We start from the raw sequence: 115,343 nt of genomic DNA, 5'->3' as shown, positions 1-115,343 counted from the left end.
TCGGCATCTCGCCCCGCGAGGCCGAGCTCATGGATCCGCAGCAGCGCCTCCTGCTCGAGGTGGCCTGGGAGGCCCTGGAGCGCGGCGGCCAGGTCCCGGAGCGCCTCGCGGGCAGCAGCACCGGGGTCTTCCTGGGCATGAGCACCAACGACTACGCCCACCTGTGCGGCGCGTTCGACCCCGAGGCGCAGCACATCCACGCCGCCACCGGCAACTTCTTCTCGTTCCCGGCGGGCAGGCTGTCGTACACGCTCGGGCTCCAGGGGCCCAGCCTGACCGTCGACACGGCGTGCTCCTCGTCGCTCGTGGCGGTCCACCTCGCCTGCCAGAGCCTGCGCAGCGGCGAGTGCTCGCTCGCCCTGGCGGGCGGGGTCAACCTCCTCCTGTCGCCCGTCACGATGCGGCTGGTCGCCACGACGGGGGCCCTCTCGCCCGACGGCCGGTGCAAGGTCTTCGACGCGGGCGCGAGCGGCTTCGTGCGCGGCGAGGGGTGCGGGCTCGTGCTCCTGAAGCGGCTGAGCGACGCGCTGGCGGACGGCGATCCCATCTGCGCCATCCTCCGCGGCTCGGCGGTCAACCAGGACGGCCGCGGGGCGGGGATGACCGCCCCGAGCGTCCTCGCCCAGCAGGCGATGCTGCAGAAGGCCCTGGAGAGCGCCGGCGCGAAGGCCTCGGACATCGGGTACGTCGAGACCCACGGGACGGGCACGTCGCTCGGCGACCCGATCGAGGTCGAGGCGCTCGCGCAGGTCGTGGGGCGGCCGCGCGAGAGCGGCGCGCCCTGCGTCCTGGGAGCGCTGAAGTCGAACATCGGGCACCTCGAGGCGGCGGCCGGCGTGGCGGGGCTCATCAAGGCGGCGCTCGTCCTCCAGCGCGGCACCATCCCGGCGAACCTCCACTTCCGGGCGCTCAACCCGCGCATCGCGCTGGAGGGCACGTCGCTCGTCATCCCGGCGCGCAAGCTCGCCTTCCGCCCGGACAGCCTCGCGGGCGTGAGCGCGTTCGGCCTGAGCGGGACCAACGCGCACGTCATCCTGGAGGCGCCGCCGCCGAGCGCCGAGGTCCCCGCCGGCGACGCGCGCGCCTCGCTCCTGCCGCTCTCCGCGAAGACCCCGGAGGCGCTCCTCGCGGCGGCGCGCTCGCACCGGGACTTCCTCCGGGCGCCCGTCGCCGGCGCGCCGCCGGGGCTCGCGGACATCACCTACACGGCGAGCGTCCGGCGCGGCCACCACGAGCACCGGCTGGCCGTCGTGGGGAGCTCCCCCGAGGAGCTCGCGGCGTCGCTGGACGCCATCGTCCGCGGCGAGCCGCCGCGGGGCGCGAGCCGCGGCGTCGCGCCGCCGAGGGCGCGGCCCCAGGCGGTCTTCGTGTACGCTGGGCAGGGCTCGCAGTGGATCGGCATGCACCGCGAGCTCTTCGCCGAGGAGCCGAGCTACCGCGCGGCGCTCGAGGCGTGTGACGCCATCGTGCGGCGCGACGCCGGCTGGTCGTTGCTGGAGGAGCTCGAGGCGCCCGAGGAGTCGTCGCGCCTGAACGAGACCGAGGTGGCTCAGCCTGCGCTCGTCGCCGTGCAGGTGGCGACGACCGAGCTCTTCAAGTCCCTCGGCGTCACGCCCGGCGCGGTCGTCGGTCACAGCGTGGGAGAGATCGCGGCCGCGCACGTCGCAGGCGCCCTCACGCTCGACGAGGCCGTGCGGCTCTCGGTCCTGCGCGGGCGCCTGATGCAGCGGACCAGGGGGCGCGGGAAGATGGCCTTCGTGGCGCTTCCGGCCGAGGAGGCGGCGGCGCGCGTCCTCGAACGGCACGGGGATCGGCTCACCATCGCGGCCGTCAACGACCCGCGCTCGGTCGTGCTCTCGGGCGAGGAGGCGGCGCTGCTCGACGCCGTCCAGCGCCTGCGCGGCGAGTCGGTCGACTGCCGGCTGCTGCCCGTGAGCCACGCGTTCCACAGCCCGCAGATGGCGCCGCTCCAGCGCGAGCTCCTCCACGCGCTCTCCGGGCTCGCCCCGCGGCGCGCGACGTCCTCGATGTTCAGCACGGTGACCGGCGCCCGCGTCTCGGGCGACGAGCTCGACCCGGCCTACTGGGCGAGGAACATGAGGGAGCCGGTGCGGTTCTCGACCGCCGTCGAAGCGGCGGTGGCCGCGGGGTACCGGACCTTCCTGGAGGTCGGCCCCCACCCCGTCCTCGCTGGTCATCTCAGGCAGTGCCTGCTCGAGCAGAAGGAGCAGAAGGCCGAGGGGCACGTGCTGTTCGCGCTCCGGCGAGGGGAGGAGGCGCGGCGCTGCCTGCTCCAGTCGCTCGGGGCGCTGTACACGCACGGCCACCCCGTCGACTTCCGGCGGCTGCACCCTCACGGAGGCCGCTGCGTCTCCCTGCCGACCTATCCCTGGCAGCGCCAGCGGTACTGGACGCAGCGGGACACGTCCGCCGCGCGCGACGGCGCGCCTGCGCCGGCGGCGCCGCGCTCGCCTGCGCCGGCGGCGCCGCGCCCGGCGGCGGCCTCGGCCTCGGCGGAGGCGTCGATCGACGGCGCGCTCGTCGCGCAGCTCGAGGCGGCCACGGCCGACGGGCGGCGCCGGCTGCTGGCGCGGTGGCTGCAAACGTCGGCGGCGCGCACGCTCGGGCTGCGCGATCCCGAGGAGGTCGACCCGGACCGGCGCCTCGACGAGCTCGGGCTCGACTCGCTGCTCAGCCTGGAGCTGCGCGGCCACATCGAGCGGAGCCTCGGGGTCAGGCTGTCCGTCAACCTGCTCTTCGCGTACCCGACCCTCGCCGCCCTCGTCGAGCACGCGCTGGACGTGCTGCGGCTGCCCGCTCCCGCGACGAGCGATCCCGAGGGGGGCGGCGCGCCCCGGCGCTCGCTGCTCGTCCCGATCCAGCCCGAGGGCAGCGGGGCGCCCTTCTTCTGCGTGCATCCGTTCGGCGGCCCCGTGCTCTGCTACGCCGAGCTCGCGCGCCGCCTGGGGACGGCGCGTCCCTTCTACGGCATCCAGGCGAGAGGGCTCGACGACGACGCCGAGCCCGACGACCGGATCGAGGTCATGGCCGCGCGTTACATCGAGGCCATCCGCGCGGTCCAGCCGTCAGGCCCCTATCTCCTCGGCGGCTGGTCGCTCGGTGGCCTCGTGGCCTTCGAGATGGCCAACCAGCTCGACAGGGGGGGCGAGCGCGTCGCGCTCCTGACCCTGATCGACGGGTACACCGCGGTCCACAACACCCCTGAACGCAGGCGCTGGCAGCTCGTCGAGTCCGCGAGGATGATCCTGCCCGACAGGTCGGTTGACGAGCTCGGCGAGCTCGACGAGGACGCGCTGACCGAGCTCGTCCTCGACGGCGCGGCGCGCGGCGGCGCGCCCGGCTTCACGGGCGCGGTGAAGCGGCTCGCGGCGGCGCACGGCCGGTCCGTCCGGTCTTACGCGATACCGTGTTATGCGGGCCGAGTGCTCTATCTCCGGTCTGCGCAGCAGCCGGCGGAGTGCCCCTTCGGCGTGCCGCCGGAGCCGTACGGCACTCTCTACCAGCCCATCGGCGGGCTCTCGTCGCAGCCCATCGAGATCCAGGAGGTGCCGGGATCCCACTACTCGATGCTCCGGGAGCCCCACGTCAGCACGCTCGCGGAGCGGCTCAGGGAGCGTATCGTCGCGGCGGATCCCCGCGCGTGAGACGCAGGACGGCGCGCAGGGCGGCGCCGGCGCTGCGCCCTCTGGGGCCAGCGCCCGGCGTCGAGAGCACGTCGGCGCACAGGCCGTGCTGCTGTGACCTCGCGATCGAGCTCTGACCACCCATGGCGCGCGCCGCGCTCGCGGTTTCGTCGTGGCGAGCACTACACATCGCGTTCGAGTTGGGATAGGGTGTCGCTTGCTTCGTCAGCAACGGAGCGCAGCGGCAGCTCTGGCCCGTTCGAAGTTGAATCGCGCGCTTCATGCGCTCAGCTCATGCGGAGAGAGTAAGATGGGCAAGAGTGAGGTCGTGACCTTCTCGTCCGGTAAGGTCTGGGCCGACGAGTCGACCGGCATCCTTCGTGTCGAGTTTGCTCCAGGGACCCATCAGAACGTTCAGGTCGCTCGGGAGGTCATCGCGAGCATCCGCGAGCTCAACAAGGAGCCGCGGTGGCCGGCGCTCGTCGACATCGCCAACGTCAAGGGGCTCGACCGGGATGCCCGGACGTATTACGGGAGCTCGGAGGCCATGGAGAACTGGGCTGCTGTGGCCATGTTGACCTCCTCGCCGCTCACCAACACCCTCGCCAACATCTGGCTCGCGGTATTCCGCACCATCAGCGGCGGCCGCGGCAAGCCGACGAAGATCTTCGATGACGAGTCGTCCGCCATCGAGTGGCTGAAAGGCTTTCGGTCGTGAGCGAAGGCGGACCAACCGACGATCCTCGTATCGCAGAGCTCTTCTCGATCCTCGTCCAGGCGAGCCCGGAGCCCGGGGCGGGCGCGCTGGCGGAGCCGGACGGCGCCGGGTGGGGCCGGGCGTCGCAGGCGGTCAGGGCGCTCGTGGACGAGGTCGTCGCCCGGCGGGCCACGCAGGCGCAGATGGAGCGCCGGCTCGACGAAATCATGGTGATGCTCAACGCCCTCGTCTCGTTCGACTTCACGGTCCGGGCCGAGATCGGCGACAAGGGCGACTCCTGGGACGCGCTGGCCATGGGCTTGAACATGGTCGCGGAGGAGCTGGCCTCCCGGGTGGTCTCCAGGGAGTACGTCGACAACATCATCGAATCGATGAGCGACCTGCTCATCGTCGTGGACAGGGCCGGGCTCATCACGAGCGTGAACGCCGCGGCCTACCGGCTGTCGGAGCGCACGTCCGAGGAGCTCCTCGGCCAGCCCGCGAGCCTCCTCTTCCCGGCCGTGCTCCCCCTGGAAATGAGCGGCGCGACCAACCTCCTCATCGAGGAGACGGCATTCCTGAAGAAGTCCGGAGACATCGTCGCGGTCTCCCTCTCCGCCTCCGTCATGATCAATGGGCTGGGGGAGATACAGGGGTTCGTCTGCGTCGCGCGAGATCTCTCGGAGCGCAAGCGCCTCGAGGAGGAGGAGCGCCAGCGCCTCCAGCAGGTGGTGGAGACCCAGGCGCTCCTGCTCGAGGAGCTGTCGACGCCGCTCATGCCGATCGCCGATCAGATCCTGGCCATGCCGGTGATCGGATCCGTGGATGACCGCCGCTCGACTCAGATCCTGGAGACGCTGCTGAACGGCGTCGTGGCGCGGGAGGCGCGGATCGTCATCATCGACATCACCGGCGTGAGGAAGATCGACGCGCGGGCGGTGCAGGGGATCGTCAACGCGGTGAAGGCGGTGAGGCTCCTCGGCGCGCAGGTGATCCTGACCGGTATCCGGCCGGAGGTCGCGGTCGCGCTCATGGCGCTCGATTTGAACCTGGGCGGTGTGCTCACGTTCGGCTCGCTGCAGACCGGTATCGCACACGCCATGAGGCAGCTCCGGCAGGTCAAGCCGGAGAACGTCAAGCCGGGCTGAACGGACAGGCATCGTGGCCGCCGGGGGGGCGAGCCCGGCATCGTCCTTGCTGGCATCGCGTCCGCCGCGCCTCTGGTGAGGCGCCCTGGAAGGGGAACACGATGCGCAAAACACTTCTTCACTTTCACGTCGTCCCGATCCTCCTCGCCCTCGCCGCCGGCTGCTCCGGCGAGACCCGCCAGCCGCCCGAGCCCGGCCCGGGCGGCACGGAGACTCCGCCCGCGGAGCTCGGGCCCGAGCAGCAGGCGGAGCTCACCGCGCTGCTCGACGAGCGCGAGGCCTCGGCGGACATGACCGCCGGGGACTTCGCCTCGAAGTACGCCGTCGCCTTCGCCTCGAGCCTGCCTTACGCGCCGGCGGACGCCGAGCACCTGTCGCTCATCCAGGGCTCCTCGCTCGGCCTCGACGACGACGAGCTCGCGAAGCTCTCGAAGAACGGCTTCGTCATCTCGGAGAAGAAGAGCTTCCCGACCTTCGTGTACGGCTACGAGAGCATCTACGCGCTCGACCTGCCGCTCTACGTGTCCGCGGACTCGATCCTGTACGCGGTCCACCGCTCCTACGACGCGATCCTCAAGGCCGTGGAGCTCGCGTCGCTCGCCCCCGAGCTCACCAGGATGCTCGAGGAGATGCGCGCGCGGCTCGCCGCCGGCGCGGGCAGCGAGCTCGGCGACGAGGCGCGCGCCGACGCGGACCTCTTCACGGCCGTGGCGCTCGCGCTGCTCACCGAGGAGCGCGTCGCGCCCGTCGCGGGCGCCAGCGCCGCGACGATCGACGAGCTCGTCGCGGGCGCCAGGGCCCACCAGGGCATGGCCGAGGTGAGCCTCTTCGGCGCCGACCGGCTCATGGACTTCTCGCAGTTCGAGCCCCGCGGCCACTACACCGACGAGCCCGAGCTCGAGCGCTACTTCCGCAGCATGATGTGGCTCGGCCGCGTGGACTTCCGCTTCCTGGAGACCCAGCCCGACGGCACGCAGCGCTTCCAGCGGCGGCAGCTCGAGGGCGCGTACGCGCTGCGCGCGCTCGCCGAGGCGAAGACCCTCGACCGCTACACGCGCATCGACGACGCGATCCAGGCCTTCGTCGGCGAGAGCGACTACATGACGCTGCCCGGGCTCGACGCCCTGCTCAAGGACCTCGACCTCGGCGACGCCGCCGGGCTCGCCGGCGTCCCGGACGACCGGATCGCCGAGGTCATCGTGAAGAAGGGGCACGGGACGCAGCGGATCTCGAGCCACATCATGATCAACGGGCTCGGCAAGGGCACGCTGCCGCTCTCGTCGAGCTTCGCGATGCTCGGCCAGCGGTACGTGGTCGACTCGCACGTGTTCTCGAACGTGGTCTACGACCGGGTGCAGGGCGGCGCCGTCAAGCGCATGATGCCGAACCCGCTCGACGTCGGCTTCGCCGCGCTGGGCAACGATCAGGCGGGCCTCTTGCTCGGGTCCGAGCTCGGCCAGTTCCGCTACGCGCCCGACCTGCACATGATGCGCGTGCTCGTCGACGCGCACCCGGCGGACTTCTGGAGCAAGAACCTCTACAACCGCTGGCTCGTCGCGCTGCGGGAGCTGTCGCCGGCGCGGGCGCTCGCCGACACCGAGGGGCTGCCGGAGGTGGCGAAGACCGAGGCGTGGGGCCGGCGCCTCCTGAACACCCAGCTCGCCTCCTGGGCCGAGCTCCGGCACGACACGTTGCTCTACGCCAAGCAGTCGTACACCGGCGGCGCCACGTGCGAGTTCCCGGACGCCTACGTGGACCCGTACCCGGCGTTCTACGCGCGCATCGCCGAGCTGGCCGAGCACGGCGGCAAGGTCGTCGAGACGCTCGATCTCTCGAGCGCGCCGTGGCTCGCGGAGGCGGTCCCGGCCTACTTCACGCGGCTCCACCACGTGGCGACGACGCTCGGCGAGATGGCCACGAACGAGCGCGCCGGCCTGCCCCTCACGCAGGAGCACCTCGATTTCATCAACCAGTCGGTGAAGATCCAGATGGGCTGCGGCTCCCCCGAGGGCGCCGAGGGCTGGTACGCCGAGCTCTTCTTCAACGTGATCGAGGGCGTGACCCAGGATCCGACGATCGCCGACGTGCACACGCAGCCGACCGACGAGGTCGGGTCGCCGGTCGGGCGCGTGCTGCACGTGGGCACCGGCCTGCCGCGGCTCATGGTCGTCACCGCCGACCCCTGCGGCACGCCGCGCGCGTTCGTGGGGCTCGCCTCGTCGTACTTCGAGAAGATCACCGAGGACTTCGCGCGCATGACCGACGAGGAGTGGGCCGGCGCGATCCGGGTGACGAGGCCCGACGACGTCGCCTGGATGAAGGACCTCGTCTCCCGCTGAGCCCTCCCGGGAGCGCGACGCCGGCGATCGCGCGCCAACGGAATGTGCCGAGCTGTGCCGGCGCGTCAGCGGGATCACGGTCGACGACCGAGCAGCCCCGCCGGGCGCGCTGGACAGTGAGCTCTCTCACGACAGCCGGCTCACGATGGCCTCGGGTTGAATTCAATTCGCCGCGGCACCTCCGGACGGCCTCCGGGGTGAACAGCAGCCGCCGCGGTGGCCTCCGACACAGCTCCCCGGCGAACCCGAGCGTGCCTCATGCCGCCGCGGCCGCCGCCTGAAAAGCCCGCGAGAGCTCCTCGGGGGCCGGCAGCGCCGAGCTCACGAGCCCTCGCCGCGCGACCGCGAGCCAGCGGATCGGGTCGACGACGGCGCCGCTCGCGATGGCCGCGAGCAGGCGGCGGCGCATCCAGTCCTTGCGGCGGTAGAAGCTCGTGCCGTGCTCGGCCATGGGGCGCGGGACGTAGCTCGCCAGCGAGACGTGCGTCTTCTCGTGGAGCAGGAGATCGGTGAGCGCGGTGAACGCGACGGCGTCGTCGCGCAGGAGCACCGCGGTGAGCAGCGCCCGCACCCGCGCCGAGGCGAGGTTCACGCTGATGCCGCTCCCGTCGGTGTGCGCCATCTCGTCGGGGCCGTAGAGGTCCTGGTGCGCCCAGATCGGCGACGTCGGCAGGTCCGCGGACTCGGAGATCGCCGCGTCGAGCCGCTCGATGATCGTCATGGCCGCCGCCGCGGCGCGCACGCCGGCCACGTCGGCCGCGGTCTTCAGGAGCACGTCGCGCGAGGTGCGGGGCATCGGGCACGGCGCGGCGCCCGGCGGCCGCGGCGGCGCCGCCGCGGCGGGCTGGGCGTGCGGCGCGGCCGCGCCCTCGGTGGCGAGGCGCCGCCAGAACGCGAGCGCGAGCGGCTCGTCGAGCGCGAGGTACACGAGCTCCCCGGGCCGCGCGCCCGGCGCCCCGGCCGCCGGCTCGGGCGCCGCCGACGAGGCGCCCAGCGGCCAGCGGGCGGTGCTCCGGGCCTGGGTCGACGGCAGGAGCGGGGCGCCCTCGAGCGGGCGGAGCACGCCGGCCCGGTGGGCCTGGAGCAGCTCGCGCAGCGTGAGCGCCGCGCCCCGCCAATGGAGCTGGCCGAGCGGCGCGGGCGGCGCCCCCGGCGGCCGCTGGCCCGCGTCGACCACGATCGACCGGAAGAGGGGCGCGTCGAGCAGCCCGCCCGCGAAGCGGATGACCTGCTCGGGGGCCGCCACCGTGGGCGTGCGCGCGAGCGGATCGAGCTCGTCCGCCGCCTGGGCGGAGGCGATCGTGATGCTCTCGCCGAGCAGCGCCGCGTGGACGAGCCGGTCGAGCACCGACGAGAGCCGGTGATCCACCGCGCGCAGGAGCTCGCGGTCGTACAGGGCGTCGCGCAGGATGAAGCGCTCGAACGCGGCGACGAGCGCCGCCTCGACCGCCGCGGAAGCGCTCGCCGCGACGGCGGAGCGGCCCTTGTTGAGCGGCACGCCGAGCGGCAGCTCCGCGACGAGGCCGAAGCCGGCCGCCGTGATCGCCCGCGCGAGCTCGCGGTGCAGCCCGAGCTCCGGGCCAGGGAACGGGTCGACCCGCGTCGCCACCGTGAGCCCCTTCTGGGTGATCGTGAGCTGCGGCTCGACGCCGTCGCCCCGGCCCACGAAGAGCTCGATCGCGCCGCAGATGTCGCCCGACGGCGGGAGCCGGAGCGGCACGTCCGCGGCGCGGCGGAGGCGCGCCCGCGCCGTGTTGACGAGCGCGCCGTCCACGTAGATCCGCGCGACCGCCGGGTCGACCAGCCCCGCCGCCGCGGCGATCTCCGCGGCGAGCGCCGGCCGCGAGATCGGCTGCGCCAGCGAGAGCCGCACCGAGGTGCCGGTCGCCGGGCGGCGCGGCGGCGCCGGGGCGCGCGCCGTGATCGCGCGGCGCGCGGCGTGATCCCCCGCGGACGGCGAGGGCGGCGAGGGCGTGGGAGACGGGCGGGGCAGGGGCAGCAGCGTCCACGAGAAGTCCTCGTGGCGGGGCCCGGCGCCGAGCGGCGCGACGAGCAGCCGGTGCCCGCCCGACGCCGTCGCCGTGACGACCTCGATCCAGGGCGCGATCTCCAGCGCAGAGAAGAAGCCGATCCCGTGCTCGCCGATCGCGTCGAGCTCGCCCGCCTTGCCGCTCCGGAAGGGGACGAGCAGGTCGGTCAGGAGCTCGGTCCGGGTCATGCCGCGGCCCTGGTCGGTGACCGAGATCTCGCGCCCGTCCTCGGTCGAGCGGACGTCGATGCGCGCGCCGGCGGGCGAGGCGTCGAGCGCGTTCTGGAGCAGCTCGCGGAGCGGGCCGATCCGCGACGACGCCTGCGCGTAGATGGTGCGCGAGAGGATGCGCTGCGCGAGGTCGGGCACCGTGGCCTCGCTGCGGCAGGAGGCGACGAGCGCGAGGCGCTCGGCGCTGCTCGCCTCGAGGTAAGCCTCGGCGCGCCCGTGGATCCGCACGAGGAGCAGCTCCGAGAAGAGGCCGTACGAAATCTGGGTCATGGCTCGCCTCCGGACGTCCTTTCACCGGGCCGGGGCGCGGCGCAGGCCGTCCCGTCCACGGGTTCGCCGACGATGAGATCGCGCTCGAGATCGGCCTCGCGCACCCCGGAGGCCCGGTCGAAGGCAGCGCGCAGCGCGTACCAGTCGCTCCAGCCGGAGGGCCGCCGCACCGCCGGGCTGTCGTCGCGGATGAGCAGGAGTCGGCGCGTCCCGAGGCACGGCAGCGGGCCGGCAGGCCGCCGCCCCGCCGCCTCAGGGAACGGGGGCGCGAACGGGGGCGCGAACGGGGGCGCGCCCGGAGCCCCGCGCGGCGCCGCGGCGTCCGCGCCGCCGCGGTCGGGCGGGAGCCGGCTGCGGCAGAGGGCGACCAGGGTCGTGTGCGGGTTGGCCGCGCGGGCGAGCAGCAGCGGCAGCCCCGCGAGGTCGCCGCGGCGCCGCGCGAGGGCCGACAGCGTCTCCGCGGGGTCGAGCTCGAGCTCGTCCTCGAGGAGCTCGCGCTCGCCGGGCAGGTACGGCTGCCACTCGCGCTCCGCCCAGAAGCTCTCGGGCACGAAGAGCCGCTCGGCCACGCTCGGCCCGAGGAACCCGAGCAGCGCCTCGCGCCGCTCGGGCGTCACCATGCAGCGGCCGGGGCCGAGCAGGGCGCGCGCGAGATCGCGGGCCACCTCGTCCCAGCCCGCGGACTGCAGCATGAGGGCGCTGATCTGCGCGGCCATCTCGGCGAGCCGGTCGCGCGTGCGCCGGCCCTCGCCGCTCGCGGCGGCGAGCTGGATGAGCCGCCGGTAGAAGGCCGCCGCGACGGCGGTGAACTCCGGCCCGACCTTGAGCGCGTCGCGCCCCTCCGTCAGCTCCACCGCGGCCGGGAAATCGATGAGCGCGAGCTCGGCGAGGGCGAGGCAGGCGTCGACCTTGACGCCGGCGTGGAAGGTGGCCGCCGAGATGCTCGGGAGCAGCCCCCGCCCGCCGACGTGGAACCGCGCGAGGAGCGCGCGCCCGCGCGCCTCCTCGGCCTCCTCGAGACGCGCGCGCGCCAGCTCCGCGAAGCCGCTCGACCCGGCGCCCAGCGCGCCCGCGCCGGCGGGGCTGCCCGCGCCGGCGACGGCTCCGCCGGGGTGTGCGACCCGCTCCTGGACGAGCTGCCCGCCCGAGATGAGCCGGCCGTCGTTCACGGCAGCGCCGTCGAGCAGCACGAGGGCGCGGCTCGCGGGGAAGAAGTGGAGCGCGTCGCGCAGGTACGCGCGCACCGCGCTCGCCTCGAGCAGCGACGACGTGACGCGCACGCGCGTGCCGAGCAGCGGCGCGATCCGGCGCACCGAGCACATGAGGGCGGCGGCGACCTCGGGCGCCGCGCGGCCGCGGGCGCTCCCGACCTCCTCGGGCGCCGACGCGGGCGCGTCGGGCGCGTCGCCCTCGCCGGGCCAGGCCACGACGCGGATCGCCCACCCCTCGATGCCGTCCCCGGTGGTGAGGTGCAGGCTGAAGCTCTCCGGATCCGAGAGCCCGAACCCGAGCACCGAGAAGAACCCGACGCCGAAGCGGCCCAGATCGATCCCGGGCCGCTTGTCTGTCGCGAACGGGATGAGCAGCCGTGAGAGGATTGCCCGGAGCCCCATGCCGACGCCTGTGTCGCAGACGTCGACCCGCCCGTCGGTGACGGTGACGTCGACGAGCGGCTGCGGCGCGCGGGCCGCGTCGGCGGCGTTGAGCACGAGCTCGATGAGCGGCCGGAGCGGGTGACCGAACTGGCGGGAGATCTCCTCGTCGAGGATCTTGAGCAGGTACGCGCGATCGATGGGCGGCTCCGCGAGGTCGCGCTGCCCTGCGCACAGCGCCTCGAGCGCCGGGCGGTGCAGGCCGACCGCGACGAGCTCGTGCAGCGATCCGAGGAAGTACAGCCCGGCATCCCCTGGCAAAGGCGCGGCGCGTCGGCCACCGCCCCCGTCACCGCCCGCTCCGTAGTGCGCGTGCACGCTCGACTGCTCCCCCTCACGCCCGCCCTCGACACCTCCCTGCGCGAAGTGCGCGCACCCACCGTGCGAATGCGCGCCGAGTGAGCGCCGAGCGGCGAACGATCGGCGGAGCTTTCACCGCCCGTGCCGAGCCGAGCTGTCGGGCGGCGACCGTCCGTCCTTCAGCGCAGCCGCCGGGGGCATCGGCCTCCCGGCGCGCCGGCTAGCCCGCGGCGCGCCGCGCCGGCGGCGAGCTCGGGGCCCCGCGATCCTCGTCTTGCTGCGCGCCGTCGTTGTCGGTGAGCAGCGCCGCGGAGCCGCGGGGCAGCGTGGCGCTCTGCGGCTGTGTGGAGCTCTGGGGCAGCGGCGTGGCGCTCTGGGGCAGCGGCGTGGCGCTCTGGGGCGGGTCGGCGATGTGGAGCAGCTCGGAGAGCTCGAGCGCGCTCCACTTGCCCGGGGGCGGGATCGAGACCATCCCATCGCGCTCGCGCTCCAGGCGCGCGTTCAGCTCGCCGCCGATGAGGAGCGCGAGGGCCAGCAGCCACAGCCAGAAGAGGAAGATCGCGACGGTCGCGAGGCTCCCGTAGAACGTGGCGTAGCGGCCGAGGGTGGCGACGTAGAGGGAGAAGAGGGTCGACACGATCGACCAGAGCACCACGGTGAGCACCGCGCCCGGGAAGATCCGGCGCCGCTCGACGTTCGGCCGCTTGATCGAGATCCTGAAGAACGCGGCGACCATGCAGATGACGAGCCCCGCGGGGAGCGCGAACGCGACGATGCGGGCGCCGATGGAGCCCGACAGCGTGCCGATCAGCACGCCCACGCCGGCGACCACGGGCACCACGGCCAGGCTGGCCATCACGCACGCCGCCGCGATCGCCCTGCGGATGTACCAGGGGCGCTCGCGCGTGTTGTAGATGGTGTCGAAGACGCCCATGGCGGTCGAGAGCCCGGAGGACGTGATCCAGAGGAAGCCGGTGATGCTGATCGGGGCGACCGCCGAGGACTGAGAGAGCCGGATGAGCTCCTCCGAGACGAGCACGGCGACCCCCGGCGGCGCCGCCTGGAGGATCGGCCGCACCACGACGTCCGACCACTGGTGGATCCGGCTGAGCACGTAGCCGGCGAAGGCGGCGAGGGGGATCAGGCTGAGGAACGCGTCGAAGGCCATGGCGCTCGCGGCGCGCGGCGCGTTGTGGCGATCCAGGCTGATGATGACGCTCCACACCGCCTTGGCGGCGCGGTGGCGCTCGATGTGTCGCCGGATCGGAGCGGGCACGCGAGCAGCCTCGCTCTCCCTGGTGCGGGGCGCAATACCATCTGCCGCGCGCTCCCGGCTCCGGCGATCTCGGGACGGCGGCAACTTCCGGTGAGCGCCGCCGAGGGCGCGGTCCGGGAGGCGCGGGGGCGGCGCGCGTGCGGGTCGGTCCCACACGACGGAGAGCGCGCCGGAAGCGGCGTCGATCGAGGCGCGCGAGAGCGCGCGAGGCAGGGGAGGCCGCGCTCGGCTCGCGAGCACGGCTCGCGGACGGGCGCGCGACGGGCGCGCCTACGCCCCGGCGTTCCTGTCGGCGGCGAGGAGGCTTTGCACCGCGTAGGGCACCGACTCGACGCCGGCGAGCTCCGCGAGGGCGTAGGCGATGTGCTCGCGGCTCGCGTGCGGCGGGATGCCGACGATCGCCCAGGAGCCCCCCTCGCCGCGGTGCAGGTTGCTCCCGCGCTCGACGCGGAGCGATGCCAGGGCCGGGTAGACGGCCACGGTCATCCGCTTCGGCCGCAGGCGGTCCAGCGCGCGCATGGCGAAGGCGATCCGGTCGAACTCGCTGGGATCGCGGTACTCGACGTGCCGCTGCCGGTCGATCTCCACATGGTGGGCATCACGCTCGCGCACCGCGTGAGCATAGCCCAAGCGGGCCGCCGCGCCGCCCGGGCGCGAGCGGCCTCGGCGGCGCCGGTGCCGGCCGGCGCCCGCCGGCGCGGCCCGAGACGCGCGCGACCGCCGCGATCGGCCGGCCTCGGCCGACCCTGTGTGGCCATCGCGCTGGAGCAGGTGCCGTGAAGGAGCTTCTGCGTGAAGGAGCTTCTGGTGGAGGTCGGCGTGGAGCGCCGGCGCCGGCGGGAGTCACCGCGCTACCGCAGGATCTCCTCGAGCAACGCGTTCGGCTGGCCGCGGCGATCCTCGCCGAACGACGTGACGCCCAGGCCGTAGTACTGGTTCATGATGGTGAACCACAGATCGCGGAGCTGACGATCGCTGCCGAGGGCGCCGTAGGCGACGTGCGCGTCGTTCAAGAAGACGCCGTTGCCGCCGAGGAGCACGATGGGCAGGTCGTACCCGTCGTGATCGTGCGAGCGCATCTCGCTCATGTGCACCATGACGGAGTGATCGAGCACCGTGCCGTCGCCCTCGGGGATCGCGTCGAGCCGCTGCGCGAGCTCCGCGCTCTTCTGGTTGAGCCAGCAGTTGATCGCCGCGTAGTCGAGGTTGCTCTGTGTGATGATCTTGTACTGGCCGTCCTGGGTCGCGCGGTCCAGGTTGCCGGCGGCGTGCTGGGAGGAGTGGTAGTGCAGGCTGGCCTCTCTCCTGTACGCGAGCCCCACCTTGGCGCGGACGTCCTCCGGGATGCACCGGTACTCGAACTCGGAGCGCATGTCGTCGTGCATGTGGGTGATGACGCGCGTCACGTCGCACTGAATGGCCATGACGATGAGGTCGATCATGACCTTCGCGTGATCTTCGTGCTTGTACGGGCCGGCTCCCGTGTTGTCGTTCTCGTTGAGCCCCTCCGCCTGGCCCGGCGGCTCGGGGACCACGCCGGGCTGGCTGATCGGGCTGCAGCCCAGGCCCGCCGGCGCCATCGTCGACTGGACGCGGGTCGCGTTCTTCTCGATCTCGCGCAGCGAGTCCAGGTATTGCTGGACGATCTTGCGATCCTCCGAGCCGACCCGGGTCATGAGCGAGTTCGCGTCCGCGAGCACGCCGTCGATGACGCTCTTCTCCATCGCCGCGCGGCGCTCCGCCTCGATCCTGGCCTCCTCGTCGCTCTGCCCTGGCACGCCGGACCCCGCGCCCGCGCTGACGAGCGCGTCGAACACGGCCTTCGGGTTGACCGAGCGCTTCAGCGGCTCGCGCTGGCTCTTCCAGGAGAGGACCTGGTTGTAGGCGTAGCTGCGCTGGTCGAAGAAGCCGGGCTTGACCCCGAGCCCCGTCTGCAGCGACGGGATGCGGGTCGCCTGCTCCGGGCCTGCCTTCTGGACGATGAGCTGGTCGACCGAGACGCCGTTGCCCACCCACTCGCCGAGGTCCTGGCGCGCCTCCCTCCCCATCTGATCGGCGTCCACGCAGGTCGAGAGCGCCGCGCCGAGGCGCGAGTGGGAAGGCTCGATGTAGGGGTGCTGCTCCGTGCTCCACGTGTAGTTGCCGAGCCGGCTGATCATGAGCATCTTCGACTTCACCGGCGCGAAGTGCTCGAGCACCCTCGGCAGCTTGAAGTCGGTGCCCTTCAACGTCTTTCCGAACGCCGGGGCCGTCTCCCACCAGTGATGGGGCGCCCCGTTCGGGAAGGTACAGAGCAGGAAGCGCTTCGGGGTGCCGGGCTCCCCTGCGCGCGCCCCGCGCGGCGCGAGGCTCTCGAGCCACGGCAGCGCCAGGCAGACGCCCGCGCCGCGCAACAGATTTCTGCGAGTCATCAAGCGTTTCATGTGCGCATCGCTCCTTCGTGCCTCGTCTCGTGCAGCAACAACGCGCGCGGCCTCACCGCGCCTCGCCCTTCGCTCGAAGGCGGAACGCCTCGCCGATCACCACCTGCTTCACCAGATCCGCGATCGTCCCGCCGCTCCAGCGCGCGGTGATATCCTTGATCCTCGTCCTGTCGTCGCCGCTCGGGCGCCGGCGCAGGGCGTAGCTGAAGAGCTGTTCGGAGGGGCACGTCCCCGACCGGGCCGCCTCCATGAGCGCCGGCACGAGGCCGGAGATGTCCTCGAACGCCACGCCCTCGTACACCCCCGTCGCGTCGATCGGGTCGCCGTTCGGGTACGCGGTCCGGTAGGCGCCGATCGGGTCGAAGTTCTCGAGGCTGAGCCCGATCGGGTCGAGCACGTTGTGGCAGCTCGCGCAGTCGGGCGACGCGCGGTGCTTCTCGAGCTCCTGGCGTACATTGAGGACGGGGCCCTCTTCCCCGCCCGCGGAGCCGAGCTCCGGGATGTCCACGTTGGCGGGCGGCGCCATGGGCACGCAGAAGAGCTGTTCCATGATCGTCTTCGCGCGGGACGTGGGAGAGGTCCGGTCGGCGCGGGACGACAGCGTCAGGAATGCGGGGAGCGTGAGGAACCCCTCGCGCTTGCCCTCGGGGTCGTTCGCGTAGACCGGATCGAGCAGCTTGCTCTCCGGGTGGGGCGCCGTGAGGAACTCGGACCAGGGCCGCCCGCCGGTCGTGAAGCTCGCGAAGTAGTCGTTGACCTGGTCGAGCATCGCGTCCTTCACATCGTTGTTCCAGCTCGGGAACCGGGTCGCGTCGGCGTTGTGGCTGGGGAGCGTGCGCGTGCCGAGCCACTGCCCGAAGAAGTTCTGGAAGAAGGCGGCGCTCTTCGGGTCGGCCAGCATGCGGTCCACCTGCGCCTCGAGCTCGCCCTCGGTGGCCAGCTCATCGGCCTCCGCCGCGTCGAAGAGCTCGTCGTCCGGGAGCGAGCTCCAGAGCAGGTACGAGAGGCGCGACGCGACCTCGTAGCCGTTGAGGGCGCCCGGCGATCTCGCCGAGTCGGGGCCCAGCTCGATCCGGAGGAGGAAATGCGGCGACGTCAGCAGGGTCCGAACGACGTGCTGCACCGCCTGGACCGGGGACATCTCGAGGGCGGTCCGCGCGTTGGTGTACTGCGCCGCGTACCGATCGACCTCGGCCGCGTCGAGCGGGCGCCGGAACGCGCGCAGCCCGAAGCGCTCGATGATCTCGCGCGCGCACGCGTCGTCCGCGCCTTGAGCCGGGTCGCACACGAGGATCTTGGCGCGCTGCGCCTCGTTCGAGAACGCGTCCTCGGCGAGGTCCCTGGCGGCGTCGTAATATCCCTGGACGAGGACCTGCGAGAGGTTCGACAGCGCGCTCACGTTCGCGTCGAAGCCCTTTGCGCCGAAGGCCGGGAAGCCGTCCGCGGGCCTCAGGCTCGTTCCCAGGAGGTGGGCGACTGTGGAATTGTACTCCGAAGCTGTCATGTGGTGCAGGGGCATCGCATCGACAGCGAGGGCGGCGTCCTGCCCTGGAGTGCCATCGCTCTGCTCAGGAGGGACATCGCTCCCGAGGGTGCCAGTGCACGAGATGCTCAGGAGGCATCCCCCGGCAGCGAGCCAGGGACCCGCGAACACTCGGTCCAATCTGAACGTCATCATGGGCTCCCGCGTGTGAAATCGTCTGTAACCTCTTGTGACCGGTGCGCGCGGATTTCGTGATCAAATCGACCTTGCGGCCGCGCGAAGATCAGTCCCGTATCCTGTGCGTAGAAGACTACGGTAATGGTGTTCCTCCTCGGGCTGCCCGGGCGTGGGCGGACGGCGCCCAGGTCGTCGGTCATCCATGGCGGCCTCCTCGGATCCTGGCGCGGTGTGGGGTGCACCGCGTCGGAGAACGCCTGTCGAGCATCAGCGGTGAGAACCCAGTGAATCCCCCCACGCGCGGGTCCGCGGCCAGGCGCGACAGATTGGCGCTGAAGCTCGGCGAGCCGGTCTCGAGCTGCGCGACGAGGAACTTGAAGAAACCGGTGCCCCTCATCAGGGCAAAGCCGAAGTCGGTAGATCGGATTGTGAGCGCTCACATTCCTGATGTCAACGAGGATCGATCCATCCGCGGCCAGGCTCGACATCGGATGGTTGGCGAGCCTCCGCGAAGCGGCGCGTCAAAAGCGCGGGCGCAGGCTCACGGTATTGTTCGACGTGGATTCCAATTCCGGGCTCGAGGCTCGCCTCGCGCCGGTTCATTTGGGTTGACATGGGATATGTGAGCGTTCACAAATCGGTCCAGGCGTGTCCTTCCGCTTTGTCCCGGGTAGCCGTCGTCCCCGCCTGGACGTTGACGAGGTCATCCTCGAGCCCGGCCAGCGCCATGCGCAGACGGTCGTCTTCCGGTTCACCACCGAGTAGCTCGTCGATGATCACCCGCGCTGCCCGGCGGCGCCTGCGCGCTCACGCGAACGTCACGATCGGCTTCACGTCCGCACGAGCGCCTCGGCCCGACGCCCGTGCCGCACACGCCGATGGCGAGCGTCGTGACGAGCACCGGCCCGCGCCCGGCGGGCGGCCCGTGGATGTCGTCGCAACCCGATCCCAGGAGGATCCATGAACCGCTCGATCACATGCAGTATCTCGCTCCTCGTCGCGCTTTCAATCGCTGCCTGCGGGTCCGACAACGACGCCGCCGACGGCTCGGGCGGCAGCGGAGGAAAAGGAAGCAGCAGCTCTTCGACTAGCAGCAGCAGCTCTTCGACTAGCAGCAGCAGCAGCAGCTCTTCGAGCAGCAGCGGCAGCACCTCGGGCACGGGCGGCACCGACGACCCGAGCCCGAACGGCGGGGGAGGAGAGGGCGGGACGGTCGATCCGGTCGGCACCGAAGGCGACGGCGACTTCGAGATCGGGCCTAACTACCAGGACGCCCCGGAGATCAAGAGGATCGACGGCGTTCCTCAGGGGCGGACGTTCACGTTTTCCCTGTCGTCCCGGGAGAGCGAGATCTTCACCGGCCACGATGCGACCTTGAACGACAACGCGAAGGGGGATTTCAACCGCCACGTGGAGGTCGCGATCCCCGCGACGTACGTCGACGGCGCGGAGGCGCCGTTCATGGTCGTCCAGGACGCGACCAACAGGAACGAGATCGTCAACACGATCAACAACTTCGTCGCGGACCCGAGCAATCGTTTCCCGAGCGTCATCGCGATCTTCGCCGCGAGCGGAGGGGGCGACTCGTACGGCAGCGAGCGGGGGCTCGAATACGACACCATGTCGGACGCCTACCAGAGGTTCGTCGATACCGAGCTCCTCGAGGCGGTCAAGAACAACCAGGCCGTCCGCGCCGCGTACCCCAACCTGAAGTTCACGAGCGACCCGGACGGCCGCGCCACGTACGGATGCAGCTCGGGCGGGGCGGCGGCGCTGACCATGGGCTGGTTCGGCCACGACACCTACCGCAAGATCGTCACCTACTCCGGCACGTTCGTCGACCAGCAGAACCCCCGCGCGCCCACCGAGGCCGAGTATCCCGACGGCGCCTGGGAGTACACGGAGGGGCTCATCCGGGAGAGCCCGCTCAAGCCGCTGCGCGTCTTCCTGCAGGTCGGCGAGAACGACCTCGGCAGCACCAGAGACGAAGCCAGCCACCACAACTGGGTGATGGCGAACCAGCGCGTGGCGGCGATCCTCAAGGAGAAGGGGTATCACTACCGCTTCGTCTACGCGAAGGGCGCCAGCCACTGCGACGGGAGAGTGCTCCGGCAGACGCTCCCCGACACGCTGCGCTGGATGTGGCGGGGCTATCCGGTCGATTGACCGGCGGTCCGCGCGAGGCCTCGGGCGGTCCGCGCGAGGCCTCGGGCGATCCGCGCGAGGCCTCGGGCTGCGCCGCCGCTCGGCCGCCGGGCGGCGGTGACCCCGCGCCCGGCCGAGCCTGCCCGAGGCGCCCACGCGCCGGAGGAACCCGTGGCCCCCGGGTGCCGCCACGCGCCCGCCATGCTACGCGCCGGAGCGCCATGGACAGCCTCCCCCTGCTCGCCGACCACCCCTACGCCTCCTTTCTCGATCAGGTCGAGAAGCCCGCGCGCTACGCGGGCGGCGAGGTCGGCTCGGTCGTGAAGGACTGGGCGTCGGTCGAGGCGCGCGTCTGCCTCGCCTTCCCGGACGTCTACGACATCGGGATGAGCCACCTCGGCTTCAAGATCCTCTACAAGCTCCTGAACGACGACCCGCGCACGCTCGCCGAGCGCTGTTATGCGCCCTGGGTCGACATGGAGGCCCAGCTGGTGAAGCGCGGGCTGCCGCTCGTCTCGCTCGAGTCCGCGCGCCCGCTCAGGGACTTCGACGTGGTGGGCTTCTCCCTGCAGTTCGAGCTCACCTACTCCAACATCCTCACGATGCTGCACCTCGGCGGTGTCCCGCTGCGCGCGGCGGACCGCGGCGAGGACGACCCGATCGTGATCGCGGGCGGCCCGACGGCGACGCACCCCGAGCCCATCGCGCCGTTCCTCGACGCCCTCGTCATCGGCGACGGCGAGGAGAAGGCCACGGAGGTCGCCCTCGCGTGGGCCCGGCTCAAGCGCGAGGGCGTGCCGCGGCGCGAGCGGCTGATCGCGATCGCGCGCCTCGGCGCCATCTACGTGCCCTCGCTGTACGCGACCCGGCGCGACCCGGACACCGGCTTCGAGGTCGTGGACCGCCCGCTCGTCCCCGGCATCCCGTTCCCGGTCGAGCGCGCCCTCGTCGACCTCAACCGGTACCCGTTCCCCGACGAGAGCCCGACCGGCGGCCCCGAGGCGATCTTCGACCGCATGTCGATCGAGATCGCCCGCGGCTGCACCGAGGGGTGCCGCTTCTGCCAGGCCGGCATGATCTACCGGCCCGTCCGCGAGCGCGATCCCGAGCAGATCGTCGACACCGTGATGCGCGCGGTGCAGAAGTCCGGCCAGGACGAGGTGTCGCTCACGGCGCTGTCGACGGCCGACGTGTCCTGCATCTCGCCGCTCATCAAGAAGGTCACCGACCGCCTCACGGCGGAGCGCATCTCGCTCGGCGTCTCGTCGCTGCGCGCCTACGGGCTCGAGCCCGATCTCCTCGACGAGCTCAAGCGCGTGCGCGCGACAGGCCTCACCTTCGCGCCCGAGGCGGGGACCCAGCGCATGCGCGACGTCGTGAACAAGAACGTCACGGAGGAGCAGCTCCTCGAGACGGCCGAGCGTGTGTTCAGCCGCGGCTGGGGCAAGATGAAGCTCTACTTCATGATCGGCCTCCCGACCGAGACCGACGAGGACGTGCGCGGCATCGTCGAGACGGGCGCCCGCGCGGCCGGGGCCGGGAGGAAGGCGGCCGGCAGGGGCAAGCCGGCCGACGTGACCGTCAGCGTCTCGACGCACGTGCCGAAGCCCCACACCCCCTTCCAGTGGGCGGCGATGGACACGCTCTCCGAGGTCGCGCGCAAGCAGCAGCTGCTCCGGGACACGGTGCGGCCCTACCGCGCCGTCAAGCTGAAGACCCACGAGGCCCACGCCAGCGTCCTCGAGGGCATCTTCGCCCGCGGTGACCGCCCGCTCGCGGACGTCCTCGAGCGGGCCTGGCAGAGCGGCGCCCGCTTCGACTCGTGGGACGACCAGCTCAAGCTGTCCGTGTGGGAGGAGGCGTTCACGCACGCGGGCGTCGACCGCGAGAAGTACCTCGGCACCCTCCCGGTGACCGCGCGGGTGCCGTGGGACCACATCGACGTCGGCCTCGAGGAGGGCTTCCTCGCGCGGGAGTACAGGAAGGCGCTCCAGAACCGCCTCAGCCCGCCGTGCGGCAAGGTCGCCGGCGCGTTCGTGCACCACACGAACCTCGAGGACGCCACGGCCGATACGCGCCGGCTCGTCTGCTACGACTGCGGCGTCGCCTGCGACATGACGCAGATGCGCGAGGAGCGGCTGACCTTCCTCGACCGGCTCGGCGCCCACCGGCGATCGTTGCCGGTCCTCAAGGACGCCGCCGCGCCGGCGCCCGCTGCCGCGGCGCCCGTCTCCGCGGCGCCCATCACTGCGGCGCCCATCACTGCGGCGCCCGCCGCCGACCTGCCTGGCGATCCGGCGCCCGCCGCCGACCTGCCTGGCGATCCGGCGCCCGCCGGCGACGCGGAGCCGCCCCGCGCCGAGGCAGACGCGCCCCGGCGCGCGCAGCGGACCGCGCCCGCGCCGAAGGGGCGCGGCGGCTTCCGCTACCGCTTCCGCTTCGAGAAGACCGGACCGGTGGCGCTGCTCGGCCACCTCGACGTCGTGCGCGAGCTGCCCCGCGTGCTCCGGCGCGTCGGCGCGCCGATGACCTACACCGCGGGCTTCCACCCGAAGCCCGACATGACGTTCTCGCCGGCGCTCTCGCTCGGCGTGATCAGCCTCGACGAGTACGTCGACCTCCGCCTCGAGCGCGACCTCGACCCCGCCGCGCTCGACGCGCTCGTCGCGTCGATGACCGCCGCGAGCCCGCGCGGGCTCGTGTTCCGCGGCGCCGCGCAGCTCGGCCCCGAAGACCCCTCCGTGAGCAAGCTGATCGCCGGGGCCCGCTACGCGCTCGCGTTCGCGCGCTCCGCCATCGGCGGCGACGCGGAGGCGACCCTCGCCGCCCGCTGCAGCGCCGCGCTCTCGGCCGCGTCGCTCCCGATCCGCCGCGAGATCGACCGGCTCGCGAAGATGGTCGACGTGCGCCAGTACCTCGTGCGGGCCGAGGTCGGTGGGCCCGACGTGCTCTCGGCGCTCGCCCGCGCCGGGCTCGCGGGCGACCTCGTCGCCCTCGACGTCGAGGTCGACATCCGCGGCTCGGGCGCGGTGAAGTCGTCCGAGGTCGCGGCCGTGATCCTGGGGGAGCCCGGGGAGGCGCCGGGCGCGATCACGCCGCCGCCGCACCGCGCCGTGCGGCTTCAGCTGTTCGGACGCGCAGCGCCGTCAGGCTCCGCCTCGCCCGAGCGCTTCTCGCTCCTCGATCTCGAGCGGGCGCGCCGCGTCAAATCGGCGCCGGAGCGGGCGCCGTCCGCCTCGCTCGCCGCCGACGCCGGGTGAGCCAGCCCGGGTGACGGCCCCACCGTAAAGATCCTTCGCAGGACACGGCGCATCGACGCGCATCGACCGCCAACCGCGCGGGCGATCGCGCGGGGATCGGCTACGCTGCGCTCGTATTCATGGCAAAGGAGGGTCACGAGACCGAATGCTGCGCCGCGCGCCTCGCCGCGGCGGGAGCGGTCGGCGCGAGCGTCGCCCACGAGCTGCGCAACGCCCTCGCGGTCGCGGAGTCGTCGCTCTTCCTTGCGCAGCGGGACCTCGACGATCGCCCTCGCCTGCTGCGCCACCTCGACCGGGTGACGTGCGAGATCCGCAAGGCGCACGAGGTCATCGGCAGCGTCCTCGGGCTGGCGCGCGGCGAGCCGCTGCGACGCGAGCCGGCGGCCGTCGGCAAGCTCATCGAGAGCGCCCGCCACGCGCTGGTGCTGCCCACGGCGGTCCGGTTCGAGGTCGCCGTCGCGCCGGCCGATCTCACGCTCCTGTGCGACCCCATCCTGCTCGAGCGCGTCTTCTCGAACCTCTACCTCAACGCGATCGAGGCGCTCGACAACGCGCCCGGCGGCTCGATCGTCACGCGCGCGTGGCGAGGCGACGAGCGGACGTACCTCGAGGTGGAGGACAACGGCCCTGGCGTCCACCCGTGCGTGGTCGACCGCCTCTTCGAGCCGCTGGTCACCGCCAAGGTGAAGGGGACCGGCCTCGGGCTCGCGCTGAGCCGGGTCATCATCGAGGCCCACGGCGGCGAGATCACCGCGACGGCGGGCTGCTCCCGGGGCACGGCGTTCCGCATGTGGCTGCCCAGCGCGTAGCGCGCGGGGAGCTCCGCCCCGCGGCGCTGGCGGCCGCCGGCCCGCGCGCCCGGCGTGCTATCGTCCTCCCATGCAGGCCAGGCGCCGGACGGCGGACCGCGGTCCCTTTCGCGCGGAGCACCTCCGCTCCGGTGATCCGTACGAGCTCTCCAACGGCCATCCCGTCTACTGCGCGCCCACCGGGGGGCGCGCCTCCGGGCCGAACCACCTGGGCAGCTCGGTCGTGGGCTGGGACCCGGCGGTCAAGGAGGCCGGCGTGGACACGGGTTACTCCGTGGCCCCGGGCACGCTCCGCGCGCCGGACGTGGCGGTGGGGAACGTGCCCGACAGGCCCGGCTGGGTGAAGGGGGTGCCCGAGCTCGCGATCGAGTATGCCGATGTCGGGCAGGACGAGGAGAAGCTCCAGGAGAAGATCGTCGACCTGCTCGCGGCCGGCACGAGGCTCCTGTGGGTGGTGCGCCTCAACGGTCCGCGGCGGGTCGAGGTGCACGAGCCCCGCAAGGCGCTGCGCGTCGTGCTCCCCGGGCAGGTCCTGAGCGCGCCGGGCATCCTGAAGAACCCGGTCCGCGTCGAGGCGCTGTACGACCGCAGCGAGGCGGAGAAGGCCACGCTGACCAACCTGCTCCAGCGGCATGGATACGAGGACCTCGACGCGGTGCTCGCGGCGGGGCGCGAGGAGGGGCGCGAGGAGGGGCGCGAGGAGGGGCGCGAGGAAGGGATCCTGGAAGGCAAGCGCGATGCGCTGCGGCGCGTCCTCGACCGGCGCGGATTGCGGCTCTCGAAGGCAGCCGCGGCGAAGATCTCGTCGTGCAAGAGCGAGCGTGAGCTCGATGGCTGGCTCGATCGCGCCCTGGTCGCGTCGACCGCGGCGGAGGTGTTCAAGCGCGCTGGTCGCTGACCCCCGGGGCGCGCGCGCCGCGCACATCGATCAAGCACGCGCCGCACGTCGATCAAGCGCGGCCTCGGCCGCGGACGAGCTCGGTGACGGCCTCCCCCAGGCCCTCGAGCGTGAGCGCGAACATCGGGAAGATGCCCTTGATCGCGTCGACGGTCGGGTGGGGATACGGGCTGATCCCGTCCGGGTTCAGCCACACCGCGCGGTCGAAGTGGTCGCGGAGCATCATCAGCCAGGCGACGCCGGGCATCCGCGCGTCGGACTCGAACGAGGACTGCCACCCGCCTGGCCCCGGGCCGCCGAAGCCCGCCGAGCCGAGCAGCTCGTAGGGCGCCATCGAGGCGTCCCCGACCATCACGAGCTTGTGGTGCTTGCCGCACTCGTGGAGGAGCTCGCGCACCGGGATGGGGTCGAGGAGCCCCTCGGTCCTGTAGACCTTCTCGTAGACGCAGTTGTGGAAGTAGTAGCTCCGGAGCTCCTTCCAGTGCGTCGCGCGCTTCGCCGCGCTGAAGAGCTGCGACACGAGCGCGGCGCTGGGATCCATCGAGCCGCCCACGTCCATCATCAGGATCACGCGCGTGTTCGGCCGGCGCGGGGGCCTCGTGACGACCTCGATCTCGCCCGCGTTCCTGGCCGTCGCGTCGATCGTCGCCTCGATGTCGAGCTCGCGGTCGCCGCCCTCGCGCGCGAAGGCGCGCAGCTTGCGCAGCGCCACCTCGATCTGACGCACGTCGAGCGTGAGGTCGCTCCGATAAGGCCGGTAGCGGCGCGCGTCGGCGTTCTCCACGGCGCCGCTCCGCCCGCCCGCGGAGCCGCCGACCTGGATCCCGCTCGGGTTATAGCCGCCGCGGCCGAACGGCGAGGTGCCGCCGGTCCCGATCCAGCGGCTGCCCCCGTCGTGGCGCTCCCGCTGCTCGCGGAGGCGCTCCTCGAACCGCCGGAGCACCTCCTCGAGGTCGAGCTCCTCGATCATCGCCTTCTCCTCCTCGGAGAGGGCGCGCATCTTGATGGGATCCCGGAGCCACGAGAGGAGCTCCTCCGCGACCGCCTTGGCCTCCACGTGCACGCCGCGGAAGTGCTTGGCGAACGCGAGGTCGAAGTCGTCGAGGTGCGCCTCGGAGTGGACCAGCATCGCCCGCGCGACGTTGTAGAAGCCGTCGAGCGAGCTGTCGTGGAGCCCCGCGGCGAGCGCCTGCGCGAGGCCGACGGCCTCCTGGGCGCCGACCGGGACCTTGCGGGCCCGGAGCTCGTAGAGGAACTCGATGAACATCGCTACGACCGGTACCGCTTGCCGCCGGCCAGCTGGTCGGCGAGGGCGACCAGGTCCTGCTCCTTCTTGAGCAGCGCGCCGAGGAACGGCAGCGTCTTATCGAGCTTCACCTCCTGCACGCCCGCCCTGCGCAGCACGGCGATCCAGTCGATGAGCTCGCTCGTCGAGGGCCGCTTCCGGATCCGGCCGTTCTTGCGGATCTCGTAGAAGACCTGCATCGCCTGCTCCGCGAGCGTCCGGTCGAGGTCGGGGTGGTGGACGCGGACGATCTCCCGCATGAACTCCGCCTCCGGGAAATCGATGAAGTGGAAGACGCAGCGGCGCAGGAAGGCGTCCGGCAGCTCCTTCTCGTTGTTGCTGGTGATGATCACGACCGGCCGCTCCCGGGCGGCGATCTCGTCGCCCGTCTCGGTGATGCGGAAGCGCATCCGATCGAGCTCGTGGAGGAGGTCGTTCGGGAACTCGAGATCGGCCTTGTCGACCTCGTCGATGAGGAGCACGACCCGCCGCTCCGCGCTGAACGCCTTCCCGAGGGGGCCGAGCTTGATGTAGCGGCGGATGTCGCGCACGTCGCCGTCGCCGAAGCGCGAGTCGTAGAGCCGTTGCACCGTGTCATAGACATAGAGCCCGTCCTGGGCCCGCGTGGTGCTCTTGACGTGCCAGGGGATGAGCTCGGCCGACAGGCTCTGCGCGATGGCCTCGGCGAGCAGCGTCTTGCCGGTGCCGGGCTCTCCCTTGACGAGGAGCGGCCGCTCCAGGACCAGCGCGCAGTTGACGGCGGCCTCGAGCGCCTCGTTGGTGAGGTAGCGTTCGGTGCCGCGGAAGCGGCGGAAGTCGGACATGCCGAACGGTAGCACCCCGCCGGCGCGCGCGGCGGAGCTCGCCGCCTCTGCGAGCTGGCGCGCGCGGGATCAGAGCCAGTTGCGCGCGAGGTAGGCTGTCCACGAGGCCGCTCGCTCCCAGAGGGGACGGCGGGCCCAGTGCGCGACGGTGATCTCGCGGCAGTGGGCGAGATCGTCGGCGAACATCCGCTCCATGGCGCTGGCGAAGCCGCGGTGCGAGATGACCGCGTTCGCCTCGAGGTTCATGCGGAGCGACTGGCTGTCGAGGTTGGTGGAGCCGACGGTGGACCACGCGCCGTCGATGACCGCCGTCTTCGCGTGCAGGACGCGGCCGCGCCACTCGAGCATGCGGGCGCCGGCCTCGAGGAGGTGGCCGTAGATGGTGCGCGACGCGAGCAGGACCGCGGGCACGTCGGTGGTGCCGGCGACCATGATCCTGACGTCGACGCCGCGGCGGGCCGCGGCGCTGAGGGCGTGGATGATCCGGAGCGGCGGGAGGAAGTAGGCGTTCGTGATGAAGATGCGGCGCCGGGCGCGCTCGATGGCGTGGCGGTAGGCGTCGCGGATGCCGTGGCGGTGCCTGCGGCGGGGGAGGTCGTTGCTGATGATCTGGACGGCGGGATCGGGCCTGCGCCCGGCGTGGCTGTAGCGCTGCTCGTCGACGGGGGCGCCGCCGGCGCGCTGCCAGGTGCGGAGGAAGAAGTACTGGAGCTCGGCGGACGCGGGGCCCTCGATGCGCAGGTGGGTGTCGCGCCAGCCGGCGCCGCCGTCCTCCGGAGCGGCGTAGTCGTCGGAGATGTTGAGGCCGCCGGTGAACGCGACGGTGCCGTCGACGATGAGCGCCTTGCGGTGGTCGCGGCGGGCGACCTTCCCGAACGGGGCGGAGAGCTCGATGGGGCGGAAGGCGAGGGGCCGGACGCCGGCGCGGCGGAGCCCGTCGAGGAACGACGACGAGACGGACGAGCCCCAGGCGTCGAAGAGGAGGCTCACCTCGACGCCCGCGGCCGCCCGCGCGGCGAGCGCCTCGGCGAAGCGCTGGCCGGCGCGATCGCCCCGGAGGATGTACGTCTCGAGGCAGATCGTGCGCTGGGCGCGGGCGATGGCCTCGAGCATGGCCGGGTAGGCCTGGGCGCCGTCCTTGAGGAGCGCGACGCGATGGGCGCCGACGGTCATCTCGGCGAAGGCGGGCTCGGCGGTCGCGAGGGGGGGGTGGGACATGCGGCGAGGGGCCGGGCTGCTCGGGATGAGGCAGCGCGATGATAGCGCGGTCGGGAGGGCGGCGGTCGAGGCCGGCGGATGGCCGGCCCCACGTGAGCTGACGCTCGAGCTCGCCCAGTCCCGGTGGGCTCACGGGCACGCGCCTCCTCCAATCACCATGGTCTTGCGGAACAATCGCGCTGTGATCTCGCGAGAGGCGCGGTCACGCCGCGTCGCGGCGCGCTGCCGGCATGCTCCTTGAATAGCGCTTGTCCGATGCCCGGGCCGGGACCCAGGTGCACACCGAGACTCGAGCGGGAGGGACCTATGGACGCGAGATCGCAGCCAGACGTGATCTGCTTTTCGCACCTGCGTTTCAACTTCGTGTTCCAGAGGCCGCAACACCTGCTCACGCGCTGCGCGCGGCGGCGCCGCGTCTTCTTCTTCGAGGAGCCGATGCTCGACAGCGAACTACCGCGGCTCGAGGAGGTCGCGGCCGAGCACCCCGGTGTCCGCGTCGCGACTCCGCACCTGCCCGCCGGCGCCGGGGCGTCGCGGGCCGCCGCGATGCAGCGCGAGCTCCTCGACGGCATGATGAAGCGCCACGCGATGAAGGATTACGTGCTCTGGTACTACACGCCGATGGCGCTCTCGTTCTCTCGGCACCTCGTGCCCGCCGCGACCGTGTACGATTGCATGGACGAGCTCTCGGCCTTCGCCGGCGCGCCCCCGTCGCTCAAGCAGCGCGAGGCCGAGCTCCTGCGCCGCGCCGATCTGGTCTTCGCCGGCGGCGCGAGCCTCTACGAGGCGAAGCGGGCGCTGCACCCGAGCGTGCACGCGCTCCCGAGCAGCGTCGACGTCGCGCACTTCGCCCGCGCGCGGTCCGCTCCCGGCGCCGAGCCCGCCGACCAGGCGGCGATCCCGAGGCCGCGCCTCGGCTTCTTCGGCGTCCTCGACGAGCGCATGGATCTCGAGCTCATCGCCACGGTCGCCTCGCTCCGCCCAGCCTGGCAGATCGTGCTCGTCGGGCCCGTGGTCAAGATCGACCCCGCGGCGCTGCCCCGCGCGCCCAACATTCATGTCCTCGGGCAGAAGCGGTATGAAGAGCTCCCCGCGTACCTCGCGGGCTGGGACGTGGCGCTCCTGCCCTTCGCCCGGAACGAGGCCACGCGGTTCATCAGCCCCACGAAGACGCCTGAGTATCTGGCCGGCGGCAAGCCCATCGTCTCCACCTCGATCCGCGACGTGGTGCAGCCCTATGGCGAGCTCGGGCTGGCGCGCATCGCGGACGCGCCGCGCGACTTCGTGGCCGCGGTGGAGGCGGCGCTCGCCGAGGATCGCGGCCCGTTGCTCGCGCGCGCGGACGACCTCCTCGGGCGGAGCTCGTGGGACGCCACGTGGGCCAGGATCGAGCGCCTCCTCGAGCGCGCGCTGGAGGGCCGCGCCCGGGCCGCGGCGGCGGAGTGAGCCATGTTCGATTACCTCATCGTGGGCGCCGGCTTCGCCGGGTGCGTCCTCGCCGAGCGGCTCGCCCGCGGAGCCGGCAAGAAGGTCCTGCTCTGCGACGCGCGCGTGCACATCGGCGGCAATGCGTATGACCATCACGACGCCGCGGGCATCCTCGTGCACAGGTATGGACCGCACATCTTCCACACGAACTCGCGGGAGGTCTTCGACTACCTGTCGCAGTTCACCGAGTGGCGCCCGTACCAGCACCGCGTGCGCGCCTGGGTCGACGGGCAGCTCCTGCCGATCCCGATCAACCTCGACACGATCAACGGCCTCTACGGCCTGAGCCTCAACGCGCTGGAGGTCGAGGGCTTCCTGGCGTCGCGCGCCGAGCGGCGCGAGAGCATCCGCACGTCGGAGGACGTGATCGTGAGCAAGGTGGGGCGAGAGCTCTACGAGAAGTTCTTCCGCGGCTATACCCGCAAGCAATGGGGGCTCGACCCGTCGGAGCTCGACGCCTCGGTGACCGCGCGCGTCCCTGTCCGCACGAACCGGGACGATCGCTACTTCACCGACACCTACCAGGCGATGCCGCTCCACGGGTTCACGCGGATGTTCGAGCGGATGGTCGATCACCCCGGCATCAAGATCCTGCTCAACACGGACTACCGCGAGATCCGCAATGTCATCCCGCACCGCGAGGTGATCTATACAGGCCCGATCGACGCCTATTTCGATCACCGCTTCGGGAAGCTGCCTTACCGCTCGCTTGAGTTCAAGTTCGAGACCAGGGACCAGGAGGTGTGCCAGGCGGCGCCTGTCATCAACTATCCGAACGAGAACAGCTACACCCGGGTCACCGAGTTCAAGTACCTCACCGGCCAGGCGCACCCGAGGACGACCATCGTCTACGAGTTCCCGAACGCCGACGGCGACCCGTACTACCCCGTGCCGCGGCCGGAGAACGCCGCGCTCTACCGGAAATACGAGGAGCTCGCCCGCTCGACCTGCGGCGTCCATTTCGCCGGCCGGCTCGGCACGTACCGCTACTACAACATGGATCAGGTCGTCGCCCAGGCCCTGACCCTCTACACGAAGCTGACGGGCGCACCGAGCTGGCGGTCTCTCGCGGAGGCGGCGTGAGTGGGGCAGCGGGCGAGGGCGGCGAGCCGCCGATCGAGCTCTGGGGGGGCGTCGAGTGCACGGTGAACCGTGTCCGCGACGCCTACCACGATCAGCTCGACCGGAACGGCCACGCGCACCGGCTCGATGACCTCGACCGCTTCGCCGAGCTCGGGATCCGGGCGCTCCGGTACCCCGTGCTCTGGGAGCGCACCGCGCCCGATGGCCCCGCGCGTTTCGCGTGGGCCGACGCGCGCCTCGGCAGGCTGCGCGACCTCGGCGTCCGGCCGATCGTGGGCCTCGTCCATCACGGCAGCGGGCCGCCGCGGACGAGCCTCATCGATCCGAGCTTCGTCGAGGGGCTCGCGCGCTTCGCCCGCGCTGTCGCCGAGCGCTACCCGTGGGTCGAGGACTACACGCCGGTGAACGAGCCGCTCACCACGGCGCGCTTCTCTGGCCTCTATGGCCACTGGTATCCGCACGGGCAGGACGGCCGCTCGTTCCTCCGCGCGCTCCTGACGCAGTGCCGCGCGATCGCGGCGGCCATGCGCGCCGTCCGCGAGATCAACCCGCGCGCGCGCCTCGTGCAGACGGAGGATCTCGGGAGGACGTTCAGCACGCCGCTGCTTTCCTACCAGGCGGAGCACGAGAATCACCGCAGGTGGCTGAGCCTCGACCTGCTCATGGGGCGGGTGGACCGGGATCACCCGTTCTATCTGCAGCTCCTCGAGTGGGGCGCGTCCCCCGGCGAGCTCGAGGCGCTCGTCGAGTCGCCCTGTCCGCCGGACATCCTCGGCATCAACTACTACATCACGAGCGAGCGGTTCATCGACGAGCGCCTCGATCGTTACCCGTCATGGATGCACGGCGGCAACGACAGGCACGCTTACGCCGACGTCGAGGCCGTGCGCGTCGTCGCTGACGGCGTGGGCGGGCACCTCCCGCGCCTCCTCGAGGTCTGGGACCGCTACGGCCGGCCCGTCGCGATCACCGAGGCGCACCTCGGTGGCTCCCGCGAGGAGCAGCTCCGGTGGCTGGCCGAGGCGCACGGCGCGGCGGTGACCGCGCGCGCGGCGGGCGCGGACGTGCGGGCGGTGACCGCGTGGGCGCTGCTCGGCTCGTTTGATTGGGACAGCCTCGTCGTGCGCAATCGAGACCGCTACGAGCCGGGCGTCTTCGATGTCCGGGGTCAGGCGCCGCGCCCGACGGCGCTCGCCGGGCTCGTCCGCGCGCTCGCGCGCGGGGAGCCGTTCGATCACCCGGTGCTCGCGTCGTCGGGGTGGTGGCGCCGCCCGGAGCGGCTCCTCTACCCGGCGGTCAGCATGGACGAGCGCGACGGCGCGGCGCGTGTCGAGCCGTCCGGCCTCGGCCCTGCCGCGGGTGCCGAGGGCCCGCCGCTCGTGATCGCCGGCGCCACGGGGACGCTTGGCAGGGCGTTTGCGCGCTTGTGCGCGCGCCGCGGGCTGCCGCACCGCCTGCTGAGCCGGCTCGAGATGGACATCGCCGACCCCGCCTCGGTCGGGCGCGCCCTCGAGCGCCACGCGCCGTGGGCGGTCATCAACACGGCGGGCTACGCGCGGGTCGACGACGCGGAGCTGGAGCCTCACCGGTGCGCGCGGGAGAACGCCTCCGGGCCCGCGGTGCTCGCGGCGGTGTGCCGCGAGCGCGGCGTCCGGCTGGTCACGTTCTCCTCCGATCAAGTCTTCGACGGCACGGGGACGACTCCCTACGTGGAGACCGACCCGGCGAGGCCTCTCAGCGCGTACGGGCGGAGCAAGGCTGTGGCCGAGCAGCAGGTGCTCTCGATCTTGCCGGCGGCCCTGGTGGTGCGCACGGCGGCGTTCATCGACCCCTGGGACGCTTCCAGCTTCGTCGCGGCCGCCCTGCGCGCGCTGCGCGACGGCCGCCCCTTCAGCGCGGCCGAGGACCTGGTCGTGACGCCCACCTACACGCCCGACCTCGTCAACGCGGCCCTCGATCTCCTGATCGACGGCGAGCGGGGCCTCTGGCACCTGACGAACCGCGACGCGGTGACATGGGCTGAGCTCGTCGTCCGGAGCGCCGCGCTGGCGCGGGTGGACGCGACGCCCCTCGTCCGGTGCCCGAGCCACGCGCTCTGTTTCGTCGCGCCGCGCCCCCGGTACAGCGCCCTGGGCAGCCGGAGAGGGCTCCTGCTCCCTGCGCTCGACGACGCGCTCGAGCGCTATCTGATCGATGTGGACGGCGGCCCGGCCCGATGACGGCGGCGTGAAGCCCGGATGCGCGGCGCGCCTCACCCTGGATGATGGACATTCCCGCTCGATCCTCGGGAAAGGCGGTAGTCATGTCCGGGAGGACCTTAATCCGAGCATTGCAAGACACCAGTGACATCTTCCTGTTTCTTCCCGTACGTCGACCGCGTGTCCGGAGCTCGACGTTCAGCGCGCGCGAGTGAGCATAGATGAGCTCGCTTTGCCGGCTCGCGCGTCACCCTGGCGAAGGTGGCGCTCGCGCGTCCCGACGATTCGTTATGACAGACGATTGTCTGCTGGATTGGCGCGGTGTCTGTCGAGGGCGGCGACACGTCTGTTCCACCGGAGGAAAAGTGGGCGGTCCCGGCGCCGTTGCTTGCCCGCCCCTGCTCGCGCGCCTAGCCTGGGCCGCAGACGTAACCACGAGATTGCGGAGGGAAACGCCATGATGCCGATGATGAACATGCCGATGATGAGCTCGATGGGGATGATGCCCATGATGGGGATGATGCCCGGCATGATGGGTCAGATGCCTGGCATGATGGGGATGATGCCCCAGATGATCGGGATGATGCCCGGCATGATGGGGATGATGCCCCAGATGATGGGGATGATGGGTCAGATGCCGATGATGGCGCGGATGACCTGTGAGATGGACAAGGAGGGGATGGTCTGTAAGATGATGCCCATGGAAGGCATGGGCATGGACATGCTGCGCGAGCGCTGTGACGCCATGATGAAGATGATGAGCATGGGCATGCCGATGATGCTCATGTGCGGCAACATGCCGATGATGATGTGCATGAACACCGGCATGGGCATGGGCATGGGCTCCGGCTCGGGCAGCACGAGCAACATGGGCTCCGGCGCGCACGTCGCCAGCATGAACAAGTGATCGCGCGCTCCTGGCGCAGCGCCTGAGCCGGCGGAGCACCGATCGGCTCGAAGACGGCCCGCCAGGACAACCAGGGAGAGCGCGAAGACGAAGAGAGCGCCAAGAGGAGAGGAAGCTCTCCTGGCGCTCTCTTCGTCTTCGCGCTCCGGCGCGTCGAACGCTGGTTAGCTGGTCTTCTCGACGTACGTCATCACGAGGTACATGATGACGTCCTGCTTGGTGGGGTTCCTGTACTGGTGGGGCACGTCGGCCTCGAACAGGATGGCGTCGCCGGTCGCGAGCAGGTGGCGCTCGGCGCCGACGATCATCTCCAGCGTCCCGGAGGTCACCACGAGGTTCTCGACCGTGCCCGGCGGGTGCGGGTCCGCGTGCTCCGTGGCGAGGGGGGCGAGCTTGAGCTCGTAGAACTCGACGGTCCTCGGCACGTCGAACGGGAACAGCGCGCGCGAGGAGAACGAGCCGTCGTGCGACGTCAGCACCTTCGCGCGCGCGGCCGGGATGATCGAGGTGCCGCCGATCGACTGGTCGCTGATCAGCGCCGAGAACGGCACGCTCAGCGCCCGGGCGATCTTCCAGACCACGTTGATCGTCGGCGTGCTCTGGCCGAGCTCGATCTGGCTGAGCATCGCCCGGCTCACGCTCGACGCCTTCGCGAGCCGCTCGAGGGAGAGCCCGCGCTTGGTCCGGAGGCGGCGCAGGTTGGCGCCGACGATGCCCGTGAGCGCCGAGGAGGCGTCCTGCGGGGCCATCTCGTAGGTCCAGGCTTCGTCCGAGCCGTCGTCCGCTTCCCGTTGCGGCAGGGCTTCCCCCTTGGCTCGGCTGGAGAGCGAGCTCGCGGGGCCCGCGGCGCTCTCCGGCCTGCGCTGCGAGGGCGGCCCGGCCAGCGACGGAGAGGTCCCCGCCGAATGGATCGACGCGACGGCGCCGTTCGCCAGGCTGGGCACCGTCAACGAGGGATCGAAATCCTCGCCGGGGATCGACGCCGGGAAGTTGCGTCGCGTGTTCTGGCGGACTGATTTCATCGCAGCTGCCAGACTGGCATCCAGGTCCAGACGGGGTACCACCAGAGGGCGACCGGCATGGTCGCTGAACTGCCCGACGACCTCCCCTTGTCGTCCTCGAGGGGGCGTTCGTTCCGAACCACCCGACGCTGCCGGTACTCCTGTAGGTCGATCACTTGAGCACTCTGGGGGCGCATCCGCTTTACCTCCAACCCGTGAGCACATCATCCGTTATAACGGATTGTCTGTCAAGGGACAGCGCGATCATGACGCGCCGGGTACGTCACGTCGCGTCAAATGGCGAGCCGCATCGTGCGGGCTCATCCACGGCGCATCGTGTCGACCTTCACGCCCGCAGCTCAGGCGATACCCCGCGCCGAGTTCGCGCGGATACAGTGGAAGTGAAATGTGTCAGCGAACTGTGAAATGACGCGTTGCGTAGTTCTGGCGGAGGCTTCCGGCCATGGGCCTCCGAAATAGTGGACAGGCGGAGCGCGCGACCGCGTACCCCCCGCGTCCGTTCGTCGTTCATCCGCCGGGGCGCGGCATGTCGCCGGTGGGTGGGCGTGATCTGGCGTTTCAGGAACATCCTGCGCGCGCCGTCGTCTGTCCTTCACGTCGCGGTGTTGCGAGCCGGAGAGCGCCGCAACCTGAAGAACACACATCGCGGCATCACGAACGCATCAGGAGGCAGCCATGGCAGGCGTCGACGTTGGGGGAGGCGAGAGGCGGGCGCGGAACAGCGAGATCAACATGATCCCGTTCATCGATCTGCTGATGGTGACCATCGCCTTTCTCCTGATCACGGCCGTGTGGGTCACGAACTCGCGGCTCAAGACCAGCGCAGAGGTCCCTGCCGCCGCCGGGTGTGGTGAGGAGTGCCAGAAGGAGCCTCTCCGGACGATGCACGTCCATGTCGGAGAGGACAGCTTCAACCTTGTTTGGAAGCAGGGCGCGACCGTGCTGAGCGAGGTGACCGTCCCCAAGCATCCTGTCGAGATCGGCGCGGCGGGAGCCACCGCGATCCGTTACCGGGAGCTTGGCGAGGCCATCCAGCGAGAGTGGGAGCGGAGCGGCGAGCACCGTGCCCCGAGCGACCGCCGCGCCGACCAGGCCGTGCTCCACAGCGACGACAAGACGCCTTTCCGCGAGCTCGTCGCCGTGCTCGACGCCATCAACGCTCCCCGCCGCGCCGTCGTCCTCGACGATGGCCGCAGCGTCGAGATGCCCGCGTTCCTGGCGACCTTCTCAGCGCGCTAACACCGCATCTTCCCCCGCTCCCACCGTAGGCCCCCTGAGAGGGTGTTCGCGGCGCCGGGTGGGGGTGGGGGATGGGCCGATGTCTGAGCCTGAGACATGCGTCATCCGCTTGCCGGATGACTCATGTCTCAGGCGAGTTCGGCGGGGCCCCCACCCCCACCCGGCGCCGCGAACACCCTCTCAGGGGGCCGGCCCGCTCGGATCCGGGGCCGAGCCTGGCCGAGCCGTTCTACGCCGTGAACTCCGTCGTCAGCGCCACCCAGTTCGAGGGCGGGCGGACGGCGTAGCTCAGCGCCAGCACCTCGATCAGCACCACGCGGTAGATCGCGTGGACGTCGTCGACGTCGACCTCGTGCGCGTTCGCCTCGAGGGCCGCGTCGAGGTGCTCCTGCACGAAGGCGAGCACGTCGGGCTGCTCCATCGCGATGACGTCGTCCGAGTCGACCGCCTCGGCAGGATCGTGGAGGCGGATCTGCTCGTCCAGGTTCAGCGACTCCTCGACCCCCGTGAGCGCCGTCTCGGTGACCTCCTCGAGGTCCTGGCCGAACAGCTCGTCGAACGCGAGCCAGATCGCGAGCGTCAGGAAATAGCCGAGGGCGAGCGCCGTCTCGTCGAGCGGTCCCGAGAGCACCGAGGAGATCCGGTCCGCGAGCGCAGGCTGCGTCTGCTCGAAGCGCGTGAACGCGTCGTCGAGCTGCTTGCGCGAGTCGTCGTCATCTTCGGCGAGCTGATCCTCGATCTCGGACAGGACGCGCGCAGGCACCTGAGCGTACGAGGGGACGGGGCGAATGGCTGCGCGGCGTACCCACACGCGGACAACCTAGCACACGATGGCGCGGTTCATGGAGCGAGCAACCGGATGCTCGACGCCGGGACCCACCCCTCGGTCGCGCCCCAGCGAACCTCCGCGAGCCCGCCCGATCTCCTGCCGACCTCGACCGACGCTCCCTCGGGGATCGGGCTCTGCTCCGCGCGGGGCAGCGCGCTCCCGCCCTCGTCGAGCAGCCGGACCTCGGGGACCACCACGACGCCGGCGCGCGTCGTCAGGCGGAGGTGCCGCGCCGCATAGGTGAGCGGCACCAGCGCCAGCAGCGCGACGAGCGCGGTCGGCGCGAGGACGCTGCCCGCGACGTGCGCAGGGCCGGCCGGGCGGCGCCGCAGCACCACGCCGAGCGAGAGGAGCAGCGAGGCGAGGAGCGCTGCCGCCGCCCAGGTGCGCTCCGAGGCGAGGCCGACGATGACCCGGTCGAGCGTGGGGCGCGCGTCGACCGCATCGGCGGCGCGGCGAGAGCGCCGGCGCGTGATCTCCGCGCGCACGAGATCGAGCGCGCGATCCGCGTCCGTGTCGCCTGGACGGAGCCGCAGCGCCTCCTCGAACGCGGCCGCCGCCCGGCCCAGGTCGCCGGGGCGATCCGCGCCCTCGCGCACGCGGAGGACATAGGCGATGCCGCGGTTGTAGCTCGCGTCCGGGTGCACGAAGCCGCGATCGGCGAGCAGCTCGAACGTGTCGACCGCCGCGCCGTACTCGCCGCGGCCGAGCGCCGCCGTACCCTGCTGGAACAGCGCCTCCGGGGGCTCAGCCGGCTGCGCGCGCGCCTCGCTCGACGGGAGCGCCGGCGCGAGGCACGCGGCGAGGAGGAGCGCGGCGGCGAAGAGGCGCCTGCGGCGTCCGTTCACGTCGGCTTCCATCGGGCAAGCTCGGTCATGACGGCGCGGCTCTCCTCGACCAGCGCCGCGGCGGCGCCGCCGCCGCCCTCCTGCTCGGCCGGCTCGAACCGGATCGCCTCGCACGCGGCGAGGGCCTCGCAGGCGCGCGTCGACAGCGCCTCGGGGACGCCGCGCTGGCCGAGCTCGCCCGGGAGCGCCGCGAGCAGGACGCCGCGGGAGCGGAGGCCCGTCGCGGACTCGATGGCCCGGTGCAGGGCGCGCTCGATCGCCGCGGCCGTCGCCTTGAGATCCCCCTGCGCCGCGGCCTCCTCTGCTTCGCGCAGCGCGAGCGCTGCGAGGCGGGCGGGCGAGGTCGCGCCTGCCGCGCGGCGCTCGCGCGCCCGGCGCACGAGCCGGTCGCCCGCGCCGAACAGCGTCACGACGAGCGGCGGCGCGGCCAGGAGGAGCCAGAACGGCGCCCCGTCGAGGGGCAGCGTCGCGGGCGGGGTGTACTGGCCGAGCGACGTGCGGAGCCCCGGCATCCCGGCGAATGGCTCGGCGCGGCCGGCGGCGCGCTCGGCGTCCGGCGCCCCGGGCGCTGGCCCGGAGGGCGCCGGGGGAGCGACAGCGCGCGCCTGGACGACGCCGAGGTCCGCTGTCTCGACCACGTAGCGCTTTTGCGCCGGGTCCCAGTAGGGGAACTCGATCTTCCCGAGGTTCACCGCGCCGCTCTCCTGGATGCGCACGACGTAGCCGAACGACCGGAAGCCGCCGATCGCGCCGGCGCGCGGCTCGAGCGACTCGCGCTTCTCCGGGTCGAGCCACTCGAGGCCGGTCCGCTCCGGCACCCGGAGCGACTGCGGGAAGTTGCCGGTGCCCGTGACCTGCACGTTCACGGCCACCGAGCCGCCCTGGTCGATCTCGCGCGGCTGCACGGTCGCCTTCAGCGTGAACTGACCGACGTCGCCGAGGGCGTAGCCGGACGGGCGGCCGGCGAGCGGCGGCTCCGTGACGCGGACGACGATGTCGTTCGACTCGCGCAGCACGCGGGCGCCGATGCGCCGTCCGGTGATGCGCGCCTGCATGCTGCCCGTGTGCAGCTCGCCCGCCTTCAGCGGGAACAGCGCCAGCTTGTCGACGAGGCGCGCGGCGTAGCGGTGCCCGCCGACCCGCGTGTACACGGGCCGCTCCTGGCGGGCGTCCTCGAGGAGCTGGTAGCGAAGGAAGTCCGCGGTGGGCGCGGCGCGGGGCTCGCTCATCTCCGCGTTCTCGCGGAAGTACAGGTAGAACGAGACGGAGACCTGCTCGCCGACCACCGCGGCCGTCTTGTCGGGGATGGCGCGCAGGAACACCACCGGATCAGGCTCGCTCGGCATCGCCAGCTCGGGCGCCTGGTCCTCGGGCTCGTCCTCGGCCTCCTCCTCGTCGAGCAGGCCGCCCGGGCCGCTGAACGGCCACGGGAAGCCGTGCAGCGGGCCGCCGGGCAGCAGGAACGGGTTGTTCGGCCGGCGCGGTCGACCGCTCGCGGGCACGACCTTGATCAGGATCGGCGCCGCCGGCAGGCGCCTGCCGTTCCACGTGATCGTCGGCCCCGGGATCGTGTAGCGGCCGGGCTTGTTCGCGACGACCTGCCACGTCGCGCTGATCCCCAGCTGCGTCGTGACGATGCCGCCCCCCATCTGCGTCTTCATCTGCGTCCCGATGCTCGGGCCGGAGACGATGTCGAGGTCGGGCGGGACGCGCAGCGCGGGATCGGACGGCATGCCGGCGCCGCGCTCCACGAGCGCCTTCACCTCGACCGAGAACGGCTCGCCGACCTCGACCTCGGTGGAGCTCGCGCCCGACGAGAGCTCCGGCTGCTGGGCGCGCGCGCGGAGCGGGGCGAGCAGCGCGAGCAACGCGAGCAGCAGCGCCGTCGCGAGCGGCGCGGGGCGGCGCGGGGCGGCGAGCCGGGCAGGGAAGCGCACGGCGGGGAGGCGCGCGGCGAGCGCGAGCGCGGCCGGGAGGCGCGCGGCGAGCGCGAGCGCGGCCGGGAGGCGCGCGGCGAGCGCGAGCGCGGCCGGGAGGCGCGCGGCGGGGAGGCGCGCGGCGAGCGCGAGCGCGGCGAGCGGGGCAGGGGAGCGCGGCGGGCGCGTCACTTGTCCTCCATCGCGCGGCCGCGCCGCGTGCCGGCCCTGCTCTTCGCTTCCTGCTCCTGGTACGTCGGCGCCTCCTCGAGCTGGTCGAGCACGCGATCGTCCTGCCGCCCGGACTGCGGCTGCTCCTGCGGCTCCTCGCGCGGCTGCTCGGGCTGATCGGGTTGGCCGGCGTCGGGCGGCTGGTCCTGCGGGCCGGCGTCCGGGCTCTGGTCCTGCTCGCCGCCGTCGTCGCCCGCGTCTTGCTCGCCGCCGTCGTCGCCTGCGTCCTGCTCGCCGCCGTCGTCGCCCGCGTCTTGCTCGCCGCCGTCGTCGCCCGCGTCCGGCTCGGCGTCCGGCTCGGCGTCCGGCTCCGCGTCCGGCGGCGCGGCGTCCTTCTGCTCCTCGATGCGCCGCAGCGCGATCGCCCGGTTCCAGGCCGCGTCCCTGCCGATGCCGTCGCCGCCCGCCTCCTCGAGCAGGCCGGGGATGATGGCCAGGGCCTGGTCGTAGTACTTCACGGCTTCCTCGTAGTTTCGCCGCAGGAACTCGAGGTTGCCCGAGAGGTAGCGGGCGCGCGCGCGCAGGTCGGCCGGTACGCTCGGATCGGCGGCGATCGCCTTCACCAGGGTCAGCGCGCAGTCGATCTCGATCCCGCGCAGCGCGTCGCTCTGCTCCTGCTCTGGCCCGCCGTCCGCGAGCCCCTCGTCGCCGAACCGGTGGCCGTAGCGCTCGGCCAGGTGGAACAGCGTCAGCCCGAGGTCGAACGAGCCGTTCGGCTTCTGGCGCACGGAGTCGGGCAGCCCGATGCCAGCGTCGCTGCACGCGCCCGTCCCGAGGTAGCTCTCGAGCGCCTGCTCGGCGGACTCGAGGTTGCCCGCGTCGAGATCGCGGATCGCCTGGTCGACCGCCGGCGCGTTCCGCTCGAACGGGGACGTCGGATCCCACCCGCTGCACCCGGAAGCCGCCGAGAACGCGGCCCCGGTGAGGCACGCCGCGGCGAGCCCGATCGCGAGGACGCGCCCGTGACGCGCCAAGAACCCGGCGAGATCCGCCCGCTTGCGATCACGACGCGGCATGCTGCCCTCCCGCGTCGCCTCCCGCGGCCGGCCCTGCCCCCGCCTCGAGGCCCGCGCCGCCCGCGCGCCCCTTCAGCAGCGAGGCGCGCTTCGGCCTGGCCTCGGGGCTCGTCGCCACGAAGCGCCGGCGCGGCGCGTCCTTGAGGAACACCTCGGCGATGAGGAGCAGGATCGCGAGGCCGAGGGGATAGAAGTAGACGTCCGCGTAGACCGTCTCGACCCGCTCCGAGAACTCGCTCTTCATCTGCCGCCTGAGCTCCGCGGCGATCGTCTCGATGCCCGTGGTCCCCTTCTCCGCGCGGATGATCTGCCCCCCCGGCGTCGCCTGCGCGATCGACGCGAGCTGCTGCTCGCCCGACAGCGACAGCTCGGTCGTGAGCGGCTTGCCCTGGCGGTCGGTCCGCCACCCCACGATGCGGCCGTCCGGGCCGATCTCCGGGATCGGCTCCGGCGTGCGCCCGCCGATCTGCACGACGTGGATCGTCGTGCCCTGGGCGCCGATCGCCTGGGCGACGCTCAGGGGGTAGCCCTCGAGGTCCTCGCCGTCGGTGACCAGCAGGATGATCCGCTTGTGCTCGGCCGACTTCGGGTCGCGCCGCAGCAGCTCGTTCGCCTGGTCGAGCGCGCGCGCGATCGCGGTGCCGCCGATCGGCATGTCGTTCGGGTCGAGCTGGCGGAAGAACTGCGCGATCGCGGCGCCGTCGGCGGTGAGCGGGAAGCCCATCGGCTCGCCGGCGAACGCGACCGCGCCGAAGCGCGCGCCCTCGAGATCCTTGATGAGGCGTGCGACCTCGACCTTCGCCCGGAAGATGCGGGAGGGCTCGACGTCGCGCGCGTACATGCTCTTCGAGTAGTCGAGCACGACCACCACGTCGACGTTGGTCGCCGGCACGAGCCGCGTGCCCTTGCCGTACTGCGGGCGCGCCGCGGCCACGAACGCGAGCGCCGTCGCGAGCACGAGGAGCACGCCCTTCCAGGCGCGGCGCTTCGCCGGGTCGGCGGTCGTCAGCGCCTTCACGCGGTCCTCGTCGCCGAAGCGCCTGATCGCGCGCGCCACGCCGAAGCCGCCGAGGATGAGCAAGAGGCCGATCAGCGCGGCGAACGCCGTCCCGAGCAGGAACCAGGGGGCCGCAAAGTTCACGGGAACCTCCGGAGCAGCCAGGCGCGCAGGAGCGCGTCGAGCCCGATCAGGAACACCCCGGGCAGGAGCAGGAACGGGAAGAGATCCTCGTACGCCGAGATCGACGCCTCGAAGCGGGTCTTCTCCAGCCGGTCGAGCACGTCGTGCATGCTGGCCGCGAGCGCCTTCGCGTCGGTCGCCACGTACGACGCGCCGCCGGTCTTCTGCGCGATCTCCTGGAGCAGCGCGGGGTTCACCGGGAAGCGGTGGCGCACGTAGCGCGGCTGCCCGAAGAGATCGATGCCGTCCTCGACCTCGACCTCGTCGTCGGTGCCGATCTGGATCGTGTAGACCTTCACGCCGAGCGAGGTCGCGAGGTGCGTCGCGTACTCGGGCGAGATGGCGCCGGCGTTCGAGTCGCCGTCGGTCAGGAGGATGACGACCTTCGACTGCGCGTCGCTCCTGCGCAGCCGGGCGACCGCGGTGCCCAGCGCGTCGCCGATGGCCGTCGCGCTGCCGTCGATCACGTTGAGCGTCATCTGCGAGACCATCTGCGTCAGCAGGTGGTAGTCGAGCGTCGGCGGCGACAGCACGTACGCCGCCTTGCCGAAGACGACGACGCCGAGCCGATCGGTCTTCCGTCGGCTGATGAAGTCCTGGAGGACGAGCTTCGCCGTGTCGAGCCGGGTCAGCCGCTTGCTGCGCGGGAGCTTCGGCTGGCCGGGGAGGTCGCTCGGCCGCGCGTCGAGGATCGCGCGCATCGAGCCCGACAGGTCGAGCGCCACGACGATGTCGATGCCCTTGTCGTCCGAGCGCTGCTCGCGGAGCACGCTGACCGGCCGCCCCATCGCCAGGATGAGCAGCGCGAGCGCCACGGCGCGCAGCACGCCGGGCGCGTCGCGCAGGTAGCTGCGCAGCCCGCGCGGCCCGCGCGCGAGCGGCGCGACCGTGCCGAGCCGGAGCCGGGGCCGGCGCGCGTCCTCCGCGAAGATGCCCCAGTACCAGACGACCGGCACCGCCAGCAGCGCGAGCAAGAACCACGGGTTCTGCCAGCTCGCGCCGGACCAGGCCTCGCGGCGCGCGACGTAGGGGTAGACGCAGGCGATCGCCGCGACGACCAGCGTCGCCGCGACCGCAAGCGCGGCGCGCTTCGCCCGGCTCACGGCGCCTCCTCGGGCGCCCGTGACGGGCGTGCGGGCGGCGCCTGCCTGGCGGAGGGCGGGCCGCCGGGCCCGGCGCCCTCGCCCGGGCGCACGGCCGGCGGCGTCGTGCGGTGCACGATGACCTCGCCGCGCTCGATCGCCTCGAGGCAGTCTGTCTCGGTCGGCTGGAGGCGCGCGAACTTCACGAGGTCGCAGTCGGCCAGGAACCGGGCGATCTGCGGGAGCACCGGCACCGGCGGGCGCACCCGCGCGAGCAGCGCGCGCATCTCGTCGCTCGTCGTCTCGAGGCCGTCGAAGCCGTACCGCGCGCCGAGGTACTTGCGCACGCAGTCGCTCACGCGGTCGAAGTACTCGTCGGTCCGCCCCTCGCCGAGCAGGCCGGAGCGCCGGAGCGCCTCGAGCTCCTCGAGCGCGGCCACCCACGGCAGCTTGGGCGGCGGGGCGGCCACGACGCGGGGCCGGCGCAGCCAGCGCCGGACGAGCCAGGCCACGAGCACCCCGAGCGCCGCGCCGATGAGGATGCCGACCGTGAGCTGCTTCGCGAGCACCCACTCCTCGCGCTGCGGCCGCGGCGGCGGGTTCGGCTTCACCTTGGGATCCCGCTCGTTGGCGATCGGGTCCTCGACCACGATCTCGTGCGGCCGGGTGCAGACCGTGACGAGCTCCCCGCTCGCGCGGGAGACGGCGATCGGCACCGGCGGCAGCTGCAGCACGGCCCTGCCCGGCTCCTTCGGGAGCGGCACGAACGGGATGATCAGCCTCGTGGTCGCGCCGGTGTCGGTCGCCGTCGTCGTGCTCGTCGGCCCGGCGCCCGCGTCGGCCTCGGGCAGGATGAACCCCGCCTTCTCCAGGGCGCGCGCGGCGTCGCTGTCGCCCTGGACCTTGAAGCCCTCCGGCAGCACCGCCTCGCCCTTGCCGTGCGCGACAGTGACCTCGAGGTGGGCCGCGTACCCGCTGAACCCGTTCCTCGGGAACGTCTCCTGGATCTGCGGTCGCGTCGCGCCGGGCGGCACGTGCTCCGCGCACGAGGCCCACACGCTCCCCGACCCGCGCTCCGCCGGGCCCGGCGCTGGCGCCGGCGCGGGCGCGGGCGCGGGCAGCGGAGGCGGCGGCGGGGCGTCGTCGTCTCTGGCGGCGGGCCCGCCGGCGTCCGGCTGCGAGCGCGCCGGCAGGGCGCACGCGAGCGCCGCCGCGAGCGCGGCCCACGCGAGCGGGCGCGCGCGGCCAGCCGAGGAGCCGCGCGTCGTCATCGCCTGAGCCTCCGCGCCCGCTTGGCGAACAGGTCGCGCAGCGGGGTCACGAAGCTCTCGCCCGTCTTCACGACCACGGCGTCGAGCGCGAGCTTCTTGAAGAGCTTGTCCCGGTCGCCCCGCAGCTTGCGCATGGCGGTGCGGTAGTGGTCGCGGACCGCCCGGTCCCCGGTGTCCACCACGACCTCCTCGCCGGTCTCCAGGTCCTCGAACGTCGCGAGCCCCACGTCGGGCAGCTCCTCGTCGCGCGGATCGACCAGCATCACCGGGATCACGTCGTGCTTGGCGGCCGCGAGCGCGAGCGAGCGCTCGAAGCCGGCGGCGAAGAAATCGCTGATCACGAACGCCACGCTCTTCCGCTTCGCCACCTTGACCAGCGTCTCGAGCGCGAGCTTCAGGTTCGTCCCCGTGTACTTCGGCTCGTGCCCGAGGATCTCCCGGATGACGCGCATCACGTGCTTGTCCCCCTTCTTCGGCGGCACGAGCTTCTCGATGGCCTCGGTCGCGAGCACGAGGCCCACGCGGTCGTTGTTCTTGATCGCGCTGAAGGAGCAGAGCGCCGCGATCTCGGCGGCGACGCGCGCCTTCGACGCCCGCCGCGTGCCGAACTGCTCGCTCTGGGAGGCGTCGACGACCAGCATGACGGTCATCTCCCGCTCCTCGACGAACACCTTCACGAACGGCTCGCTCATGCGGGCCGAGACGTTCCAGTCGATCCAGCGGACGTCGTCGCCGGGCAGGTAGGCGCGGACCTCGCGGAACGAGAGGCCCTGCCCCTTGAAGACGGACGAGTACGTCCCGGAGAGCTGCTCGTTGGCGAGCCGTTGCGTCCGGATCTCGATGCGCCGGAGCTGCTTCAGGAGCTCCGGCGGCAGCGGGTTCTTCGAGCCGGAGGCCTTGATCACGGCACCTCGACCACCTCGAACACGCGCCGGACGATCTGCTCGGACGTCACCTCCTCGGCCTCGGCCTCGTAGGTCAGGACGACCCGGTGCCGGAGCACGTCGGGGCCGATCGCCTTCACGTCCTCCGGCGTGACGTAGCCCCGGTGGCGCAGGAACGCGTGCGCGCGCGCCGCGAGCGCCAGCGCGATCGAGGCGCGCGGGCTCGCGCCGTACTCGATGAGGCTGCTCAGCTCTTTCATGCCCTTCTGCCCGGGCTCGCGGGTCGCGAAGACCACATCCACGATGTAGTCCTTCACGCGATCATCCATGTACACGTCGCGCACGACCTTGCGCGCGGAGACGAGCTCGTCGGGCGTCGTCACCTTCGCGGCCTTGCCCTCGATCACCGCGGTCGTGCGGTCGATGATCTGCCGCTCCTCGGCCCGCGCCGGGTACCCGACCTTCACCATGAGCATGAACCGGTCGACCTGCGCCTCCGGCAGGCGGTAGGTCCCCTCCTGCTCGATCGGGTTCTGCGTCGCCATGACCACGAACGGGCTCGGCAGCGGGTAGGTCGTGTCGCCGATCGTGACCTGCCGCTCCTGCATCGCCTCCAGCAGCGCGCTCTGCACCTTCGCCGGGGCGCGGTTGATCTCGTCGGCGAGCACGAGGTTCGCGAAGATCGGGCCGAGCTTGGAGGTGAAATCGCCCTTCTGGTGGTTGTAGATGACCGTGCCGATGAGGTCCGCGGGCAGGAGATCCGGCGTGAACTGGATCCGGGAGAACTTCGCCTCGATGGCGTCGCAGAGCGTGCGCACGGTGAGCGTCTTGGCGAGGCCGGGGACGCCCTCGAGCAGCACGTGCCCCCCGGTGAGCAGCCCGATGAGGATGCGCTCGATCATGTACGTCTGGCCGACGATGACCTTGCCAACCTCGTTGAGCAGGGTGTCGATGAAGGCGCTCTCTTTGGCGACCAGCTCGTTCAGGGCGCGTACGTCGTGCATAACGGGTGGGAGCTCATAGCAAGCCCGGCCGCCCGAGGACAACCGGCGCCGCGTGAATATTCCTCGGGCGAGAGGGCGGCCAGGTCGCCCGCGGCGACCTGGCCGCCCTCAAGCGGCGCGCGGCGCTAGAAGCCGGGCTCGCGGAACTTGGCGCGCCCGGTCTCGGCGGGAGATCGCGGACGGGGCGGGACCGCTGTCGCGCTCGCGGCGGGGGCGGAGGACGGCGGCGTCGCCGGCGAGGCGGAGGGCGCCGGCGCGGCCGCGCGCGGCGGCTCCGGCGCGACCTGCTCGGCGGCGGCGACCCTCGTCCGCGGCTCCGGCGGCGGGGGCGGCGCGGCGGGCACGGCCTCGCCCGGGGGGGCGGGGCCCTCGCCGAGGCCGACCCAGAGGAGCGTCGCCGCCCCGAGCAGCGCGCCCGAGGCCACGAGGGCCGCGGCGGTGGCGATCGTCCGGGCGCGGCGGCGCGGGTCCAGGCGGGAGAGCGGCCGCCCCTGCGACCTGCCGTCCGCGGCGCGCAGCGCGTCCTTGATCACCGCCGCTCGCCGCGCCGAGCGCGAGGCGAGCGCGTCGCGGATGTACCCCGTGACCTCCTCGCGGCGCCCGCCCAGCGCGGCGTCCACCGCCTCCAGCGCCTCGGCGAGGTCCGCCATCGTCGCGAACCGCTCGGCCGGATCCTTGGCGAGCGCCCGCACCACCGCGGCCTCGAGCGCGGGCGGGTAGTCGGGGACGAGCGAGCTCGGCGGATCGACCGGCTCGGGCCGCGCGATGCGGGCCATGGTCGCGAGGTCGTGGCTGGCGGCGAAGGGGTGCGTGCCCGTCGTCAGCTGATAGAGCACGATGCCGAGCGCGAAGATGTCCGACCGCCGGTCCAGCTGCTCGCTGTAGACCTGCTCGGGCGCCATGAAGAGGATCTTTCCCTTCATGTGCCCGGTGTTGGTCGTCGGGTTGTCCACCTGCGCCATCGCCTTGGCCACGCCGAAATCGGCGATCTTCACCGAGCCATCCCGCGTGATCAGGATGTTGTGCGGCGAGACGTCGCGGTGCACGAGCCCGACCAGCGCGCCGCTGTCGTCGCGGAGCTCGTGCGCCGCGTGCAGCCCGCGCGCCGACTCGATCGCGATCCGCACCGCCACGGGCAGGGGGAGCGGCCTGCCCTGCTTGCGGGTGCTGCCGCCGAGCAGCGCCACCAGCGCGTCGCCGTCGATCCACTCCATCACGAAGTAGAGCACCCCGTTCTGCTCACCTTGATCCAGGATCGCGCACACATTCGGGTGCTTGATCCGGGACGCGATGCGAGACTCGGTGAGGAACATGCGCTTGCAGCGCGGATCGCTGGAGAGCGCCGGCAGCATCGTCTTCACTGCCACGATCCTGTCGCCGCCCGCTGCCCCGCCGCGCTCCCGCGCCGCCCACACCGTGCCCATTCCGCCCTGTGCGATGGCGATCAGCAGCTCATAGCGGCCGAGAAGTTGGCCTGGCACAAGATCGACGGGCGCTATCACAGCTCGTACCTGCGACTCCTGTGTCGTCGTGAATCCGACCACGCTGAAGCTCTCACGGACGATGCTCACGGACGATGGAAGAGCGTTCCAGGATCGGCCACCAATCTCAAACAATTTTCCAGTTGTCGAGAATCGGGAGGCATGAGTACGGTTAGATTGCCTCTATCGCTTCGTTGAGGAAGGAGGCGCAGGTGGAGCATCGGATCACCATCGGCGGAGTGGTATTCTTCGCCGTGGTCGGCGTCGGTCCGGCTGCGTCCGCAGATCCTTCCCCGCAGGCCGAGGGGCGCGCGCCGCTGTCCGTCGTCGCGAGCGCGCCGCCTGCCGTCGCGAGCGCGCCGCTGTCCGCCGCCGCGAGCGCGCCGCCGCCTGCCGCTGCGAGCGCGCCGCTGTCCGCCGCCGCGAGCGCGCCGCCTGCCGCCGCGAGCGCGCCGCCTGCCGCCGCGAGCGCGCCGCCGCCTGCCGCTGCGCCCCGGCAGCCGAGCGCCGCGGAGCTCGCGTCCGCGCGGCGCCTGTTCGCGCTCGGCCTCGCCGCGGAGGATCAAGGCCGATGGGCGGAGGCCCTGGAGACCTACGAGCGGATCCGCAAGATCGTCGTGTCGCCGTCGCTGTTGTATCACCTCGGCGCCTGTCACGAGGCGCTCGGCCACGTGGTCGAGGCGCTCAACGCGTTTGAGCTCGCCATGTCCGGCGCGACCGCGCGGCGCGAGCTCGCGCTCGCGAGGGAGTCGCGGTCACGCATCGAGAAGCTCCGGGTGAGGACGTCGCAGATCGTCCTGCGCCTGCCCGAGGACGCGGCCGGCGTGCACGTCGAGATCGACGGCGAGCCGATCAATCCGGCGCTCGTCGGCGCGGCCATCCTCGTGACACCCGGGGAGCGGCGGGTCGTGGTGAGGGCGGAGAACTACGAGGCGCGGTTCGAGGCCGCGGTGCAGGCCGAGACGGGCGCGGTCGTCGAGCTCCGGGCCGAGCTCGGCCCCAGGCGCCCGGTCGCGTTCGCGCGGCCGCTCGCGCCGACGCGCGCGGCGCCGCTCCGCGCGCCCGCGCCGGGCCCGCGCATCTCGCCGGTGGCCGTCGTGGGGGCGGCGGCCGCGCTCGCCGCCGGCGCCGTGGTCACGGGCGTGATCGCGTACGACGTGCGGCACACCTTCCTGAAGAAGAACGAGAACCCTGCCCCGGGCTCGCTGGACGAGCGGCAGGCCCTGCGCGATCGAGGGCAAGCGCTCGCCATCACGAGCACGGTGCTCACCGGGGCCGCGCTCGTCGCGGGCGGCCTCGCCACGTACCTCTTCTTGCCTTCGTCCTCGCCGCGCGCGGCGCCCGCCGACACCGCGGGGAGGCAGGCGCGGCCAGCGCGCGCGCCGGGCCCGACGGCGCTCTCGCCGTGGATCGGCCTCGATGGCGCGGGCGTCGCCGTTCGGGGGGCGCTGTGAGCCGCGCGCGCCGCCTCGGCATCGGCGTCGTCGCGGCGCTCGCCCTGGCCTGCGCGGGCGCGGGTGCGGGCGCGTGCGCCTTCATCGCGCCCTTCCCCGAGCTCGCGCCGGACCCGGTCGGCGGGGGGGGGAGCGGCGGCGGCGGGGCCGCGGGCGGCGGCGCCCCGGAGGGCTGCGTCCCGCTCGCCGAGGCGGCCTGCTATGCGGGGCCGCAGGGCACCAAGGGCGTCGGCCTCTGCGCGGCCGGCGTGGCGACGTGCAACGACGAAGGGACGGCGTTCGGCTCCTGCGTCGGCGAGGTCCTGCCCGCGTTCGAGAGCTGCGCCACGCCCGAGGACGAGAACTGCGACGGGCGGGCGTGCACCGGCGATCCCGTGCTCAGCGCCGCGCTGGGCGGCGCTGGCGTCCAGCACGGCACGGCCATCGCCGTCAGCGAGGAGGCCGTCGTGGTGGTCGGGTCGGCTTCCGGCAGCACCGACCTCGGCGCGGGCCCGTCGGACGAGCTGGGCACGCTCGGCGACGCGGACGCGTTCCTCGTCGCGTACCCGCGCGGCGCGCTCTCCCGCGACGGCCGCTCGCGGTTCGGCCGTCGCTTCGCCGACACCGTCGCCCGGGGCGTGGCGCTCTCGCCGGAGGGCGACGTGGTGCTCGCGGGCAGCGCCTCGGGCGACGTCGATTTCGGCGGCGGCGTGCGCGAGGGCCAGGGCCACCGCCCCGACGTCGTCGTCGCGCGGTTTGACGCCGCGGGGGCGCACCAGTTCAGCCGGCGCTTCGGCGACTCCGCCAGCCAGCAGGCGACGGCGGTGGCCGTGGACGGCGCGGGGAACGCGTTCGTCACCGGCGAGTTCTGGGGCACGCTCGACTTCGGTGAGCGCCAGGAGGGCGAGCGCTTCACCCTGACGAGCCAGGGCAAGCGCGACGTGTTCCTCGTCAAGCTCGACGCCGCCGGCAACGTCCAGTGGGCCAGGCAGTTCGGCGACGCGGAGGACCAGGCCGGCACCGGCGTCGCCGTCGACGGCTCGGGCAACATCGTCCTCGTCGGCTGGTTCAGCGGGAGGATCAGCTTCGGGGGCGACAAGGGCCTCGTCACCGAGGCCAAGAGCGACCTCTTCATCGCGAAGCTCGACCCCGCCGGCGACCACCTCTGGAGCAAGTCGGCCAACGCGACCAACGCCGCCGAGGCGCTCGGCGTCGCCGTCGACGGCGCGCGCAATGTCCTCGTGACCGGCTCGTTCCGCTCCTGGGTGAACCTCGGCGAGTCGCCGCTCACGACGTCGGGAGACAAGGACATCCTCCTCCTGAAGCTGGACGAGAACGGCGTCCCGCTGTGGAGCGAGGACTACGGCGACGACGCCGACCAGGAGGGCGCCTCCGTCGCGGTCGACCTCGCCGGCAACGTCCTCCTGACCGGCTCCTTCCTGGGGAGCGTGGAGGTAGGGGACGACGTGCACGTGGCCGCGGGCGCCGCCGACGCGCTCGTGGCCAAGCTCGACCTCGACGGCAGCCCGATCTGGTCGCGCGGGTTCGGCGACTCGGGCGAGCAGCGGGGCACCTCCGTCGCGGTCGATCTCCTCGGCAACAGCTGGGTGACCGGCCACTTCAACGGGGTCCTCGACCTCGGGGGTGGCGCGCTCACGAGCCGCGGCGCCAGCGACGCGTTCCTCGTCCAGTTCGGCCCGTGAGCGCCGCGGCGCCGCCGGCTCACTCGCCGGCGAGCGGGTAGATCGGCCGGATGTCGATCGGGATCCCCTCGAGGCCGCCGAGCGCCTGCTGCATCGGCGCCGAGACCTCTCCGTACCTCGAGAGGAGCTCGCTTGCGGCCTGCCGGTCGCCGCGGTGCTGCACCATGCAGAGATCGCGGACGAGGCGGGCGATGGCGGCCTCGAGCCCCGCGGGGTCGACCGTGAAGCGGCCGGTCGCCGGGTCGAAGCGGGCGGCACGCTCATCGAGGAAGCGGTTGATCTGGAGCGCGGCGCCCTTGCCGTGCGCCTCGGCCACGCCGAAGCGGGTGCTCCTGAACAGGCCCGCGAAGTAGGAGACAAGGAGCTTCTCCCTGAAGTCGGCGGGGAAGTGTCCTCTCTGGATCATGAAGAGGACGTTGTGGGCGCCCATCACGTCGGCCTTGGCCTCCTCGAGGGCGGAGTAGGTCGAGCCGAGCGCGAGGCGCACCTCGACCTGGGCGCCGCCGACGCTCGTGAACGCCGGGCCCAGGCTGTGCGAGAGCTCGTGGAAGAGCGTCTCGTTGAAGAACGCGTCGGCGGACAGGTGCTCGAGCTGCGCCGGGTCGAGGATGCGCTCGGCGATGGGGCGCATGATCAGCTCGAACTTCGTCTCGATGACGTTGCGGAGCAGGACCTTCTTGGCGCCCTTCTCGGCGCGGACGCGCTCGTCGTTCGGCAGGTTGAACGCGATCGTCTGGACCGATTTGCGGGCGTCGCCGGCGCTGTAGACGAGGTCCACGACCTGGATGGGGCTCTCTCCGCCGCGCTCCGTCTTCACCTCGTCGGGGATGGGCAGGTTGCGCTCCATCTCCGGGAGGAGCTCCTTGTACTTGGCGAGCCTCCGGGAGGCCTCCGGGTCGCTCACCGTGACGAACGACTCGAAGGAGGCCTTGAGGCCGAGGAGCTCGTCCTCGTAGGTCTCGTAGGGGCCGATGGTCACCTCGACCGGGCTGTCGAGGTCCATCCAGTCCTTGTCCGATGCGTGGTAGTCGTCCGAGCGGAACGCCTCGGCCCGCGATCTCAGGAACCGCCGCAGGCTCTCGTGCTCCGTGAGCGCCGCCGCCTCCTCGAGGCGCGCGCCGGCGGGGCCGAGCCACGCCGCGTACGCCTGGCTGTACGGCACCGCCACGAGCCTGCCTGCGTCGCGGCGGATGAGCGTGAACAGGCTCTCGAAGGCCTCCTTGTCGCCCGGGTGCTGCGTTGTCCAGGCGTGAAGCTCGTCGGCCGAGAGATCTTCCGGGTAGAAGCCGGCGCCCGGCGGACGGGGCCTGTCGATGGCGAAGGGGCGGTGGTGATCCTGCCTGTCCCACGGGCCGCGCATGATGTCGAAATAGGCGAGCTTGTCCCGCCCTTCCGGGGTGCTGTCCGAGGCGAGCCGCTCGCGGAGCTCCGGGTTCGCGGCGTGGGCCTGCCGATCGAAGACGGGATCGAGCAGCCGCGAGGCCTCGATGAGCTTGCCGAGCACCTGCCTCTCCCGCTCGGGCAGCTTGCTGACGTCCGCGGTGAGCCTGGCCGGCGCGAACTGCTTGACCTTCTCGGACAACAACGGGACCTCCTCTCGGGCGACGTCGCGATGTCGTGATGTCGCGACGTCGCGATGTCCAGCAACCGCCGGACGGTTCAGGGTCAGCTCGTCTGGACCGGGTGCGCGTCGCGGTACTCGCGGACCGCCTGGGCCTCGTCGATGGCGTGCTTGAACCCGGTGGCGGCGCGGAAGGCCGCGCTGTCCACGACGACCGGGTACTTGACGTGGGTCAGCGCCGCGCGCGGGAGCTTCGGCAGGCCGAAGCGGCCGAGCGCGTTGCGCAGCACGAACTCGGGCAGGGGCACCGCCACCCGCCCCGCCGCCCGGATGATGAGCGACAGGGGCACGGGCTGCGGGCCCGAGACGTTGTAGACGCCGCGGATGCGCTTCTCCAGGGCGAGGCAGATGGCGGTCACGACGTCCTGCTCGTGCATGAACTGGAACAGCGGGTCGAACCCGAGGACGTACGGGACGTGCGGGCCGCGGAGGAAGCTCGCCAGCGTGCCGTGGCCGGTCGGGCCGAGCGTGTAGCACATGCGGAGCACGGTCGTGCAGAGCTCGGGAGCGCGCCAGAGCGCCGTGCAGGCGTAGAGATCGGCCGCGACGAGATCGGCGAGCTCGGGGAAGGTGGACACCGCCATCGGCGGGTCCTCCTCCGTGTGGTAGAGCGGCGACTCGGGGCCAGCGCCATAGTAGGTGTGTCGGCCGACGAAGATCACGTGCTCGACCCCGCAAGCACGGCTGTTGTCGAAGACGACGCGCGTGCCGCCGAGGTTGATCCGATACCGCTCCTCGGTCTGCTCCACGAGGTGCGTCACCGTCGCCATGTGGATGACGGCCTGGGGCCGGCTCTTGCGGAACACGTCCTCGGCGGCGCGCTTCTGCAGATCCACGTTGTGCATCTCGATCCCGGCGGGGGCGGACGGCCAGGGCCGACGGTCGATGCCGATCACCTCGTGCCCCGCCTCGAGGAGGCGCGTCGCGACCATGCGGCCGAGCTGGCCGGTGATTCCAGGGATGAGGATCCTCATGCGCGCTCCTTCCATGAGGCACGCTCGGCCGGCGTGGCGCCGCGCTGCCCCGCCGGCGTGGCGCCGCGCTGATCAAGCGCGAGCCTCCCGCGGCGCCGCTGCCGCCCGACGTCGATGAGCTCCGCGATCTTCGCCTTCACCTGATCCACGTGGCCCATGATCACCTCATCTTCCTCCGCGCCGGTCCCCGGGAACGTCATCGGCTCGCCATAGGTGATCTCCAGCTGGACCGGCAGCGGCGCCGGGACGAGGTACGGGGTGATCGGGATATAGGGGACCCCGAACAGGCGGCCGATCGTGTACGAGTTGGCGATGGTGGGCACCGCCTCGCCGCCGCCGACGAAGCCGAACGGGATGATGGGCGTCCTCGTCTTCAGCGCGAGACGGACGAACCCCGAGCCGAAATGCACGAGCGAGTTGCGCTCGCTGTAGAGCTTGGCGGTGCCGCGCGCCCCCTCGGGGAACACCATGAGCAGCCGCTCGTCCTCGAGCAGGCGGCTCGCGTGCTCGGGGAGGCCGGTGAAATGCCCTGTGCGGCTCGACCAGAGCGAGGTGAACGGGAGGCGGTTGATGAACTTCTCCGCCATCCCCTCTGCGAGCCGCGGTGGATCCATCTCGAAGAACGTCGACGCGACCACCATCGCCCCGTCGATGGCGACGCCGCCCGAGTGGTTGCCGACGAGCATCGCGCGCCCGCGCGCAGGGACGTTCTCGACGCCCGCCACGTCCACCGAGAAGTAATGGTGGTAGAAGAAGTCCAGCGCAGAGAAGAAGAGGCCGAGGTGCTTCCGGGAGATGCCATAAGGATCAACCCCGAAGCTGTTGAACGGGATCTCCAGCCGCTGTACGCGCTGTGCAATCGAGTCGCTGACGAGCAGTGTCAAAGGTCACCCTCCGGAGACTTCGGCGCCCGGAGGGTACGCGCGATCGGGCGGGGAGCACAACCTCCGCCACGGCCGCGGAGGAGGCAGCCTGCCCGCGCGCGGTGAAGGTGTGGCCGCTGAGGCCGCGCGCGCCGCTGGGCTCGAGTCGCCGCAGGCCGCAGGTTTCGCGTCGTTCTCGTCGATGATCATGTCTCGAAACATAACGCGCCGCGGCGGGATCTCCGCGGCGCACCGCTGTCTGTTGCGCTCTCGACCGCGGCGCGAGGCGCAGCCATTGAGCAGCCTCGCTGCCCGCGGTATGGGTCGGCCATGTCGATCCGACGCCGCGCACCCGAGCTTCCTGGCCAGGCGCCTTCCGGCCGCCCGCCGGAAGGACGCCCCCGCAACGCCCGCCGGGAGGTCGCCCCGTGACCGACCTCGTGATCCGCCGGGCGGCGCCCATGGATGCGGCGATCCTCGCGGCCAACAACAGGGCGATGGCGCTCGAGACGGAAGGCAAGGTGCTGGACACGGCCACCACCCTCCGCGGCGCCGCCGCGCTGATCGCGGACGAGTCCAAAGGGTTCTATCTGCTCGCCGAGCGCGCCTCCGAGGTGGCCGGGCAGCTGATGGTCACCTACGAATGGAGTGACTGGAGAAACGGCACTTTCTGGTGGATCCAGTCCGTTTACGTGTCTCCCGCGTCGCGCCGCAGCGGGGTCTTCCGGGCGCTGTACCGGCGCGTCGGGGAAATGGCGGCGGACGCGGGGGACGTATGCGGCATCCGCCTCTACGTGGAGACCGCGAACGCGCGCGCGCAGTCGACCTATGTCGCGCTCGGAATGCAGCGCTCGCATTACGAGCTCTACGAGCTCGACTTGGCCTTCGGCTCCTCCTGAGGCGCCCGGATTTCCGGGCTCGACGCGGGAGGAGCGACCGCGGGCATCGACGGCCAGGAGCCCTTGACGAGGGCTCGCATCGCGGCCGTCTTCAGCGCGACCTCGCGGGGATCGAGGAACACGCCGAGCGCCTGGCGAATGTGGGGGAGCGAGCGGATGAGATCGGCAGGGGTCATCGCGTCGGGCGGCGACACGCCGCTCCGCTCGCAGGCCTCCTGGATGATCTTCCTGGCGAACGCGGGCGCGAGGCCACAGCACTCGACCACCTGCTCGAAAAGCGAGCGCATGAGCTGGTTCCCCCGGGGTAACGTCTGACGCGCGGCGCGTCTTTCACTTGGGCGAGCACATTCCGCCCCACGACAAGAATAGCCTACGTCCCATGTCATGCTCGTGAGATGACGACTGACCTTCTGCGGTGCTTTGCGAAGATGTAGGTGACGAGGTGCGCTCAATGTGTGACAGCGCGGCCTGGCGCCGCGCGATCGGAGCTGCTTCGGGACCGGTGCAGAGGGAGGTCGTGGCCGCCAGCGATTGGACGGGCCTCCACCGCCGGAGTGTTGGACGTGGCGGCGAAAAGGATCATCGCCAGGCCGGCTGCGCGCGCCGCGCGCCGCGGGGGCAGCGCTCGGACCTCGTGAGATGGCGTCTGTCCCTGGCTGACGTCAGGGGATCCCCGGTCCGGGGCTGTCGTCGATGGCGTCTCGTCGAGGCGATGACGTCGCGCGTCGTGCGCGTCAGAGCCCGCTGGGCTTGAAGGGCGTCCGGGAGGTCGTCCGCGGGGCGCTCCGCTTCGGGTCCGGGGCCTTCGGCGCCGCGCCGCGAGCGGCCGCGGGGCGGGGCGGTGGCTTTGCCGTAGACGAAGCGGAGCCGCTCGCGGCGCGCGGGTCGGACCGGCCCGGCTTGGGCTTGGCGGCGGGCGGCGTCGCCCTCTGGCCCGGCCGCGGCGCCGCGCGGTTTGCGGTGGGCGCCGGCGCATGGGCGGCCCTGGCAGGATAGCCACCCTGAGCGGCCCTGACCGGAACGGGGGCCGGGGCGGCTCTGGCGGGAAGGGGCGCGCGCGCGGCGCCGGCGGGAAGGGGCGCGTGCGCGGCGCCGGCGGGAAGGGGCGCGTGCGCGGCGCCGGCGGGACCGACGCCCTGGGCGGAGCCGCCGGGGGCAGGGTCCTGCGCTGGGGCGTCGAGGGCGGGGCCCTGGGCGGGCGCGCCGGCGTGCGCCACGGTGGCCACCTGAGCGGGCGCGCTGTCCGCGACGGCCGCAGGGAGCAGCGGCGAGCTCGGGGGAGCGTCGCCGCTCTCCGCCACCTCCTGGGCGACGGGCTCGCGCTCGCCGACCGCGAAGAAGACCCCCACGCCGAGCGCGAGCGCGACCGCGCAGAGGCTGGCGATCACGCTGCGGCGCACGATGTGCTGCCGGCGGAACACGGCCTCGGAGACGACCGCGCCCAGCCCCTGCGCGCTGTCGGTGCCCGAGAGATCCGTCGCCGCGCCGACGCCCTGCTGGCTCCGGGGCGCGCGATGGCTGAGGGGCAGCGGCTCGCTCCCGGGAGAGCGCTGGCTGAGGGGCAGCGGCTCGCTCCGGGGAGAGCGCTGGCTGAGGGGCAGCGGCTCGCTCCGGGGAGAGCGCTGGCTCAGCGGCGACCGCACCGACCTCGGCCCGGAGCCCGACGCCGGGCCGTTCCGCGCGCTGGGCGGACCGAGGCCGTCCGGCGACCCGCGCAGGCCGACCTCCTTGATGAGCGCCTCCACCGCCCGGGGAGACGAGACAGCGAGGCCCGGCGTTTGCGCGGCCGCCTCTTCCAGCGCCTCCGCGAACGCGGCGGCGGTCGGGAACCGGTCGTCCGGATCGGTGCTCAGCGCGCGCAGGCAGATCCTGTCGATCGCGGCCGGGACCGACGGCATCACCCCGCGCGGCCCCGTGGGCGGGCCCTGGAGGATGTGCGCGATCAGCGCGCCGTCGTTGTCGGCCTTGAACAGGCGCTCCTCCGTGAGCATCTCCCAGAGCACCACGCCGGCCGAGTAGACGTCGCTGCGGCGGTCGACCTGCTGGGCCCGGATCTGCTCGGGCGCCATGTAGGCGAGCTTGCCCTTGAGCGCGTTGCCCTGCGTCGACATGAGCCGCGTCTCGGCGCGCGCCACGCCGAAGTCCGTGATGCGCGCGACGCCGTCGATGCCGACGAGCACGTTCTGCGGCGAGACGTCGCGGTGCACGAGGTGCAGCGGCTCGCCGTCCGACCCGGTGAGCTCGTGCGCCGCGTGGAGCCCCGCGAGCACGTCGAGGAAGATGCGGAGCGCGATCCCGAGCGGGACGGGCCGCTTCGCCCGCGCGCACGTGCGGAGCAGGAGGTGCAGCGACGGGCCCTCGATGTACTCCATGACGAGGAACAGCGGGTCCTCGACGAGGTCGAACGTGGCGACGACGTTGGGGTGGCGCACCCGCGCCGCGAGGCGCGCCTCGTCGAGGAACATCGCGACGAACTCGGGCTCCGCCGCGATGTGCGGGTGCATCATCTTCAGGGCGACGAGGCGCTCGAACCCGCCGGCGCCGACGGCCCGCCCGAGATACACCGTGGCCATGCCGCCCGACGCGATGGCGCGCAAGCTCTCATAGCGGCCAGCGTGCAAGGTCACATGCCGAGGTTACACCATGCCTGGTGCGTTCTCCATGAGTCCCGCGCCGCCGCTCCGGCGACAAGCGCGCGCACGTCCTGCACAGCCATGACGAAGAGCGGGTGAACCCATGTCGATGTGAGGCGCCATACGACCGATTTCCGACAGCTGGCGCCGGCGTGGCCTGCTGGTCGGCGATCGGCGCCGGCGCCGCAGGCCTGCGCGGCTGCTGCGGGATCAGCTCACGATCGGCAGCCGCCTGGCCGCAGGTCGCGCGCGCGCGACGCCCTGCTCGCGCTCGCGCAAAGCAAGGTCGTGCTCGACGATCGTAAGGGGATTGTCGTAGGCCGGCAGCGGAAGATCCTTATTCTTCGCGTACACAGGGTGCCTGCCGTGCTTCTTGTACCACTCGGCCACCGTGGCGTTGGCCTTCATCTTCTCGAGGATGTTCCGCCACCCGGCGCCGGTGTTGTAGGCGCAGAAGCTGATCTCGCCGAGCTGCGTTCCGTACGGAATGATGCACATCTCCGTGCGACGGAAGTCGTAGTTGAACAGGTCCTGGAACCACATGCCCGCGACGAACAGGACCCGCCACTCGTACTCGTGGGCGTCGCCCTCGCCGGCGTGCGCGGCGCCCGTCTGGCTCATGAACTGCTTCACCAGCGTCGCAAGGTTGAAATTGGGCGGCGCCTTCTCGGGCCGGTAGTGGCGTAGCAGCGCGGCGACGACCTGGGCCTTCGTGAAGGCGCGGCCGCGGCCGGCGTCGAAGATCGCGCGCAGGTCGGAGAGCAGCCCCTCGACGTCCACGAAGTCGAGCAGCGGGACCATCTGCTTCGTCTGCTTGTGGACGAACAGCGCGGTGCCGATCCCGCAGTTCGGGTGGCACCCGCAGTTGATCTGCCCCCAGTCCTTGTCCGGGCCGTCGAGCAGGTCGGTCACGTCGCCGAAGGGGCTGAGCGACGAGAGGGGGAACCAGTCGCGGAGCGGATCGGTCACGCCTGTCTGCCGGGCGACGTCGTGCGCGAGGTGGCTCAGCGTGTAGCGCTGCTTCTCGCGCAGCTCGTCGGAGATGTCCTCGTCGCGGCCGGTGAAGCTGACCGGCTGGAAGCTGACGACCGTGACCTTGTCGGCGTTCTGGACCGCGAAGTCGATGATGGGCCCCACCTGGTCGTTGTTCACGCCGTTGACGATCGTCACGACCAGGATGACGTCGATGCCGGCGGCCGAGAGCTCCTCGATGGCCCGCAGCTTCACGTCGTAGAGGTTGCCGATCTTGCGGTGGCCGTTGGCGGCGTTCGTGACCCCGTCGAACTGCAGGTACGCCATCCGGAGGCCCGCCTCCTTGGCCTGCCTGGCGAAGCCCGGCTCCTCCGCGAAGCGGATCCCGTTCGTCGCGCACTGGACCGCGAAGTACCCCTTCTTGCGCGCGTACCGGATGGCGTCGAGGAAGTGCGGGCTCAGCGTCGGCTCGCCGCCGGAGAACTGGATCGACATCTGCCGGCGCGGGCGCACGTCGGCCGCGTCGTCGAGGATCCGCTGGATCTCGTCCCAGGAGAGCTCGTGCACATAGCCGACCTGATTGGCATCCATGAAGCACGGGTCGCACATCATGTTGCAGCGGTTCGTCAGGTCGACCGTGAGGACCGCGCCGCGCCCGTACCGGATGGTGCTCGAGCCGTGGTTGTGGATGCGGTCCGGCGTCATCTCGACGTCGCGCCCGCCGAAGAGGCGCTCGATGCGGGCGAGGAACTCCGGGTCGATCGAGATCGTGTCCGAGAAGGAGCCGTGCTTCGGGCAGGTCTTCTCCATGACGACGCGCCCGTCGCGCTCGACGATGCGGGCGCGGATCTCCCCGGGCTTGTCGGTGATGAGCCGGGTCCAGTCCGCCCTGCCGCCCAGGATCTCGGCGCGCGCCTCCTTGACGCAGCGCGGGCACAGGCTGTCCGTCTCGCGAGGCCAGCCGAGCGGGGGCTTCGATCGCTGGCCGCCCCTCGGGATCGGCTTGTCGCTCCACCTCGGGTGGAACGGCTTGGGCTCGCCACCGAGCCGGCTCAGCTGCTGCAAGACCGGCCATGCCTTGTTGGCGGATACCGTGATGGCCTTTTCCAGTGTCCGTACCAGGTCGATCAAGCGTCACCTCTTCTACAGCCGCACCAGCCGCATTTCGCGGCTGCACCGTAGGTCGACCTAGCGCGTGCTTCCATCAAATTCCAGGCTTGTCACGCGGCGCCGACGCGCCGCCGACGGCGGCCGACGCGGCGTCGGCGGGGGCGTGACAGCGGGCCGCCGATCGCGGGATAGTGCGGCGCAGCGAATGCGATTGCTCCCTGGAACACCCCGCGCCCTCGGCCTCGCGGCGGCGCTCGCGGCCACCGCGCTCGCCGGCGCGGCGGCGCCGCAGCCCGTCGCGCGGACCGCGCGCGCCCCGCAGGCGGAGGAGAGCAGCGGCGCGCCCGCGACGGCCGAGCCCGGCGCGTCGCGGCTGCGCGGCAGCCTCGGCGTGCCGGTCGCGGAGCGGCTGCTCGCGTCGAGCGACCCGGAGGCGCGGCTCCGCGGCATCGAGCGGCTCGGCTCGATCGGCACCGAGGCGGCGATCGACGCGCTGCTCGCGGCGATCGAGCAAGGGGCGCCGGCGGCGCGCGACCCGAAGGCGCGCCTCGCGGCGGTGCGGGCGCTCGCCCCCCACGCGCAGCGCGACAGCGTGCGCCAGCTCCTCTCGCGCGAGCTCGCGGAGGGCGGCGCCCCCGCGCGCAGCGCCGCCTCGCCGCTCGGCGAGCTGCTGCGCGGCACGGCGGCCCTCGCGCTCGCCCGCTCGGGCGACAAGCGCGCGCTCGCCGCGCTCGTGAACGCCATCGTGCAGGGCGGCGCCGCGGGCGAGGCCGCGGCGCGCGCGCTCAAGGCGCACCCGCCCGCGTCGCTCCAGCTCCTGCTCGGGAACCGCAAGCGGCTCGAGCCCGCGCTCGTCGCCTTCCTCGGCGAGCTTGGCGACCTCCGGGCGCTCGCGGCGCTGCGGCCGATGCTCGAGGGCGGCGACAGGGCGGCGCAGGTGGCCGCGGCGCGCGCGCTCGCGCGGCTCGGCGACGAGGCCGCGCTGGCGAAGGCGCGCGCGTGGCTGCGCAAGCCGGAGCCGGGGCTCCTCGAGGCGAGCGCCGAGGTCCTCGTCCACCTCGGGGCCCCGGAGGCGCCGGACGCCGTGGCCGCGCTGCTCGGGTCCGAGCTCGCGCGGCTCGAGGGGCTCCGGCTCGCCGAGCTCGCGCCGGCGGAGCGGCTCGTGCCGGCGCTCGCGCGCGCGCTCCCGTTGCTCCCGGAGGACGCGCGCCCGCGCGCCGTCGCGGCGATCGGCCGCGCGGGCGGCGCGGAGGCGGCGCGGCAGCTGCGCCGGCTCTCGATCGAGCGCCCCGAGCTCGCGACGGCCGCGGCGTTCGCGCTGGCGACGGCGCCCGGCGCCGAGGCGCGGGCCGCCGTCGCGGAGATGATCGACGGCCCCCGCGCCGCGAAGGACGCGGAGCTCCGCCGGCTCGGCCTGCGCGCCGGCGTGGTCCGCGGCCTCGCGCTGCGCGACGCGCCCGAGGCGCTCGAGGGGCGGCTGCTCGCCGCGCTGGCCTCGCCGAGGGGGTCGAGCGACCGCGCCGTCGCGGCGTTCGGCGCCGTGGCGCTCGGCCTGCGCGACGCCCGAGAGGTCGTCGGCGAGTGCTCCCTGGCCTCCTGCGATCGCGCGGCGGTCCACGCGGCGGCGCGCGGCGCCCTCGCGCGGGGCGAGCGCGCCCTCGCCGCGCTCGCCCCGCTCTTCGCGGAGCTCGCCGCGCCGGGCGGCGGCGGCGCGCCCGACGCGGCGGCGATCTCCGCCGGCGTCGCGCTGCTCGCGGCGCCCCGGGGCGGCGCCGTCGCGACCTCGCGGCTCGCCGCCCTCGCGGAGGCGGGCGGTCCCCTGGCGCCGCTCGCCGCCCGCGCGCTCGCGGCCCGCGACGACGAGGTGATCCGCGGCAGGCTCAAGCGGCTGCTCGAGGGGAGCGACCCCGTCGTCCGCGCGCACGTCGCGCTCGGCCTCGGGAGCGACCCCATGCCCGACAGCGTCTCGCTCCTCGCGCGCGCCTACCGCTTCGAGGACGACGCCGCTGTGCGCCGCGCGATCGTCCGCGGGCTGTCCCGGCGCGCCGAGGTGCAGCGCCGGCGCGTCCTCGAAGCGGCGCGGGACCTCGATCCGGACGAGGGGGTGCGCGCGCTCGCGCGGGCCGCCCTCTCCGGTGTCGACCGGCGGGCGCTCGACGCGCCCTCCGCGCTGGCGACAGGGGTGGTGTGGGTCGCGATCGTCCCGAACGACCGGAGCGCGATCGCGAGCGCGTCGTCGCGCCCGGCGCGGCTCGTCCGCCCGGATGGGCTGGCCGTCCCGGTCGTGGCCGATCCCGACGGCGTGCTCCTCGTGCCGGGGGTGCCGCCCGGGGTGAGCTCCGTCCTGCTTGCGCCGGCCGCACCACCGGGGGACGCTGGCTCATGACGACGATGAGCAACGCGACGGACGAGAGCGGCACGGACGCGGAACCTCGCGCAACGTCGAGCGCTGCACCCCGCGCCACGTCAGCGGCGTCTGCGGGCGATGCCGATCGCGCGCCGGTGAGCGGCGACAAGGCGGCGGGCGCCGGCGCGATGTCCTTCGAGGAGTCGACGCGCCGCCTCGCGAAGATCGTGGCGGAGCTCGAGGGCGGCGACCTGCCGCTCGAGCGCGCGCTCTCGCTCTTCGAGGAGGGCATCCGCCTGTCGCGGTCGGCGCAGGAGCGCCTCGACCGCGCGGAGAAGCGCGTCGAGGAGCTGCTCGGGATGGACGCCGATGGGCGCCCGGTGACGCGCGAGTTCGAGGGTTGAGCGGAGCAAGGGTGAGATGAGGACCGCGGCGGCGCTGATCATCGGTAACGAGCTGCTCACCGGGAAGATCGCTGACGAGAACCTCTTCGTGCTCGCGGGCACCCTGCGCGCGCTCGGCGTCAAGCTGGAGCGGGCCGTCATGGTGCTCGACGACATCGAGGTGATCGCCGCGGAGGTGCGCGCGCTCGCCGCGTCGCACGACTGGCTCTTCACGAGCGGCGGCGTGGGCCCGACGCACGACGACCTCACGATCGCGGGCGTCGCGCGCGCGTTCGGCGTGCCGGTGGTCAGCGCGCCCAACATGGAGAGCATGCTGCGCGAGTACTACGGCGACCGGCTCACCGAGGGGCACCTGCTCATGGCGCGCGTCCCGGAGGGCGCGCGGCTCGTGACCGGCGGCAGCGCCGCGTGGCCGGCGGCGGTGATGCGGAACGTGTGGATGCTGCCCGGCGTGCCGCAGATCTTCCGGGCGAAGCAGGCGCTGATCCAGGCGGAGCTCTCCGGCGGCGCGCCGTTCATCTCGCTCGCGGTGTTCACGACCCTCGACGAGGGGCAGCTCAAGCCGATGCTCGATCGCGTGGTCGAGGCGCACCGCGACGTCGACATCGGCTCCTACCCCCGGTGGTCGGGCGCCGAGTACCGGACCAAGCTCACGTTCGACGGCCTCATCGAGGCGCGGGTGCGCGCGGCGCGCGACGCCTTCGCCGAGAGCCTGCCCGCGGAGACCATCGTCCGCGTCGAGTGATGCGCGCCGCTGTCGGTCCGCCCGCCGGCATTGGCGGCGCGGTGCCCCTCGTGTCGATCGCTGTGATCGGCGCGCTCAGTGCCGCCCGTGGTGGTGCCGTCCGTCCAGGCGCTGCCACCAGGTACCCATTGCCTCATCTCGATCTGTTTTCTCTTGCCTTGATGGCTTCTCTCCCCCCCCCTCCGCCTCCCTGTCGCCTCCAGCGCAAGTCTCGTTGCAGGCTCGTAATGCGGCCGTGTAATGTCGGGCGCCATGAAACGCGGTTTCGCGGGCGCGTCGGGAGCGTCGATCACCGCTCTCGCGCTGAGCTGGGCGATGATCTCGTGCGGCGCCGCCGTCGGTTATTCCGACGACTGCGCCGAGACCTTGAGCTGCGAGCCGCCGCCGGCCTCCCCGTCTCGGTGTGCCGGCGACCCCGCCACGACGCCAGCGAAAGAGGAGTGCGGCGTCTTCGTCGCGGGCCACGGAGACGACGCCCGCGCGGGGACGAAGCAAGAGCCCGTGAGGACGTTGCAGCACGCGGTCCAGAAGGCGCTGCTGGAGGGCAAGCCGCACGTCTACGCATGCGCGGAGGACTTCCACGAGGCGGTGCGCCTTCCGTCGGGCGTCGAGATCTGGGGAAGCCGCGCCTGTGACCGCGAGGACTGGGCCTACCTCGGCGGGGACCACCCGACCGTCGTCGCGCCGAGCGCCGGCCGCGTGCCGGTCCTGGTGCATGCCCATGGCGCCGTCCTCTCGGACCTCTTTTCCAGCGATCCGCGCTCGCTCCTGTTCGGCGTGCAGCTCGTGGCGGCGGACGCGATCGAGCCGGGCGGCTCGTCGATCGCGCTGATCGTGACGGACGACGCCAAGTTGAACGTCGCGTGGAGCGAGATCATCGCGGGCGACGGCGCGCCCGGCGCGCCCGGCGAGGACGCGCCGATCGAGGTCGCGGAGGACGGCGCGCCCGGGAACCACGGCGCTGCGGTCTGCTCGGCGGAGAACGTGACGGGCGGCTTGTCCGCGCAGACGCTCTGCCCCGGCGACGTGAAGTCCACCGGTGGTCACGGCGGCGTCGGCCGTCGCGATGCCGGCGGCGACGGCGAAAACGGGACGGTGGACGAGAAGACGCCCGCGGTCGATCCGCCGGCGGGCGGACAGAGCGGCTCGGGTGGGCTAGGCGAAGCCGGTGCCCGCGCGTGTACCGCGGGCCAGGACGGGCGGGACGGCGTCCCGGGCGGCCCAGGCAAGGGTGGAGTGCAGCGCGCCGCGCGCATCAGCGTCGCGGGGTGGCACGGCGACTGGGGAGTCGCGGGGACTCCTGGGACAGCGGGCCAGGGCGGCGGCGGCGGGGGCGGCACGCGGGGACGCGGCGTCTGCCAGACCACGGAGCCGCAGGGCGGCGCGTCCGGCGGGTCGGGCGGCGGCGGCGGTTGCGGCGGGCGCGGGGGCGGGGGTGGGCAGCCCGGAGGTGCCAGCATCGCGATCGTCGCCGTGGGGGCGAACGTCGCGATCGAACACGCCACGGTGGTCGCCGGCCGTGGTGGTGACGGTGGACGCGGCGGACGCCGGCAGGAGGGCGGGTACGGCTGGCCGGGTGGCTATGGTGGAGAAGCCGGGATGAACGGGGGACAGCCCGAGTACGCCTGCGATGGCGGCCGTGGCGGGAACGGCGGGGACGGCGGCCCCGGCGGCGGCGGGCTCGGTGGCCACTCGATCGGCATCGCTGCCCTGTACAGCGGCGTGACGATTCGGGAGAGCGTCGTCTGGGAGCTCGGACGGGCCGGCGAGGGAGGCTACGCAGCGGGCCTCGGCGCGGGAGAGCCAGGCTTCTCCAAGGAGATGTGGAACGTTCAGGGAATCGCCGCCCAGGGGGAGCCACCGCGGTGAACCCGGCGTGCGCACGACGAGCTGCGAGGGAGACCGATGAGCTGGACGATGTTGGCGGCGGCGGTGCTGTTGGCGCTCGCCTCCACGGGCTGCGGAACGGCTGGCCGCTGCGAGGACGGGATGGAGTGTGGCGGCGCAGCGCCGGCGGAGGCCGAATGCCTCGAGGCGCTCGCCGCGCACAGGGCGGTGGACGGGTGCGGTGTCTTCGCAGACTCCTTCGCCGAGGGGGGGAATGGCACCATGGCGAGCCCGGTGAACTCGCTGGCGCGCGCGATCGAGCTCGCGCGCGCGGGCCGGCGCCGCGTGTTCGCGTGCAACCAAGCGAATTTCTGGGAGAGCGTGACCGTTCCCTCGGGAATCGATATCCACGGTGGGTTCGATTGCGATGACGGCTGGCGGTACGAGGGGGACGCGCTGCGGACGCGCATCTGGAGTGCGCACGACGTAGGAGACCCGCATACCATCGTGCCGGACGAGGGCGAGCGCCAGGGACTCGACGACGGCGTCACGACGCTCACGGATATGGAGATCGAGCTGTTCGGCGCCATGCCGCTCGGCCAGACGGCGATCGGGCTGCGTGTCGCGTCGAGCGCGGTGGTGGAGCTGGTCCGGAGCCACCTCATCGTCGCGGAGGGCGGGGCGGGGCTCCCCGGAGATGGATTCCGCAAGGAAGCGCGTGAGCGCGCACGCGACGGCGCAGACGGGAGTCCGGGGGGCGACGCCTGCTCGGCCGACACCGTGCCTGGCGGCGCTCCGGTCACCACCGTCTGCGAGGACGGCTCCGAGTCCACCGGCGGCAAAGGGGGCGATGGCCGTGCGGATCGCGGCGAGGCCGGGAGCGATGGGGCGCCGCTTCCAGAGCCGAACCCTCGCAGCGCCGGCCTCGGAGGCGCCGGGGGGCGGGAGGGCTCCGCGTGCGAGCGCGGGAAAGACGGGCAGCAGGGGGAGGTCGGCGCGGACGGCAGGAGCGGGCGCGGCGCCGGGCGGATCACCCCAGCTGGCTGGGTGGGTGAGAGCGGAACCGACGGGAAGCAGGGCGGGAACGGAAGGGGCGGGGGCGGGGGCGGGGGCGCTTTCGGCGGCTCGGCCGCGTGCGGTGCGTCGCCGCGCGGCGGTGCCTCCGGCGGCTCCGGCGGCGCCGGCGGATGTGGCGGCCAGGGGGGCCGCGGGGGCGCCTATGGGGGCGCGAGCATCGGCATCCTCGCCCTCGACGGCGCCAGGGTGACGTTGCGCCAGGTCGCGATCGAAACGGGCGACGGCGGTGATGGCGGCGATGGGGATTACGGACAGGACGGCGGGGTTAGCGGGCGGTGGGGAGGGATAGGGCAACATCCGGGAGACTATCGTAGGGCCTGCGACGGCGGCTCAGGTGGCTATGGCGGCCGCGGCGGCAACGGCGGCGCCGGGACAGGGGCGCCGTCGATCGGCATCGCTTATGTGGACGAGGAGCAGCTCACCTTGGAGGACGTCGCCTTCTCGATCGGCGCTCCGGGCAAGGGAGGCCTGACCTACAAGGCGGACGGCGAGAGGGCCGACGACAGCTTCGCCGCCGAGAAGCACCGCTTCTCGCCGTGAGCGCGGCCGGCGCCGCGCCCGTCGGGTTCGTGCGGGATGCGACAGCCGACGGGCGGGGGCGGTAGCCGCGCCTATCCGGCGAGCGGATCCCGACGGGTCTCCGCCGGATGACGACGGGTTCCACCTCGGATGACGATGAACCCCCCGTCGGATGACGGCGGGTACCAGCCTCGATGACGACGTCTCCGGGCCGGATGACGATGGCTCGCCGCCCGGAGCCGATGGGGTCTGACCGGATGCTGATGGGCTCCGGCCGCATGCCGGCGGGCCCCAGCCCCGATGCCGATGGCTGCGGGTCGGATGCAGATGGCTCGCGGGCGGATGACGACGACGTTCACCTCGGATGACGATGGCCCCCTCCCGGAATGACGACGCCCTCCGCCGCGATGCCGACGATTCCGCGCCGCGCGCTTGCGCTTCGCGCTGTCGCCATCCACGGGCACGCTCCCCGGCGCTCGCTGGCGCCATGGCCAAAACTTGCCGCTCCCTCGACGTGCCGCTCCGCACCCCCTTAGCCTGCGCTGATGGCCAAACCTACCTCTCCTCCCGAAGAGACCGACGACAACGATCCCACGCTCGAATCGCTGGCCGACCGGCTCGGCAAGCCGGAGCCCGGCATGATCGAGGCCTTGCTCGACGGCACGACCGAATCCCAGCTCGTCGAGCGAGGGCGGCAGATCGCCTCCTCGCGCGTCTTGACCGACCTGCGGCGCCTCTACGCGACGGCGCACGCGTGCTGGTCGGGCGCGTCGAAGGAGAAGCGGGAGAAGCTGCGCGGCTTCTCGCCGGAGCTGCTCGCGCTCGCGGTGGAGCAGGCGCTCGCGCTGGAGCGGCTGCTCGAGGCGCACGAGAGCGCCGGACAGAAGAAGGACGCGGCGCGCGCCACGAAGGACGCGGCGCTGCGGGAGCGGCTCTCGCGCGCGCTGCTCCTGCGCGACCAGGCCTACGAGGTCCTGCGCGGCGTCGCCGGCTCGGGCAAGGAGGCGCGCGAAGAGCTCGCGCAGGCCGTCGGCACCGCGGAAGATCCGGGCGCGCTCGCGCGCGGGCTCACCCGGCTCGCCGCGCTCGGCAAGCGCTACCTCGTGCAGAAGAAGGGCCCCCTGGCCGTGCGCGCCAAGCTGATGCGGCTCGACTTGGACTACGTCGAGCGCCTCGAAGAGACCGCCGAGGAGCTGACCCAGGCGGCGAAGACCGCGGCCGCGCGCCCCGCGGGCCAGAAGGTCACGAGCGGCGACCTCGACCGGGCCGACGGCATCAACTTGATCCTGCTCGAGCAGATCGTGCGGGTGTTCGAGCGCGCCAACGAGCAGGATCCGACCATCCCGCGGCTGGTGCCCATCGCGACGCGGCGGCTCTTCAGCCGGAGCACCAGGAAGAAGGCGACCGAGACGCCTGGCGGAGGCGGCGGCGCGGCTGGCAGCGGCGGCAGCGCTGGAACTGGCAGCACCGGCGGCGCGCCGCCGGACGGGGAGGATCCGCTCGAAGGTGACGACGCGCCGGTCTGAGCCAAGCGCGCCCTGATCGGACCCGAGCATCAACAGAGGGCCCAGGCTGCAACCTGGGCCCTCTTGCTTTTCATCACGTCCTCGCCGGCCACCTTACGGGCGGACCCTCGCCGGCGGCCGGCTCGCAGCCATTTCCCGTGGACCTGCGTGACCAGCCAGCGTGCTCCTCGGCCGAGCAATGTCCTACCACTTTCGTGAGGACGCTTGCACCTGGAGAACGTGCAGGCGAGCGTGCGCGGGCGAGAAAAATCGCGGGGTGGAGGCAATGTGTATGAGGGAGCGATCCAGACCGAGACGGCGGAGGACGATTCTCGTTGTGGCTGTCGTCGCCGTGGCGTTTGGCGCTGTGGGGGCCGGGTGCTTGTGGGAGCGCGAGGATCCCACGTTCGGGAGCTTCTGCGCGGCGGCGGTGGGCGGCGAGGAGCACTGCGTGGGCGAGAACCTCGGCCCGGGCGCCGCGTGGAGCCAGGCCGAGAAGGACGGCGCGCTGCCGATCGAGGCGTGGGCCACGTGGCCGAACAACAAGACGCTCGACGATATCGTCGCGAGCAGCTACTCGCTCGACGTCTGGTTCGGCCACATCGATGAGGCGATCGAGTACGTGCGGGACGATGCGAGCAACGCCGAGTCGCTGCGGGCGACGCTCGCGGGCAAGCTCGCGTCGCTGCTCGACGAGGCGACGGACCGCCAGAGAGCGCTGCTCGCGCAGGCGCCGGTCGACGCGGCCGGCAACTTCAAGGCGGCGATGATCGACAAGGCGAGCGCCGAGGAGGAACAGCTCGCCGCCGCGCTCGCGGCGGACAAGCAGGCGATGTCGGTCGTACAGGCGATCTTCGACCAGGCCCGGAGCGACGCCGCCCCGCTGCGATCGAAGTACGCGGGCGTCGCGGCGCGCTTCGCCGCGTACCGCGCGAGCGAGGCGGCGGAGACGGCGGCGTACGCGGCGCTCTCGGCGGAGGCGTCGCGGTCGGGCATCGACGGCCTCGACGGCGTGGAGCAGGCGGTGCTCGCGGCGGCGCGGGAGGCGAGCCGGGCACCAAACGAGCTCGCCGCGGAGGCGATGGCGCTGTCGGCGGAGCTCCAGATCTTCGCGGCGTCCTTCGACGAGGCGCTCGCACCGCACGAGGAACTCCTGGCGACGCACGGCGCGGTGGCGCCGGACATGACGTCGGGGGCGCTGCGCTCATTGAGCGCGATGCTGGGCTACGTGCAGCGGCGCGTCGCCCGGAGCGACGCGACCGCGACCGCGCTGCTCGGCGGCATCGCGCTGCGCCGGCAGGCGCTCGAAATCCTGAAGGCGAACGCGGGGGCGCGCGAGGCGATCGCGCGCTCGCGGATCCGCCGGGCGTCGGAGACCTTCGTCGAGGGGGCGCGCGCGCGGGTGGAGGTGCTGTCGGCAGCACCGCCGGTGAGCGAGAAGCTCGGGCTGCCGCTGCTCGCCGAGCGGTGCGGGGAGCTCTTGGCGCTGGTGCAGATGCGGCCGCTCTGCGAGGCGGCCGGGTCGTCGTGGCGTGAGGCCGGGTGCGCGGCGCTTCGCGGTCGGTTCGACGCCGCAGAGGCGGAGCTCAGGACGGGCTTGCCGCGGAAGATCGCGGCGGGGCTGGCGGCGCTGCGGGAGCAGGGGATGGCGGCGGCGGCGCTCGATGCGGCGCAGGCGAGGCTCGACGCGGGCGACGTGAAGGGCGCCGCGATCGCGTATGACGCCGCCGTGCGTGGCGCGGAGGGGACATGAGAGGGCCGATGGATGTCGTGCTGCGCGGCCGGAGCGCCGCGCCGCTGCAGAAGGTCGTCGCGCTGGTCGCGATGCTGGCGGTGCTGGCGCCGTCATTCGCGCAGGCCGGTACGCCGTACACCATCCTCTGGAGCAGCCAGCAGGACGTCGACTCGTGCGCGGACCCCGAGCTGGCGAGCGAGGGCGACACGATCTTCGAGGTGAACCGGACGCCGCTGCCCACCTACGGGATCCCGGGCGCGGTGGAGATTCACGGCGACGGCTCCGCCAGCAACACGCTCGAGGCGGAGTTCGACTCGGTGCTGCTCCGCATGGGCAGGAACGATTTCCACTTCGGGATCGACACCGTCGGCGGTGGCAACTGGTGTACCCACGCGCACGACGTGGTGCACCTCGTCTCGGAGCCGCTCGGGCTGAACAAGCCGCTCTTCGACATCCGCCGCGACGGGACCGGCTTCGAGGGCAGCACCGGGGTCGACCTGAGCCTCGCCGAGATCAACCCGGCGCTCGCGCGCGACATCGAGATCCTGCTCGCCGAGCTCGCCAGGGCGCGCAAGGAGCTCGTGAGGAACGCATGGCGGGTGAATTTGTTGGCGGAGAAGATGGATCTGCTCCGCCAGCTCGACACCGAGCTGATGGACCTCGTCAGCCGGCCGCTGGACGAGATCTCGCGGACCGACCTCGATGCGATCCTGGACCGGTACAAGGACGTGGTCGACGCGGAGACGCGGGCGGCGATGGAGCAGCTCGTCGACGACCTGAAGAAGAGCGTCAGCGACCTGGAGGACGAGCTCGCGCGGCTGATGGACGAGTTCGGCGCCCAGGCGGACGATGTGGCGGACCTGGCGACGCAGGACGCGCGCGACGAGGGGTGGGACCCGGACGACCCGGCGGCGTACGCGCTCGGGGAGAGCGAGGTGCCGTGGGTGGAGGTGCCGGACATCGCGGAGGTGGACGGGGCGTTCGACGAGGGGCGGGACCCTTACGCGGCGTACGCGGACGCGGTGATCGCGGCGCTGGAAGCGGACGTGAGCGGCGGGGTGGTGGTCGCGCGGGCGGACTTCGTGGCGAACGTGCGGGCGTGGCGGGAGAACAGCGCGGCGCTGGAGATCGCGCTGCGAGACCGGATGGGGGTCTCGCTGGCGGAGACGAACGCGTTCCTGAAGGCGCAGAACCGGATCACGGCGGTCGTGCGGCGGTTCATGGATGCGTCGGACTGGTTCGAGGACTCGCCGGTGCCGGCGGACCTGCGGGCGCAGGTGGACACGGTGCTGAAGCCGCGGTTCGATGCGCTGGCGGACCAGATGAAGGACAGCCTGAACCAGTGGACGGGGGATGGGCTCGACCTGGAGCAGACGCAGCTCTACCAGACGATCAGCGCGTTCGCGGGGGCGATGTCGACGGTCGGCGACGGCGTCGAGGCGTACGGGGAGGTGATGCAGACGCTGGTGCACGCGACGACGCGCATCGGGGTGGGGTTCGTGCCCGTGGTCGGGCCGACGCTCGACCTGTGCGAGGCCGTGACGGGCAAAGAGTGGTGCCTGCCGGCCGGGCGAGAGTTGAGCGACGAGGAGCGGATCTTCTCGGGGCTGGGCTTCGGGCTCGGGGCGGTCGAGCACATCTGGCACGGCGTTGCTGCCGCTGGCGCGCTACCGCCGCGTGGGATCCGGATCGCCGGGGAGATCGCGGAGGTCGATAAGGTCGTTGTCAAGGGGTTCGAGGTTTGGAGGCTCCGCGGGTACAAGAATCTGAAGGGGGCGGTGACGGAGAAGCCGCTCAACTCGTTCGAGAAGACGGTGACGAGTTTCCTGACCCACGACAGGAGGGCGCTTCTCGGCGTCGGCGACGACGGCGTGCGCGACGCGCTCAAGATTCCGTACCAATCAAGGCCGGGGAGCACCGAGGGGATGGCGCCCGATTTCCTGACGGTGTCCGCGCGGGAGAAGCTCATCCTGAGCGAAGCGAAAGCGGGCACCAACGTCGATGGCGACAGGGTGATCGACCAGCTGTCCAACGCGATGGAGGCGCTAGCGCGGAAGGGCCGCGCCGGCGATGTCGAGGAGGTCGAGCTCATCATGGAGCGGGGCGGGAAGCTCGGTGGCAAGAAGTACACTATCAAGGACGGTTACCTCTTCGATGAGGACAAGGGTAAGAGGGCGAGCCTGAAAGGCTTCAACAAGCCCATCAAGGTGATCCGGTTATGAGCGAATCAGGTCCGCGCTTCTACGCCTGGTGTGAAGAGGCATCGAGGGTCGACGCGTTCGCGGCGGCGCTATCGGCTCTCGTGCAGCCGGGGTGGCTAATCGGCGTGAGTATGTATTGCGACGCGGCGTGCGACACGACCTCCATGGAGGAGGCCGCTGCCATGATCCGCGCCCACTTCAAATGCGGCGGGGGTGCTCTGGTCAGGTCCAGCGTGCTGCTCCGCGCATCCCAACGTTTCGTTCTTCCGGACCGTCGCGGACCCGATTTTTATCTTGGCATACCCGTCATCGATTTTGGTAGTTGTTGCTGCGCTGAAGCTTACGAACGTCTCAATGCGAGGGGGCCCCGCGAGCCGCAGGGGCCCCTCGAGATGTCCCCCGACGAGAACAGGGACTTCTTCCGTTTCAAGCTCGAACTCGCCTGGGGCAGGGGCCCGCGCTCCATCGAGGCCGAGGCCGAGGTGGCGTGGCACATCATGCAGGTCGACCTCGAGGACCTACTGCTGCGTCTCTGCGCGCCGGACGGGAGCGGGCGCGTTCGCACCGGCGCGTGTACGAACGCGTGGCACTGGAACGCGCCGGTCGCCACGTGCGCGACGTACAACGCGGACGCCCGAGAAATCGCGCGCGATCTCGCGGTGTCGTGGGTGCACCTCCACGACAAGGACAGCGTGTCGCGCATCGCGGGCATGTCGCTGGCCGCGCTCCACGCGCGCGTCGACGCCGCGCCGGCCGGGGCGCGCGTTCCGCTCAAAGGTGGCGGCGAGCGCGCGCACTCGCTCTCCCGCGAGACCGTCCTCAAGGCGCTGGCGGCACCGCCCTCCGCCCTGCTGGAGGCGCTCGAGGCCGCGGCGGTGCCCGACGAGGCATGGCGCGCGGCCGCGCCGCGCGCGGCCGAGATCCTGGGCCTGACAAGCCAGCTCGCGGAGACCGGCGAGGGGCCACCCACCTGGCCGGTCTACACGGACACGTATCGTCACATCCGCTTCCTGAAAAAGCACCCCCCGTTTGTCGTGCGCCGCCTGCCGACCGGCGGCGTGGTGCTGTTAACCCACCCGTACTGCTCGCTCTGGCCGCTCTGGGCCAACGCGCTCTGCTCGCTCGGTCTCATGTCCTGACGAGGAACTCCATCATGGTGAGCCAGATATGAGATCAGGACCGTACTTCTTCGCCTGGTGCGACGAGGCATCGAGGGTCGACGCGTTCGGCGCGGCGTTGTCGGCTCTCGTCCACGACCCACCGTACGACGTGTCCGTCTACATGCGCCCCAGCCCGAGTTTCAGCACGAACTCCGTCGACGAGGCGGTCGCGAAGATCCGAGCTCACTTCGGGCACGCCGACGCTGATGCCTACTTCGATATGTTGGGGAGCTCCGGGCAGTTCGTCGCGTGCATCCTCCGCTGCTACACCGACAGGAGCGAACGCATCAAGCCGTGTGGCCCCATCCACATGCACCCCCGCGAAATCGAGGACTTTGCCCCCATGCACATGGAACTCGCCCTGGGCAGCGGCCCGCGCTCCGTGGAGGCGGAAGCCGAGCTCACGTGGCACATCGTTCTGGACGACCTCGAGGACCTGCTGCTCCGCCTATGCGCGCCCAACGCGAGCAGGCGCGTCTCGACCGGCGGCTGCACGAGCGCGTGGACCTGGCTCGCGCCGGTCTCGATGTGCGCGACGTACAACGCGGACGCCCGCGACATCGCGCGCGATCTGGCCCTGTCGTGGGTCAGCCTCCACGACAAAGAGAAGGTCTCGTTGATCGCGGGCATGTCGCTGGAGGCGCTGCACGCGCGTATCGACGCCGCGCCGGCCGGGGCGCGCGTGGTTCCGACGGACAAGAGCGGGCGCTCGATCCCGCTCTCCCGCGAGACCGTCCTCAAGGCGCTGGGCCTGCCGGGCTCTGCCCTGATCGAGGCGCTCGTGGCCGCCGCCGATGTGCCCGACGAGGCGTGGCGCGCCGCGGCGCCGCGCGCCGAGGAGATCCACAACCTGACGGTGCAGGCCAGGGCGCGCGGCGAGCCGTTCACCCGCGGCGGCGGGCCCCTCACCTGGGTGAAATTGACGGGCGAGCACGTCTACTTCCTCGTCGACCACGCCCGGTTCCACGTGCGCCGCCTCCCGGGCGGTGGCGTGCTCCTGGCCACTCACCCGTACCGCACGCTCTGGCCGCTCTGGTCGGACGCCCTTTTCTCGCTCGGTATCACGTCATGACAGAGACGCGAGGCGCCGCCTTGCGGCGCGTGCAGAACGGTCGCCCTGGCTCTGGCAGTGAGCCAGGCGTCCTCGAGGTCGTTGACCCATGAATCAAGCGCGGAGTGAACGCGGACCCGATTTCTACGCGTGGTGTGACGAGGCCGACCGGTTCGACGCCTTCGCGGCGGCCCTCTCCGCGCTCGTCTACCCGGGGGGACTTTGCGATGTCAGCCTCTCCACGCCTGGATCCTCCGAACACCTGTGGCGCAGCGAGGTTCCTCTCGACGAGGTCATCGCACTGACACGTCCCGCCTTCAAGGCACGCTCGGAGACGCATGTGAATTTCGGGACGAAGTGGAGGTGGCTGGCCAGGTTTGGCCTGAGCCTGGGCTGCTATGGTGAAGAACACGAACGCCGGTGGGCCAGCGGCCCTCTGCGCGTACACACCTACGAGTGGAAGGGGCTCTACCCGTATTGCCTGGAGATCCCCATCGGCGACGGTGTGCGCTCCGTGGAGGTCGAGGCGGCGATGATCTCGATGCAGTTCGAGCAGGACATGGAGGACATCCTGCTCGGCCTGTGCGCGCCGGACGCGCGTCCCCGCGTGACGAGCGGCGCGTGCTCGGCCGCCTCCAGCTGGTCCGCGCCCGTCGAGGCGTGTGCGACCTACCACGCCGACGCCGCGAGCGTCGCGCGTGATCTCGCCCTGTCGTGGTTGCACATCCACGACGGCGACCTCGTGGAGCGCGCCGCGGGCCTGTCCATGGACGCGCTGCGCGCGCGCGTCGAAGCAGCTCCCAGAGGGGCGCGTGTCGGGGTCGCGGGCACAGTGGAGCGCGTTGACGAGCACTGGGTCCTCGACCGCGATGCGTCCCGATCGCGGGCGGAGCGCCCGACCCGCGCGGACGCCGTTCGACGCGTCCCACGTGCCCGCCTCGTAGGCGACGAGGATCTCACGCGCGAACAAGTGCTCGCTGCGCTCTCCATGCCGCCGGCCACGCTGGTCGGCGCGCTCGAAGCCTCGGCGGTGCCGGACGAAGCATGGCGCTCCGTCGAGCCTCGCGCGCGCGAACTCGTCCAGGAGATCATCGAAGAGCCCAGGGAGGGCGAGCCCTCCTACGAGGTGAACGTCGCCACGGGGAGACACGTCCGGTTCATCGAGCGCCACTCGCCCTACTACGTCCGGCGCCTTCCGAACGGCGGCCTGCTGCTGTCCACCCACCCCTTCCGCACGCTCTGGTCCCTCTGGTCCGACGCCCTCTTCGTGCTCGGCCTGATGTCCTGACGCGCACCGGGAATGGCGAGACCCGCGACTGCCTGGCGGCCGCCACCCTCCGCCCCCGCTCCGCCACCTCGCCGTCGCGCGCGCCCCCGCGGCGCCCCGCGTCAGCGGGCGGGCCCGCCGCGTGCTTGTCGCTCGCGCATGAGCCTGTGGAAGAGCGCCGCGCTGCCGTCCAATCACCTCCTCGATCCGTACGCCGACGAGCCCACCGCGCTGACCGGCTTCGCCGGCCCGCGGGAGCGGGCGCTCGAGGAGGGGATCTGGTCGCTCGGCGACGCCGACCTGCTCGCGATCGTGCTCGGCACCGGGCTGGCGGGTCGGCCCGTGACGCTCGTCGCTACCGCGCTCCTCGCCCGCTTCTCCGGGCTGGAGGGGCTCTCGCGCCTCGGCCCGCACGCGCTCGCCGAGCACCCCGGCCTCGGCCTCGTGAAGGCGCTCCGCATCGCCGCGTCGCTCGAGCTCGGGCGGCGCGCCTTCGAGCGCGCGGTGCGCCCGCGCCCTCCGGTGCGCACGTCGGCGTCGATCGCCGCGTGGTGCGCGGCGCACCTCGGCCCGCTCGAGCACGAGCAGATGTGGGTGATCTCGCTCGACGGCCGCAACGGGATGAGGGGCGCCCGCAGGGTCGCGCAGGGCGGGCTGCACGGCTGCTCGGTCACGGCAAAGGACATCCTGCGCGCCGCGATCGCGGACGCTGCCTCGGCGCTCGTGCTGGTGCACAACCACCCGAGCGGCGACTCGGCGCCGTCACCCGAGGACGTGCTCATGACCAACGCGGTCGCCGCGGCCGGCGAGGTGATCGGGGTGCCGCTCGTCGACCACGTCATCCTCGCGCCGGACGGGCACTACTCCTCGCTGCACGATCTCGGGATGATCGGTCCCGGCGACGCGCCGCCCGACGCTGCCGCCGCTGCCGACCGGCCGCGCCCCTGACGCCGCGCGGGTCCCCGCTCGACGCCTAGCCCCGCCGGCTGGCCAGGATCCCGTGCCGCGCTCCGCCGGGCGCGCTCGCCGCGCCCGGAACGCTCGCGAGCCGCAGCGTCGCGCCGCCCCAGTCGACGGAGGGGCTCCCCTGGAGCAGCGACGCATAGAGCGCGCTCGCCTGCGTCATCGGACAGCCGAGCGCCTCGCGCAGGAACGTGAGCGAAGCGCCGGTCGCGTAGTTCACCAGCGTCTGCCGGCCATCGTCGGCGATCACCGTGACCTTGAAGACATCGTCCTCGGCGCGCGCGGCGCGATCCGGATCGGTCAAGACGAGGTGCAGCGCCTCGATGACGCCGCTGCCGGGGCCTCCGCCCGCGTCGAGGGTCGCGTACAGCTCGAGGAGCGGCGCCGTGTAGCGGACGATCTGCCGCGCCGCCCCTCCTCCCGCACCAGGCGCGGGCAGCTGCTCGCGACGCCTGAGCTGCGCCTCCACGACGAGCGCCGACCGCGCGAGCTCCCGCTCCGTCTTGCCGAGCAGCCGGCGCGCCCGCATCTCGGCGAGCGCGCGCTGCAGCACCTCGCGGTTCTGCGCCGCCCGCTCGTGCCTCCGCTCGCGCGCGAGCAGCGCCTCGAGCTCGCCCAGCGCCTGCTCGTGCTCCCCGATCGACGCGAGCGCGTCGGCGAGCGTGAGCCGCGCGTCGGAGAAGCCCGGCGCGCGCCGCACCGCCTCGCGGTAGGCCGCGATCGCCGGCGCGATGTCCCGCCGCGCCTCGTGCGCGAGCCCGAGCGCGAAGGCCGCCCGCCCATCGTCCGGCGCCGCCTCGCACGCCCGCGCGAGCCAGCGCGCCGCCTCGTCGTAGTCGCGCCGATCGTAGAGCACGATCCCGAGCTCGCGCAGCACCCGCGGATCGGGCGGCTCGCGCGCGGCGCCCTGCCGGAGCTGCGCGGCCGCGGCGTCGAGCTGGCCGAGGCGGACCAGCGCGCGAGCGTAGGCGAGGCGCGCGTCGACCTCGCCGCCGTCGAGATCGACGGCGCGCGCGAGCGCCCGCGCCGCGTCCGCCCAGCGGCCCTCCGCCGCGTACGCCGCCCCGAGCGCGCGCCACGCCCCCGCGTCGTCCGGCTCGGCCGCGAGGTGCCCCTCGAGGCCGGCGATCCCGCCGGCCATGTCCCCCCGGCTCAGCAGATCGAGCGCGCGGGCGCGCAGCGCTTCGGGCGGCGTCATGGCGGCAGGTTACGCCGGCGCGAGGAAGCTGGTCGAGCGCCGCCGGGCCGCGCGGTCGAGCGCCGCCGGGCCGCGCGGCCGAGCGCGAGCGGCCCCGTCGCCGCCGGGAGCCGGCCGCGCGGCCACGCGGTTGACGACGACCGCGCGGCCGCGGTCAGTAGCCGGGCGGCAGGTCGCTCGCCAGGCACGAGACGGTGTTCGGCGCCGCGCGCGACGACCACAGGGCGCCGGTCGGCGCCCCGCCGGCGAAGCGCACGCCCTCGCGCGGATCCCACCCCGGCGCCTCGCCCGGGCGGAGAGAGTGCGCCCCGCTCTGGTAGAACGCGATGATGTATGTGTGCCCCGCGACCCGGCAGCCGAGCCGGCTCGCCAGCGCCTTCGCGAACGCCTGGCCGGTGTGGCCGAAGGCGCTGCAGCAGCGGAGCCACACGAGCGCGTCGGGGCCCGCGAGCTCGCCCCGCAGGGCGTCGAGCGCCCCGTCGAGCGGCGAGCCGGGCCGGAGCGCGTCCTCGTCGAGCCGCGTCTCCCCGAGCCGCATGTACCCCCAGCCGCCGTGCCCCCACGCCTGCAGCGACGTGATCTTCCGGCCGCGCTCGCGCGCCGTGCGCGCCGCCCACAGGAGCGCGTCGTCCCACCTCGAGGCGGCGTGCCACGTATGGGCCGCGCCCGTCAGGCGGTGCAGGAACGCGCCGGCGCGCCAGATCGGCGTGAGCCCGATCGTCGCGCCCACCGCCTCGCCCAGGACCTCGAGGTCCTCGGGCTCGGCGGCGGCGCGGCGCTCGAGCGCCGCGCCCTCCCGCCGCCGGCGCGCGCCGTTCGGCCGCCGAGAGCTGCCCCACCCGACGTCGGTGTTATCGAAGAGGACGAGCCGCATCGAGCCTCCTGTTCTGCGCATTCCGAATGTACCGCCGCTCGCGGCGGCCGCCACGCGGTCGATCCCCCACCCGCACCCCGAGCATCTCCCGATAGCGCAGGCACGTCCCGGGCGCGGCGAGGCGCGGCGAGGTGCGCGGAGGACGGGCGGCGGTAGGCCAGTTCGCGGTGGGCGCAATCGCTAGTGATTTCCTCCCGCGCCCTCGGGTAGCCTGCCCGAACCGATGGGCCTGTCCGAAAACATCAGGTTTTATGCGGCCACCGACGTGGGCCGCATGCGGGACCACAACGAGGACAACTACCTCGTCGACAAGAAGCTCGCGCTCTTCGTGGTTGCCGACGGAATGGGCGGACACGCCGCGGGAGAGGTCGCGAGCGCCCTCGCGGTCCGCATCATCCACGAGGAGCTCAAGAAGGAGCGGGACCTCATCGAGAACCAGGCGCGCAGCAACGTCCGGCGCGCCGCGATGAAGGAGGTCCTCAGCCTCCTCGAGCACGCCGTCCAGCGCGCGTGCGCCCGGATCCACGAGGAGGCGAAGGCCGACGCGACGAAGCGCGGCATGGGCACGACGCTCTCCGCGCTCCTGATCGCGGGCTCGCACGGCTACATCGCGCACGTCGGCGACAGCCGCATCTACCTCCTCCGCGAGGGCCGCATCCAGCAGGTCACGGAGGACCACACCGTCTACAACGAGCTGATCAAGCGCGGGAAGCTCACGCGCGATCAGATCGAGAAGGTCGCGCAGAAGAACGCGATCACCCGCGCCGTCGGCGTCTACGAGCGCGTCGAGGTCGACACGCTCACGATCGAGGTGCTCCCGGGCGACCAGTTCCTCCTCGCCTCCGACGGGCTCCACGGCTACATCGCCCACACCGCCGAGCTCGAGCCGTTCTTCGAGGAGGAGAACGGCGAGGTCGCCGCGAACGGCCTCATCGATCTCGCGAACAAGAAGGGCGGCAAGGACAACATCACCGCGGTCCTCGTGCGGCTCGGCGCGGGCGATCACCGCGACAGCGTCCGCGCCCGCCTGCTCGCCCTGAAGCGCGACGTGCTCGCGAAGATGCCGCTCTTCGCGCGCCTCCAGGAGCGCGAGATGCTCCGGGTCATGCAGGTCGCCGAGGTGCTCTCGTTCGAGCCCGGCCAGATCGTGGTCCGCGAGGGCGATCGCGGCGACGAGCTGTTCATCGTGCTCTCGGGCCTCGTCCGGATCGTCCGCGGCGACGCGGTGCTGAGCGAGGTCGGCCCGGGCGAGCACTTCGGCGAGATGGCGCTCATCCGCAGCATGCCGCGCTCGGCCACCGTCTCGGCCGTCGAGCAGAGCGAGCTCATCGCCGTCCGGCGCGCCGACTTCTTCGAGATCCTCCGCAAGGAGCACGAGCTGGCCGTGAAGCTGCTCTGGCAGTTCCTGGGGGTGCTCGCCGACCGGCTCGATCAGACGTCGCGCGACCTGACCACCGCCCGCGAGGAGCTCGCCGCGGAGGACATCACGAGCGAGATCTTCCCCGACAGCGAGGAGGGGAAGAGCCCGTTCGCCCCCGAGGAGCGCGCGTCGGCACGCTGAGCCCGCGCGCTGAGCCCGCGCGCCTCGCGCCGCCGCCCGCGCCGCCGGCGGCGACCCGACACGGGGGACGGAGCGAGCGGGATCCCGGCGGCCGCGCCCGCCAAGCGACGGGGAGGCGACGGGGAGATCGACGGGGCGCGGCCGCGCGTGCCGGGCGAGCGATTCGCGGATTGACACCCTCCTGCCCCGGCCGGTAGCGTCCGTCCGACGGATAACCATGAGCATGCACCGCAGAAGGTACGGCGAAGGCCATCTTGCTCGCGTCTCCATCAGCGTGGATGGAGGCTCGGCGCTCGCGTCGCTCGCCGTCGCGGCGGCGGCTCTCCTCGCGGCGCCGCCCGCGTCCGCTGACGAGCCGCGTAGCGCCACCGAGCCGCGGCTCATGATGGAGACGGGCGAGATCACGAGCGTGGTCGACGCCTTCGACGACGGCGACACCTTCGACCTGAACTTCAGCTTCGGCTTCGAGCACGCGACGAAGAGCGCGAAGATCCGCCGCGAGACGAGCATCGCCGGGGCGGGGCTGTCGACGGGCGGCTACACGTCGAACCTGCTCAACGTCGCGAGCTACAGCGAGGCGACGTCGAAGTTCAACATGCGCCTCGACGTCGGCCTCTACCGGGACCTCGCGCTCTACCTCAGGATGCCGCTCATCTTGAACAACTCGCGCGAGCTCACCGGCCTCGACGGCAGCGCCGATCACCAGAGCGTCGTGCTCGCGGGCGCCCCGGGAGAGCAGCTGTTCTCGCTGCCGTTCACGTCGCCGAACCGGAGCGGCATCGAGTACCTCGCCGCCGGCCTCGACGTGAACATCATGAACCAGGCGCGCGACCGGACGAAGCCGACCTGGCTGTTCGGGATCGAGGGGCGCTTCCCGGTGAGCGAGCCGATGCACGCCTGCACCGAGGCGCCGAAGAGCGGGCAGGTGAAGTGCGCCGACCCGGCGGACATCAACCGGAACGGCGTGAGCGATGTGAGAGCTCAGACCCCCGTCCCGTTCGAGGGGGAGCGGGTCGCCCAGCGCGATCCTGGCGTGTCGCGCGGCACGATCGGCCTCGAGGTGCACACCTTCCTGTCCAAGCGGGTGAAGTACGTCGAGCCGTACGGCGGGTTCAAGGCGCTGTTCGAGTTCCAGCAGGAGTCGAGCGACTACGGCCTCACGGACCTGAAGACGTCGCTGGTCAACCACCCGCCGCTCGTCGGCACCGTGCTGCTCGGCCTGATGATCCACCCCTGGGAGAACCGCGAGAAGTTCACCGGGCTCACGTTCGATCTGCGCTTCACCGGCGAGTACCACTCCGAGGGGCGCGACTACTCCGAGCTCTTCGACGCGCTCGGCTCGACCGACGCGGGCTCGCTGCGGCAGCCGCAGTGGTCGGCGTTCCGCGCGAACGACGCGTACAACGTGACCGCGTGCAGGAGCGGCGACCCGAGGGCCTGCGCGCCGTCGGTCATCGACGAGGGCTCGCAGCGGACGTACTTCACGGGGCTCAGCGACGTCCAGCCGTACGGCTCGTACCGCGGCTCGGCGAGCGTGACGTGGAGGGCGGCCGAGCTCGTGAAGTTCCAGCTCGGCGTCGGCTTCCGCCACGATCAGGGGCACGGCATCGGCGGCGACCAGCCGTGCAACTCGCAGTACAAGGACAGCATCGCGACGGCCGGGCCGTGCCGCCGCCAGAACGACGACGGGAGCTTCACCGTCACCGGCAGCCCGAACCCCAACTACCGCCCGACCATCAACGCGGTCGGCCGCCGCTTCTACGTCAACGACAGCAACACGTTCGACCTCTTCGCGAGCGGCACCTTCATGTTCTGATCGACGCCCCGAGCGGCGGTGGCCACCGCGGCGCGCGTCGCCGGGGCCGAAGCAGCGACCCATGATCGACCCCTGGCACCTCCGCGGTCGCGCGCGCGCTCTGGCGCTCACCGCGGCGCTGCCAGCGTTCGTCGTCGCGCTGCCGGCGCTGCCCGCGTCGGCCGAGCCTGCCGGGGCGGCCTCGCCCGCAGGGTCCGCGGCAGCGCAACCCGCGCCGACTGCGCCTGCGGAGAGGCCGACCGTCGTGCTCCCGACGGCGCTCGCGCCCGAGGCCGCGGAGCGCGGGGCGCCGCTCGCGAGCGCGCTGGACGCGCTCCTCTCCGACACGGCGCAGGACCTCGGCCTGTCGGTGGAGCTGGCCGGCCGCGCCGCCTCGCGCGCGCGCCCGGACGAGGCCGAGCTCATCGAGCGCGCGCGCTCGAGCGACAAGCTCTTCATCGCGCCGAGCCTCGAGCTGCGCGGCGACGACGTGGAGCTCAGGCTGGCGCTCGCCTCCGGCGGCGCGCGGTCGCTGCGGGTGCGCGTGGAGCGGGTCGCGCGCGACGAGCTCGCGGTGCGCGCGGCGGTGATGCTCCGCGACCTCGTGGCCGAGCTCGACGGCGGCGCGGGCGCGGCCCCGCCGCTCGGCCAGGAGGCGCCTTGCTCCGAGCCGTGCCGCGGGCGCCTCGCCACGCCGGCGCGCAGCCTCGGGAAGGCGACGCTCGCGGCGAACGCGACGCTCTACGGCGGCCTCGTGGGCTTCTCGATCCAGCGATCGAGCGGCTCGGACGATCCGCGCCTGCTCTACCCGCTCCTGGCGGTCGGGGCGGGCATCGGGCTCGGCGGGGCGATCATCATCGCGGAGGAGTGGGACGTCGGCGTGGCCGACGCGTGGTACCTCGGGTCTGGCACGTGGTGGCCCACGCTCGCGGGCCACCTGATCTACGAGGGCCGCTTCGCGGAGCACGCGGAGGATCCGGACCAGGAGCGCTGGGCCTCCGGGCTGATCGGCGGGACGGCCGGGATCACGCTGGCGGCGCTGGGGCTCTCGCTGGGCCGCATGTCCGAGGGCGGCGCGCTGATGGCGCAGTCGGGCGGCGGGCTGGGGCTCACGCTGGGCGGGCTGGTCGAGTGGGCGGCGCGCGGCGACGTGCAGCGGACGCCGATCGCGGGCATGGGCTACGGCGCGGCGCTCGGCTGGCTGGCGGCGGCCGCCGCGGCGACGCAGCTCGATCTGACAGCGGCCCAGGTGCTGACGATCGACGTGGGCGCGCTGCTCGGCGGCCTCGGCGCGGCCGCGCTCGCCAGCCCGCTCGTCTTCGAGTCCCCGACGCAGGTCCAGCAGCGCGCCTGGGTCGGCGCCGCCGCCGGAGGATTTCTGCTCGGGGCGGGCGTCGCGTGGTACGTGACGCGCCCCGCGTTCGCTGGCGTCCGCGCCGCGAGCCCCTCGTGGAACCGGTTCGGCCTGCCCATGATGGGAGTGATAGGAGAGAGCGTGGTCGGGAGCCGGCGGGCGCCCGCGCTCGGCCTCGGGTGGCAGGGGGCGATTCCGTAGGAGCTATGAAGATCACGATCACCGAGCTGGATGCAGGGACGCGCCTCGACAAGCTGCTCGTGCAGGTGCTGCCCGGGCTGGGGCGCGCGGGCGCGAAGCGGCTGTTCTCCGAGGGGCGCGTGCGCGTGCTCGGGGCGGGCAAGAGCGGCGCCGGCCGGCGCGCGTCGAAGGGCGACGTCGCGGTGGCGGGCGAGGTGCTGGAGATCGACGTCGAGCCCACGGAGGCCTCCGGCGCGGCGACGCCGGACCCTGACGTGCCGCTCGACGTGGTGCTCGAGCGCGACGACCTCGTGGTGGTGAACAAGCCCGCGGGGATGCCGACGGCGCCGCTCGATCCGGGCGAGCGCGGCACGCTCGCGAACGCCCTGGTCGCGCGGTACCCCGAGATGGCGGCCATCGGGTTCTCCCCGCGCGAGCCTGGGCTGTGCCATCGGCTGGACACGGACACGAGCGGCCTCGTGCTGGCGGCGCGGACGAGCGAGGCGTTCGCGGCGCTGGGCGCCGGCCTGAAGGAGGGGCGGCTCGACAAGCGCTACCTGCTGATCTGCCAGATCGGCGACCTCCCGGAGATGGGCTCGATCGAGGTGCCGCTCGCGCCGCACCCGAAGGACAAGAAGCGGGTCTATCCGTGCATCCACCCGCGCGACGTGGCGCGCTACGCGCCGCGGCCGGCCGCGACGATGTACAAACGCGTGCGGCAGGTGGGGCTCTGGGAGCTCGTCGAGGCGCGGGCGCCGCGGGCGCTGCGGCACCAGATCCGGGCGCACTTCGCGTCGGTGGGGCACCCGCTGGCCGGCGACGTGCTCTACGGGGGGCCCGCGGTGGAGGGGCTCGGCCGCCACGCGCTGCACGCGCACCACATCGGCTGGGGCGGCAGCGACGTGGTGCCCGCGTTCGTGGTGACCTCGCCGCTGCCCGCGGACATGGCGGCGCTCGTCGGCGAGGCCTGACCTGTCGCCGCGCCGCGCGGTCGCCCGGCCGTCGCGGTGAGCGCGCGCGGTGGCGCCGCCCCGGCCTGCGCGCGGTCGCGCTCCGCTGCCGTGCGCGCGCTCGGTCCTCCGCCGAGCGCGCCGCGCCGGCTCAGGGCGCGTCCACCTCGACCACGTGGCCGCTCACGTCGCGCGCCCGCGCCGTGATCCGGAGGTCGTCGGCCGACGCCGTCCCCTCGAGGTTGCTGAAGCGGAACGCGATGACGTAGGTCGACGACTGCGCGTTGAACTTCGCCGGCTCGATCCGGATGCCCCCGAGGCTCTCCTGGTCGATGACCGCCGCGTCTCCCTCGTCCGTGTACTGGCGGTTCCACTCGTCGTAGTTGAACGTCCGCTCCTCGATGACCTCCCCGGTCGAGCGGCTCGACGTCGCCACGGCGACCTCGACGAGGCCCGGGGAGATGCCGGGCAGGGTGGTCTCGACCTCGACCGAGACGGTCGACGTGGCGTCGTCGTCGGTGCGGCGCGCGACGAGCGCCGGCGGCAGCCCGCCCGGCGTCGGGAGGAAGCGGAGCGGGTGCACGCAGAACACCTTCTCGGTCCCTCCTTCGCGGATCTCGAAGTGCAGGTGGGGGAACAGGCTGCTCGCGGCGAGGCCGGTGTAGGCGATGTGCTGACCGCGCCCGACCTCGTCGCCGGCCTCGACGAGCGGCATCGTGAGGTGGACGTAGGTGCTGTAGAAGCACGCGCCCGGCGGGTCGCAGTGGTCGATCTGCACCACGACGTCATCGAAGTCCTTGTAGCGCCCGGCGCGCGTCACCTTCCCCGCGGCGACCGCGTACACCGGGGTGCCCATGACGGTGGGGATATCGATACCCCGGTGGAAGTCGTAGACGCCGTCGCGCGAGGCCTGCAGGCGGGGGCCGAAGCTCGACGACATCGGCTGCATCTCGTCCGTCCCCCCGATCGGCCACACGAGGTCTGGGCCCTCGGGGTCCGAGCCGCAGCCTACGACGGCCGCGGAGAGGGCCAGGAGCGGCGCGAGATACGATGGCTTCCGCGAGGGCTTCATGGTGGCGAGTCCGTGGCGCGCAGGCGCGGTGCAGGTGTCGAGTCCACGGCGCAGCGCCGCCCGCTCATGGTATCGAAGCAGAGCACAGAAGTCGAGGTCAGGGGGGCCGTGAGGCAGAGTGCGGGGCTCGCGACGTCGCGCCCTCGCTTCCGGCCGTGCGTCGCGTGCTTCGCGTGCGTCGTGTCTGGCGCCGCCTCGGGCCGCGCGGCGCCCTCAGGGCGTCGCCGGGGCCAGGGCGTACGACCTGTGCGTCAACGTCACGCCGAGGCTCGTGAGCGCCGTACTCGTGGCCGTGCAGCGCACGAAGCTCCAGTCGTTCGGCGTCGCGAAAGCGAACCCGAGTGAGCCGTCGGCGACCGTGCCTTCCCACTCGATGAGCGACACGTCATCGAGGAACGTGGTGGCCTCGCCGCTCGGCGGCGCGGCCGCCCTGAAGTAGACCCGCACGGAGCCCGCGGTCGCGGGCGGGGTGAGGTCGACGTTGAACCGCTGCCAGTCGTAGGTGCCGGCCGCGCGCGTGTACACGACGCTGTTCGACACGCTCGCCCCGCCGCTCGTGTACCAGTAGATCTGCGCGCGCATCTGCCCGGCGTTGTCCCCCTTCAGGTACCCGCTCAGCGTCAGCTTGCGCCCGGGCTCGAACTTGATGCGGTTGTTCATGTAGGTCGACACCTCGGAGGTGCTGTTCGACTTGCGCAGGAACACCATCGCGCCCGTCCCGCCGTGGACGACGCTGTTCTCGATGTAGCGGTATTCGCTCATCGACCACATCGAGCCCTCGTGGGAGGTGTCGTCGATGTCGCCGTCCTCGAAGTCGCCGTAGATCATGATCTCCCGGCCGTAATCACAGCTCGCGGCGGCGCTCGTCCGGAGGGCGGCGAGCGAGTCCGCGCCGTCCGAGCGCAGGTGCGCGACGGGCCCCGTGCTGCGGCTCGTGAGCGGCACGCTCCGCGTCTCGACCTGCTCGGTCGTCGTGTACTGCGAGGGGGCGCTCACGGCGGCGGCGCGCGGGCCGCTCTGGAACACCACCGCCCCGGTGAGGCCGTCCGCCGCGTCGCCGGCCACCGCCGCCGCCGGGAGCGTCGTGGAGAGGTGGCCGATGTGGCGGCTCGCGCGGCCGAGCCAGGCGCCGCCCACGAGCTTCGGCACGTAGTCCTCGTTCTGGAACGGGATGAGCTGCACGCGGTGCACCGCGCGGCCGCCGCTCTCGTCCTCGTCGATGTCGACCACGGCGACGTACGATTGGTACGTCTCGAAGACGTCCTGATCGAAGACCATGTTGCCGAGCGACATGAAGATGAAGCGGGGGCCGGCGCCGCCGTCGTAGAGCCCGACGCCGTGGATCGTGTGCGGGTGGTGCGCCACGACCATGCCGGCGCCCATCTGGATGAGCTGGGTGAACCGCCGCCGCATGCCGGACGTCGGATAGTCGCTGTACTCGGTGCCCCCGTGCAGCACCGGGATCGCGAAGCGCCCGACGGCGTCCGTCTTCATGAAGTCAGTGATCTCGGTGAGGCTCAGCTCGAGCGCGCCGGGCTTGGGAGGCGGCCCGTCGGAGGCGGTGAGCGCGTACTCGGTCAGCGTCGTCCCGTCGTTCACGATCTGGCTGAACCCCTGGAAGGCCACGTCGACGCCGCGGATCGTCCGGTAGAGCACGGTGCCCTTGGCCATCGTCTCGTCGAGGCCGGCGCCGAACCAGTCGAGCCCCGCGTTCGGCACGGCGATGAGCGTGTCGGCGACGCCTTCGTCCAGGTAGTCGAACATGTGGTTGTTGCCGAGGCTCACCCCGTCCACCCCGGCGAGCGCGAGCGCCCTGACCGCCTCGGGGTAGGAGAAGAACGTGAACGACTTGTAGGGGTGCGGCGTCTCCGGGTTCGCCGTGACCGGCGACTCCAGGTTGACCTGGGTGTAGTCAGCCGACGAGAGGACATCGCGCATGAAGGAGAGGATGGCGCGCGCGTCCGCCTCGCGGGTGCCAGGGCGGATCAGGTCGCCGTCCTCCCCCTCGACGCCGTCCTCGTCGCTGTCGATGAAGCGCCGCCCGAACATCGTGTCGCCTCCGACGAGGATCCGCGCGCGGTTCGGGCGCTGCACGGTGAGGACGACGCGGCCCACGTCGGCGGCCGCCGCGGCGAGCGGGCGGTGCAGATCGGCGGGGATGATCTCGCTGTAGTACCCGTCGACCTCGACGCGCAGGAGGACCGAGCGCCGCGCGAGCGCCGCCAGCGTGAACGCGCCGTCGTCGTCGGTGAAGGCGAGCTCGCCGTGGTTCACCGCGCCGCTCCCCCAGCCGATCGCCGTCACCTCGGCGCCCGCTATCGGCGACCCCGCCTCGTCGACGACGACGCCGGTCACATCGATGGGTGCCGCCGCGTACGTCGCGTCGAACGCCGCCTCGGTGGCGTCGAAGCGGTACGCCGCCAGCGCGTCGCCCGCGGCGAGCGAGGCGCCGAGCGCGGCGCACGCGCACAGCCATCGGGACGTGAATGTAGGGATGACGGGTCTTCTTGCCATGAACGCTCCCGGTCTGTTGGGGCCTGTCGGAGGACGGGCCACATCGACGAGATATGATGACGGAGCCAGAGCAGAGCTCCGTCGGGGACCACGCGCAGCTGCGCTGCGTAACCAGATTCCGAAGTGCCCAAAGCCGACGACGCGGGCGCGAGCGTCGACCCGCCGCTCAGCCCTCGCCGGAGAGTCCGCGAGGGTGCCGACCCATGCACGATTCGTTCCGTTTCAACGCTGGTGCCTGAGACAAAAATGATCGGTGTGAGATTATCATGCTTGAGTCGATGTTTGCTATGGGCTCGAGCGGAGCGGCCTGCGATTTGTTGTCTTGTAGGTCTGGCAAGGTGTCCTGCGCGTGCAGGCATGCGCATGGACGGCGTGCTGTGGTGATGCGCGCCTGTGTCGCATAGGGGCGTACGGCCGCGGGCAGGTAGCGCGCACGTAGAGAGCGCGGAGCAGCTCCGCCTCTGCCACGCCGTTCATCGAGGCGGGCCATCAGGGCGTTTCGTACACGCCGCGTTGTTCGGGTGCTATCTCATGCGGACGCCGCAACACCGGCGATGGCCGGTGAGGGCGATTCAGCAGGGCGTTTGAGAGTACCTCGTCGGTCTATCGGCGCGACCCCAGCCCGAAGGCCAAGCTCACCAGCGCGACGATGCCCCCAAGCGGGAGAGCGAGCAGCCCCGCCGCGGCGCAGTTCAGCAAGGTCGCGAGGGTCTCTGCGAGCAGCTGGGCCTCCTGCGCGGCGTCCGCGCTGCCTGATGCGACGGCGGACGCGAGCACGACGGGCAAGGCGCCGCACACGACACCTCCCGCGGAGGCGAGGAGGCCGAGCGTCGTCCCGCGGCCCCACCGGCGCCGTACGAGGGCATGGAGACCGAGCGCGGCCACGCCGAGGGTGATCAGCCCGAGGAGGATCATCAGCGCGCAGAGCGCCTGCATCACGGTATCGCCCTGATCCGCTGCGTGGTAGTGGTCATCGCGGCGCGAGCCTGGCTGATGCGGGCAGCTGTCGAGCGAAGCCGTTTGATGGTCGAGTTCGCGGCGTCATCCCTTCGGTCCAGGTCTCTCGTCCTCTTCAGGCCCCAGCCACTGATCCCAGCCTTCGGCGGGTTCGTGTTCCCCGTACGCCGCGAGCCAGTCCCGCGCGGCCTGCACGATGGGCGCGGGCGCCTCGAGGCTCCACGCCCATCTCTCGAGCAGCGCCCGCAGCCGGCGGGTTGCGTCCTCGGTGCGCAGGAACTCATGATCGTGGAGGTTGGTGGTCGTGCGCTTCCAACCGTCGAGGAGCGCGATGTATTTGTCGAAGAGCCCGAAGAGTTGCTCCGGCGTGGGGCGCTTGTCGGGATTTCCCCGCGCGAGATAGCGTGGTGCCGCGAAGGCGTACATGAGGTTGAGCACCCCGAACAGCGTGCCCATCACGTCGTTGAGCTCGTCCCATGATGCCTTCCACCGCTCTGGCTCCTTGGTCGCCAGCTCGTGGGCTGCTGCCAGCGCGGCCCTGCGCAGCTCTTCATCTGCATGCTGGGGCATGGATCTTCCTCACGGGGCTTTGCAGATCGGGCCGATAAACGTATTGCGTATCGGTGAGATTCCTCCAGCGCCGATTGCGATCGGCTTACCATCGTACACACCTTGTTCCACGCAGACGTACGCGCACCAAGCGCGAATCGCGAGATGGGACAGGATCTCGCCGATCCAGGTCGGGCACGTGCTGCACCGGGCATCGCCGCAGTCCGTGACGAAACACAGGTGCTTCACGGACGGTATGGAGTATCCCAACATGGCGTGCTTGCAAGGGGTAGAGTAGACACACCCAAACTCGTCCGTGCACTGGTAGCGCGGCGTGATGCCGAGGGGCAGCGTCGAGGGATCGAGCATCGAGAGCCACCGCTCGGCCTCCTCCGCGGCCGCCGGCATGTACTGCGTCATGAGCTCGCTGAGCGCGGCCTCGTCGAGCGTCGCCGGGTCCAGGCCGAGCGACTCGATCATCCCGGCCAAGGCGTAGGTCGTGAAGGTCGCCTTCGTCGACGCGAGGGCGAGCTCTTGCGGGTCACCCCGCATGAATGCCTCCTCGGCCAGCTCCTCCGGTGTCTTCGTCTCCTGGCCCGGCTCCTCCACGCTCTGGTCCGGTGCCGGTTCCTCCGGGACCGGGACGCCCTCCGGCGCCGAGTCGTCATCGCCTCCCGTGCCAGGGCCCACCCGGATGACACATCCCGGGACCATCGCGTACCCGACGATGGCCGGCCCCATCACCGCAAGGAGCTGCCTCTGCAATCTTATGCGCATCGTGCCCTCCCCCCCCCTTTTTGGTAGCTCATCTTACACAGGTTCGGCGTTGTGGGGCAACCTGAACGGCGCGCACGTACACCATGCCATCGACGCGTTTCACGTGCTGGGGGGGACGAACCTCGATCATGAACAAACCAGACGCGGGGCCGGACCAACCCTAGCCACTTCGCTGCGTCGCAGCGGGAGGCAAGCGCCAGAGAGCAGCGGCGGTTCCACTGATCTTTGGACGGAGCAGCGGCGCGCCGAAGGCGCCTCGCCGTGTCGCGATGTAACGTGCGGTTCGATCCGTCGGCTGGGAGGTCGTTTGGCGTGGCGGGCCAGGTGACTAGAGAGGGCGGCGGCCTCGTGCGCATGATGCCGGTCGCTGCGCTTGCTGGCCGTGCAGGGCGCGGGCCCTTCAGATCGGATCGGGTGTGGCTTCGGCCTCGTCGTTCCTCTTCTTGGCGGCGGCGCGTGCCCGCTGGTGCGCCCGCCGCTCTTCCTCGGCCGCGTCTTCGTACGGCGAGAGCAGGCGATCGCGCAGGAGCGCGTGGGTCTCGTCCCTGTCGTTATCGTACTCGGCGTGCACGTGGACCATGAGCGCGCCGTAGGCCTCGTGCCACGCCTCGACCGCCTTGACGGCCGGATCCGCGCCCCTGGCCTCGGTGACGCCGAGCTTCCTGCCATAGAGCTCGGTCCAGCGACGCAGCCGGCCTACCTCGGCCGAGAGCCCGAGTCGCTCCACCGCGGCGTTCACCTCCTTGCGGTCGAGCGCCTTGACCAACGTGCTCATGCGCACCCATTGCTGGGAGTGGACGAGCCGGAGGAAGTCGGTGCCTGATGACAGCACCTCGGATCGCACGAACTCCGCATCGGCGCGGCGCGTGGCCTCCTCGTCGGAGAGCGGCAGGATGCCTTCATGGTCGAACGCGCGCACGATGCTATCGAGCACACTGCCGAACGCCCCGATGCACCGGTCGGTGCCGCGATCGATCTCCGTCATCGTGGCGTCGGTGCTCCTGAGCGCCTGGAGGGCCTCGGTGGCTGCGAGGACGGACTGGATCGAGGTCTCGACCTTGGCGGAGAGCTTGATCTTCTTCGATTTCAGCGCCTCCCGGTGGGCGGCGAGCTTGGTCCCTGCGACGATACACCCGCTCAGCGGGAGCCGGCGGGCGAGAAAGGCGGCTTTTCCCATGAGGCCTTGTTATCGCGGCCTCGAGGGGCAGGTCCAGGCGATGGCCAGATTCCGGCGCACACCGGCGGCGGTCCCCCCACCGGGCGGAACATGTCGGCGGCGGTCCCCCCACCGGACGGAACGTGTCGGCGGCGGTCCCCCCACCGGGCGGAACGTGTCGGCGGCGGTCCCCCCACCGGACGGAACGTGTCGGCGGCGGTCCCCCCACCGGGCGGAACCTGTCGCGGAGCGCGCGCTCACTGCACCCTGGTACCGCGCGTCGCCGCGAGGGCCTTAGCCGTCGCGACCACCCGCGTGATGTGCGCCAGATCGTGGGCGGGGTCATCGCCGAGGTCGGTCGCCTCGAGCTTCTTCACGACGAGCGGCTCCCAGTTCTTCATGCCCGCCCCTGATTCGTCGAAACGAGCAAGTGCAACGATTCTGCCGTTCAAGCCGCCGGCGCCCGGCGACGAGCGAAGGCGACGTTCACGCTGGCGCCGGCGTAGGGCGTCGTGCGTGTTGGCGCGACATGGGGTGGCCCTGATGTCGTGAGGAGTGTTGAGGGATGCTCCCGCGATTGACAAAGACAAGCCGCCATCAAATTCGTGCCGGGACGCGCGACACGACGGTCGCGTACTCTGGAAGCGCGGTGTACTGCCGTCCGCAGAAGGAGCATCGTGGAGCTCATTCTCATCGTCCTTTTCGTGGTCGCGCTCGCGATCGCGGCGTTCTTCGCGTTTAAGGAGCACAAGACCAGCGTCTCGCTCCGGCAAGCGGAGGGCTCGCTCCGGCAAGCGGAGGGCTCGCTCCGGCAAGCGGAGGGCTCGCTCCGGCAAGCGGAGGGCTCGCTCCGGCAAATGGAGAGCTCACGCCAGCAGGTAAGCGGCGAGCTCAAGCGGGCGCTCGATACGAACGGAGGTCTTTGCCAGCACGTCGCAAGCCTGCAGGAGCAACTTCAGCGTCTGAGCCGCTATCAGACGATCGTCGACGCCGAAGCCGCCGCCGCTGGAATACGAGCACAAACCGAGACGTGGGCAGCGCAGCTCAGGGCGAACGCGCAGGCCGCTGCGGCGGAACTCGCCAGCGGCGCTCGACGGGAGGCCGATCGCCTCCTCGCCGACGCGCGCACCACGGACGCCCAAGCGCTCGCCGCCGCCGAAGCCTTGAAGGCGCAAACTGAGACGTGGGCAGCGCAGCTCAGGGCGAACGCGCAGGCCGCTGCGGCGGAGCTCGCCAGTGGAGCTCGACGGGAGGCCGATCGCCTCCTCGCCGACGCGCGCGCAACGCACGCGCAGGCGCACACCGCGGCCGACAACTTGAAGGCGCAGATCGCGGCAGAGGCGCAGGCCGCCCAAGCGGCGGCGCATGCCTCGGTTCAAGCGACGCTGGGCCAGGCTTCTGCCGACGCGGCGCGTATCGTGGATAACGCGAACCGGCGCGCCGAGGAGATCGCCGGCGCTGCGCTCACCGCGCAACGGGAAGCGAAGCGCCTCGAGCAGACCGCGCAGGCGATGAAGAACGTGATCGAGGGCTACGGCGATCGCTACGTCATGCCGACGGTGGGGCTCCTGGACGAGCTCGCCGAGGAGTTCGGCTTCGCCGAGGCAGGACAGCGCCTCAAGGCGGCCCGCGGCAAGTGCCGCGACATGATCAGCGACGGCGCGGCGGCGACGTGCGAGTACGCGGAGGCGAACCGGCGCACGACGGCCATCGCCTTCGTGCTCGATGCGTTCAACGGCAAGGTGGACACGATTCTCGCCGATGTTCGGCACGACAACTCTGGGACCTTGCAGCAGAAGATCCGGGATGCGTTCATGCTGGTGAACCAGAACGGGCGCGCCTTCCGCGAGGCGCGGATCCTACCCGAGTATCTCGACGCCCGGCTCGAGGAGCTCCGATGGGCCGTGATCGCGCAGGAGCTGAAGCTGAAGGAGCGCGAGGAGCAGCGGCAGATTAAGGAGCGAATCCGGGAGGAAGAGCGAGCCCAGCGCGAGTTCGAGAAAGCGAAGAAGGAGGCCGAGAAGGAGGAGGAGACGATCAGGAAGGCGATGGAAAAGGCACGTCGCGATGTGGAGAAGGCGAACGACGAAGAGCGCGCCAAGTACGAGCAGAAGCTCCTCGAACTCTCCGAGCGGCTTCGCGCGGCGGAGGAGAAAAACCAGCGCGCCGTCTCGATGGCGCAGCAGACGAAGGCCGGGCACGTCTACATCATCTCGAACGTCGGTTCGTTCGGAGAGCACGTCTACAAGATCGGCATGACCCGGCGGCTCGAGCCCCTGGACCGAGTCCGTGAGCTAGGCGATGCGAGCGTGCCGTTCGAGTTTGACGTGCACGCGATGATCTCTAGCCAGGATGCTCCAGCCCTCGAACGGGCGCTCCATCAGCGTTTTGTCCGCAACCAGGTGAACAAGGTGAACCCGCGCAAGGAGTTCTTCCGTGTGCCGCTCCACGACATCCGACAGGAGATCGGGCGGATGTCGCTGGAGGTAACGTGGACGCTAGCGGCAGACGCCCGGGAGTTCCGAGAGACCCAGGCGATTGAGCGTGCGATGGCGAGTAAGACCTTCGACGAATCCGCCTGGCTGGAGGCGCAAGCGAGAGCCGAAGCCTCGCCGGCGTTCGAGCGCGATCTCGCGGAGGCCACCGCCTGACAGCGACGCGTATCAAGGCCAGCGGTGGAGCGGCGCAAGCCCGCTGCCGCGCCGCCCTCCGCAGGACGCGCGCTACCTCTCTGCCAGCTCGACCGTCGTCTCGCCGAGCACCGGGTGGATGTAGCTCACCCACTCGAACACCGCGAGCGCGGTCCCGTGCATCTTCTCGACGAGACCGGAGACGATCGTGGGCGGCAGTCGCTCGTAGCGGTATCCCTTCCCGCGGTGCCGGTGCTTCTGCCTCGAAGCCCAAGCTCGGTGGTTCGGCGCCGCGGCAGGGATCTGCCTCGCGAGCGAAGAGAAGTTCCAATGCAAGCTCTCTCCGGATGCCTCGCCAGGCTCCTGGTGGGTGGAGCTAGGCTGCAGCGGAGACTGCCTTGTTCCGGGACCGTCGCGCGCCGGCCGCGCCGGCCCCCTGCGGCTTCGTCGGCGTGGCGCCCGCGGGCGGGGTGGAGACGGCGCGGACGAGCGCGGCGGCGATGGCCGCCGTCATCCGCGCGGTCGGCAGCCGCGGCGTGAACGCGAGCACGCGCTCGCCAGGGCGCCGGCCGCGCGAGGAGCGGCCGCTGCTCGCGAGCCGCTCGACGGCGTGCTCGCAGGGCGAGCCCGGGGCGACGCGCAGCAGCACCTCGGGCAGCCCGATGGCGCCGCCGGCGCCGGGCGCGTAGACGACGCCGACCTCGATCGCGACGAAGCCGGGGAGCGCGGCGCGCGGCGAGAGGCCGAGCCGGAGCTCGTCGGCGTCAGGGCTGCCGTCCGGGATGCGAAGGCGGCCGACGACGCGGAGCTCCGTGGCCGCGGCCGCGCCGCGGGCCGCCGCGCTCGCGGTCGCCCTGGACGCCGCGCCGGGCGCCTTCGCCGCGGCGCCGGCAGGACTCTTTGGCGCGGCCGTCGCGCTCGCCTTCGGCGCGCGGAGGTCGGCGCTCGCCGGCGCCTTCAGCGTGCGGCGCACGCGCCGCGCGACGTCGCGCAGGAACGCGACCGGCCGCGCCGCCGGATCGGCGGGGAGCTCGGCGAGGCGGCCGGTGCAGAAGATCGCGAGCAGCGCGGTCGCGTCGAGCGCCAGCAGGTGGGCGTGGTACGGCGAGACGCGGGCCACGGCGTACACGCCCCCGCCGAGGGCCGCGAGCAGCGCGACGAGCAGCGCCTTGCCGGCGCGCGTCGAGACGTCGAGGTAGACGCCGCGCACCCGCGGCGGCTCGCGGAAGGCCTCGGCCTCCGCGACGGGGAGCCACTTGCCAGGGCGCCGCAGCGCCCCGCCGGCGCGCTCCGGGCGGGGGGTGCGGTGCGCGGCGAGGGCGGTCGCCGCCGCCACGAGCGCGGCGCCCGCGGTGCCGTCCCTGAGCAGGAGCTCCAGCGCGACGCCCGCGACGAGCGCGAGCCCCGCCAGGGCGGCGCGCGGCGCGAGCGGGATCGGGACGAGCGGCCGCGGCGCGACGCCCGCGGCGCGCGCGAGGCGCTCGTGCTCGCGCGCCTTGAGCGCGACGAGCGCGCTGTAGATCGCGAAGAGCACCACCCCGGCGGCGAGGTAGACGGTGCGGCTGCGATCGGGGCTCGCGGCCGCGGCGTCCGCCAGCCGCCCGAGCGCGTCGGCGGCGGGCGTCGCCGTGGCGGGCGCGGGCTGGAAGGCGCGCGCGTCGGCGCGGACCGCCCACCGGACGGCCTCGCCCTTCGGGGCGTACGGGCGGAGCAGCTCCAGCTCGTCCTTGTCGAGCGAGCGGCGGAGCGTGGAGAGCGTCATCGGCGCCGCGAGCGCCTCGGCGCCGTCGCCCGCCTCGGGCGCCTCGTCGACGCGGGGCTCGTCGGGCGCGGCCGGGAGCTCGACGGTGAGCCGCGCCGAGTCGTAGCCGTCGTCCCAGAGGGGGCCGGTCCACGCGACGCGGGAGCTCGGGCCGTCCTTCTGGACGAGCCCCCGCTTCATGAGGTCCGTGCGGTAGCGGAAGAAGAGCACGAACACCCCGCGGCTCAGGCCCTTGCCGTCGAAGCGGGCCCGCAGCGCCGGCGGGCGGAGCGTGCCGTCCGCGCGCGGGCGGACGTCGGGGGGCAAGAGCTCGATCTCGACCGGCGTCGCGGACGCGAGGGAGCTCGCCTCCGCGGCCTTGAGGGGCACGGCGTAGCTGCCCTGGTCGAGCTGGGCGTCGGGGTCGACTCCCTGGATGTCGAGGGCGCGGAGGGGCCCGCCCGAGACCTTCAGCGTGACCTTGTGCTCGACCGTGGCGGCGCCGGCGCGGTCGATCGCGAGCCGCACGTCGTCTCCGGCGACGTGCACCTCGACCCACGCGCGCGCCGGAAGAGCGAACGCGATCGTCACGAGCGCCGCCAGGAACGGGAGCAGCAGCGCCGGCCCGGGGCGGCGGGCGATGCGAGAGGGCATGGTGCAGACGTCCCACGGCGCCGCGCGCGGGGCCAAGTTCTGTGGCCGGCGCGGCGCTCCTGGCGCCGTCGTGCCGGCGCCAGGAGCGCCGCGGCGGGGGCGCGCTGCGGTCTCGTCCGCGGCAGGGGTGCGCCGCGCTCCGCCGCGGGCGGCGCGCCCCGCCGCGGACGAGACCGCGGCGCCCGCGCTGCTTCCGGTCAGGCGGCAGCGGGCGTGATCAGAACGCGACGCCGAGCGAGAGCGACCCCATGAGCTTGATCTTCCCCGCCTTCTCGTAGAACACATACGGGCGGAAGCCGGGGATGTCGATCTGCGCTGGAGGGGCGAGCGCGACGCCGAGGCCGAACCCGCCTGACATGGCGAACCCGCCGTCGCGGCCGAAGATGTTCGTGCTGCCGATGATCAGGCCGAGGACGGCGCTGCTCACGTCGCGCTTCCCGGTGATCGCCGCGGAGGTGGTGGGGGTGTAGACCGCCTCGAACGACTCGTAGCCGAAGCGCCCTTTCACCCAGAACCCCCGGAGCGGCTTGCCCTCCACGTAGACACCGACGTCGGCCGCGAGCGCGTATCCGGTCGTATCGATCGTCGCGTCGTCGAGCGAGCCCCAGATCCACGACGGCGTGATGCCGATGGTGAGCGGTCCGACGACAGCGACCTCTCCCTCGAAGGTCATCCTTCCGAACAGGAGATCCAGGGCGTTGTAGCGGACCGACCAGCGGCAGCAGGTGGCCTCGGGCGGCCTCGGCGGCGGCGGCGGTCCGGCCGGCAAGGCCTCATAGCCGGGCGGCTGCTGCGGATAGCCCTGCTGCGGATAGCCCTGCTGCGGGTAGCCTTGCTGAGGATACCCCTGCTGCTGAGGATAGCCCTGCTGCGGATAGCCTTGCTGAGGGTACCCCTGCTGCTGAGGGTAACCCTGCTGCTGCGGATACCCCTGCTGCGGATAGCCTTGCTGAGGGTACCCCTGCTGCTGAGGATACCCTTGCTGCTGGGGGTAACCTTGCTGAGGATACCCCTGCTGCTGAGGGTAACCTTGCTGAGGGTATCCCTGCTGCTGAGGATACCCGGCCTGCGGCGGGGCAGCTCCGCCGGGCTGCCCCTGGCCTTGCGGGAGCGGCTGAGCGGGCTGTTGTTGCGCGGCCGACGCCGGCGCGAGGAGGAGCGCGCCGAGGCCGAGAAGGACGCCGCAAGCCGCCGAGCGGGGAACCATCCAGGAGACGGGCGCGCTCGCGGAGCCCCGACCCGTGCTGAAAGCGCAATCCATGGCGGTCGACTCTACCGAATCCCGAGCAGGCCGGCTACACGCGCGCCGCGAACCTCGCCGCCCTCGCGCGCGCGATCTCCAGCTTGTAGTCTCCCGCCCGATGCCGCCTGCCCCCGATGTCGTCGCCGCCACCGCCGATCCCGCGCCCGGAAGCCTCGCCGCCAGCGACACAGCGGCCGCGCCGGCGGCCGCGCCCGGCGCCGCGCGGGGACCGGAGACTCCGGCGGTAGAGCTCGACCGCGCGCTCTCCGAGCTGGGCGACGCGGCCCTCGGGTTCGCGCGCATGCCGCCGCGCGACAAGGCCTCCCTGCTCCGCTCGCTGCTCCCGGGCCTGCTCGCCGCCGCGCGCCCGCAGGTCGAGGCGTCGTGCGCCGCGATGGGGCTCGACCCCCGCTCGGCGGCGAGCGGCGAGGCGTGGCTCGCCGGGCCGTACCCGACGCTCTCGCACGTGCGCCTCCTCGCCGAGGCGCTCGAGGACATCGCCGCGCGCGGCCGCCCGCGGCTCGCCCGCGGCGCGGTGCGCGAGCGCGCGGACGGCCGCGTCGAGGTGGAGGTGTTCCCGGCGCGCCGCGGGGACGCCGCGCTCCACGGGCCCGCCCGCGCGCGCGCGCTGATGCTGCCCGGAGCGACGCGCGCCGGCGTCCGTGAAGAGCAGGCGCGCTTCTACCAGCAGCGCGACCCCGAGGGGGGCGTCGCGCTGGTGCTCGGCGCGGACGACGTCGCCAGCGTCCCCCTCCGGGAGGCGCTCCACGAGCTCTTCGTCGAGGGGCGGGTCGTCGCGCTCGCGGTGAGCCCGCGGAGCGCGCTCCTCGGCGCCATCATCGAGCGCGCCCTCGCCCCGCTCGTCTCGCGCGGGCTCCTCCGCTTCGTGTACGGCGGCGCGGACGCGAGCGCCTACCTCGCGGCCCACCCCGCGGTCGCGGAGGTCCACGTCACCGGCTCGGCGGCCGCGCACGACGCGCTCGTCTGGGGGCCGCCGGGCCCCTCGCAGGCGCTCCGGCGAGCGTCCGGAGAGCGGCTGCTGGAGAAGCCGATCTCCTCCACGCTCGGCGGCGTCAGCCCGGTCCTCGTGATGCCGTGGCTCTACGGCGGCGACGAGCTCTGGTTCCAGGCGCGGGTCCTCGCGAGCCAGGTCGTGAGCAACGCCTCGCCCGGCAGCCATGCGGCGCAGGTCCTCGTGCTGCCCAGGGGCTTCGTGCAGCGGCCGCTGCTCCTCCGGCTGCTCCACCGCGCGCTCTCCGCCGTGCCGCCGCGGCGCTCCGGCCATCCGGACGCCGAGGCGCGGTACGCCGCGCTCACGGCCGGGCGCGCGCCGCTCGAGCGCGAGCTCCTCGACGGCTCGCCCGACGCGCCGCTGCCCCGCGGGGTCGTGCGCATCGGCGAGCCCGGGCCGGGGGAGCTCCCGTGGACGCTGGTCACCGGGCTCTCCGGCTCGGACGCCGACGAGCCGCTGTTCTCGACCGAGCCGCGCTGCGGCCTCCTCTCCGTCGTCGAGGTCGGCACGAGCGACCCGGTGGAGTTCCTGGCGGCGGCGACGCGCTTCTGCAACGACCGGCTCCGGGGCACGCTGGGCGCGTCGATCGTGGCGCACCCGATCAGCGCGGAGGACCCCGCCGTCGGCGCCGCGCTCGAGCGCGCCCTGCTCGAGCTCCGGTACGGCGTGATCGCGGTGAACCAGGCGCCCGCCGCCGCGCACGCGGCCGTGGTCCCGCCCTGGGGCGCGCACCCGAGCGCCACGCTCGCCGACATCCAGAGCGGGCTCGGCTTCGTCCACAACACGGCGATGCTCGGGCAGGTCGAGAAGACGATCCTGCGCGCGCCGCTCACCACCTTCCCGCGGCCGTCCAGCTTCTGCGATCACCGGCGCGCCCACGTCGTGGGGGAGCGACTCGCGGCCTGCGCGGCGGCCCCGGGGTGGGGCAACATCGCGCGCGTCGTCTCGGCGGCGCTGCGGGGGTGACCGCGCGCCGCCGGCGCTCCGCGCGAGGCGCGCCGTCGCCGGGCCGCGCCGCCGGCGCCCGAGGCAAACCCACAAAACAAGGCCGGCGGCGCTCACCCGAGAGCCCTCAGGGGCTCGGGCGAACGCCGCCAGCGCGCTGTCGACGTCGAGGTGCGCTGTGCTGTGCGGCGATCAGGACGGGAGCGACGAGCGGAACTCCTTCACCTTCTCCAGGATGTCGCGCAGCGCGTTCCGGGAGGTCTCCGAGACGTCCTCCGCCAGCTTCTCCGCGTCGAGGAGCGTGGGCTCCAGCTTGCCCCAGGCGTCCTTCGCCTCCATGCCGGCCAGGTGGAGCCTGACCCGGATCTCGTCGCGCAGGGTCTGCAGCGACTCCAGGCTCTTGGTCAGATCGCTCTTCAGCTCGGACGTGATGTTGCTCATTCTTTTCCTCCCGTATCTACGAGGTGTTGGGTGCTCGTCGGCCAATGCATCTGCCGCGCCAGACGGCGTGCTTCAACGCAGCGCGCGACGCCGGCGCGTCCAGACCGGAGCCGAGCACATCAATCTCTGGAGCAATCACCGGCGGGCGTCCGCACGGAGTGTGGCGAAATTGCTCGGCGAGCGCGTTTTTGCCCCGCCGCCGCGCGAGCTCTTCAGGTGAGCTGGCCCTTCGCGAAGACGACCCCGTCGAGATCGGCATAGATGAATCCGCCAGGAACATAGGTGATCCCGGCGAACGTCACGGGGACGTCGCGGTCCCCCGCGCCCTTCTTGCCGCTCTTCCGCGGGTGCGTCGCGAGGGCCTTCACACCGATCGGGATGCGGGCGATCGCCTCCGCGTCGCGGATGCAGCCGTACACGAGCAGCCCGGCCCAGCCGCTCCGATGGGCGATGTCGGCGAGGTTGTCCCCGAGGAGCGCGCAGCGGAGCGACCCGCCGCCGTCCACGATCAGCACCCGCCCTTCGCCCGGCTCCTCGAGCGTCTTGCGGACGAGCACGTTGTCCTCATGGACCTTGACCGTCGCGACGCGGCCGTGAAACAGGCGCGCTCCGCCGTAGTCCCGGAAGATCGGATCCGCGACGGCGACCGCGTCCGGGTGCTCATCGCACAGATCCGTGGTTCGAACCCTGATCTCTGAGCTCATCGAGGCTCCTTGGCATGCTTGACCGGAACAGCCCGCACCGCTTCCCCCTGCGCGCCTCCGCGCACCGTCCGCGTGCGCCCGCGCACCCGCGAGAAGGGAGCACGACGTGCCATGGAGGAGTGAACAGAGAGGTGAGGCGTCAGGAAGAAACTCGGGCTATTCCCCGATTCACCGCTTCACGCCAGAACACTCTAGGGGACCGAGCGCCGGATTCAACCGCTCTCGCGCTCGCGCGCTCGTATCGTGATCGCTCAGGACGGCTCGCGGCGGTCGGCGTCCCCGGGAGGGGGGATGCGCTCGTCGTCCTTGCCCCCTCGCGCGCGCGGGTCGGCGAACGCCGCCGCGTCGACGCCGTGGCGGACGAGCCAGCGGCGCAGCTGGTTCCTGTGCATCCCGAGCGAGCGGGCCGCGCGCGTGACGTTCCCCCGCTCGCGCCGCAGCGCCATCTCGATGGCGATCCGCCGCATCTCCACCGGCGCCGGCGTGCGCTTCGCGATCTCCGTGATGTCGAGGCCCGCGGACGGCGCGAGATCCGACGCCTCCACGACGGTGCGCCCTGCCTCGAGCGCCGCGAGGCCCGCCTGCCGCACCTCGCGGAGCAGCTCCCGCACGTTGCCGGGCCACGCGCGCAGGGCGCAGGACTCCAGGAGCCCGACGCTCGGCGCGAGCCGCGCGCCGTCGCGCCCGAGCTCCGCCGCGACGAGCCAGGGCAGCTCCTCGAGCCGCTCCGTCAGCGCCGGGATCCGCACCTCGGGCCGGCCGATCCGGTAATAAAGGTCCTCGCGGAAGCGGCGCGCCGCGACCTCGGCCTGGAGATCCTTCAAGGTGGCCGCGCAGAGCCGGAACTCCACCTTGCGCGGGCGCGTGTCGCCGAGCGCGATCACCTCCCGCGTCTCGAGCACGCGGAGCAGCTTGGGCTGGACCGACGCGTCGAGCTCCGCGACCTCGTCGAGGAACAGCGTGCCGCCGTGGGCGGCCTGCACGTAGCCCTCGGCGTCGGCGTTCGCGTCCGAGTACGCCCCGCGCCGCGCGCCGAAGAACAGCCGCTCCGCGAGGCCCTCCGGGATGGCGGCGCAGTTCACGGCCACGAAGGGGCCGCTCCTCCCGGTCGCCGCGTGGAAGGCGCGCGCCGCGAGCTCCTTGCCCGAGCCGCTCGGCCCCGTGAGCAGCAGCGTGTCGCCGCGCATCCCCGCGCGAGCGACCTTCTCGCGGACCTCCCGGAGCGTGGGGCCGACGAGCCCGTCCTCCTGCTGCAGCACGCCGCCCCGCTGGAACGGCGCGATGTCCGCGGCGAAGCGCAGCAGCGTGCTCCCGAGCCGGAGCACGCGCGGGAGCGACGGGAAGACGTGGCTGTCTATCTGCTTGCCATCGACGAAGGTGCCGTTCCTGCTGCCGAGATCGGCGATCTCGATCCCCTGGCCCGAGAGGGAGATGCGGGCGTGGCGGCGCGACACCTGGTCGTCGTCGACGACCACCATGTCGTCCGCCGGGGCGCGCCCGAGCTCGATCGCGCCGCCCCCGAGCGGGATCGGCGCGCAGGCAGGCTGGCCGCGGGTGAAGATGACCACGAGACCGGGCACGGCGGTCTCCGGCGGCGCCTGCGCCGCGTCGCGCGCCCTGATCGTCGATTGAGCGTCAACAACCACACCGTACGCATACCCGATCCCGCGGCAGCCCTGAAGGGACCCGAGGAATTCGTCGGAGTGCGGCTGGAAGATTCAGGTGAGGTGCGACGCCGGCGCGCTCCTCGTCGTGAGCGGCGCGCGGTGGTGTCTCGTCAGTACCGCGGCACCGACGGGTCGACCCGTTGCGACCACGCGTCGATCCCGCCTTCGAGGTTGTAGAGGTTCCTGAAGCCCTTCGCGAGGTAGTGCTCCGCGGCCGCCTGGCTGCGCCCGCCGTGGTGGCAGTGGAAGACGATCCGCGTCTCCTTGGGGAGCGTGTCGAGGTGCCGCTGCCCTTCCTGGTCGAGGAGGCGGGCCCCCTCGATCTTCGCGATCGCGCGCTCCTGCGGGGTGCGGACGTCGAAGAGCTCGAGCGCCTCGCCGCTGTCCAGCATCGCCTTCAGCGCGGTGGGCGAGAGCTGCTTGACCTTCGGCGGCTCGCTCGGGCTCTCCAGCTTGAAGCCGCCCGAGGGGCCGTCGACGAAGTCGATCGACAGCCCCTCGGCGCGCCGCGCGCTCGCGCGGTCGAGCAGGAACACCGCCCCGCCCGCGTGGACCTCGACGTCGCCCGCCTGCCGCGGGCCGAAATAGAGGCCGTAGCTGTAGGACGGGTCGATCTCGATGTGCACGAAGTCGGCGTCGGACTCCCGCGCGGAAGCGAACGCCGCGACGGCCGCCGGGGTCACGCGGATCGAGGGCGGCGCCTGCGGCTCGCCCTGCGAGAGCCCGAGCGCCTTCACCAGCTCGCCGGTCGCGTGCAGCTCCTTCACGATGTCGCACCCGCCGACGAACTCGCCGCGGATGTAGAGCTGCGGGATCGTCGGCCAGCTCGAGAACTCCTTGATGCCGTCGCGCAGCGCCGGGTCCGACAGGACATCCACCGTCTGGTACTCGGGCAGGTGCTCATCGAGGATGCCCACCACCGTGGCGGAGAAGCCGCACTGCGGCATCCTCCGCGTCCCCTTCATGAACAGGACGACATCGTTCTCGCGGACGATGGTGGCGATCCTGGCCCGCATGGGCTCGCTCAGGCTCATGTTCTTGCTCTCCTCCGCGGCCGTGGCGCCGCGGTCGACTCTCCCGCGCGCGTCCGCGGGCCTCTCGCTAGCATGGGCAACGCACGGCAGCGAGGCCCCGCGGCCCGCCGCGCTCGCGTCTGCCGCGGGCGTCTCGCCGGAGCCGCGGCGCTCGGCGCGGGCGGCGGACGGAGCGCGCCGCGGACGGCGAGGCGCCCTGCGGGTGAGGCGCCTGGCGGATGAGGGGCCCTGCGGATGAGCCGCCTGGTGGGATGAGGCGCCAGCGCGGCGCGACGAGGTGGCTGCGCAGCGCGCTCAGCGGCCGAATAGCAGCCCCACGACCGCCGCGATCGCGGCGAGGGTCGCGAGCACGGCGGGCGTGCTGAGCTTCGCGCCGAGCGCGCGTACGCGCCCGCCGCTCGCGCTCGAGGGGCGCGCGAGCGCGTCCGACGGCGGCGGCGCGACGCAGCGCACGCCCGGGGACGCGGCGCTCTCCGCGCGGACCTCGACGAGCAGCTGATCGAGCGGGGCGTGCTCGCCGAAGGGGCGCACGAGGCGGAGCGTCACGCAGCCGGTGAGATCGGGGGGCAGCCGGAGCCGCAGCGTCCTCTCGGCGACCTCCGCCGGGGCGCGGTGGGCGCCGCTCCGGGCGCAGCTGTCGCAGCCGCCGCCGTCGCAGCGCGCGCAGGTGACGCGGGCGGGCACGGCGATCTCGATGTCCGCGCCGCCGCGCGCCCACGCCGCCGGCACGGCGATCGAGAGGCGGCCTCGCGCGCCGTCCGAGGCGTCGAGGTCATCGCGGTCGATCAGCTGCCCGAGCTCGGCTCTGCCCATGTTCCTTGTGTGCCGCACCCGGGAGCCGGCGCCAAGCGCCGGCGCAGCGCGGCCCCCGGGGACGCGCGCGGCGCGGGGCCCTCAGGGGTGCGCGTCGCGCGGCCCGCGCGGCTCGTGCGGCTCGTGCGGCTCGTGCGGCTCGTGCGGCTCGTCGCGGAGCGCGCGGCCGCCCCCCGCCGCCCGCCCGGCGCGCAGGACGCCCACGGCCGAGAGCAGGCACGCGAGCACGAGCAGCAGCCCTCCGAACGAGCCGGGCCGCGTGCTCTCCTTCAACCCCACGATCAGCACCCGCGCGAGCTCGGCGTCCGGCACCCGCGCCGGGTCTTCCAGGTAACCGAACACAGCGCCGAGCGCGATCCAGGTCGCGTGAATCGTCGCCACCAGCGTTGTCAGCCCCATCGCCGCGATGAACCTGAGCTTCCCGGGCTCCGGACGCCGCGCGAACTGGACCGCCGCGCCGACGGTGACCATCCCGAAGACCAGGATGGGCCACATCCCCCAGCCACCCTCGAAGAAGAAATCGAACATCGGTCGCCTCCCGCTCCTCTCCCTGCGTTGGTGTGCCGCCGTCGCCGTCCGCGCCGGCCTGCACATCCTCCAACGCGGCGCCGGCGGTGGCGTGACCGGGAAAGTTCCTTGTCACGCCCGGCGCGCTCGCGCGTTATGGCGGCGTGGAGAGGGGAGGCGCAGCTGCTCCGTCCGACGCCGCGCTCGCGGCGCGCCTGCGGCGCCGCGACCCGCGCGCCTTCGACGAGCTCTACGCGCGCTACCACCCCCGGATCTTCAGCTTCCTCGTGCGCCTCTCGGGCCGCCGGGACGTCGCCGAGGACCTGTTCCAGGACACCTGGCTCGCTGTCGCGCGCCACGCCGACCGGCTGGCCGAGGACACCGATCTCGCCGCGTGGCTGTTCACGATCGCGCGGAACCGCTACCGGAGCCACCGCCGCTCCGCCGTGCTCGATCTCGCGCGCGCCGTGCTGTTCTCCCGCGAGCCCGCGCCGGCCGCGCCCGGGCCCGAGGCCGCGGCGGACGCCCGCGCCGAGGTGGCGGCGCTCGAGGGGGCGCTCCGCAGCCTCGCGGCCGGGCACCGCGAGGTGCTGCTCCTCGGCGCCGTCGAGGGGCTAGAGGCGGCGCAGGTGGCGAAGGTCCTCGGCGTCCGTGAGGACGCCGCGCGCAAGCGCCTGTCGCGCGCCCGCGCCGAGCTTGCGGCCTGCCTGGAAAAGCGAAATGCTGAGCGGCCCCGGACGGGATCGGCGCCCCCGATCTCCGCCGCGGACGCCGCCGATCGACGCGCGCGCGGAGGTTCTCGATGAAGCCGTTCTCAGGAGAGGATCCGCTGGCGAGAGGCCTCGCCGAGCTGCCGGCCGTCCCGCTCGACCCGGCGGTGGCCGACGCGGTGAGGCGCCGCGCCCGCGCCGCGCTCGCGGAGGGGGCGGAGCGCCGGGCGCCGCTCGCGCGGCCCTCGCCCGCCTGGGCGGCGGTGCTCCTGCCGGGCCTGCTGCTGAGCTCGGGCGCGGTGTACGTGTGGGATGCGGTGCAGAAGATCGGGCAGATCTACGGGGGAGGGTAGGGGCCGGGCGGCGCCTCCGCTGCCCGCGATGGGCAGCGAAGGCGCGGCGCGCGGATCAGTCGCCGATATCGACGACCTCGAGCCCGTAGTGCCCGAGCGGGCAGAGGGCGCGGTCGCCGGAGACCGTCACCCGGGTCGGGTACGAGGAGAGCTCGCCCTTCGTTTCGTACGTCAGCTCGTCGAGGTCTGCCGCATCGAGGACGACGAGCGACGGCGGGCTGTAGCTGGAGAGGAGGAGGCGCTTCCCGTCCGCGAGGAGCGGCCAGCCGAAGCGGATCTCCGAGTCCGTCTGCGGGGCGAGCTCGATGCTGCCCGCCTCCAGCCCGCTGGCCACGAGGACCCCGGACCGATCCTCGGTGTCGCCGTCGTCCGCGGTGTAGTAGCTCCCGTAGGTGTACATGAAGACGCGGTCATCGCCGACGAACACCTCCCACATCGACCTGTTGTCGGCCAGCGGGCTCTCGTCGCGGAGGCTCGCTGTCTCGGCGCCGACGTCGACGAGCTTGAGCGTGTGGCTCGTGCCTCGGCAGAGGCCGGGGCCCTCCCGGGTCTCCTGGTTGTGCGGCAGGAACTCGGCCCACCCGAAGGTGCCGTAGCACGCGACGTAGTCCGCCGCCTCGAACTCGACCGTCTGGTAATCCATCGTGAGCGCGCGGCCGGACGTGCGGTCGAAGGCGAGCAGCGAGCCGGGCACGTTGACCGGCGCCCGCACCACCGGCGACGACGGGTCGGCCACGTCGATGCGATCGATGTAGAAGCGCGCCCTGGAGGGATCGTCGGGCAGCGGCACCCAGTGCGAGGTCAGCACGGTGGTGCCGTCGATCTGCAGGCCGGTGTAGCCAGCGCCCTCGGGCAGCGCCACCGAGCGGTGCGCCGGGCTCGACGGGTCGGAGAGGTCGATGATCTCCAGCGACGCCTCGGAAGGCGGGGGCGCCCCGGCGCCGCCGCCCTCGTCATCGTAGTAGTAGTAGCCGCTGCTGACGTTGCGGACCACGAGGGTGCTCCCCGCCTGGACCACGGAGTCGACCTTCTGGACGACGTTGCCGTAGTACCCCAGATAGGAGAGCCCGTTCTCGCCGCGGAACGGCACGACGCCCTGGCTCGCGACGCGGGGAGCTTCGGGGTTCCTGAGGTCGATCACGGCGAGCTGCACCTGCGCCGTCCAGTCCGCAGAATACGAGACCCAGAGCAGGTAGGCGTACTGCCCGTGCGCGAAGATGTGCGGGTCGGTGATACCGGAGCCGTAGCAGCCGCTCTCCGCCCCGTTGGACAGCTCCGCGAGGTCGAGCTTGCCGAGCGGCTCGGCGCGGCCCGGATCCGCGGCGGGGACGACCTCGACCTGCGCGCTGCTCGTCCACCAGTCCGTGCTCAGGCGGACGACGAGGTCGCCGGTGACGACCGCGTTGTCGACGATCGTCGCGAGGGTGAGGTCGGCGACCTCGACCGGGGCGTCGCGATCATCGATGTTGAACGTCCCGACCTCCTCGTCGGAGACGGCGAAGAGCCGGTCGTCGTGGACGAAGGCGCGGCGCGCCTGGCCGCGCGCGGGGGCGGAGCCGCGCTTCGTGAGCGAGTCGGTCGTGAAGTCGATGAGCTGGATGCCGCTCTCGTACGAGCCGCAGCCGTCCTGGTCGCTGTCATAGCTCCAGCCGCTGTAGGGCACGAGGATCGTGCCGAGGTCGTCGAGGATGGTGAAGGCCTTGTGGATCCGGTCCTGGTCCTCGGCGAAGCTCCCCCCCCAGCCGCCGAAGTGGACGCGCTCCAGCATCGTCGGGTTCGAGAGATCGGAGACGTCGAAGAGCGAGACGTGGAGCGAGGCCTCGGTGGAGGCGTTGTCGAACCCGAGCGCGAGCAGGCGGTTGCCGCGCGGCTGCATGTGGTAGACCCAGCCGGGCATCTCGAGCTCGCCGACCTGGGCGGGGTGCTCCGGGTCGCTGAGGTCGATGGTGAACAGCGGGTCGGTCTGCTCGGCCGTGATCGCGTAGGCGCGGTCGCCGTCGAAGCGGACGGAGCGCAGCGTCTCGGGCCGGGGCAGCGTGAGCTCGGTGTAGCCGAGGGGCGTGATCTCCTCCGAGGAGGCGACGGAGAAGGTCTGGACGCCGGGCTTCGCCTGGTTGTTCCACCAGAGGCCGGGCTGGCTGATGACGCGGAGGACGCCCTCGTGCTCGTCCATCTGCCAGCGGCTCTCGATCTGGCCGGTGGCCTCGACGCTCGCGCCCTCGACGAGGGCGCCGCCGGGGTCGGAGATGTCGATGATCTGGATGGTGGAGTGTCCCTCGGCGGTCCCGTCCCACTCGATGCCGGCGACGTACATGCGATCCGCGGTGACGCTCACGCTGCGGCGCCACCCGTAGCCGTAAGGGTCCTCGTCGCCGTAGGTCAGCTGATCGACGACGTCGATGTCGGCGGGGTCGGCGACGGACAGGGAGGTGACGGTGGTGTTCCGCGAGCTCGAGCACCCCCAGCAATAGCCGTTCTCGAACGTGACCGCATAGAGCACGTCGCCGACGATGCGAGAGTCGGAGATGCTGCCCGGTAGGTCGAACGACCCGATCGGCTGGATGTTCGCCGGGTCGGAGACGTCGAGCGCCTCGATGCGGCTCGTCTGCACGGAGGTGTAACCGCCGGTCGAATCGTCGAGGATGTAATGCTCCCACGACGAGAACATCGCGTAGACGACCCCGTCCCGCAGGTACATCTCGAAGGGGATCCCGCTCGCCTGGTGTCGCCCGACGAGCCTCAGCCTGTCGCGCCGCGAGATATCGATGATGCTGAGCCCCGAGTACTGCGAGAGCGCGTAGAGCTTGCCGTCCTTGACCTGGATGATGTCGGCCTCGGTGATCGCGCGCTCGGCTTCGCCGTCGCCTCCTCCGTCGTCGTCGGGCACCGCGCCGCCGCCGGTGCCGGCGCTCGTACCTTCGCCGTCGGCCCCCCCGTTCACGTCTCTTCCCCCGGGGCCGTTCGGGTTGCCGGAGATGAAGTCGGTCGGCGTGGTCTCGTCGGGTGAGGGCCCCGTCGAGGTGATTACCTGGCAGCCGGTGAGCCAGGCCGACACAGCGGCCGCCGTGAGGACGAGCCAGCTGGCGTGAGATCTGGACAGGAACGTCATTGTCACCTCGTTCAAGACAAGACACAGGGCGTCATGCCTGCGCCGGTGCGTGCTGCACCCGTGGAGTCCCGTGCCCGGCGCACCAGCAAGCAGCAGGCCAGGTGGATCGCCCAGAAAACCCGTGAGTTTTCGCGGTCTCCGTCCGCCTTGTGCCAGAATGTGCAGCCAGCGGGATGCCGCGGTGTGCCTCCACCTGCCCGCAAAGGGTGCGCCGCCGCCCTCACGCCCAGATCCCGGGGTGGGCTCTCGGGGTCTGGCGGAGTGGCTCGCGCTCCTGGCCGGAGCTGCTCGCGCTGGCGGGAGCGTCGCGTTCGCGCGCCGGGGATGCCTGGACACGGGGCTGTGGAGCGACAGGCGAGCCTGGCGCCGGCGGCTGTCGGGTGGCACGGTCGATCGTTCGACAGGAGGCTTGATGATGGAACTGTTCAGCAAACGTCACCGGCTTGTTCTTGGGATGTTCATGCTCTTCGTCCCCCTGCTCACCGGCGCCAAGGGCAAAGGCTGTCAGCCCCCGGGCGACGGGGGGCCCGGGCCTGGGGGCGGCGGGTCCGCGGGCGGCGAGCCCGCGGCGTGCGTGGTGACCGGCTGTAGCGGTCAGGTCTGCGCGGATGCGGATGAGGGCGTGATCACCACGTGCGAGTACCGCGAGGAATACGCGTGCTACGCGGAGCACGGGGTGTGCGAGCGCGGCGCGTCGGGCGAGTGTGGCTGGCGGCAGACGCCGGAGCTCGAGGCGTGCCTCGGGGGCGGCGAGCCGGCGCCGTGCGTGGTGACCGGCTGCAGCGGTCAGGTCTGCGCGGACGAGGATGTCGTCACGGACTGCGAGTACCGCGAGGAGTACGCGTGTTACGCGGAGCACGGGGTCTGCGAGCGCGGCGCGTCGGGCGAGTGCGGCTGGCGGCAGACGCGAGAGCTCGAGGCGTGCCTCGGGGGCGGCGAGCCGGCGCCGTGCGTGGTGACCGGCTGCAGCGGTCAGGTCTGCGCGGACGAGGCCGTGGCCACCACGTGCGAGTACCGTGACGAGTACGCATGTTACGCGGAGCACGGGGTGTGCGAGCGCGGCGCGTCGGGCGAGTGCGGCTGGCGGCAGACGCGAGAGCTCGAGGCGTGCATCGCGGACGCGTCGGGCGACAGGACGCCGGTCAGCGGGCTCTGCATCCGTAACTCCGGCGACGCCTGCGCCTCGGACGCCGACTGCGCCGTCGGCGGCTGCGGCGGGGAGGTCTGCCATAACCCCGCCGTGAGCGAGGGGATCTCGACCTGCGACTGCACGAGCCCGGGGCTCGCCTGCGGGTGCGTGGACGGCGTCTGCTCCTTCTGGAACTGAGGCGGTCACCGAAGGGAGCAGGGGGCGCGCGCGCCCGGGAGGCGCGCGCGGCGGCCCGACGCCGCGGCCGGAACCGCGTGCGACCCGCGATGGGTGAAGGTGGCGTGGATGGCCTCGCGAAGCAGCACGCTCTGGAACGGCCCCGTGGTGGCGAGCAGCGCGAGATCAGGGAGATCCTTCACGCGCGAGTTCTCGCGCGAGCGGGGTAGCGTGAACGCGTGCAGCTTCTCGGCGACGTGCACCTCGCGCGCATACACGCGCAGCGTGGTGGGGGGCAGCGCAGCGAAGGCGAAAAAATCATCGCCTGTCCGGGTCTCGGGACGCACCAGCATGCGATCGCCGACCGCTATGTCGAGGCCGACGGGATCTCCATAGACCTCGCCGGCGAGCCGGGCCTGTGCGCGGAAGCGCAAACCCTCGTAGACGATGCCCTCGCCCTCCATGGTCGGGTGTCTCGGATCGGGTGTGATGTCGAAGGCGAGAAAGTCGTCGAGGTCGCGCTGGCCGACGAGGCGCAGCTCGACGAGCAGATCGTCGAGGCGACCGTGCAAGGCGAGGTCGATGTCACGGGTCTGGCGACGGATACCTCGGCGGCGTCATGCAGAACGCGCGCTCGCGAGCCGGAGGTCCTGCACCTCGGCCTGGGTGATCATCCCGCGCGCGAGCGCCTCGGAGATGGCTTGCTCGATGAACTCCGGGGAGACGCCCTTCTCGATACAGTCCCGGATCGTTCGCAGCGGTTTTGTGAGCGGGATCGGGCTCATCCATGCGATCTCCGACGAGCCGACTTCCGCGTGGTGAAGCACCGTGCCTCGGTCCAGGCGCGCGCTCGACGGAAGCTCCCAGCCCGACGGGACAGTGACGTGCCGCCGGCTTGGTAGGATATCGGAGAGCTGGTGGAGCGCGAGGGCGGTGTCGTGCGAGAAGACGCCTTGCTTCTCGGTCTGTAGCCAGAGGAGGACGAGGTCCTCGTGCTCGGACGGGGAGGAACTGGACGAGGCGGAAGACGTCGCTGCCGCAGCGCTCGACGCGCAGCTCGGTCTCCATCTGGGTGACAGCGACGAAGCCAGCCTCGACCGCCTGGCCCAGCGTGAAGTACCCGGCCTGCGTCGAAGCGACGTCGTAGAGCCGGTCTACCGGCCGAGGCCAGTCGAGGAATTCCTCGATGATACGCTCGTTCTCGAAGCGTACCTCTGCAGGTTCGCCCGTCGCCCCGGCCCTCTGGATAGCCTCGCGGATCATGGCCGCGATGCGCTCCTGGTCGACGAACGTCACCTTGACCCTGCCGAGCGGGATCTCCACTCCGAGCAGCGTAAGCTTCGCTCCGTCGCTTTGAAGCTCGATGTTGCCTTCGGGGCCTGGCCAGTCTTGCGCCCAGGCATCGTTCGCGGCGCTGCCCGTGACGAGCAGCGCGCGGCGAAGGGGCGGCCCGCGGATCAGTCGCCGAGGTCGACGACCTCGAGCCCGTGGTACCAGAGCGCGAGGTCGCCGGAGACCGTCAGCCGGTGGCTGTACGACGAGAGCTCGCCCTTCTTTTCGTACGTCAGCTCGTCGAGGTCGGAGGCGTCGAGGACGGCGATCGAGGGCGAGCTGTTGCTGAAGACGAGGAGGCGCGTCCCGTTGGCGAGGAGCGGCGAGCTGTAGCCGAGATCCGCGAGCGGCTTCGTCGAGAGCTCGTGACGCGCTCGCTTCCGCGAGCGAGGCACCCCTGGTGGTGCGAGCTGCCGTGACATATCGCGCGCGCGCAGTGCCATATCACGGCCCGCGGCGTGACATGTCACGCTGCGGGCCGTGACATGTCACGCCGCGGGCCGCGACATGTCACGCCGCGGGCCGCGATATGCTGCTCGCGCGCATCGGCCGTTGGCCGCGAACGCGAGGGCCTAGCGCGCCGCCGAGGTGCGCACTTCGGGCTGAATTGGCCGCGTCTTCGCGCTGCGGGGAGCCGCGCCCGGAGCCGGCGACTGGCGAGGGGAGCACCGCTGGTATGCGCGTTGCACACAACGCTCCGGACGGCGCGGAGCACCAGAGTTCGCGCCATATTGCCTGGATGACGGCGGGAACGAACAACATCACTTTTGCCGGGCTCGACAGCGGGGCAAAAGACAATCGGAGTGGAGACATCATGAGAATTGCGATCTTCGTGGCCGCCGCCCTGCTGGGCGCGTGCACGGTCGGCGTAGAACAGGAACAACCGATCGACGCCTTCGCGCAACCCAAGGAGGCCCAGGAGCCAGCACAGAAGGAGCTCTCGCGCGAGCCGGGGAGCGCGCAGGTCGCCGTCGCCAAGGCGGCCAGCGCCGAGGAGGTCGAGAAGATGCAGGCCGCGCGGCGCGAGGCGCGGGCCGCCGTCAAGCGCCGCGCCTTGCAGACGGATCTCCCGGAGCTGCTCGCCAAGATCAAGGCCACTCCTGAAGGGCCAGAGCGGCGGAGGCTCATGGGCGATTACGTCACCGCCGCTCACTACGCAGACGCGGAGATCGCCGTGAAGGCGATGCGCGAGCTCGATGAGCTCGTGGCCGCCCACTGATGATCCAACTCAGAGGAAGCCGGAGAGACCCATGAAAATCACGTCTCGATCGTTGCTGCGCGGCTCGTTGGCCGCTTCGCTCGGATTCTTCGCGGCGCTGTCGGCCAGCCCTGCCGAGGCGGGCTGCCCGATCACCTTCGACGACCCCATATCGCTGGGCAATGTCTTCGCCGAGGCCAGGACCTCGTTCGCGGTCTGGTCGCGACTCGTCAATGGAGATATTGCTACTTGTGGAGGCCCGGGCGCTACGTGCTGGATGTATCGTCAACAATGCCTCATCGGTGGCGGCGGGTCCAAGCTCATCAATGTGGACGACGATTCGGGCTACGGTCACTACCACCTGTCCTTCACCAATCCGGTGCTCACCAATCCGGCGACCGACTGCTTGGTTGACCCCGGTGACGGCAAGGGGAGCGGCTTCGGCTTCATGGGCCAGAATGGTCAATGTGTGGCGCCCGTCTGGGCGTTGGAACCGCGCCAGGTCAACTCCCACGTTTCGGATCAATGGATCAAGGTCTGGAACGGAAATAACCCGAGCGCTCCGGCGCCCTTCAGGATGACGAAGATCAGCGTGGGCAGCATGCCCATTCAGGTCTGGTACCGCAGGGTACCCGACGGACTGTGGTTCCACTGGCTGGTACTGGCGGCGAACACGACCTTCACCCTCGACATGCAGCTCGCAGACGAAGTGCTCATCTCGGGTGCCGACGAGCGCCTTGTCGGCTCTTTCGAGATAAAGGGGTTCGAGGTCCTGTAATGCCTGGCAGCCTCGGCGGCGCAGGACGCTCGATCGCGCAGCACCTCCTGCATCCCGTAGGCGACGAGCAGCCTGCCACAGGACCGGTCTCGGTCGACGCGCCTCTCTGAGGTGACACCCCTGGCGCGTTCCGCGCGATCCCCTTTACCGGCGCGCAGCGCCCTTCCCCGCCGGCTAGCACCCCGCCGTGAGCGACGGGATCTCGACCTGCGACTGCACGAGCCCGGGGCTCGCCTGCGGGTGCGTGGACGGCGCCTGCACCTTCTGGAGCTGAGGCTCTGTCGCCGGAGCAAGCCTGTGACCGTCAAGGCACCTCCGGGGTCACCGACTCCCAAGGAGCGCCTCGCGGTCAGCCTAGACGCGGCTTTGGATACAAGGGGCAAGCGGGCCAGCGGCTCAATGACATCTTCTCGGAACACCCTGCCGTTCTGCTCCAGCGCCTCGATACCGACGGTCCGCTCAACGAGCTTCCTGCGTGGCAGAGGCTCATTGCCGACGTGCAGCGGGCGGCGTCGGAGCCGTGAGCTCGCCGCCGAGCCATCCTGACGCGCACCGGAGCAGCCCCTACTCCCCCACCAGCCGCAGCCCCACCGGCAGCCCCTCTCCGAAGAACGCCGCGCGCTCGGCCTCCTCGACGGCGACCACCTCGCGCACGGCCCTGACCCACGCCTCCGGCGCGCCTGCCTTGACGAGCCGCCGCTCCACCTCGCCGCGGGTCCGGTCCGACACGTCGCGCGCCCGGTCGCCGGTCCGGCGCGCGAGCTGCACCGCGGCGGGCGCGGCCGACGGCAGCTCCTCCCACTTCTCGCGCAGCAGGTGGTCGAGCCACCGCTCGGCCGCCGCCGGCGACACGACGTGGTGCACGCTCGCGTAGGCGGGGACGCGCGCGCCGATGCGGCCGATCGCCGCCCAGAGCCGCGCGTCGCGGTCCGTCCACGTGCGCTCGAGGACCCAGGCGCCGAGCTCGCTCCGCCGGCCAGCCGGCACGCGCTCGAGCGACGCGCACAGCTCGAGCAGGTCGTCGAGCGCCTCCGGCTTCACCCCCTTCGGCTTCTTCAGCCGCTGCTCGGCCGGGGCCAGGAACGGATCGGCCAGGTCCCGGATCGCCACCTGCAGCGCCTCGTCGAGCCCGCCCGCCACGCGGCGCCACGCGATCCAGAACTGCTGCCAGGAGCGCGCCTCCTGCGGGAACGCGAGCTTCTCGGCGAAGAGCGGCGCCAGCGCGGCGACGCGCGCCGGGTCGCCCGCGTCGCCGAAGCCAGGCCGGAGGCAGTAGCCGGCGAGCGACCAGAACACGCGCTCGTGATCGGCCGAGCGCCGCCGCGACCGCGCGCTCGGCGCGAGCGTGTCGAACAGCGCCCGCGCGGTCTCCGTCGTCCAGGCGGCGCGCTCGCCGAGGACGCGCTCGAGCTCGCGGACGAGGTTCTTCACCT

The 115,343-nt window shown here is 72.4% G+C and carries 89 protein-coding genes (2 of these 89 running past the window's edge); 39 read left to right on the top strand and 50 right to left on the bottom strand.

The features are described 5' to 3' along the window. From WME85_RS39355 to WME85_RS39340, 4 genes are all read left to right on the top strand, one after another. Positions 1 to 3,665: the 3' portion of a type I polyketide synthase gene (locus tag WME85_RS39355; protein WP_437828567.1), read on the top strand. It extends 325 nt beyond the left edge of the window; 3,665 of the gene's 3,990 nt are visible here — the last part of the coding sequence; its start codon lies beyond the left edge, outside the window; its stop codon occupies positions 3,663 to 3,665. Positions 3,666 to 3,954: 289 nt separating this feature from the next. Then, the gene (locus WME85_RS39350; RefSeq protein ID WP_437828565.1) at positions 3,955 to 4,362 is read left to right on the top strand and encodes a DUF7793 family protein; all 408 of its coding nucleotides are present in this window, start codon (positions 3,955 to 3,957) and stop codon (positions 4,360 to 4,362) included. Next, the gene (locus WME85_RS39345; protein WP_437828563.1) at positions 4,359 to 5,489 is read left to right on the top strand and encodes a PAS domain S-box protein; all 1,131 of its coding nucleotides are present in this window, start codon (positions 4,359 to 4,361) and stop codon (positions 5,487 to 5,489) included. The genes WME85_RS39350 and WME85_RS39345 overlap by 4 nt, the downstream gene beginning before the upstream one ends. A gap of 101 nt (positions 5,490 to 5,590) precedes the next feature. After that, positions 5,591 to 7,828, top strand: coding sequence for a DUF3160 domain-containing protein (locus tag WME85_RS39340; RefSeq protein ID WP_437828560.1), 2,238 nt, complete (start codon positions 5,591 to 5,593; stop codon positions 7,826 to 7,828). A gap of 256 nt (positions 7,829 to 8,084) precedes the next feature. Here the strand turns inward: WME85_RS39340 and WME85_RS39335 are convergent, their stop codons facing one another. The 7 genes from WME85_RS39335 to WME85_RS39305 all read right to left on the bottom strand — a co-directional run bounded on the left by WME85_RS39335 (position 8,085) and on the right by WME85_RS39305 (position 18,449). Beyond that, complete coding sequence (locus tag WME85_RS39335; protein WP_437828559.1) at positions 8,085 to 10,358, bottom strand: ATP-binding protein; 2,274 nt, start codon at positions 10,356 to 10,358, stop codon at positions 8,085 to 8,087. Then, complete coding sequence (locus tag WME85_RS39330) at positions 10,355 to 12,328, bottom strand: ATP-binding protein (RefSeq protein WP_437828557.1); 1,974 nt, start codon at positions 12,326 to 12,328, stop codon at positions 10,355 to 10,357. The genes WME85_RS39335 and WME85_RS39330 overlap by 4 nt, the downstream gene beginning before the upstream one ends. A 202-nt stretch (positions 12,329 to 12,530) precedes the next feature. Further along, positions 12,531 to 13,586: a YihY/virulence factor BrkB family protein gene (locus WME85_RS39325; RefSeq protein ID WP_437828555.1), complete on the bottom strand. Its 1,056-nt coding sequence runs from the start codon at positions 13,584 to 13,586 to the stop codon at positions 12,531 to 12,533. A gap of 270 nt (positions 13,587 to 13,856) precedes the next feature. Further along, entirely contained in the window at positions 13,857 to 14,198 is a 342-nt protein-coding gene (locus WME85_RS39320; RefSeq protein WP_437304168.1) for a hypothetical protein, read from the bottom strand. Between the two features lie 239 nt (positions 14,199 to 14,437). Then, the gene (locus tag WME85_RS39315) at positions 14,438 to 15,997 is read right to left on the bottom strand and encodes a DUF1552 domain-containing protein (RefSeq protein WP_437828553.1); all 1,560 of its coding nucleotides are present in this window, start codon (positions 15,995 to 15,997) and stop codon (positions 14,438 to 14,440) included. 64 nt (positions 15,998 to 16,061) lie between these two features. Further along, on the bottom strand, positions 16,062 to 17,513 hold the full coding sequence (locus WME85_RS39310) for a DUF1592 domain-containing protein (protein WP_437828551.1): 1,452 nt from the start codon (positions 17,511 to 17,513) through the stop codon (positions 16,062 to 16,064). A gap of 786 nt (positions 17,514 to 18,299) precedes the next feature. Then, entirely contained in the window at positions 18,300 to 18,449 is a 150-nt protein-coding gene (locus WME85_RS39305) for a hypothetical protein (protein WP_437828549.1), read from the bottom strand. 180 nt (positions 18,450 to 18,629) lie between these two features. Here WME85_RS39305 and WME85_RS39300 point away from each other — a divergent pair, with 180 nt between their 5' ends. The 4 genes from WME85_RS39300 (at position 18,630) to WME85_RS39285 (ending at position 24,781) form a co-directional block, all read left to right on the top strand. Continuing rightward, positions 18,630 to 19,835, top strand: a complete 1,206-nt coding sequence (locus WME85_RS39300) for an alpha/beta hydrolase (RefSeq protein ID WP_437828547.1) — start codon at positions 18,630 to 18,632, stop codon at positions 19,833 to 19,835. Positions 19,836 to 20,035: 200 nt separating this feature from the next. Continuing rightward, positions 20,036 to 23,074: a TIGR03960 family B12-binding radical SAM protein gene (locus WME85_RS39295; protein ID WP_437828545.1), complete on the top strand. Its 3,039-nt coding sequence runs from the start codon at positions 20,036 to 20,038 to the stop codon at positions 23,072 to 23,074. A gap of 119 nt (positions 23,075 to 23,193) precedes the next feature. Next, positions 23,194 to 23,883: a sensor histidine kinase gene (locus WME85_RS39290; RefSeq protein ID WP_437304158.1), complete on the top strand. Its 690-nt coding sequence runs from the start codon at positions 23,194 to 23,196 to the stop codon at positions 23,881 to 23,883. A gap of 70 nt (positions 23,884 to 23,953) precedes the next feature. Continuing rightward, entirely contained in the window at positions 23,954 to 24,781 is an 828-nt protein-coding gene (locus WME85_RS39285) for a Uma2 family endonuclease (RefSeq protein ID WP_437828543.1), read from the top strand. Positions 24,782 to 24,833: 52 nt separating this feature from the next. Here the strand turns inward: WME85_RS39285 and WME85_RS39280 are convergent, their stop codons facing one another. The 3 genes from WME85_RS39280 to clsB form a co-directional block, all read right to left on the bottom strand. Then, the gene (locus WME85_RS39280) at positions 24,834 to 26,048 is read right to left on the bottom strand and encodes a vWA domain-containing protein (RefSeq protein WP_437828541.1); all 1,215 of its coding nucleotides are present in this window, start codon (positions 26,046 to 26,048) and stop codon (positions 24,834 to 24,836) included. A gap of 2 nt (positions 26,049 to 26,050) precedes the next feature. Then, positions 26,051 to 26,890: an AAA family ATPase gene (locus WME85_RS39275; RefSeq protein WP_437828539.1), complete on the bottom strand. Its 840-nt coding sequence runs from the start codon at positions 26,888 to 26,890 to the stop codon at positions 26,051 to 26,053. A gap of 69 nt (positions 26,891 to 26,959) precedes the next feature. Next, complete coding sequence (gene clsB, locus WME85_RS39270; RefSeq protein ID WP_437828537.1) at positions 26,960 to 28,108, bottom strand: cardiolipin synthase ClsB; 1,149 nt, start codon at positions 28,106 to 28,108, stop codon at positions 26,960 to 26,962. A gap of 330 nt (positions 28,109 to 28,438) precedes the next feature. On the opposite strand from clsB, the gene WME85_RS39265 reads away from it, so the two are divergent. The 4 genes from WME85_RS39265 to WME85_RS39250 all read left to right on the top strand — a co-directional run bounded on the left by WME85_RS39265 (position 28,439) and on the right by WME85_RS39250 (position 33,784). Continuing rightward, positions 28,439 to 29,554, top strand: a complete 1,116-nt coding sequence (locus tag WME85_RS39265) for a glycosyltransferase family 1 protein (protein ID WP_437828535.1) — start codon at positions 28,439 to 28,441, stop codon at positions 29,552 to 29,554. Positions 29,555 to 29,557: 3 nt separating this feature from the next. After that, positions 29,558 to 30,679 (top strand): UDP-galactopyranose mutase, encoded by a 1,122-nt coding sequence (glf, locus tag WME85_RS39260; protein WP_437828533.1) that lies wholly within the window; start codon positions 29,558 to 29,560, stop codon positions 30,677 to 30,679. After that, the gene (locus tag WME85_RS39255; protein WP_437828531.1) at positions 30,676 to 32,898 is read left to right on the top strand and encodes a family 1 glycosylhydrolase; all 2,223 of its coding nucleotides are present in this window, start codon (positions 30,676 to 30,678) and stop codon (positions 32,896 to 32,898) included. Before glf ends, WME85_RS39255 begins: the two co-directional genes overlap by 4 nt. 436 nt (positions 32,899 to 33,334) lie before the next feature. Beyond that, the gene (locus WME85_RS39250) at positions 33,335 to 33,784 is read left to right on the top strand and encodes a hypothetical protein (protein ID WP_437828528.1); all 450 of its coding nucleotides are present in this window, start codon (positions 33,335 to 33,337) and stop codon (positions 33,782 to 33,784) included. Positions 33,785 to 33,948: 164 nt separating this feature from the next. Here WME85_RS39250 and WME85_RS39245 read toward each other — a convergent pair whose 3' ends face one another. Next, positions 33,949 to 34,806 (bottom strand): helix-turn-helix domain-containing protein, encoded by an 858-nt coding sequence (locus WME85_RS39245; protein ID WP_437828525.1) that lies wholly within the window; start codon positions 34,804 to 34,806, stop codon positions 33,949 to 33,951. 675 nt (positions 34,807 to 35,481) lie between these two features. Here WME85_RS39245 and WME85_RS39240 point away from each other — a divergent pair. Beyond that, complete coding sequence (locus WME85_RS39240) at positions 35,482 to 36,045, top strand: ExbD/TolR family protein (protein WP_436621413.1); 564 nt, start codon at positions 35,482 to 35,484, stop codon at positions 36,043 to 36,045. Positions 36,046 to 36,274: 229 nt separating this feature from the next. Here the strand turns inward: WME85_RS39240 and WME85_RS39235 are convergent, their stop codons facing one another. The 10 genes from WME85_RS39235 to WME85_RS39190 form a co-directional block, all read right to left on the bottom strand. Then, entirely contained in the window at positions 36,275 to 36,808 is a 534-nt protein-coding gene (locus WME85_RS39235) for a hypothetical protein (RefSeq protein WP_020739589.1), read from the bottom strand. 77 nt (positions 36,809 to 36,885) lie between these two features. Next, positions 36,886 to 37,722 (bottom strand): hypothetical protein, encoded by an 837-nt coding sequence (locus WME85_RS39230; protein ID WP_437828523.1) that lies wholly within the window; start codon positions 37,720 to 37,722, stop codon positions 36,886 to 36,888. Continuing rightward, on the bottom strand, positions 37,719 to 39,830 hold the full coding sequence (locus WME85_RS39225; protein WP_437828520.1) for a BatD family protein: 2,112 nt from the start codon (positions 39,828 to 39,830) through the stop codon (positions 37,719 to 37,721). Before WME85_RS39225 ends, WME85_RS39230 begins: the two co-directional genes overlap by 4 nt. After that, positions 39,827 to 40,885 (bottom strand): tetratricopeptide repeat protein, encoded by a 1,059-nt coding sequence (locus WME85_RS39220; RefSeq protein ID WP_437828518.1) that lies wholly within the window; start codon positions 40,883 to 40,885, stop codon positions 39,827 to 39,829. The genes WME85_RS39225 and WME85_RS39220 overlap by 4 nt, the downstream gene beginning before the upstream one ends. Then, positions 40,872 to 42,026, bottom strand: coding sequence for a vWA domain-containing protein (locus tag WME85_RS39215; protein ID WP_437828515.1), 1,155 nt, complete (start codon positions 42,024 to 42,026; stop codon positions 40,872 to 40,874). The genes WME85_RS39220 and WME85_RS39215 overlap by 14 nt, the downstream gene beginning before the upstream one ends. Further along, a complete protein-coding gene (locus WME85_RS39210) occupies positions 42,023 to 43,168 on the bottom strand; it encodes a VWA domain-containing protein (RefSeq protein WP_437828513.1) in 1,146 nt (381 codons plus the stop codon). The genes WME85_RS39215 and WME85_RS39210 overlap by 4 nt, the downstream gene beginning before the upstream one ends. Beyond that, positions 43,165 to 44,418: a hypothetical protein gene (locus WME85_RS39205; RefSeq protein WP_437828512.1), complete on the bottom strand. Its 1,254-nt coding sequence runs from the start codon at positions 44,416 to 44,418 to the stop codon at positions 43,165 to 43,167. Before WME85_RS39205 ends, WME85_RS39210 begins: the two co-directional genes overlap by 4 nt. Further along, positions 44,415 to 45,323, bottom strand: a complete 909-nt coding sequence (locus tag WME85_RS39200) for a DUF58 domain-containing protein (protein WP_437828510.1) — start codon at positions 45,321 to 45,323, stop codon at positions 44,415 to 44,417. The genes WME85_RS39205 and WME85_RS39200 overlap by 4 nt, the downstream gene beginning before the upstream one ends. Beyond that, positions 45,320 to 46,306 (bottom strand): AAA family ATPase, encoded by a 987-nt coding sequence (locus WME85_RS39195; RefSeq protein WP_437304141.1) that lies wholly within the window; start codon positions 46,304 to 46,306, stop codon positions 45,320 to 45,322. The genes WME85_RS39200 and WME85_RS39195 overlap by 4 nt, the downstream gene beginning before the upstream one ends. Before the next feature lie 125 nt (positions 46,307 to 46,431). Further along, on the bottom strand, positions 46,432 to 47,787 hold the full coding sequence (locus tag WME85_RS39190) for a serine/threonine-protein kinase (RefSeq protein ID WP_437828508.1): 1,356 nt from the start codon (positions 47,785 to 47,787) through the stop codon (positions 46,432 to 46,434). Between the two features lie 212 nt (positions 47,788 to 47,999). On the opposite strand from WME85_RS39190, the gene WME85_RS39185 reads away from it, so the two are divergent. Then, a complete protein-coding gene (locus tag WME85_RS39185) occupies positions 48,000 to 49,241 on the top strand; it encodes a hypothetical protein (protein WP_437828506.1) in 1,242 nt (413 codons plus the stop codon). Next, entirely contained in the window at positions 49,238 to 50,923 is a 1,686-nt protein-coding gene (locus WME85_RS39180) for an SBBP repeat-containing protein (RefSeq protein ID WP_437828505.1), read from the top strand. Before WME85_RS39185 ends, WME85_RS39180 begins: the two co-directional genes overlap by 4 nt. Positions 50,924 to 50,942: 19 nt before the next feature. On the opposite strand, the gene WME85_RS39175 is transcribed toward WME85_RS39180, so the two are convergent. The 3 genes from WME85_RS39175 to WME85_RS39165 form a co-directional block, all read right to left on the bottom strand. After that, complete coding sequence (locus WME85_RS39175; protein ID WP_437828503.1) at positions 50,943 to 52,508, bottom strand: dipeptidyl-peptidase 3 family protein; 1,566 nt, start codon at positions 52,506 to 52,508, stop codon at positions 50,943 to 50,945. Positions 52,509 to 52,588: 80 nt separating this feature from the next. After that, complete coding sequence (locus tag WME85_RS39170; protein WP_437304136.1) at positions 52,589 to 53,518, bottom strand: SDR family oxidoreductase; 930 nt, start codon at positions 53,516 to 53,518, stop codon at positions 52,589 to 52,591. Beyond that, complete coding sequence (locus tag WME85_RS39165) at positions 53,515 to 54,402, bottom strand: lysophospholipid acyltransferase family protein (RefSeq protein ID WP_437828501.1); 888 nt, start codon at positions 54,400 to 54,402, stop codon at positions 53,515 to 53,517. The genes WME85_RS39170 and WME85_RS39165 overlap by 4 nt, the downstream gene beginning before the upstream one ends. Before the next feature lie 407 nt (positions 54,403 to 54,809). Here WME85_RS39165 and WME85_RS39160 point away from each other — a divergent pair, with 407 nt between their 5' ends. Continuing rightward, a complete protein-coding gene (locus WME85_RS39160; protein WP_437828499.1) occupies positions 54,810 to 55,280 on the top strand; it encodes a GNAT family N-acetyltransferase in 471 nt (156 codons plus the stop codon). On the opposite strand, the gene WME85_RS39155 is transcribed toward WME85_RS39160, so the two are convergent. The 3 genes from WME85_RS39155 to WME85_RS39145 all read right to left on the bottom strand — a co-directional run bounded on the left by WME85_RS39155 (position 55,247) and on the right by WME85_RS39145 (position 60,016). Continuing rightward, positions 55,247 to 55,567 carry a hypothetical protein gene (locus WME85_RS39155; protein ID WP_437828496.1) on the bottom strand — a complete coding sequence of 107 codons (321 nt, stop codon included), beginning with the start codon at positions 55,565 to 55,567 and terminating at the stop codon, positions 55,247 to 55,249. The two genes, WME85_RS39160 and WME85_RS39155, sit on opposite strands and share 34 nt — an antisense overlap. 447 nt (positions 55,568 to 56,014) lie before the next feature. Beyond that, positions 56,015 to 57,877, bottom strand: coding sequence for a protein kinase domain-containing protein (locus WME85_RS39150; protein WP_437828493.1), 1,863 nt, complete (start codon positions 57,875 to 57,877; stop codon positions 56,015 to 56,017). Positions 57,878 to 58,123: 246 nt separating this feature from the next. After that, on the bottom strand, positions 58,124 to 60,016 hold the full coding sequence (locus WME85_RS39145) for a radical SAM protein (protein ID WP_437828491.1): 1,893 nt from the start codon (positions 60,014 to 60,016) through the stop codon (positions 58,124 to 58,126). Positions 60,017 to 60,200: 184 nt separating this feature from the next. Between WME85_RS39145 and WME85_RS39140 the strand changes: the two genes are divergently transcribed. From WME85_RS39140 to WME85_RS39085, 12 genes are all read left to right on the top strand, one after another. Next, positions 60,201 to 62,381, top strand: a complete 2,181-nt coding sequence (locus tag WME85_RS39140; RefSeq protein WP_437828489.1) for a HEAT repeat domain-containing protein — start codon at positions 60,201 to 60,203, stop codon at positions 62,379 to 62,381. Then, positions 62,378 to 62,746 carry an exodeoxyribonuclease VII small subunit gene (xseB, locus tag WME85_RS39135; RefSeq protein WP_437828488.1) on the top strand — a complete coding sequence of 123 codons (369 nt, stop codon included), beginning with the start codon at positions 62,378 to 62,380 and terminating at the stop codon, positions 62,744 to 62,746. The genes WME85_RS39140 and xseB overlap by 4 nt, the downstream gene beginning before the upstream one ends. 16 nt (positions 62,747 to 62,762) lie before the next feature. After that, positions 62,763 to 63,491 carry a competence/damage-inducible protein A gene (locus WME85_RS39130; RefSeq protein WP_437828485.1) on the top strand — a complete coding sequence of 243 codons (729 nt, stop codon included), beginning with the start codon at positions 62,763 to 62,765 and terminating at the stop codon, positions 63,489 to 63,491. Between the two features lie 252 nt (positions 63,492 to 63,743). Next, positions 63,744 to 65,360 (top strand): hypothetical protein, encoded by a 1,617-nt coding sequence (locus tag WME85_RS39125; protein ID WP_437828483.1) that lies wholly within the window; start codon positions 63,744 to 63,746, stop codon positions 65,358 to 65,360. Between the two features lie 36 nt (positions 65,361 to 65,396). Beyond that, on the top strand, positions 65,397 to 66,935 hold the full coding sequence (locus WME85_RS39120; protein ID WP_437828482.1) for a hypothetical protein: 1,539 nt from the start codon (positions 65,397 to 65,399) through the stop codon (positions 66,933 to 66,935). 524 nt (positions 66,936 to 67,459) lie between these two features. Next, positions 67,460 to 68,440, top strand: coding sequence for a hypothetical protein (locus WME85_RS39115; protein WP_437828480.1), 981 nt, complete (start codon positions 67,460 to 67,462; stop codon positions 68,438 to 68,440). Between the two features lie 316 nt (positions 68,441 to 68,756). Continuing rightward, the gene (locus WME85_RS39110; RefSeq protein WP_437828479.1) at positions 68,757 to 70,172 is read left to right on the top strand and encodes a hypothetical protein; all 1,416 of its coding nucleotides are present in this window, start codon (positions 68,757 to 68,759) and stop codon (positions 70,170 to 70,172) included. Then, positions 70,169 to 72,376 (top strand): hypothetical protein, encoded by a 2,208-nt coding sequence (locus tag WME85_RS39105; protein WP_437828477.1) that lies wholly within the window; start codon positions 70,169 to 70,171, stop codon positions 72,374 to 72,376. Before WME85_RS39110 ends, WME85_RS39105 begins: the two co-directional genes overlap by 4 nt. After that, on the top strand, positions 72,373 to 73,494 hold the full coding sequence (locus WME85_RS39100; RefSeq protein WP_437828476.1) for a hypothetical protein: 1,122 nt from the start codon (positions 72,373 to 72,375) through the stop codon (positions 73,492 to 73,494). The genes WME85_RS39105 and WME85_RS39100 overlap by 4 nt, the downstream gene beginning before the upstream one ends. Before the next feature lie 28 nt (positions 73,495 to 73,522). Further along, positions 73,523 to 74,587 (top strand): hypothetical protein, encoded by a 1,065-nt coding sequence (locus WME85_RS39095; protein WP_437828474.1) that lies wholly within the window; start codon positions 73,523 to 73,525, stop codon positions 74,585 to 74,587. Between the two features lie 319 nt (positions 74,588 to 74,906). Next, the gene (locus WME85_RS39090) at positions 74,907 to 75,854 is read left to right on the top strand and encodes a hypothetical protein (RefSeq protein ID WP_437828472.1); all 948 of its coding nucleotides are present in this window, start codon (positions 74,907 to 74,909) and stop codon (positions 75,852 to 75,854) included. 138 nt (positions 75,855 to 75,992) lie between these two features. Continuing rightward, positions 75,993 to 76,781, top strand: a complete 789-nt coding sequence (locus WME85_RS39085; protein ID WP_437828470.1) for a JAB domain-containing protein — start codon at positions 75,993 to 75,995, stop codon at positions 76,779 to 76,781. Between the two features lie 25 nt (positions 76,782 to 76,806). Here WME85_RS39085 and WME85_RS39080 read toward each other — a convergent pair whose 3' ends face one another. Together WME85_RS39080 and WME85_RS39075 are read right to left on the bottom strand one after the other, a co-directional pair. Next, positions 76,807 to 77,994 carry a tetratricopeptide repeat protein gene (locus WME85_RS39080; RefSeq protein ID WP_437828467.1) on the bottom strand — a complete coding sequence of 396 codons (1,188 nt, stop codon included), beginning with the start codon at positions 77,992 to 77,994 and terminating at the stop codon, positions 76,807 to 76,809. Between the two features lie 154 nt (positions 77,995 to 78,148). Further along, positions 78,149 to 78,868 (bottom strand): hypothetical protein, encoded by a 720-nt coding sequence (locus tag WME85_RS39075; protein WP_437828466.1) that lies wholly within the window; start codon positions 78,866 to 78,868, stop codon positions 78,149 to 78,151. A 223-nt stretch (positions 78,869 to 79,091) separates the two neighbouring features. Between WME85_RS39075 and WME85_RS39070 the strand changes: the two genes are divergently transcribed. The 4 genes from WME85_RS39070 to WME85_RS39055 all read left to right on the top strand — a co-directional run bounded on the left by WME85_RS39070 (position 79,092) and on the right by WME85_RS39055 (position 84,729). After that, positions 79,092 to 80,429, top strand: a complete 1,338-nt coding sequence (locus WME85_RS39070; protein WP_437828464.1) for a Stp1/IreP family PP2C-type Ser/Thr phosphatase — start codon at positions 79,092 to 79,094, stop codon at positions 80,427 to 80,429. Positions 80,430 to 80,652: 223 nt separating this feature from the next. After that, positions 80,653 to 82,245, top strand: a complete 1,593-nt coding sequence (locus tag WME85_RS39065; protein WP_437828463.1) for a hypothetical protein — start codon at positions 80,653 to 80,655, stop codon at positions 82,243 to 82,245. Between the two features lie 61 nt (positions 82,246 to 82,306). Then, a complete protein-coding gene (locus WME85_RS39060; protein ID WP_437828461.1) occupies positions 82,307 to 83,779 on the top strand; it encodes a hypothetical protein in 1,473 nt (490 codons plus the stop codon). Positions 83,780 to 83,784: 5 nt separating this feature from the next. Beyond that, on the top strand, positions 83,785 to 84,729 hold the full coding sequence (locus WME85_RS39055) for an RluA family pseudouridine synthase (RefSeq protein WP_437828458.1): 945 nt from the start codon (positions 83,785 to 83,787) through the stop codon (positions 84,727 to 84,729). Positions 84,730 to 84,859: 130 nt separating this feature from the next. Here the strand turns inward: WME85_RS39055 and WME85_RS39050 are convergent, their stop codons facing one another. The 7 genes from WME85_RS39050 to WME85_RS39020 form a co-directional block, all read right to left on the bottom strand. Then, positions 84,860 to 85,780, bottom strand: coding sequence for a M23 family metallopeptidase (locus WME85_RS39050; protein ID WP_437828456.1), 921 nt, complete (start codon positions 85,778 to 85,780; stop codon positions 84,860 to 84,862). 213 nt (positions 85,781 to 85,993) lie between these two features. Continuing rightward, on the bottom strand, positions 85,994 to 88,294 hold the full coding sequence (locus WME85_RS39045) for a CapA family protein (protein ID WP_437828454.1): 2,301 nt from the start codon (positions 88,292 to 88,294) through the stop codon (positions 85,994 to 85,996). Positions 88,295 to 88,897: 603 nt separating this feature from the next. Continuing rightward, positions 88,898 to 89,233, bottom strand: coding sequence for a hypothetical protein (locus WME85_RS39040; RefSeq protein ID WP_437828452.1), 336 nt, complete (start codon positions 89,231 to 89,233; stop codon positions 88,898 to 88,900). Positions 89,234 to 89,335: 102 nt separating this feature from the next. Beyond that, positions 89,336 to 89,821 carry a hypothetical protein gene (locus WME85_RS39035; protein ID WP_437828449.1) on the bottom strand — a complete coding sequence of 162 codons (486 nt, stop codon included), beginning with the start codon at positions 89,819 to 89,821 and terminating at the stop codon, positions 89,336 to 89,338. 9 nt (positions 89,822 to 89,830) lie between these two features. Further along, positions 89,831 to 90,577, bottom strand: a complete 747-nt coding sequence (locus tag WME85_RS39030; protein ID WP_437828447.1) for a hypothetical protein — start codon at positions 90,575 to 90,577, stop codon at positions 89,831 to 89,833. A gap of 400 nt (positions 90,578 to 90,977) precedes the next feature. Next, complete coding sequence (locus tag WME85_RS39025) at positions 90,978 to 91,754, bottom strand: phosphoenolpyruvate--protein phosphotransferase (protein WP_437828445.1); 777 nt, start codon at positions 91,752 to 91,754, stop codon at positions 90,978 to 90,980. 236 nt (positions 91,755 to 91,990) lie between these two features. Next, the gene (locus tag WME85_RS39020; RefSeq protein ID WP_437828443.1) at positions 91,991 to 92,134 is read right to left on the bottom strand and encodes a hypothetical protein; all 144 of its coding nucleotides are present in this window, start codon (positions 92,132 to 92,134) and stop codon (positions 91,991 to 91,993) included. A 276-nt stretch (positions 92,135 to 92,410) separates the two neighbouring features. On the opposite strand from WME85_RS39020, the gene WME85_RS39015 reads away from it, so the two are divergent. Continuing rightward, on the top strand, positions 92,411 to 94,384 hold the full coding sequence (locus WME85_RS39015) for a DUF4041 domain-containing protein (RefSeq protein ID WP_437828442.1): 1,974 nt from the start codon (positions 92,411 to 92,413) through the stop codon (positions 94,382 to 94,384). Positions 94,385 to 94,456: 72 nt separating this feature from the next. Here WME85_RS39015 and WME85_RS39010 read toward each other — a convergent pair whose 3' ends face one another. The 3 genes from WME85_RS39010 to WME85_RS39000 form a co-directional block, all read right to left on the bottom strand. Next, complete coding sequence (locus WME85_RS39010; protein WP_437828441.1) at positions 94,457 to 94,699, bottom strand: hypothetical protein; 243 nt, start codon at positions 94,697 to 94,699, stop codon at positions 94,457 to 94,459. Between the two features lie 40 nt (positions 94,700 to 94,739). Continuing rightward, complete coding sequence (locus tag WME85_RS39005; RefSeq protein WP_437828438.1) at positions 94,740 to 96,758, bottom strand: hypothetical protein; 2,019 nt, start codon at positions 96,756 to 96,758, stop codon at positions 94,740 to 94,742. Between the two features lie 217 nt (positions 96,759 to 96,975). Beyond that, entirely contained in the window at positions 96,976 to 98,019 is a 1,044-nt protein-coding gene (locus WME85_RS39000) for a hypothetical protein (RefSeq protein WP_437828436.1), read from the bottom strand. A 100-nt stretch (positions 98,020 to 98,119) separates the two neighbouring features. Between WME85_RS39000 and WME85_RS38995 the strand changes: the two genes are divergently transcribed. Next, on the top strand, positions 98,120 to 99,979 hold the full coding sequence (locus tag WME85_RS38995; RefSeq protein ID WP_437828433.1) for a hypothetical protein: 1,860 nt from the start codon (positions 98,120 to 98,122) through the stop codon (positions 99,977 to 99,979). Between the two features lie 171 nt (positions 99,980 to 100,150). Here the strand turns inward: WME85_RS38995 and WME85_RS38990 are convergent, their stop codons facing one another. The 6 genes from WME85_RS38990 to WME85_RS38965 all read right to left on the bottom strand — a co-directional run bounded on the left by WME85_RS38990 (position 100,151) and on the right by WME85_RS38965 (position 105,145). Next, positions 100,151 to 100,399 (bottom strand): hypothetical protein, encoded by a 249-nt coding sequence (locus WME85_RS38990; RefSeq protein WP_020739535.1) that lies wholly within the window; start codon positions 100,397 to 100,399, stop codon positions 100,151 to 100,153. 212 nt (positions 100,400 to 100,611) lie between these two features. Continuing rightward, positions 100,612 to 101,103 (bottom strand): ribonuclease E activity regulator RraA, encoded by a 492-nt coding sequence (rraA, locus tag WME85_RS38985; protein ID WP_437828431.1) that lies wholly within the window; start codon positions 101,101 to 101,103, stop codon positions 100,612 to 100,614. A gap of 251 nt (positions 101,104 to 101,354) precedes the next feature. Next, a complete protein-coding gene (locus WME85_RS38980) occupies positions 101,355 to 102,749 on the bottom strand; it encodes a sigma 54-interacting transcriptional regulator (RefSeq protein ID WP_437828429.1) in 1,395 nt (464 codons plus the stop codon). 131 nt (positions 102,750 to 102,880) lie between these two features. Next, a complete protein-coding gene (gene grxD, locus WME85_RS38975) occupies positions 102,881 to 103,804 on the bottom strand; it encodes a Grx4 family monothiol glutaredoxin (protein ID WP_437828426.1) in 924 nt (307 codons plus the stop codon). Between the two features lie 294 nt (positions 103,805 to 104,098). After that, on the bottom strand, positions 104,099 to 104,617 hold the full coding sequence (locus WME85_RS38970; RefSeq protein ID WP_437828425.1) for a hypothetical protein: 519 nt from the start codon (positions 104,615 to 104,617) through the stop codon (positions 104,099 to 104,101). An 81-nt stretch (positions 104,618 to 104,698) separates the two neighbouring features. Then, entirely contained in the window at positions 104,699 to 105,145 is a 447-nt protein-coding gene (locus WME85_RS38965) for a hypothetical protein (RefSeq protein WP_437828423.1), read from the bottom strand. Positions 105,146 to 105,288: 143 nt separating this feature from the next. Here WME85_RS38965 and WME85_RS38960 point away from each other — a divergent pair, with 143 nt between their 5' ends. Together WME85_RS38960 and WME85_RS38955 are read left to right on the top strand one after the other, a co-directional pair. Continuing rightward, positions 105,289 to 105,930, top strand: coding sequence for an RNA polymerase sigma factor (locus tag WME85_RS38960; protein WP_437828421.1), 642 nt, complete (start codon positions 105,289 to 105,291; stop codon positions 105,928 to 105,930). Continuing rightward, a complete protein-coding gene (locus WME85_RS38955; protein WP_437828419.1) occupies positions 105,927 to 106,187 on the top strand; it encodes a hypothetical protein in 261 nt (86 codons plus the stop codon). The genes WME85_RS38960 and WME85_RS38955 overlap by 4 nt, the downstream gene beginning before the upstream one ends. 55 nt (positions 106,188 to 106,242) lie before the next feature. Here the strand turns inward: WME85_RS38955 and WME85_RS38950 are convergent, their stop codons facing one another. Further along, positions 106,243 to 109,296 carry a beta-propeller domain-containing protein gene (locus tag WME85_RS38950; protein WP_437828417.1) on the bottom strand — a complete coding sequence of 1,018 codons (3,054 nt, stop codon included), beginning with the start codon at positions 109,294 to 109,296 and terminating at the stop codon, positions 106,243 to 106,245. Between the two features lie 412 nt (positions 109,297 to 109,708). Here WME85_RS38950 and WME85_RS38945 point away from each other — a divergent pair, with 412 nt between their 5' ends. Next, positions 109,709 to 110,623, top strand: a complete 915-nt coding sequence (locus tag WME85_RS38945; protein ID WP_437828415.1) for a hypothetical protein — start codon at positions 109,709 to 109,711, stop codon at positions 110,621 to 110,623. A gap of 5 nt (positions 110,624 to 110,628) precedes the next feature. On the opposite strand, the gene WME85_RS38940 is transcribed toward WME85_RS38945, so the two are convergent. The 3 genes from WME85_RS38940 to WME85_RS38930 form a co-directional block, all read right to left on the bottom strand. Beyond that, the gene (locus WME85_RS38940; RefSeq protein WP_437842474.1) at positions 110,629 to 111,207 is read right to left on the bottom strand and encodes a nucleotidyl transferase AbiEii/AbiGii toxin family protein; all 579 of its coding nucleotides are present in this window, start codon (positions 111,205 to 111,207) and stop codon (positions 110,629 to 110,631) included. 12 nt (positions 111,208 to 111,219) lie between these two features. Beyond that, complete coding sequence (locus WME85_RS38935; protein ID WP_437828413.1) at positions 111,220 to 111,387, bottom strand: hypothetical protein; 168 nt, start codon at positions 111,385 to 111,387, stop codon at positions 111,220 to 111,222. A 672-nt stretch (positions 111,388 to 112,059) separates the two neighbouring features. Further along, on the bottom strand, positions 112,060 to 112,329 hold the full coding sequence (locus WME85_RS38930; protein WP_437828411.1) for a hypothetical protein: 270 nt from the start codon (positions 112,327 to 112,329) through the stop codon (positions 112,060 to 112,062). A 419-nt stretch (positions 112,330 to 112,748) separates the two neighbouring features. Here WME85_RS38930 and WME85_RS38925 point away from each other — a divergent pair, with 419 nt between their 5' ends. Continuing rightward, positions 112,749 to 113,153: a hypothetical protein gene (locus WME85_RS38925; protein WP_437828408.1), complete on the top strand. Its 405-nt coding sequence runs from the start codon at positions 112,749 to 112,751 to the stop codon at positions 113,151 to 113,153. A gap of 31 nt (positions 113,154 to 113,184) precedes the next feature. Beyond that, the gene (locus WME85_RS38920) at positions 113,185 to 113,910 is read left to right on the top strand and encodes a hypothetical protein (RefSeq protein ID WP_437828407.1); all 726 of its coding nucleotides are present in this window, start codon (positions 113,185 to 113,187) and stop codon (positions 113,908 to 113,910) included. Between the two features lie 564 nt (positions 113,911 to 114,474). Here the strand turns inward: WME85_RS38920 and WME85_RS38915 are convergent. Further along, positions 114,475 to 115,343, bottom strand: partial view of an Hsp70 family protein gene (locus tag WME85_RS38915; protein WP_437828404.1) — the end only. The gene runs 2,014 nt beyond the window's last position; only the last 869 of its 2,883 coding nucleotides appear in the window; its start codon lies beyond the right edge, outside the window; it ends in the stop codon at positions 114,475 to 114,477.

The sequence above is a fragment of the Sorangium sp. So ce1153 genome (assembly GCF_051521595.1).
In the GTDB taxonomy this organism is placed as follows: Bacteria; Myxococcota_A; Polyangia; order Polyangiales; family Polyangiaceae; genus Sorangium.
This window is presented reverse-complemented; position numbering and strand designations above follow the sequence as displayed.

Excerpts from the sequence above, each read along its gene's own strand:
- WME85_RS39350 (WP_437828565.1), top strand. The coding sequence starts at position 3,955 with ATGGGCAAGAGTGAGGTCGTGACCTTCTCGTCCGGTAAGGTCTGGGCC.
- WME85_RS39340 (WP_437828560.1), top strand. The coding sequence starts at position 5,591 with ATGCGCAAAACACTTCTTCACTTTCACGTCGTCCCGATCCTCCTCGCC.
- WME85_RS39335 (WP_437828559.1), bottom strand. The coding sequence starts at position 10,358 with ATGACCCAGATTTCGTACGGCCTCTTCTCGGAGCTGCTCCTCGTGCGG.
- WME85_RS39315 (WP_437828553.1), bottom strand. The coding sequence starts at position 15,997 with ATGACTCGCAGAAATCTGTTGCGCGGCGCGGGCGTCTGCCTGGCGCTG.
- WME85_RS39310 (WP_437828551.1), bottom strand. The coding sequence starts at position 17,513 with ATGACAGCTTCGGAGTACAATTCCACAGTCGCCCACCTCCTGGGAACG.
- WME85_RS39300 (WP_437828547.1), top strand. The coding sequence starts at position 18,630 with ATGAACCGCTCGATCACATGCAGTATCTCGCTCCTCGTCGCGCTTTCA.
- WME85_RS39295 (WP_437828545.1), top strand. The coding sequence starts at position 20,036 with ATGGACAGCCTCCCCCTGCTCGCCGACCACCCCTACGCCTCCTTTCTC.
- WME85_RS39290 (WP_437304158.1), top strand. The coding sequence starts at position 23,194 with ATGGCAAAGGAGGGTCACGAGACCGAATGCTGCGCCGCGCGCCTCGCC.
- WME85_RS39285 (WP_437828543.1), top strand. The coding sequence starts at position 23,954 with ATGCAGGCCAGGCGCCGGACGGCGGACCGCGGTCCCTTTCGCGCGGAG.
- WME85_RS39280 (WP_437828541.1), bottom strand. The coding sequence starts at position 26,048 with ATGTTCATCGAGTTCCTCTACGAGCTCCGGGCCCGCAAGGTCCCGGTC.
- WME85_RS39275 (WP_437828539.1), bottom strand. The coding sequence starts at position 26,890 with ATGTCCGACTTCCGCCGCTTCCGCGGCACCGAACGCTACCTCACCAAC.
- clsB (WP_437828537.1), bottom strand. The coding sequence starts at position 28,108 with ATGTCCCACCCCCCCCTCGCGACCGCCGAGCCCGCCTTCGCCGAGATG.
- glf (WP_437828533.1), top strand. The coding sequence starts at position 29,558 with ATGTTCGATTACCTCATCGTGGGCGCCGGCTTCGCCGGGTGCGTCCTC.
- WME85_RS39250 (WP_437828528.1), top strand. The coding sequence starts at position 33,335 with ATGATGCCGATGATGAACATGCCGATGATGAGCTCGATGGGGATGATG.
- WME85_RS39245 (WP_437828525.1), bottom strand. The coding sequence starts at position 34,806 with ATGAAATCAGTCCGCCAGAACACGCGACGCAACTTCCCGGCGTCGATC.
- WME85_RS39240 (WP_436621413.1), top strand. The coding sequence starts at position 35,482 with ATGGCAGGCGTCGACGTTGGGGGAGGCGAGAGGCGGGCGCGGAACAGC.
- WME85_RS39220 (WP_437828518.1), bottom strand. The coding sequence starts at position 40,885 with ATGCCGCGTCGTGATCGCAAGCGGGCGGATCTCGCCGGGTTCTTGGCG.
- WME85_RS39205 (WP_437828512.1), bottom strand. The coding sequence starts at position 44,418 with ATGACGACGCGCGGCTCCTCGGCTGGCCGCGCGCGCCCGCTCGCGTGG.
- WME85_RS39195 (WP_437304141.1), bottom strand. The coding sequence starts at position 46,306 with ATGCACGACGTACGCGCCCTGAACGAGCTGGTCGCCAAAGAGAGCGCC.
- WME85_RS39170 (WP_437304136.1), bottom strand. The coding sequence starts at position 53,518 with ATGAGGATCCTCATCCCTGGAATCACCGGCCAGCTCGGCCGCATGGTC.
- WME85_RS39155 (WP_437828496.1), bottom strand. The coding sequence starts at position 55,567 with ATGCGCTCGCTTTTCGAGCAGGTGGTCGAGTGCTGTGGCCTCGCGCCC.
- WME85_RS39140 (WP_437828489.1), top strand. The coding sequence starts at position 60,201 with ATGCGATTGCTCCCTGGAACACCCCGCGCCCTCGGCCTCGCGGCGGCG.
- xseB (WP_437828488.1), top strand. The coding sequence starts at position 62,378 with ATGACGACGATGAGCAACGCGACGGACGAGAGCGGCACGGACGCGGAA.
- WME85_RS39130 (WP_437828485.1), top strand. The coding sequence starts at position 62,763 with ATGAGGACCGCGGCGGCGCTGATCATCGGTAACGAGCTGCTCACCGGG.
- WME85_RS39125 (WP_437828483.1), top strand. The coding sequence starts at position 63,744 with ATGAAACGCGGTTTCGCGGGCGCGTCGGGAGCGTCGATCACCGCTCTC.
- WME85_RS39120 (WP_437828482.1), top strand. The coding sequence starts at position 65,397 with ATGAGCTGGACGATGTTGGCGGCGGCGGTGCTGTTGGCGCTCGCCTCC.
- WME85_RS39115 (WP_437828480.1), top strand. The coding sequence starts at position 67,460 with ATGGCCAAACCTACCTCTCCTCCCGAAGAGACCGACGACAACGATCCC.
- WME85_RS39105 (WP_437828477.1), top strand. The coding sequence starts at position 70,169 with ATGAGAGGGCCGATGGATGTCGTGCTGCGCGGCCGGAGCGCCGCGCCG.
- WME85_RS39100 (WP_437828476.1), top strand. The coding sequence starts at position 72,373 with ATGAGCGAATCAGGTCCGCGCTTCTACGCCTGGTGTGAAGAGGCATCG.
- WME85_RS39095 (WP_437828474.1), top strand. The coding sequence starts at position 73,523 with ATGAGATCAGGACCGTACTTCTTCGCCTGGTGCGACGAGGCATCGAGG.
- WME85_RS39085 (WP_437828470.1), top strand. The coding sequence starts at position 75,993 with ATGAGCCTGTGGAAGAGCGCCGCGCTGCCGTCCAATCACCTCCTCGAT.
- WME85_RS39080 (WP_437828467.1), bottom strand. The coding sequence starts at position 77,994 with ATGACGCCGCCCGAAGCGCTGCGCGCCCGCGCGCTCGATCTGCTGAGC.
- WME85_RS39075 (WP_437828466.1), bottom strand. The coding sequence starts at position 78,868 with ATGCGGCTCGTCCTCTTCGATAACACCGACGTCGGGTGGGGCAGCTCT.
- WME85_RS39070 (WP_437828464.1), top strand. The coding sequence starts at position 79,092 with ATGGGCCTGTCCGAAAACATCAGGTTTTATGCGGCCACCGACGTGGGC.
- WME85_RS39065 (WP_437828463.1), top strand. The coding sequence starts at position 80,653 with ATGCACCGCAGAAGGTACGGCGAAGGCCATCTTGCTCGCGTCTCCATC.
- WME85_RS39060 (WP_437828461.1), top strand. The coding sequence starts at position 82,307 with ATGATCGACCCCTGGCACCTCCGCGGTCGCGCGCGCGCTCTGGCGCTC.
- WME85_RS39055 (WP_437828458.1), top strand. The coding sequence starts at position 83,785 with ATGAAGATCACGATCACCGAGCTGGATGCAGGGACGCGCCTCGACAAG.
- WME85_RS39050 (WP_437828456.1), bottom strand. The coding sequence starts at position 85,780 with ATGAAGCCCTCGCGGAAGCCATCGTATCTCGCGCCGCTCCTGGCCCTC.
- WME85_RS39045 (WP_437828454.1), bottom strand. The coding sequence starts at position 88,294 with ATGGCAAGAAGACCCGTCATCCCTACATTCACGTCCCGATGGCTGTGC.
- WME85_RS39035 (WP_437828449.1), bottom strand. The coding sequence starts at position 89,821 with ATGCCCCAGCATGCAGATGAAGAGCTGCGCAGGGCCGCGCTGGCAGCA.
- WME85_RS39030 (WP_437828447.1), bottom strand. The coding sequence starts at position 90,577 with ATGCGCATAAGATTGCAGAGGCAGCTCCTTGCGGTGATGGGGCCGGCC.
- WME85_RS39025 (WP_437828445.1), bottom strand. The coding sequence starts at position 91,754 with ATGGGAAAAGCCGCCTTTCTCGCCCGCCGGCTCCCGCTGAGCGGGTGT.
- WME85_RS39020 (WP_437828443.1), bottom strand. The coding sequence starts at position 92,134 with ATGAAGAACTGGGAGCCGCTCGTCGTGAAGAAGCTCGAGGCGACCGAC.
- WME85_RS39005 (WP_437828438.1), bottom strand. The coding sequence starts at position 96,758 with ATGCCCTCTCGCATCGCCCGCCGCCCCGGGCCGGCGCTGCTGCTCCCG.
- WME85_RS39000 (WP_437828436.1), bottom strand. The coding sequence starts at position 98,019 with ATGGATTGCGCTTTCAGCACGGGTCGGGGCTCCGCGAGCGCGCCCGTC.
- WME85_RS38995 (WP_437828433.1), top strand. The coding sequence starts at position 98,120 with ATGCCGCCTGCCCCCGATGTCGTCGCCGCCACCGCCGATCCCGCGCCC.
- WME85_RS38990 (WP_020739535.1), bottom strand. The coding sequence starts at position 100,399 with ATGAGCAACATCACGTCCGAGCTGAAGAGCGATCTGACCAAGAGCCTG.
- rraA (WP_437828431.1), bottom strand. The coding sequence starts at position 101,103 with ATGAGCTCAGAGATCAGGGTTCGAACCACGGATCTGTGCGATGAGCAC.
- grxD (WP_437828426.1), bottom strand. The coding sequence starts at position 103,804 with ATGAGCCTGAGCGAGCCCATGCGGGCCAGGATCGCCACCATCGTCCGC.
- WME85_RS38970 (WP_437828425.1), bottom strand. The coding sequence starts at position 104,617 with ATGGGCAGAGCCGAGCTCGGGCAGCTGATCGACCGCGATGACCTCGAC.
- WME85_RS38965 (WP_437828423.1), bottom strand. The coding sequence starts at position 105,145 with ATGTTCGATTTCTTCTTCGAGGGTGGCTGGGGGATGTGGCCCATCCTG.
- WME85_RS38955 (WP_437828419.1), top strand. The coding sequence starts at position 105,927 with ATGAAGCCGTTCTCAGGAGAGGATCCGCTGGCGAGAGGCCTCGCCGAG.
- WME85_RS38950 (WP_437828417.1), bottom strand. The coding sequence starts at position 109,296 with ATGACGTTCCTGTCCAGATCTCACGCCAGCTGGCTCGTCCTCACGGCG.
- WME85_RS38945 (WP_437828415.1), top strand. The coding sequence starts at position 109,709 with ATGATGGAACTGTTCAGCAAACGTCACCGGCTTGTTCTTGGGATGTTC.
- WME85_RS38935 (WP_437828413.1), bottom strand. The coding sequence starts at position 111,387 with ATGAGCCCGATCCCGCTCACAAAACCGCTGCGAACGATCCGGGACTGT.
- WME85_RS38925 (WP_437828408.1), top strand. The coding sequence starts at position 112,749 with ATGAGAATTGCGATCTTCGTGGCCGCCGCCCTGCTGGGCGCGTGCACG.
- WME85_RS38920 (WP_437828407.1), top strand. The coding sequence starts at position 113,185 with ATGAAAATCACGTCTCGATCGTTGCTGCGCGGCTCGTTGGCCGCTTCG.